Genomic DNA, 115,343 nt, shown 5'->3' with positions numbered 1-115,343 from the left:
AGCGGAGTAATGTTTGCAAATACCTTGATATGCCGCTGCAAGCGGGCTCGACAGAGATCTTGAAATCGATGCGAAGAGGGATAACACGTGACAAAACGGAATCTCTGATTTACAGCATTCGTGAAAAAGTACCTGGAATTGCCTTGCGTACCACATTGATCGTTGGTCACCCGGGTGAAACAGAATCCCTTTTCGATGAAACTTACGAGTTTGTGGAAAAAATGCGTTTCGACCGCCTTGGCGCATTCCAGTATTCACATGAGGACAATACGCATTCATTTACAATGGAAGATGATGTTCCTGCGGAGATCAAACAGGAGCGTGCAGATGCGATAATGGAATTGCAGCAGGGCATTTCTTACGAATTGAACCAGAACAAAATCGGCAACACTTACAAAGTACTGTTCGACCGGAAAGAAGGCGGGCACTTTATTGGCCGGACTGAATTTGACTCACCGGAAGTAGATAATGAAGTGCTGGTACCAGCCAGTCAGTACGTGCGTTTGGGTGATTTTGCGAATGTAAAGATCAATGCAGCTGAGGAGTTCGATTTGTATGGCGACGTTGTTTCCTGATTTTTTCGCCACGTTCCTGTGTTTTTCAACTTGCCTTTCAGATTTTTGTAGAAATAATATTTAAAGAAATGTTACAAAGAATACAGACTGTTTTTTTAGCCATTACCATTGTAGGAATGGGCTTGTTCCTTGCCTTTCCGATCTGGAGTAAAATTGCACTTTCAGGAGACGAAAGCGCTGTACTGACTGCGACAAAGCTGACGCACCAGATAGATCCCGTACAAGCCAATATCCAGCCCGTTTATTACCTTATCATCCTGGCGGTTCTCGTTGCCGGCGTGGCCGCTTATGCTGTTTCCCAGTATAAAAACCGCGTTTTGCAATCTGCACTTTGCGCGGTGAATTCCATTCTGATGACCGTTTTGATGGGACTTGTGATCTACTTTACCTTCTACAAGGCAGCCAAATTGTTTGATCCGGAATTACCTGGAAAATATGATTTTGGCTTCTACGGACTAGTAGGTGCAATGCTCGCGAATGTTTTTGCAAATCGCTTTATCCGCAAAGACGAGCGTACTGTACAACAGTCTAAGAGATTCAGATAGACGTTTTGTCACCCTGAGCGCACCGGGCCGCCGGGCGGTCGAAGGGCAGGTACGATGTCACTAACATGCTGCTTTGCCAACGGTTACACTCAGGGCGACAAAGAAAAATTAAACCAATCCTTCGCGCAGCAGATCATGCAGGTGGACGAAGCCAAGTACTTCGTTGTTTTCAACCACGATAACCTGGGTTATACTCCGCGATTGCATGATTTCCAATGCATTCACAGCGTATTCGTCCGGTGAAACTGTCACCGGAGAGGCTGTCATAATATCACTTGCTTTGAGGTCAAGCAGCTCCGTGCCTTTGTGTTCTTTGAGCATCCGGCGCAGATCGCCGTCGGTGATAATACCTGCCATTTGATTCTCAGCTTTCACTACTGCCGTAGCACCCAGCCTTTTTGAAGTCATTTCAAGGATAACTTCCTGCAAAGAAGCATTTTCCGAAACTTTGGGCATCGCATTGTGCGGATATATGTCGCAGACTTTCAGGTAAAGTCGCTTGCCCAATGCGCCTCCCGGGTGATATTTGGCAAAATCGTCGTGTGTAAAACCTCTCGCTTCCAGCAAACAAATAGCCAGCGCATCACCGAGCGCCATTGTCACAGAAGTACTTGTGGTAGGCGCCAGGTTCAGTGGGTCCGCCTCTTTGGCTGCATATGCATTCAATACAAAATCCGCATTTCTGGCAAGGTAAGAATCCCTGTTGCTTACCATGGCGATCATTTTGACGCCTGTTCTTTTTACCAGCGGGACCAGTACTTTAATCTCCGGCGTATCGCCGCTTTTCGAAATCACAAGTACGGTATCATTTTCCTGTATCATACCAAGGTCTCCATGGATCGCGTCGGCGGCGTGCATGAACAATGCGGGCGTTCCCGTTGAGTTTAAAGTAGCTACGATTTTCTGCCCTACGATTGCGCTCTTGCCTATTCCGGAAATCACGACACGGCCTCCCGAATTTAAAATGGCATATACGCAGCTTTCAAATTCATCATCAATCAGTTCAATAATTGTGTGCAAAGCTTCTGCCTCCTGCCGTATTACTTCTTTTGCTATTGACTGGATATTTTTTATTAATTTCAAATCTGAAACACAGTTTAAAGGGAATACAATTGTGGATATTCAATTCAAAAACAAAGATATAGAAGTTTGGAATAACCATTTTGTTAACAGAGTATGGTAAAGCAGGTTGATCATGTCGTACTAGACACGTTAAAAGAAAAACTTAAAGAAATATTTGGATATAGTCAGTTCCGGGGAGACCAAGAGGTAATTATTCAAAACATACTTCTTGGCAAAAATACATTCGTAATTATGCCTACCGGAGCGGGCAAATCTCTTTGCTATCAACTACCTGCCCTGGTCAGCGATGGACTGACGATCGTTATTTCCCCTCTAATTGCATTGATGAAAAACCAGGTCGATCAGTTGACCGCTTTCGGGATTAATGCACAGTTTTTGAATTCCACATTGACAAAGGCTGAAATGACACGCGTTAAAACAGACGCGCTAGACGGTAGCCTCAAACTGCTTTACATTGCTCCTGAATCCCTGACCAAAGAGGATAATCTTGATTTCCTGAAAAGGGTAAAAATATCCTTTGTTGCGATAGACGAGGCACATTGTATCTCTGAATGGGGGCACGATTTCAGGCCTGAATACCGCCGCATTTACGGCATTATTGAAAATATCGGACAGCTTCCCATTATCGCATTAACCGCAACTGCTACACCGAAAGTGCAACAGGATATCCGGAAAAACCTGCAGATGGAAGAAGCGGAAACCTTTAAATCTTCATTCAACAGAAAGAATCTCTACTACGAAATTCGTCCGAAAAAGGACGTTAAAAAGCAGCTGATCCGCTATATCCGCAATAACAAAGGGAAGTCGGGTATCGTGTACTGCCTCAGCCGCAAAACGGTGGAAGAAGTAGCCGAGCTGCTGAATGTGAACGACGTACGTGCATTACCGTACCACGCCGGGCTCGACAGCAATACCAGAATGGCGAACCAGGATGCATTCCTGAATGAAGAATGTGACGTAATTGTTGCAACGATCGCATTCGGAATGGGGATTGACAAGCCGGATGTTCGTTTTGTGATCCACTATGATGTTCCAAAATCATTGGAAGGATACTACCAGGAAACTGGCCGCGCTGGCCGCGACGGACTGGAAGGTAATTGTCTGATGTTTTACAGCTACGACGATATCCAGAAGCTGGAAAAATTTAACAAAGACAAAACAGTCACAGAAAGAGATAATGCGCGCCATTTGCTGAATGAAATGGTAGCTTATTCCACGCTGGGAGTTTGCCGGCGGCGACAATTACTAAGCTATTTTGGAGAGTACCTCGAAAAAGACTGCGGTTTTTGCGACAACTGCGTCAAACCAACTGAAAAAACGAAGGTTCAGGAAGATGTGATCCTGGTACTAAAAGCGGTATTGCAAACAGAGCAGCGTTTTGACTGCGAGCACATTGCAGATCTCTTGACCGCGACCGAAAACCAGTATGTAAAAAGCTATGAGCACGATCAGCTCGATGTGTACGGAAAAGGGTTGGAGCTGAATGAATCACGCGACTACTGGGTATCTACCATCCGCCAGCTGGTGATCCTGAATTACCTTGAAAAAGACATTGAAAATTACGGCGTAATCCGGTTAAGTACGAAGGGAGCAAACTTCCTGAACGATCCTTATCAGGTAACGCTTTATAAAGACCATAATTTCGAAGAAGAAGAGGTAAAGCCGGAAGACGACGATAAAGAAGCCGCTGCAACCGGCGGAAGCGCTCATGCTTACGACGAGGCACTCCTTGGAATGCTGAAAGCGCTTCGCAAGAAGGTTGCCAAAGAGAAAAATCTTCCTCCGTACGTTATTTTCCAGGATCCGTCACTGGAAGAAATGGCCACTACCTACCCTACTACCCAGCAGGAAATGGCGCAGATCAACGGTGTCGGAATGGGGAAAGTGCAGAAGTTTGGCCGGCAGTTTATCGATCTGATCACCAGGTATGTGGAGGAAAATGAGATCGAAACTGCGAAAGATGTGGTTATTAAATCGACTGTAAACAAGTCGAAGATCAAGATTTTCATCATTCAACAGGTTGACCGTAAGGTAAGTCTGGATGAAATCGCCGAAGTGAAAGACCTGGAACTGGCAGATGTGATCGAAGAAGTTGAACATATTTGCTACTCGGGAACGAAGCTTAACCTGGATTACTATATCAATCAGGTGATCGATCGCGAAAGGCAACAGGATATATATGATTATTTTATGACCGCCGAAACTGATAATATTGCCGTTGCACTTGATGAATTTGCAAACGACGAAATCAGCGAGGAAGAATTGCGGCTGATGCGTATCAAGTTTTTGTCAGAGCTTGCGAATTAAGTACCTGACGAAACGATCCGTACCAACCATCAATTGATTTTTTTAACCAACTTATGAACATACTTATATTGGGATCCGGCGGGAGAGAACACGCTTTTGCCTGGAAAATCTCCCAAAGCCCTCTTTGTGACAGCTTGTTTGTAGCGCCCGGAAACGCCGGCACAGCAGGTGTAGCAACGAACCTCTCTATCTCTTATAATGATTTTGACGCAATCGCCGATGCAGTGATCGGACATAAGATCGAGCTTGTGATCGTGGGCCCGGAAGAGCCGCTTGTGAATGGGATTGTCGATTATTTTGAATCAAAAGAAACACTGGCGCATGTGAAGATCATCGGTCCGAACAAAGCCGGCGCGCAGCTGGAAGGCAGCAAGGATTTTTCAAAAGCATTTATGCAGAAATATGGAATTCCTACGGCCTCTTCCAGAACTTTCACTGCGGAAACACTTGAAATCGGTCTGGAATACCTGGAAGCACACCCGCTGCCCATTGTATTGAAAGCCGATGGCCTGGCGGCCGGCAAAGGTGTGATTATCGCGGAGAAATTCTCCGAAGCAGAAACTGCATTCAGGGAAATGCTTGTGGATAAAAAATTCGGCGACGCCGGAAATAAAGTAGTTGTTGAGCAATTCCTGAAAGGTATAGAGCTTTCTGTGTTTGTGTTAACAGACGGAGAGCATTACAAAATTTTACCTGAGGCGAAAGACTACAAACGCATTGGCGAAAGCGATACCGGCTTGAATACCGGCGGAATGGGCGCAGTGTCGCCTGTTACATTTGCCGATGCTAATTTTCTCCGGAAAGTTGATGAAAAAGTGGTCAAACCGACGCTAAATGGGCTAAAAAGCGAAGGCATTAAATATGTCGGTTTTATTTTCATTGGATTAATGAATATAAAAGGTGAACCTTACGTGATCGAATACAACGTGCGTATGGGAGATCCTGAAACAGAAGTTGTAATTCCGCGGATCCAGTCCGACCTGGCTATGTTAATGGCCTCGACTGCAAAAGGAACGCTGAATGATTTTGATATACAAATATCTCCGCAGGTAGCGGTTACAACAGTTGTTGTTTCCGGCGGCTATCCCGGGGATTATGAAAAAGGAAAGGTAATTTCCGGAAGCGAAAAAGTAGAGGATGTATACTTATACCATGCTGGCACTACTTTTAACGCTAATACCGAGATTGTGACGAATGGAGGCAGGGTTATGGCATTAACAGGCCTGGCCAATTCGCTCGAAAATGCGGTTCACAAATCGCAGCGCGCAGCCCAGGTTGTGCAGTTCGAAGGGAAGTATTTCCGTCACGATATAGGTGTTGATTTAATACGTTATAACGATTGATGAGGAGGAGTAACTATGGGATGCGGATCATGTTCATCCGGGGGATGCGGTACCGGCGGTACAGCAGTATCAGGATGTGGAAGTAAAGGAAATTGCGGAACCGGAGGATGTAACAAAATGAATGTCTTTGACTGGCTTAGCCACATGGACGTTCCTGCCGGGCAGCGTTTTGACGTTGTCGAGGTGAAATTCAAGGGGGGAAGAAAAGAGTATTTCCGCAATATCAACCAGCTGGAATTTGTAACAGGCGACTATGTGGTCTGTGAAATGGCCTCGGGCCAGCATATAGGTACTATTTCTCTGCAGGGAGAATTGGTGCGGCTTCAGATGAAGCGGAAAAACGTGGTGATCAGCGATGATATGCACGTTATTTACCGCATTGCAACTGAAAAAGACTTGGATAAGCACACGCAAGCCATGGCCCGCGAAATGCCGACCTTGTACCGTACCCGCGAGATTATTCGGGAGATGAAGTTGAATATGAAGTTGTCGGACGTAGAGTTTCAGTCTGATAATACTAAAACAACATTCTACTATTCTTCTGAGGAGCGCGTGGATTTCCGGGAGCTGATCAAGAGTCTGGCTTCTGAATTTAAGGTTCGGATTGAAATGCGGCAGATCAGCCTGCGCCAGGAAGCGAGCCGGCTGGGTGGATTAGGATCTTGCGGTCGCGAGCTTTGCTGCTCTACTTGGCTGACGGATTTCAAAAATATCTCAACCTCAGCCGCACGTTATCAAAACCTGTCGCTCAACCCGGCCAAGCTATCAGGCCAATGCGGCAGATTGAAATGCTGCCTCAACTACGAGCTCGAAACTTACATTGATGCATTAAGGGATATCCCGACGGTAGATGCGCCTTTGAAAACCAAAAAAGGGGTCGCTACGCTGCAAAAAACGGATATCTTCAAAAAGATCATGTGGTTTGGGTTTGATAAGGATACCAACTGGTACCCGGTTGCGATTGATAAAGTATTGCAGATCATCGATCTCAATAAAAAAGATATTATTCCGGAATCACTGGAAATCCTGACTCCTGAACCGGAAAAGAGCCTCGATAAAGCCGCCGGCAAATTGAACAGCGACCTTGAAAACCTCGACAAAAAATACAGCGAGGAGCAGAAGAAGAAAAAGAAGAAAAAGAAAAACAGGTCAGGACAAAACAAGAACAATCCGAACGCGCAGAACAAACCGCAGTCTGCTTCACCAAATCAGCCCGCAGGTAAGTAAATTGCCCGGATTTTTGCGAATTATACAAGAAGTCAAGACTAGGCGTCCCCGTCCCAGACTTGACTTCTTTTTTCGATTGATTCTATGAGAGAACACATAGAGCGGCTACATCAAATCGCGCATAGCGAGTCCAGGCGCATTATCGGGTTAATGTCGGGAACCTCGCTGGACGGTCTGGACATCGCAGTTTGTAATATCCGTAATAGCGGAACTGCTACTTCCCTGTCGCTGGAAAAGTTCACCACAGTCCCCTACGAAGACGCTTTCCGGAAAGAGATCAGAACCATATTTGCAAAGCGCGAGATTGACTTTCAGCAGCTGTGTCTCCTCAATCCTTACATCGGGACTACTCACGGACGAATGATCGTGGAATGTCTGCAAAGCTGGGATATTCCGGTTTCGGAAATCGACCTGATCGCAAGCCACGGACAAACCGTTTTTCACGCCCCCCAAAAGCAACACCAGCTTCCGCATTATCCAAATGCGACGCTTCAAATTGGCGACGGTGACCATATTGCTGTTCAAACAGGCATTATCACAGTCAGTGATTTCAGACAGAAGCATATTGCTGCGGGCGGAGAAGGCGCGCCGCTGGCTGTTTACGGAGACTATTATTTGTTTTCCCAAAAGGACGAAAACCGCATTCTGCTCAATATGGGCGGTATAGCCAACTTTACATTCCTCCCCGGGCATTTGAATGCAGCTGCCGTTTTTACCACAGATACCGGCCCGGGAAATACATTGCTGGACTATTTTGTCAGGAAGCTTTTTGACAAGCCTTTTGACGAGAATGGACGCATCGCGGCAAGCGGGAATGTAAATACGGCCCTTTTAAGAGAACTTAAATCGCTCGCTTTCTTTAATCTGCCATTTCCCAAAACAACCGGTCCGGAAGTTTTTAATGCCACATACGTGGAAAGCGCGCTAGAAAAAGCAGGAACACGGTCCCTTTTGAATGAGGATCTGATTGCGACGCTTACGCAACTTAGTGCAGATACCATTGTTGACGCAATCGGCAAGTCCATTGAAGCTGGCGCCGCTTACAAAATATATGCAAGCGGCGGCGGAGCACACAATCCGGTGCTCATGCAGGCGATCAGCAATCGATTGAATCAGCCGGTGGGCCTGATCGATGAACTTGGCATTTCCGGTGATGCCAAAGAAGCTGTTTTGTTTGCTGTACTCGCTAATGAAACAGTGGCTGGGGTACAATCCGATTTTGGTAAAAAAGAAGGAGTTCCTTCTGTATCTATGGGTAAAATTTCCTTTCCGGGCTAAACCTCCATTTATAACTAAAAAAATCACTGAGCTGTCATGTACGATATTACAATTATAGGAGGGGGAATAGTCGGCCTGGCTACTGCCCTGCGCATTAAAGAGCAAAGACCGGGATTGAAAGTGCTTTTACTCGAAAAAGAAAACGAAGTGGCAAAGCACCAGACAGGCCATAACAGCGGTGTGATCCATTCCGGACTTTACTACAAACCGGGGAGCCTGAAAGCTACCAACTGCATTCGCGGGTACAGAATGCTGCTTGATTTTTGCGACAAAGAAGGAGTACCCTATGATTTATGCGGCAAAATAGTAGTTGCAACTACCGAAGAGCAACGCCCATTACTCCGTAACCTTTTTGAGCGCGGCAATCAGAATGGACTTATTCAAAACCGTATGATAACGCAGGCAGAAATTCGCGAGAAAGAACCTTATGTAGTTGGTTTAGAGGGAATTTGGGTACCTTATACTGGTATTATTGATTACAAAAGGGTTTGTGAAAAATATGCGGAATGCTTTCGAAAGCTGGACGGTGAAATCCGGTTTGGTGAGAAAGTGGACGATGTTCGAAGCAAAACTTCGCATTCAGAAGTGGTCTCGGCAAGTGGTAAGGTATTTGAGACCAAACTGATCGTAAACTGTGCCGGACTTTATTCCGATAAAGTTGCACAACTAACCCAGCCGGAGAACATCAAAGTCCGCATTATCCCATTCCGTGGCGAGTACTACAAGATCAAGCCAGAGCGACATTACCTGGTCAGGAACCTGATTTACCCTGTGCCTGATCCCAACTTTCCTTTCCTGGGTGTACATTTTACAAGAATGATCGAAGGTGGCATAGAAGCTGGTCCCAATGCAGTTTTTGCATTCAGACGCGAAGGTTACAACCGGCTGGACATCAATGTGCCCGAGCTCATGGAATCGCTCGCGTGGCCTGGATTCAGGAAGGTAGCAACCAAATACTGGAAAACAGGAATGGGCGAATATTACCGGTCGTTTTCAAAAGCTGCTTTTACCAAAGCATTGCAGGGATTGATCCCGGCAGTACGGATCGAAGACCTGGTTCCTGGTGGCTCGGGAGTACGTGCACAGGCCTGCGACTACGACGGCGGCCTGCTCGACGATTTCTCCATTATCGAAAATAAAAATGCAATAAACGTATGCAACGCGCCTTCCCCCGCAGCCACATCGTCGCTTTCGATTGGGCAAACGGTTTCGGAAAGGGTTTTAGCGAGGATTTGAGGCAGTCGGTAGTCGGCAGTCGGCTAAAAAAAAAGCCGTGGCTGCTTCTACTGAAACAACCACGGCTTTAAAATATTAATACAAAAGAGGAAGGCTGATAGCCGACGGCCGAAAGCCGACAGCCAACTAGTACTGTCCTATTTTGCTGTTTTTCTTACCATATCCAAAATAAACCGCTAAGCCAATCGCCAGCCAGATGGCCAGACGATACCAGCTTTCTACCGGTAGAGAGTACATCAGGTACACACAAACGACAATCCCCATAATCGGTACGAATGGTACCAGCGGCGTGCGGAATGAGCGGTGCAGCTCAGGTCTTTTTACGCGGAGCATCCATACGCCCACGCAAACCAGACAGAATGCGAACAAAGTACCGATACTTACCATGTGGCCCAGGTCACTTACCGGAACCAATCCCGCGAAAATGCTCACGAAAACCATGAAGAACAAGTTTGTCTTGAATGGCGTTGCGAACTTTGGGTGCACCGCGCTGAAAAATTTCGGCAGCAAACCATCTTTACTCATCGAATAAAATACGCGGCTCTGGCCTAATAGCATAACCAGCATTACCGAAGTATAACCCGCCAAAATCGCGATAATCAATGCAGTCTGCAGCGAATCATAGCCTGTTTTTGCGAATGCAGTTGCAGCAGGTTTTGCATCATTCAGGAAGTCCGTGTATTTCACCAGACCTGTCATTACGTGTGCAAAAAGCACGTACAAAATCGTACAAACCACGAGAGAGCCCAGGATACCGATCGGCATTCCTTTTTGCGGGTTTTTAGCTTCCTGCGCGGCAGTAGATACCGCATCAAACCCGATGAATGCAAAGAACACCACGGCGGCCCCGGTTGCAATACCCGACCATCCAAAGTTTTCGTAAGCGCCTGTGTTTTCAGGAATGTAAGGAACGTAGTTATCAGGGTTGATGTGGCTCCAACCCAATGCGATGAATATCAATACAACAGCTACTTTCAGTACTACCAGGAAGTTGTTCAGAAATGCAGAACCTTCGGTACCACGGATTAGCAATAACGACAGCATGCACACGATGAAAATGGCAGGCAGATTGACAATCCCATTATCGATCACCGTTCCGTTACTCAGTGTTACCACTTCAAATGGAGAACAAACCAGCTGAGTGGGAAGGTGTACGTCAAATTTGCTGAGCAATTCGAGCAGGTACCTCGACCAGCTTACCGAAACTGTGGCGGCGCCAAGCGCATATTCAAGTACGAGGTCCCAGCCGATGATCCAGGCTACGAACTCACCCATTGTTGCATAAGAATAGGTATAGGCACTTCCCGCAATGGGGATCATGGAAGCAAATTCAGCGTAGCAGAGGCCCGCAAAACCGCAGCCCAATGCAGCAAGTACAAATGAAATGGTTACTGCTGGCCCTGAGTGTTCCGCAGCGGCAATACCTGTTAAAGAGAAGAGTCCCGCACCGATAATGGCGCCAATTCCTAATGCTACCAAACTAGCTGACCCCAACGATCTTTTTAGCTGGTTAGCTTCGCCTGTTGATTCACTCAATAATTTCTCAATGGGCTTTTTAGCCCATAATTGATTTGCCATAAGCTGTTTGTTGTAGTTATATTAACATCTTATAAAACTAAAATAAAATTCGCTAAGAATGTAAGAAGGCAAAATAAAAAGAGGGATAGCACAATGCTAGCCCTCTTTTCTTCTATTTAATTATGCTTTTACTTTCTTTGTCGCTGCCGGTACAGTTTCCGCTGTTGCGAGTGCAGGCGTTTTATTCTGGTCACGCTGCAGAAGGTCAACCACGATTGGTGCCGCTACGAAAAGCGAAGAATAAGTACCTACAATTACACCAAGCAACATACAGAATGTAAATCCGCGGATTACTGCGCCTCCGAAAATCATCAGAACGATCAGTACCAGGATTACCGAAATACCCGTAACCGCGGTACGGCTCAATGTACTGTTCAACGCATTGTTGATAACTGTAGGAAGGCTCTGTCCACGTGACTTATCATCCGCCAGGTAGTCCCGGATACGGTCATAAATTACAACGGTATCGTTCATAGAGTAACCGATCATCGTCAGGATCGCACCGATAAATGCCTGGTCGATATCCAGTGACCATGGTAACCAGCCATTGAACAGCGAGAATATCGCTAGAATAATCACAACGTCGTGGGCAAGTGACATAACCGCTCCATAGCTGAATGCAACTCTTTTAAACCGGATCAGGATGTATACAAAGTTGGCAGCAAGCGCAAGTAGTACCGCGTAAACAGCCGACCAAAGTGTATCCTGCGCCATAGTTGGCCCTACTTTGTTTGAGCTCACGATTTTGGCAGGGTTATTACCGATTTTCTTCACACCCTCCATGATCTTCGCTTCCGCTTTTTGATCTGCATCCGCTGTGGTTTCTTCGATCAGGTAAGCAGTTGTAATTTTAACCTGGTCCTGACCACCGAAAGTTTTTACCTCCGTTGCAGATCCAAGTGTCTGATCCATTTTGTCACGCAGATCGTCCGCATCAACATTATTTTCAAAACGAACCACGTAAGAACGACCGCCTTTGAAGTCGATACCCAGTCCAAAACCTTTGAAAATGAATGAACCGATACCAATCGCTATAATCACTCCGGAAATCAGGTAAAAACGCTTACGTTGTGAAACGAAGTCGAAATCGTTGTCTTTAAACCAATTCTTGGTCAGGCCTGTGTAGAAGTTAAATGCCTTGCCTTTTTTGATCTGGTATTCTAGTAGCAAACGTGTAATGAAAATGGCGCTGAACAATGAAGTAAGCAGACCCAGTACAAGCGTCGTTGCAAAACCAAGTACCAGACCTGTACCGAACGTATAAAGGATAATACCCGTCAGCAAAGTAGTTACGTTGGAGTCAATGATCGCGCTTAATGAATGTTTGAAACCATCACGAATAGCCTGTCCAAATGGCTTACCTTCTTCCAGCTCTGCCTTGATACCTTCGTAGATCAGTACGTTCGCATCTACCGCCATACCAATTGAAAGTACGATACCGGCGATACCTGAAAGCGTCAATACTGCGCCCAACGACGCCATTACTCCCAGCAGGAAGAACAAGTTGATCAGCAATGCGATATCTGCGATCCAACCTGCTTTGTTATAATAAGCTACCATGAAGACCAGTACGATCAGCAAACCAACCGCAGATGAAAGCAAACCATCGTTGATCGCCTCAGCGCCCAGTGACGAACCTACTACCGCTTCTTCAACAATGTGAGTCGGAGCAGGCAGTTTACCCGCTTTCAGCACGTTTGACATATCCTTTGTCTCTTCCACAGTAAAGTTCCCGGTAATGCTTGAGTTACCATTTGGAATCTCTCCTTGTACTGTCGGCGCAGTGTAAACAAGGTTATCAATAATGATCGCTACCGGCCGACCTACGCTGCGGGCAGTCAGTGAACGCCATTTACGAGCACCTTCTCCATTCATACGCATGGTAACTTCCGGCCGGCCTCTTTCGTCGTAATCATGTGTTGCATCCACGATCACATCACCTTCCATTGCAGCTTCGCCGTTTGCCTTTTTAATAAAATACAAAGGCAGGATCAATTGATTATCTCCGGCAGCTGTTCCTTTTCTGTCCCACATGAAAACAAGGTCAGCAGGGAACAATGAGCGTACTTCCGGGCGGCGCAAGATTTCTCCGGCACGTGCAGTGTCTTTCAAATAAACACCCAATCCTTGTGGCATTGGAACAAACAGGCTCGTCAATGCAGCAGTTTGTGCAGCTACCGCAGCCGAATCGTTTGCCGTAGAATCGCTTTTCTGTGCCAGCTGCTCAGCCAGTCCGCCTGTTGATGTTTTCTTCGTAGTATCAGTTGTTGCAGTAGTCGCAGCAGCAGTGGTAGTTGGTTTCTTCGCCTTTTCAATCTCAGCTTGCTGGGTCAGATACCGGCCCAATCCTTCCAGACCTGCACCCAGTTCCTGAGTCAGGTACACTTCTGCAAATTCCAGTTTCGCAGCGCCTGAAAGCAGACGACGAACACGCTCAGGGTTATCAACACCTGGCAATTCTACCAAAATCCGGTTTTGTCCAGGCAAGCGCTGGATATTTGGGTTAGTTACCCCAAACTTGTCGATACGAGCAGAAGTAATCTGGAAAGCGCGATCGATAGAACCGTTTACCTCCGTATTCAGCATTTTAACTACATCTGCATCAGATGAACTACTGCTGATCTTACCACGGTTAGCGCTGGTTGCAAACAGGGAAGCGAGGCTGCTGTTAGGCGCTGCTTCTTTGTATGCTGCCGCAAAACGGTTGATGAATGTACTGTTGCTGGCCGCTTTGTCTTCGCCCGCTTTTTTCAATGCAGTCTGGAAAGCAGCGCTGCGTGCATTTCCACCTGCCATTCCTCTCAAAATGTCGGCAGGTGCTACCTCCAATACGACGTGCATTCCACCTTGCAGGTCGAGACCCAGGTTCAGCTCACGTTCGGTAACCTCCTGCAATGTGTGGCCGAGGTACACTTCTTCACGCCACAATGAATCAATGTAACGTTGTTTTTTTGCGACATCTACCTCTCCTTTTGCGTCGGTTGCATAAGCAATCGCCTTGCTTTTAAAGCTTCTTGAAGCAAAAGTAAAAGACAGATAATAAACGCTAATAAGGGCGATCACGATGGTCAACCCTATTATTCCATTTTTATTGGTCATTTTCTTAAATGAAAAAATTAATTGGGATTCTTGATAAAAAATACGGATTTGCTACCTGTTGACAGGTTACGAAGCACTTCTCAATGAAAGTACTACAGTAATGCGGAAAAGATCTCCCGGAATGTCAGGGAGCGTTGGTGACTATGAATCTTCCGAAGATCCGGTGGAAGTAGGAGAACAGGAAAAATGATTCCTGAAAAGTAAATCTGACTGCCAGCTCTTTGGCAACAAAATGCCAGACAGGCTGAGGTAAAAAATAGAAGTAATGCGAAAAGTCAAACGAAATAGCGGGGGTAATAACCGCATCCAGCGCAAGCGCGCTCACTTTGGCTTCAACAGGCAGGGAACCCTGCTCAGCAGCAGTACCCTTTGTTATTTCTTTCGATTTGGAAACGAATTTCTCCCCGCCAATTGCATGATCAGACCACGACCGGGCGCCTGCTACCACCAAAAGCAAGGCGGCAAGCATGAAGCTGATTGTCTGATTGATAACTCTTTGAGTCTTCACTATATGCAGTAGGGGGTCGAAAATGAACCGCAAATTAGGATTGAAAAATTTAGAATAGCAAACTATTTTTTCCGTATTCAACAGATAATCCAGAAGGAAAGTATCCGATCATTATCAAACACAGTATGAACTAAATACAACTAACCGGAGCGCCTGCATTGAAAAACAGTTACCAGCAACCTGTAAGCTATTGCAGATGCAGCTGTAAGTAAACCCCTGACCATAAATACTTTTAAAGGTTATAATTCGCTATATTGATGTTTAGAACAAACAGAATAGTCAAAGGATGGTGAGTAACAAAATATTTATTGGCGCGGGAGCTCTGATCGTTGTTATATCTTCCTTTTTCTGGCTTTCGGGCTCGGGTTCCTCTGCGGTAGACTATAATACCGACGTAAAGCCTATCCTGAATAAGCATTGCATGGGCTGTCACGGAGGTGTAAAAAAGGCAGGTGATGTGAGTTTCCTGTTTGAGCATGAAATGCTGGAACCTGGTAAATCAGGCAAGATACCAGTGGTGAGGGGCGACGCGGACGCGAGTGAGATGATCCGAAGGATATTAAGCGACGATCCGGATGAAAAAATGCCTAAAAACGGCACGCCGCTAAATGAACAGGAAGTCGATATTCTTAAAAAATGGATCAATGAGGGTGCAGAATGGGAAACGCACTGGTCTTACAAAAAGATAGAAAAACCGGAAGTACCTTCCCTCAACAGTTTTAGTAATTTGTTCGGCTTGCTGAACACCGGTGACAAAAAGTGGGCGACCAATGAAATTGACCATTTTATCCTCGACAAGTTAAAAAGCAAAGATCTTCAAGTATCGCCAGAAGCCGACCGCGCCACGTTGATCCGCCGCGTAAGTCTGGATCTGACCGGCCTTCCTCCTACCGAAAAGCAGGTAGCTGACTTTGTAAATGACAAATCTGAAAATGCTTATGAAAAGGTAGTTGACCGGCTGCTCCAATCGCCTGGCTACGGCGAGCGCTGGACTTCCATGTGGATGGACCTGGCCCGGTACGCAGATACAAAAGGATACGAGAGCGACGGCGGCCGCTCTATGTGGCGCTATCGCGATTATGTGGTAAAATCTTTCAATCAGGATAAGCCTTTTGACCAATTCACCATTGAGCAGCTCGCGGGAGATTTGCTTCAAAAGGATAAGGACGGTTTCCCGCTCGAAGACAATATGATCGCCACCGGCTATCACCGGAATACAATGACGAACAATGAGGGCGGCACCGATGATGAAGAGTTTCGTACAGCTGCGCAAATTGACCGCGTGAATACAACCTGGGAAGTTTGGCAGGGTACCACTTTCGCCTGCATTCAATGCCACAGCCACCCTTACGATCCGATTCCGCACGAGGATTATTACAAGTACATGGCGTTCTTTAACAACACACGTGATGAAGATGTGTGGGATGAATGGCCAAAGATGCGGTTTTACAAAGGAGAAGATTCAATGCGTGTGGAACGGGTGAAAAGCTGGATCCGGCAAAACAAACCGGAGCAGCTGCCGGAGGTTACGCAGTTTATGAAGGTAATGGAGCCGAAGATCAATGCCCATAACTTTGTAAAAGGCGACCAGTCGACCGTACTGACGATCTCTTATTATGGTGTAAAAAACAATGGGAATGCCCGAATTTCGCACGTTAACCTCACCGGCGCTGATAATGTAGTAATGAACATTGCCACCAAAGCGGAGAATGCAGTGCTTTCGTTACACCTTGACAAACTGGACGGACCTGTGATTTCCGAGATCAAAGTGCCGGTCAGAGATTCTGTGATCATTGCGCCGCTTGTTAAAACATCAGGTAAGCACGACATATATCTCACACTTAAAAGCCCCAAAGCGCCCGAAGAATGGGTTCGTATCACCTGGATTTCATTTCAAAAAGCATTGCCGGGGACTGACAAACCGGAGTATAAGGACATTCTTGCGGATTATGCGACGGTACTGACGCGGCAGACGGAAAGTATGCCTGTGATATGGGAAGGAAAGGGGGATTTTGCGCGAAAAACCCATGTTTTTGTACGCGGAAATTGGATGGTGAAGGGCGCAGAGGTAAAACCTGATGTGCCGAAATTACTGGCACCATTACCCGGTGACGCGCCACGGGACAGACTTGGTTTGGCAAAATGGATCGTTAGCCGAGACAATGCACTGACTTCCCGCGTGATCGTAAACCGGTTTTGGGAGCAGCTGTTTGGAAAAGGAATTGTTGAAACTGTGGAAGACTTTGGCTCCCAGGGTGCAGAGCCCACTCATCCCGAGCTGCTTGACTGGCTGGCGGTCAAGTTTATGGAAGATGATCAATGGAGTATAAAAAAGCTGCTGAAAACGATTGTTATGTCGTCGACCTACCGGCAAAGCTCCAAAACCGATGAAGACAAGCTTGAAAAAGATCCTTATAATATCTGGATCTCGCGCGGGCCACGCATCCGCCTCAGTGCGGAACAGGTGCGCGACCAGGCACTGGCGTGCAGCGGTCTGATATCAGACAAAATGTACGGTCCCGGTGTAATGCCGCCTCAGCCCGACAAGATCTGGCAGTCGCCTTACAGCGGCGAGAAGTGGGTGCTGAGTGAAGGCGAGGACAAGTACCGTCGCGGCGTGTATACCTATTGGAAGCGGACCGCGCCTTATCCGTCGATGGTTACATTTGATGCACCAAGTCGTGAGTTTTGTCAATCTAGACGGATTTTGACCAATACTCCTTTACAGGCGCTGGTTACCCTCAACGACCCTGTGTACCTGGAAGCAGCGGAAAGTCTGGCGGGTAAAATGCAGAAGAGAGGCAAAACACCCGAACAACAGCTCGCAGAAGGTTATCGGATGCTGACATTCCAGCCCATTGAACAGAAAAACCTCGATGTACTTGTAAAGGTGTACAAGCAGGCATTGAATGCTTATAAAACAAAGCCGGTAAACGCCGGCAGTATTCTGGCCTACGGGAAAGAAAGAACACCTGAGCTGGCTGCATTGACCATTTCCGCGAATGTGATGCTGAATCTGGATAATGTAATCACTAAAGAGTAAGGCGATTTTCCGGGCGATTTTCCGGGCGATTTTCCGGGCGATTTTCCGGGCGATTTTCCGGTTTCCGTTGACTGAAGTCAACGGAAATAGATTTTAGGATTCAGGGCACAGCCCGAAAATCCCAAAACAGGACAACAAAAAATCCATTGCCCCGGGCTTCAGCCCGGGGATTAAAAGATTAAGATGGAAAAGCTGATAAAAGAATTGCAACATGCTTCTTTGCTGCATCAAACCCGCAGGCACTTCTTGCAGTCGGTCGGGTTTGGGCTGGGCGCATTGGGATTGGGAACAATGCTGGATTCCTGCGGCCCATCCAATGCAGCAAACACGCGGCCGGACGAAGCTGCAAAGGCACGAATCCCACAGTTTGCACCCAAGGCGAAGCGCGTGATTTACATTCACATGGCAGGCGCGCCCTCTCAGCTGGAGCTTTTTGACTATAAACCCGAACTGCTCAAATACCACGGAAAAGATTGTCCCGCCGAATTCCTGGAAGGAAAGAAGTTTGCCTTTATCCAGGGGGTTCCAAAAATGCTGGGTCCGCAGGGACATTTTGCGCAATATGGACAGTCTGGCGCCTGGATGTCCGACTATGTACCTTACCTGCAGACCGTCGCTGATGAGATTACCTTTCTCAAAGCAATGCATACCGATCAGTTCAACCATGCCCCTGCCCAGCTTTTAATGCATACCGGCAGCGCACGGCTCGGCCGGCCCAGTTTGGGAGCGTGGTCGGTTTATGGATTAGGATCTGAAAATCAAAACCTGCCGGGGTTTATTGTACTGGCTTCGGGTGGGCAGCAGCCTGACGCGGGTAAAAGTGTTTACGGAAGCGGCTTTTTACCTTCTGTATACCAGGGTGTACAATGTCGCACAGGCGGAGATCCCGTTTTATATGTGAGTGACCCAAGCGGAATGAACCGCGATATGCGCAAGCAGACCATTGAGGCGATCAACGAGATTAACAAACAGACTTACGAAGAAGTAAAAGATCCTGAGATCCTGACGCGGATTAGCCAGTATGAAATGGCCTTCCGGATGCAGATGTCAGTACCGGAAGTGATGGATGTTTCCAAGGAACCGCAATTTATACTGGATATGTACGGGGTAAAGCCCGGCGAGGGTACTTTTGCAATGAACTGTCTTCTTGCAAGAAAGCTGGTTGAAAACGATGTCCGCTTTGTTCAGCTGTTTGACTGGGGCTGGGACGGGCACGGTACCTCGAAAGACCATAACGTGGAAGGAGGCTTGCGCCAGAAATGCAGGGAATCTGATCAGCCGGTAGCCGCATTGATCAAAGATTTAAAGATGCGCGGCCTTTTGGAAGAAACGCTGATCATCTGGGGCGCGGAGTTTGGCCGCACACCAATGCAGGAAAACCGGAATGGGCTGGTAATGCCGTTTATGGGTCGCGACCATCATCTGGATGCATTCACAATGTGGATGGCGGGCGGCGGTGTGAAGCAGGGCTTTTCGCACGGGGAAACAGACGAGCTGGGTTATTATGGTACAAAAGGCAGGGTCCACGTACACGATCTGCAAGCTACTATCCTGCATTTAATGGGTTTTGACCACGAAAAATTCACCTATCCTTTTCAGGGCAGGAACTTCCGGCTTACTGATACGGAAGGAAAAGTAGTTAAAGAAGTTATCGCTTAGGTTTTTTGATATAATGGAAAATACAACGATTAAGGCTTTCCGGATGCAGCTAAAACCGGGTTTTGAAAAAGAATATAAAAAGCGCCACGATGAAATCTGGCCGGAGCTTACAGCACTTTTGAAAAATGCCGGATTGTTGGAATACTATATATTTCTTGACGAAAAAACATTGGCCCTCTTTGCTTTTCAGAAGTTGAAAGAAGGTGATACTACCTCCGGACTGGCCGCATTGCCGATTATGAAAAAATGGTGGGACTATATGGCAGATATCATGGATGTAAATGGAGACAATTCCCCTCAGGTATTTGCATTGCCCGAGGTTTTCAGGCTCCAATAAGCCGGTTATACGCAGCATCAGGATTGATACTAAACCCTTTATAAATGCACTACATTCTACTTCAGGATTCGTCGTGGGTTACCTTCATTGGCAGGTTCCACCCGGCGATCGTCCACTTCCCTATCGGTTTTTTATTGATTGCCGCTGTCCTTGAAATTGGTCGGCGATGGGGTAAGGTCAATGTGAGCGAGGGTACTGTCGTTTTCATCCTGTTTTGGTCTGCTGTTACCGCCACCATCGCCTGCATTGCGGGTTATCTCCTCTCCCTAAGCGGCGGTTATGACGTGGATTTGCTGAACAACCACATGTGGAAAGGAATCGGTGTCGCGATTTTTGCCTGGGCAGCCTGGCTCGTCAAGTCCGACCGGCTATCAAAAGCGGTACCTTCGGGAAAGATGATCTACCTGCCCGCTATTTTGATAGCTACGATCCTGACACTGAGCGCCGGGCACGACGGCGGCTCGCTTACGCACGGCGCAGGTTACCTGACGCAGTATACTCCCGAACCATTCCGCGGACTTGCAGGCTTGCCGCCCTTGCAAGAAAAAAGTACTGAAATCAAACCGATTGCAGATGTGCAGCAGGCTGTTGTATACACCGACATTGTACAACCCATTTTGGAAGCGAAATGTGTGCAATGCCACAGCGCGAGCAAGAGCAAGGGCGATTTGCGAATGGACCAGCTTGCATTGCTGATGAAAGGCGGGGAAGGCGGGCCGGCTTTGGTGGCTGGCAAAGGCGCTGAAAGTGATATGATCAGGCGGTGCCTTTTACCCGAAAATGATGACGATCACATGCCGCCCAAAGGCAAGCCGCAGCTCACGACTGACCAGATCGCATTGCTTTCCTGGTGGATCGACCAGGGTGCATCGGCAGACAAGAAAGTAGCACAGCTTACCGTGTCCGAGGCAGTTAAACCTGCATTGGCGTCATTGGGCAAGGAGGCTCCGGCGGGGGCGAGTCAGGCGCAGGGATCTGCAGTACTTAGCCTGAAAGTGCCTAAAGCAAATGAGCAGGCGATCGAAAATCTCCGGAAAACCGGACTGATTGTAAACACTTTGTCGCAAGACCAGAACTTACTCGAAATAAGCGCGGTGAACCTGCCTGCGTTCAGCGACAAACAAATGGAGCTTCTGCAACCGGTAGCTCAACAAATCACCTGGCTGAAACTGGGCGGTACCCAAATCACCGACGCCGGGGTTCAGCAGATTGCCAAATTTCCTAACCTCAGCAAGCTACATCTCGAACATACCTCGGTTACCGACAAAGGTATAGCTGCATTAAAGCCGCTCCCTTACCTCGAATACGTCAATATTGTAGATACCAAAGTAGGTGACGCGGGTTTGAAAATGATTGCCGGGATGAAATCTGTAAAGTCAGTTTACGTCTGGCAGTCGGCAGTGACGGACAGTGCCGTGAGCCAGACGGGGAGAGAAAATCCCAATTTAATGGTGGTAAATGGATTCAATGAGGCGGCGGTAGCGCAGTTTTTAAAAGCTGGTGATTCGACCGGCAAAGAAGAAGTCAAAAAACAATAACATGAACCGTCGGAAATTTATGAGCAGTGCCATTGCCACCGCAGGAGTTTTAACAGGCTTTGAGGCGATCTCAGATGCAGAAAAAGCGCCATTTCAGTTTGATAATAAACTTTCACTCAAAATTTTTGGCACCAATTGGGGCTTTGTTGGAAATACGGACGCTTTTTGCGCAGCGATCAAAAAAGAAGGTTATGATGGACTGGAAATCTGGTGGCCTGGTACTAAAGAAAAGCAAAAAGACCTTTTTACAGCTTTGAAAAAGTACAGTCTGGATGTGGGTTTCCTGTGCGGCTCGGCGGAGAAAGAGTACGCCGCTCATCTGGATATATTCAAAAGGCAGATCAATGCAGCGACCACGGAGTATGAGCAAAAACCCCTTTATATCAACTGCCACAGCGGAAAGGATTTTTTCACTTATGAACAAAACAAGGCTTTTATAGACCATACTACTGCTGCAACTGCCAAAACGGGCATTCCCATTTACCACGAAACGCATAGAGGCAGAATGCTTTTCGCTGCGCATATTGCGAGGGAGTTTATGGAGAAAAATCCCGAATTGCGATTGACACTGGATATTTCACATTGGTGTAATGTGCATGAAAGTTTGTTGCAGGATCAACAGGAAACTGTTAAACTCGCATTATCCCGCACCGGACACATTCACTCGCGCATCGGGCACGAGGAGGGACCGCAGGTAAATGATCCGCGGGCACCGGAGTGGGAAGCGGCTGTGAAGGCGCATTTAGCGTGGTGGGATGCGGTGGTGGAACAAAAAATAAAAAGCGGCGAAACGTTGACTGTTCTGACAGAGTTCGGTCCGCCTAATTATCTGCCCACAGTTCCTTTTACACACCAGCCGATCGCGGATCAATGGGCTATTAATGTGCATATGATGCATTTATTCAGAAAACGATATTTAAAATAGGTATGAAGAACACACACTTTCTGGTTGCAGCGGACGAAACGGAAGTCCAGAAAACCTTCCACGCGGCAGTGATAGCCCATATCGACGGGACAAGAGCGCTCTCTTTCAAAGATTTTAATGCCCAACTCGCAGAAGCTTTGCAGTTTCCTGATTACGAGGGTACCAGCCTGGAAGATCTGGACGAAATGCTGAATGACCTTTCGTGGATTGGTTCAAAGCAAATCATCATTTACATCAGCAGCTCGGCTGAGTGGCTGTCGAAAGAAAAATCACGGGACAAAATCCTTACTGTTATCGACATACTCGACGCTACTGCCGAAGACTGGAAGTGGCTTGACGATGAAGAAGGCGTTGAAAAAAAGGAATTACGAATTGTTTTCCAGGAATCCGACCGCATTAAAGCGCTGCTGGAAGAGCAGGAGATACCATTTGGGGAAATTTAGACAGGGGAATTATTGGCATTGGTTGTCAATTAATTGACACCTTTGCCCTAAGATCTTCCATTTTCCAAAACACTCCTCCGCCACTTCGCATATCCCATCATCGCCAGTATAAGAAAGACGAAGTAGAGTAATGCGGTAAGGTTCAGGAATTTGTAGAAGTACATAATCACATAACAGGCATCTGCGGCTATCCACACCAGCCAGTTTTCCAGGTACTTTCTCGCCATCATCCATTGCCCGATCAGGCTCGCAACTGTCAATGCAGAATCAACATAGGTAAAACTTGCATTGGTGAATTTTTCGAGTAAAAATCCCCAGGAAATGGTGGCAATGATGAAGATAATAGCAAAAATTGGGTACAGCCTGCGTGGGGTAAAGGTTACCTGTAACTCGTTCCGGTCAACTCCCCCGAACTTCCACATCCACCAGCCGTAAATGCTTGTAAGAAAGTAGTAACCCTGCAAGCCCATATCGGCATACAATCTTACCTGCCAGAAAACAGCGGCATATAAAACGGCATTGATGATCCCAAAAAACCAGCCGAGTACATTCTGCCGGGTGTTGAGATAAACACAGATCGCACCAGTCACAAAGCCAAGGATTTCCAGAGGTGTGGTTACAAATATCCCGAGGGATACCATTTTGTTGAGCCAGTCGATCATTTTTATCGCATTGATACACCTGAAATGCATGGAGAATATGCGAATATAGACACGAAATGCCAGGGCTCTTAACGAAACGGTAACTTGTAAGCTCAGACCTTTGGTCTTATTTTTGTAGTCACGAACAACTGCAAACGAAATTTCCGAAGCTGGTGTTATGAAGCTTGCCGGTCGGGAAAATCCCCGAAACGGCTTTTTGCGTTTAAATTCACAGTCGGCAACAGCCGCGATTAATTTGAAAATACTTGGAAGTTAAGGACTTATTAACACTATACGGGGGCGACGGATACATGAATCTGTTGATGGAGCAGATCGGTTCAAAGAGCCCGGAATCCTCCCATATCCAAATCAAAGGACTTGTTGGAAGCCTGGACGCAGTGGTATCTGCGGCAGTACAGCAACGCAAAAAAAGTCCGGCACTCTATATATTAAGCGACCGTGACGAGGCTGCTTATTTTCAGAACGACCTGCAAAACCTGCTGGCTGGCTCTGAAGTACTTTTCTACCCCACATCCTACAAACGGCCTTACCATTACGAAGAGGTGGACAATGCCAATGTGCTGATGCGGGGCGAAATCCTGAACAAGCTTAATACGGGCCGGTCTACCCCCATTCAGGTTGTGACTTATCCGGAGGCGCTGTTTGAGAAAGTTATCAACAAACGCTCGCTGATCGCGAACACATTCTCGGTGAAAGTCGGCGAAAAGCTGGACCCTTCGTTCCTTACCGAATTTTTGACGAGCTACGGATTTGAAATAACCGATTTCGTTTTTGAGGCAGGACAGTTTTCTGTGCGCGGAGGTATTATCGACGTATTTTCATTTGCCAACGAACATCCGTTCCGTATCGAGCTTTTTGGCGACGAGGTTGAAAGTATCCGTTCTTTCGACCCCGATACGCAGCTTTCCATTGAAAGTTCGAAGCAGATCAACATTGTACCGGACATTCAGCAAAGACTGTCTCACGAAACAAGAGAGTCCTTTTTGAATTTCTTTTCCGGGGAAACCACTATTTGGTTCAAAGATGCGGAGCTGACGCTGGAAGTAATCGAGAAATGCTTTGAAAAAGCTGAAAAAGCACTGCAAGACGCTACCGGCGGCGGTGTTCAGATCGTTTCCAACCCGCAGGCACTGTTTGAAACAAGGCGCGGGTTTCTTGCTCAGGTGAAGAAGTACAAGACCGTCGAGTTTGGCCGGAAGTTTTATTTTAAAACAGAGGTTAAAATCCCCTATTCTTCTAAGCCGCAGCCTTCGTTTAACAAAGATTTCAAAAGGTTACTCGACGATTTGTCTGAAAACCAGAGTAAAGGGTTTGTAAATGTAATCGTAGCCGAGCAACCGAAGCAACTGGACCGGCTTGAACGCATTTTTGAAGACCTTGACCCATTTGTCAAGTTTCAACCCATGCATATTTCGCTGCGGGAAGGTTTTATAGACGAAAATGTAAAAGTTGCCTGTTACACCGATCACCAGATTTTTGCACGTTTTCATAAATACCGTTTAAAGGATAAGTTCTCCAAGTCGAAAGCAATCACTTTAAAAGAACTCAAATCCCTTCAACCCGGCGATTTCGTTACGCACGTGGATTATGGTATCGGCCGGTTTGCAGGTTTGGAGCGTAAAGATGTAAATGGAACGCAACAGGAGGCGATCCGGCTCATTTACCGGGACAATGATTTGCTATATGTAAGTGTGCATAACCTTCACAAAATCGCCAAATACACTGGAAAGGAAGGTAACCCTCCTTCCATGAGCAAGCTGGGTTCTGGTGAATGGGAGGCGAAAAAATCGAAAGTTAAAAAGCAGCTTAAAGATATTGCGCACGAGCTTATTGCATTGTACGCAAAGCGCCGGCAAGCTCCTGGTTTTCAATATTCGCCAGACAACTATATGCAGGCGGAGCTCGAATCTTCCTTTTTGTATGAGGATACGCCCGATCAGGCGACTGCAACTTCGAATGTGAAAGAGGATATGGAAAAGGCGCATCCGATGGACAGGCTGGTATGCGGTGATGTTGGTTTTGGTAAAACTGAAATCGCAATCCGCGCTGCATTTAAGGCAGTTTGTGACAGCAAGCAGGTTGCCGTACTGGTACCAACTACCATTCTGGCGATGCAGCACTATAAAACATTCAGCGAGCGTTTGTCAGATTTCCCGGCGCGGGTTGGGTATATCAATCGTTTCAAGAGTCCCAAACAGATCAAGGAAACATTGAAAGAAGCCGAGGAAGGTAAAATTGATATCCTGATCGGTACGCACCGGATTTTGAATAAAGATGTAAAATTCAAGGACCTGGGTCTGCTGGTTATCGACGAAGAGCAGAAGTTTGGTGTGAAAGCCAAAGATCGCTTGAAGGAAATGCGCGTCAATGTGGACGTGCTGACACTTACGGCTACGCCGATCCCAAGAACGCTGCACTTTTCGTTAATGGGAGCGCGTGACCTTTCTGTTATCGCCACTCCACCGCCAAACAGACAGCCGGTAACTACCGAAATACATACTTTCAGCGAAGAGTTTATCCGTGATGCGATCAGCTTCGAGGTAAACCGCGGCGGTCAGGTCTTTTTTGTACATAACCGTGTAAATGACATTGAGTCAATTGCGAATATTATCCTGAGGCTTGTTCCCGATGTAAGAATTGGAGTAGCACACGGACAAATGGACGGCGACAAGCTTGAAAAAGTGATGGTGGGCTTTATAGAAGGGGAATATGACGTGCTGGTTTCAACCAACATCATTGAATCCGGGATTGACATTGCCAATGCAAACACCATCATTATCAACTCTGCGCATATGTTCGGACTTTCGGACCTGCACCAGATGCGCGGCCGGGTAGGACGATCTAACCGGAAGGCATTCTGCTATTTGCTTACACCAAATGCTTCGACACTGGCCAGCGATTCGCGTAAACGTTTGCAGACGCTGGAAGAATTCTCGGATCTGGGCGACGGCTTCAAGGTTGCGATGCGCGACCTGGATATTCGTGGGGCGGGTAACCTGCTTGGTGCAGAGCAGAGCGGTTTTGTAAATGATCTCGGCTATGAGCTTTACCACAAAATGCTCGACGAAGCAGTTCAGGAATTGAAAAATAACGAGTTTAAAGACCTGTTTGCAAATGCATTGGGACTGCCTAAAAAGCTGGTACCGGATACGCAGATCGAAACCGATTTTGCGACTTTGATTCCCGACGGTTATGTTAAAAATATTTCAGAAAGACTGTCGTTATATACCCGCCTCGACAACATCGGAACAGAAGACGAACTTTCGAAATTTGAACAGGAGATACTGGACCGTTTCGGACCGATTCCAAAGGAAGTTCAGGATTTGTTAAAAACCGTTCGTTTGCGCTGGGAAGCAGAGACTTTGCACCTCGAAAAACTGACTTTGAAGAGCAATACAATGAAAGGATACTTCGTTACTTCGCAGAATGACGAATTCTTTCAGTTAGCCCGGTTCGGACAGGTGATCGATTACATTAAAAAACATCCTCAGAAGATCTCATTAAAGGACCAGAAAGGCAAGCTGATTCTGATCTGCGAAGATGTACAAAGTATAGATCAGGCGAGGAATGTACTTGCGGAGATGACCCGCTGATTGATTTTTAAAAATATTTTCGTTTCATTTCATAAATTTGCGGTTTCGCATACTATAAAAAGCCAAACTATTAAGTCACTTTAAGCAATGATTTGCATGCAAAAGATGGGTACCCGGTCAATCGCGTTGATGTTGATTGTGTTGTTAGCGGCTACTTCATGTAGTAAGAACAAGAGACCTACCAGCTTAAAGCCCGGTAAGACAAGTTCGAAAACAGGATTGGCTTATAATGGCAAAGATGGTTTTGAAGTAAAGCAGTACAAAGCGCTACCCGCTGGCCCCGACCTCGTTTACATTGAAGGCGGCCGCTTTACGATGGGTTCTCTGGAAGAGGATGTAATGACAAGAAGGGATAACCCGAAAAGAACTGTCAGTATCCAATCTTTCTATATGGACCAGACAGAAGTGGCTAACGTCCACTATCTCGAATACTTAAATGCAGTTCAAAGAGATTCATCAGAAGAATTTTACACAAAAGCTTTACCTGATACAAATGTTTGGTTTAATGAGCTGTCATTCAACGACTCTTATGTAACCATGTACCTTCGTCACCCTGGCTTCCGTCTTTATCCGGTAGTTGGTGTTTCATGGGTTCAGGCAAATGATTACTGTGCTTGGCGTACAGCGGCAGTGAGCCAGGCTAACAACACAGCAGGCGCAGCAGCAGCAGGTGGCAAGAAGAAAAAGGGATTCTCTTTTGGTAAGAAGAAAAAAGCTGAGGGCGAAACAGTTGCAACTGCCGAAGCAGCACCAGCTCCACAACTCAGAATTGAAAGTGGTTACGTAATGCCGCCTTACCGTCTACCAACAGAAGCGGAATTTGAATATGCGGCGATGGCGATGATCGGTACTCAGTATTCTGACGAAAACCAGTCGAATTCAAGAATTTACCCATGGGATGGTTCAACAATGCGCCAGCCTCGCGGCCGTAAACAGGGAACTATGCTTGCCAACTTCAAACGTGGTCCTGGTGATTACGCGGGTATCGCAGGTAAGTCAAATGACGGTGCTATTATTACGCAAGAAATTCGTTCATATCCTGCAAACGACAATGGATTGTACGATATGGCAGGTAACGTAAGCGAATGGGTTTATGACGTTTACCGTCCATTGTCAAACTCTGACGTGAACGATTTGAACTCCTTCCGTCGTGACGGTTACCAGGATGAAGCGAAAAGATACGATACTAAAAACTACAACTCACTTGTTGATGATAAGCTGAGAGTTTACAAAGGTGGTTCGTGGTCAGACGTTGCTTACTGGTTATCTCCCGGAACACGCCGTTACATGGATCAGGATTCTGCAACTGCAATGGTTGGTTTCCGTTGCGCGATGATCGCGACCGGCAGCCACAAAGAATAAGATTTAAATTGAATGCAAAAAAGCCGCTACCTCATCAGGTAGCGGCTTTTTTGCTTAATGCTGCGCCAATGCAATGGTTAGTATTACAAACTCCCGGCAACCCGCATTGGTAAGTGTTTGTACACATTCTTCCAGTGTCGCGCCCGTCGTAAGTACATCGTCGATGATGATAACCTTCGCAACTTGCAGGTTCTTATCCGCTTCAAATACCCCTTTTACATTATCCCTGCGTTCGATCTTGTTCTTTCCTGTTTGTGTTTCTGTAAACTTTAAACGCTTCAATGCAGAGGCTGACCACGGAATGTCGGTCGCTCTGGAAAAGCCTTCCGCCAACAAATCGCTCTGGTTATAGCCGCGGGATTTCCTTTTACGGGCATGAAGCGGCACACTGATGATGAGGTCTACACCGGATAGCTGCTCGAAATCCTTCATCTCTTGTCCGAACATTTCTCCCAATACTAGCCCTACCTCCTGGTTTCCCCGGTATTTGAGTGCATGTAACAGTTTCTGGACTTTCCCTTTTTTGGTAAAAAGTAAAAATGAATGCGTAAAAACCACTGCCGGCTCATTGACAAACTTGTTTTGAAGAACCTCTTTCTGCAAACCCTGTGCTCCGATTCTGGGAAGGGAAATGCGGCAGATCGTACACAAAGTTTGTTCGGATCCGATTAGCGGCTTGTCACAACCTGCACAGCAGCGTGGGAAAATAAGATCCAGTAAGTCCCTGAAAAATTGATTTAGCATCTATTTTTTGATCTGAGATGGGGTTATTTGATCTGACTAAATAACTTTGGAAAGAAATTCTTACACTGATATGACAACATTGATAGTTAATGCACGCGTAGTAAATGAAAATACGGTTCAGGAATTAGACGTATTAATTCAAAATGGTCACATTAAAAGTGTAGGAAAAGATCTGCAGCACATTCCCGCAGACAAGGTTATCGACGCACGTGGCCAGTACCTGATGCCGGGTGTGATCGACGATCAGGTTCATTTCAGGGAACCGGGACTTACCCACAAAGCGAACATTTACACAGAATCAAAGGCCGCAGTCGCCGGCGGGGTTACTTCCTTCATGGAAATGCCGAATACGGTACCGAACACGCTGACACAGCAATTGCTGGCAGATAAGTACCAGATCGCGTCCCAGACTTCACTCGCGAACTACTCCTTTTTCATGGGCGCTTCGAACGACAATTATGACGAAGTGATGAAAACAGATCCGACGCAGGTTTGTGGGATTAAAATATTCATGGGCTCTTCCACCGGTAATATGCTCGTGGATGCCCCTGAAGTTTTAGAGAAGATTTTTGCGAATGCACCCTGTATTATAGCAACGCATTGCGAAGATGAACCGACTGTACGTCACCGGATGGAGCTGTTTAAAGAAAAGTATGGAGAGCATGTTCCCTACAATATTCACGCTTTGATCCGGAACGAAGAAGCCTGCCTGAAATCTTCTTCATTTGCTACCTCACTGGCTCACCAACATAAAACGCGGCTGCACATTCTGCATATCTCGACCGGCGATGAAGTGCCACTTTTTGAGATCGGTATCCGGCGGGACGGAAGGATCTGGCTGCCTGATGGAGAATTGAAACTGGTAACCGCCGAAGCATGCGTGCATCACTTGTGGTTCGACGCAGAAGATTATCATACACTGGGCAACAAGATCAAATGTAATCCGGCTATTAAGGCACCACATCACAAAGAGGCAATTTTGCAGGCGGTATTGGACAACAGGATTGATGTAATTGCTACTGACCATGCGCCGCATACCATTGAAGAAAAAGCCCAGCCTTACTGGCAGGCACCATCCGGACTTCCATTAGTACAGCATACCCTGAATGTAATGCTCGAACTGAGCGCAGCAGGCAAGATTTCCATTGAGCGCGTAGTTGAGAAAATGAGCCACGCGGTGGCGGATTGTTTCCAGATCAAAGACCGCGGCTATGTGCGTGAGGGATATAAGGCAGATCTGATCCTGGTAGACACGAATGCAACAACCCTGGTTGAGCCTGAAAATATTTATGCTAAATGCGGCTGGTCGCCATTCGAAGGAATGCAGTTTGGCTCGCTGGTTACCCACACATTTGTGTCGGGGCACCTGGTTTATGAAAACGGGAAATTTAACGAAGAAGTAAAAGGAGAACGGTTACTCTTTAACCGCTAGGTAATTGAAGTAGCTTTGGATTACATTCAGGTCGGCTTCGGTCCAATCGAGAGTAGGTAACTCTTCGGCTTTGAGCCAAACGATCTGTTCGTGTTCTGTGAGGGTTATCTGGGTGGTTTGAAGATTACAAACAAAGGGTACCAGGATGATTTCGCGCCAGCCCTGATCTTTTGAAGTAACCGGCAGCTTGTATAAAATGTCAATTTCGACATTCAGTTCCTCACGGATTTCGCGTACAAGCGCCTCTTCGTCGGATTCGTTTTGTTCAACTTTACCACCTGGAAACTCCCACTTCAAAGGGAATGAAAGCGCAGCATTGCGTTGGCCCGCCAATATCTTTCCTTCGTGTTCAATCACTGCACAGGGCACTCTCACAACCAATTTTTCCGGAACGAGCACTTCAATCATAGAGGCGGTTAGTAAATTTACCGCAAATTTACTACTTCTGTTCCTATTTTACATCTACATCCTGAAACTAAATATATTACAAGAATCAGAACAGCTCGCCTGATCTGTAAGTAGGAAGAATCCCTAGGTGTTTAAAAGCTTTTTCAGTCACCTCCCTGCCCCGCGAGGTTCTTTTCAGATAGCCTTCCTGGATCAGAAAAGGCTCGTAAACTTCTTCTATCGTCTCCGCTTCTTCGCCGCAGGCTGTTGCTATGGTGGATAACCCCACTGGTCCGCCTTTGAATTTCTGGATAATCGTACTCAGAATCCGGTTATCCATTTCATCCAAACCGTTCTGGTCCACATCAAGCGCCTGCAATGCAATTTCTGCAATCGCTACTGTGATCCGACCATTGCCTTTGACCTGTGCAAAATCCCTTGTCCGGCGGAGGAGGTTGTTGGCAATCCTGGGAGTACCCCGGCTTCGACGGGCAATTTCGTATGCTGCATCTTCTTCAAGCGGCGTTCCCAAAATTGCTGCTGAGCGTTTCAGGATAGATGACAGTAATTTCGCGTCATAATATTCCAGCCGCGCATTGATCCCGAAACGGGCCCGCAGCGGCGAAGTCAGCATTCCCGCCCGGGTAGTTGCGCCTATCAATGTAAATGGGTTCAGGCCGATCTGAATGCTGCGTGCATTCGGACCGCTGTCCAGCATGATATCGATTTTGTAATCCTCCATCGCCGAGTAAAGGTATTCTTCGACAATCGGATTGAGCCTGTGAATTTCATCTATAAACAACACATCGTGCTCCTGGAGATTAGTCAGCAAGCCGGCCAGATCACTGGGTTTGTCAAGGACCGGGCCCGAGGTAATCTTGATGTTCGAACCCAATTCATTGGCTACAATGTTCGATAGTGTGGTTTTGCCCAGTCCCGGAGGTCCGTGCAGCAACACGTGGTCCAAAGCATCACCCCTCTGCCGTGCCGCCTGAACGAAAATTTTCAGGTTTTCAAGAATTTTATCCTGCCCTGCAAAGTCGTCAAAAGTAAGCGGGCGCAATGCACGTTCAATTTCTTTTTCAGTATTGGAAAGCCCCTCTTTATCTCCTGACAAATAGTCCTGGCGCATAATAGAATATAATAGTATTGTTCAAAAATACCCGCCGCTGTTTATGCGCCGGGTATTTAGTATAACCAAAAATAGCTGTTTTAATCTGCAAAAAGAAGGATCAGCGGATCACCATAACCGATCCGCGCTTTACAGTTGGGGCGCGTTCGGGATAATACAGGCTCTCGTATGAAAGTACATAAGGATAAGCGCCAGGCTGTACTTTCTGCCCTTTGTAAGTACCGTCCCAGCGGTCTTCCAGGTTGTTGGTTGCGTAAATCACTTCCCCCCAACGGTTATAAATCCGTATTGAAAAGTTGGTATAATAAGCCCCGAAAATCTCGAGAATCTCATTGCGCCCCTCTCCATCCGGGGTAAATGCATCAGGAATAAAGAACCGCGGCTCGCACTTATCAACAACCTCGGTCGACTTCTCGGCGACGCAGCCTTCGGGGTTAGTAGCGCGTACAACATAGGTACCCTCCACATTTACGGTGATCGTACGCGTAGTATCGCCGGAAGCAGGCCACAGGTAGGAAAGTTGCCCCTGCCCGTTTGCATCCAGGATTACGGATTGTCCATCAGGAATACATATCGCATTTTCTGGCGCCAGATTGAGGATCGGCGAAGGAAGCTCTCCTACCCGAATGGTATCAGAGTTGTAGCAATCATTTCTGTCTTTTACAATCACGGTATAAGTTCCTGGCTGGCTGATCGTCACGTCGCGGGTTGTTTCTCCATTGCTCCAGTTAAATTCGATCCACCTGTCACTCACAACACCGAGTACAATGGAACTGTCGCGGCAAAGTGTAGTGTCAGGCCCGATGGAGAATGCGGGTGGGCGGCGCAGGGTAATCTGGATGGTATCAGCAGAATAACACTCTCCCTGAGGTCCGTTAAATGCTACCGCAATGTACTGCCCGGTTGCAGTTGCTCTGTAAGTTTTTTGACGGGATACAACTCTTCCCCTGCTGATCCAGGCATAAACTTCTGCTTCGACGCCCATATCCAACGGAACATAACTGCCGCAGGTATCTTTATCAGCGCCCAGATTGATCTGTGGAGGTGTTTCGTAAATGGTTACTTCCTGCACAATGATCGTGTCCTTGCATTTGTTGGCAGCGCGCATCCGGACCATATAAGTACCTGGCTGCGTATAAGTGTAAGTAGCCTGTGTTTCCTTGGAGGGAGCTGTAAAACTGCCATCTCCCAGAAAATCCCATTGATACGTATCTTCTATCGGGTCGCAAATAGGGCTGGCCTGAAAAGTTGTAGGCTCATTGGTACAAAAACCATCTGCCTCAAAGCCAGGACCAGATGATTCCTGGGTAAAATCCTGAACCATATTAGGTAGCCCGAGCTGACTGTTCCGCCCACCCAGATTTACTCCGTCCCGTTCATATTCCACGCCGGTCAGCGAATTTCCCTCAGGTTCACCTATCACCGCCAGGTACTCACTGCCTTGGATAGCCATATAAATCCGCCCGTCCGGCCCGAACTGGAGCGCCCCGAATTTCCGTGTTGCCGAGCTGTCGATCGTTATTGCTGTTTCCGTGAGCAAGCTGTCCGGCAATGTGAGATCGTATTGCTTCAGATAAGAACTTGTCCCATTCTCGCCAGTGAACGAAATGTACATTTTTTCACCGCTGGGCGAAAATTCAATTCCGTAGGCGGTTGGAGGCGCAGGCCCGAGGTCAACTGTTTTGTCGTGCGTAAGCGTACCTGTCGAATCATTAAAATAGAACAGATCGACATAGTTTTTGGGCGGCCCGGGGATAATCACAGCAAGCCTCCTTTGACCGGTTGAGCTGTCGGGTGATGAAAATTTCATGTAACCTTCCGCCTTATGCAGACTGTCGTGCGCCATTCCAAGATCGAACGTTCCGCTCTCGTTCAACCCGCCGTCAGTTGCGTGAAAAACGCGGAACTTATTGGTGCCATAATCGTGAGAAATAACCCAGTAAGTCGAGTCGCGATCATTACGTGCGGAGACTATACGTTCAGTAGTTGGCGTTTGAAGTGTGGTATTCTGCTCGATAATTGCGCCAAGTCCGTTGTTCCTGCGCATATCTACTACACTTACCGTCAATAGCTTTTCACCATTGATATCTGATGTTGTAAACACATTAAAAAGGTATTCACAACCCTTACAGGTAGGCTGCGGGACGATGAGTACCGATTGTGTCGAGTTCGGACTTCCTTTTAAAGGCGCACAATTCCCCGGACTAAAACACGGCATAACGTCGCCATTCTTATTCCAGACCGTTATACCATCCGAATAAAACAGCAGTTGTCCTTTCGAGTTGGCAATGGAGGATGTACCCTCGGGTGTATTGACTTTCCCGTCTGTGATTGGTGTAGGGGGAGAATTTGAAAAATCAAGGCCCGCATTTCCACCAAAATACCATTTTGCACCTTCCTGAGCAGAAGGCTCCATACAAATCTTCACATTGACACGGTCCTGTATCTTACATCCATTGGGCAAAATTACCTCGACAGAGTAACAACCCGAGCTGTCGACATTCAATGTCTGCGTCGTATCGCCCTTAGGATACCAGACGAATCTGGCCCCCGCAGGCGCGCCGTTCGGATAAGGATCAAGAATGAGGGTATCTCCCGGGCAAATGGTAGTATCCGTTTTCCATTCCTGGAAAGCCGGAGGGAGCTCGCCGATCTGAATAACCTGCGAAACCGTTTGCTGCGTACCGCCTCTGATTGTGCGGGTTAATGTAACTGTATAAGCGCCGGGCGCCATATACGAATGCTGCGGGTTACGCCGCGTATCTGTCGCCGCACCTTCGCCAAAACTCCACCGCCACGCTGTGGCTGTACTTAACGTATCCCTGAATGAAGTAGAATCTGCTTCACAGTCGGGGTTTTGCATACACTGACCTTCCACCAAAAATTGCGCCTGTGCCTTTGCGTACCCTGTTGAGAGCAGCGTAAGGAAGAAAAAAGCACAAAAAATTTGTTGGTACCTATTATAAAATCGCCCCATGTTTCGTTAACTGTTCAAACACCCCTGTCCACCACATTCGATATTCAGATTACCCGACAATACTAACGAAAATAAAATGTTAAAATTTTGTGCGGGAAAGTCGTAAAAACCACTCTAATTTGAATATTAATACGCAATTAGAAGACATTTTGTGAAAATTAAATCGGGCAAATATTTACGGCCCTTAACCTAACTGCCACCCGCGTGGCGGATGCAAGTTAAATATATGATCAAGCGTTTACTTTGCCTTTTTATACTGACACTGGTTTGCATTGATGGTTGGAGTCAGGACCCACAATTTTCACAGTTTTATGCAAACCCATTGTACCTTAACCCCGCACTGGCGGGTGGAGCGCTTGCGCCCCGGGCTACGGTAAACTACCGGAACCAGTGGCCTTCCCTTTCAGCCAATTTCGTTACAACTTCTTTCGGGGCTGATGCATTTTTCTCTAATGTAAACAGCGGAGTTGGTGTGCTTGTAACAATGGACAGCCAGGGACTGGGTAATTTAAAGTCGACGGAAGCCGCACTGCAATATTCCTATCAGATCCAGTTCAATGAGCTGACTTCGCTCAGGTTGGGGATACAGGGAGGATTTGCTTCACGTACACTTGATTACTTCGGACTTACTTTTGGCGATCAATACGATAATGGCGGATTGACGGGAAATCCTTCCGGGGATCCTTTTGCGCAGGGCGGCCCAAACGTTTTTTATGCAGATTTCGGTGCCGGGGCAATGCTTTACTCGGACTGGTACTGGGCAGGTATTTCGGCCCACCATTTGAACAGGCCCAATCAGGCATTTTCAGGATTGACAGATGCGAGGCTGCCTGTAAAGGCGAGCTTGCAAGCTGGTTTGCGCATTCCTTTTGCCGGATACACTTTCCTGGGAGACGAAATTGATAAAGAAAAGACCATTTCTCCTGCTATTATGTACAAAAAGCAGGGTAAGTACGATCAGTTTGACGCGGGATTGTATGTGACACTCGAGCCGCTGGTTTTGGGCGCCTGGTACCGCGGGATACCTTTTAAAAAGTATGCACAGAACATCAATAACCACGAGTCGCTGATATTTCTCGCCGGTTTCCGTCAGGATAAATTTTCCATTGGTTACAGCTATGACCTGACAATCTCTACACTTGGCGCTGGCAGTGGCGGTGCGCACGAGATTTCACTCTCCTACGTTTTCCCTCCTCTTGAACCTAAGCAGAGGCGAAGCAGAAGCAGCAAAAAGCAGCTTTCCTGCCCGAAATTCTAACTCCATTTTTTGGTAAAATAATGCGGGAAACCGGTGGGTATAGATGAAACCCGCAGGTCTTTCCTGTGTAACAATTACTATATATTAACCTATCATTTCATCATGTTCAAAGTTTCTAAAGATGGCATATACGTCACATTATGCCTGTTTTTTTGTACCACAATTCTATTTGCAGCTGCCCCGAAAAGAGAATTTTACGAGATCAAAATCTACCATGTGAAAGATGCTGATCAGGCTTCGCGAATAGACAACTACCTGAAAGATGCATACATCCCAGCGATGCACCGGGCCGGTATCAAAAACGTGGGTGTATTTAAGCCAGTGGCAAGCGACACCGCAGCCGGTAAACTTATTTACGTATTCACTCCGTTGAAGTCGCTGGAACAACTGGTGGACCTTCCGAAAGTACTTGGCAAAGATGCCGCTTATCTCGCAACCGGAAAGGATTATATCGATGCTGAATACAAGAACCCGCCTTACATTCGGATCAGATCGACTGTATTGAGAGCTTTTGAAAACAGCCCGATGATGAAAAAACCGGATCTTACTTCACCAAAAAGTGAGCGGATCTATGAGCTGAGAAGCTATGAAGGTCACACAGAAAAGATCTACTGGAACAAGGTAAAGCAATTCAATGCAGGTAATGAAATCGGCATTTTTGCGCGCCTGGGCTTTAATGCGGTATTTTATGGCGAGGTAATCGCCGGAGCGACAATGCCGAACCTGATGTACCTGACTACATTTTCTGACAAAGCTTCGCGGGATGCGCACTGGAAATCGTTCAGCGATGATGCCGAATGGGGAAAAGTGAAATCAATGCCTGAGTACCAGAACAATGTATCTAAAAACGTAACATTGTTCCTGTTCCCGACTGACTATTCAGATATCTGATCAGAAATCATATATAAAAAGAGGGTACAGTTGGTATGAAGCCAAATTGTATCCTCTTTTCGTTTTTACTGGATCAACCTTTTACTGCATTAATCACCGCACGCACACTTCCATGTTCGCTTAACAGTGACTCAGCCTCGTCGGGCGAAATATTGAGTTCTTCTATAATCATACGCACAGCCCGATCTACGAGCTTTTCATTCGTAAGCTGCATATCCACCATTTTATTGCCTTTCACTTTTCCCAGCCTGATCATTACGGCAGTCGAGATCATATTCAATGCCAACTTTTGTGCAGTCCCCGATTTCATGCGCGTGCTGCCGGTCAGAAACTCCGGACCTACTACTATCTCTACGGGGAACTCCGCTGCTTCGGCCACCTTGGAACCTGCGTTGCAAACTACACAGCCGGTCAGCAAACCTACCTGACGTGCTGCATTCAATCCGCCTATTACATAAGGTGTACGGCCCGATGCAGCAATCCCTATTAATGTATCATTTTTAGATGGTTTGTACGGAGCAAGATCTTTCCATGCCTGCTCACTATCATCTTCCGCATTCTCAACGGCCTTTCTGATCGCGGTATCACCTCCGGCTATAATTCCGACCACGAGGTCGAAAGGAACGCCGAAAGTAGGCGGACATTCAGATGCGTCCACTACTCCCAACCTCCCGCTCGTACCTGCTCCAATATAGAACAACCGGCCTCCCGCCTGCATTCTTGGTACGATCTGCTCAACCAGCGCCTCTATCTGGGGGATTGCTTTATTGACAGCAAACGGTACTGTCTGGTCCTCAGCGTTAATGGATGTCAGCAGTTCATTGACACTCATTTTTTCAAGGTCGTGGTAATGGGATGAAGATTCGGTAGTTAGCATGATGCTCGGGATTGTTTCTTTTCAAAATTAAAAGTTTTCCTATTACAAAGCTTTTGTTCCAACAAATTTGGTACTTATTGAAGATTATGAACAAAAAAGTGACTTAATGTTTGGAAAATAGAAAGATACCCTTCTAATTTGTGTCACCAAGCAGAAAGTAGCGAAATTTCGCTGCGCTTGTAAATTCCGCTATGAAAAACACAACAATCATTCTAAGTCTTCGAATTGTCACGCTCTTTGCGTGAGTGAGGAAAGACTATATAGTTCGGCACCTCACTCACAACAGAGTGAGGTGTTTTTATTTAATACAATAAATCACCATGTCTGAACTGAACAAATTTTCAAAAACCCTGACGCAGGAAGTTACCAATCCGGCAGCACAGGCAATGCTTTACGGAATTGGCCTGAAAGAAGAAGATTTTGCCAAACCACAAATCGGAATTGCAAGTACCGGCTACGAAGGAAACCCTTGCAATATGCACTTAAACGGACTTTCCGTATATGTAAAGCAGGGCGTAACTGCCAATGACATGGTGGGTCTGATATTCAACACAATCGGAGTTTCTGATGGTATGACCAATGGAAATGACGGTATGCGTTACTCACTACCGAGCCGCGATATCATTGCCGATTCTATTGAAACAGTGGTTTCGGCACAATGGTACGACGGCGTAATTGCAGTTGTAGGTTGTGATAAAAATATGCCTGGTGCAGTAATGGCGATGGCGCGTCTGGACCGCCCAGCTATTATGGTTTATGGTGGAACAATCCGTTCAGGCCACTACAAAGGTCAAAAGCTGGATATCGTTTCGGCATTTGAAGCTTTGGGTAAGAAGTTTGCGAATAACATTTCTGACGAAGATTTCAAAGGTGTAATCCAGAACTCGATCCCGGGACAAGGCGCTTGCGGCGGAATGTACACCGCTAATACCATGGCAGCTTCGATTGAAGCAATGGGGCTTAGTCTTCCTTTCAGCAGCTCTTACCCTGCCACCCACGAAGGCAAGCAGGAAGAATGCAAGAAGATCGGTTCTGCGATGAAAAAGCTTCTAGAACTCAATATTACACCTAAGGAAATCATTACTAAAAAGTCCCTTGAAAACGCATTGACGGTAGTAATGGCGCTCGGCGGCTCTACGAATGCAGCGCTGCACTTCCTTGCAATTGCACGCTCGGCCGGACTTTGGTTGACATTGAATGACATTCAGGAGATTTCCGACAGAACTCCATTTATCGCCGACCTGAAACCAAGCGGTAAATATTATATGGAGGATATCCTCGCAATAGGCGGGGTACCTGCTATCACCAAGTATTTATACTCTCAGGGCCTGATCCACGGCGACTGCATTACTGTAACCGGAAAAACGGTGGCAGAAAACCTGGCAGAAGCACCGGATCTTGATTTTGAAGCACAGAAAATGGTTTTCCCGATTGAACAGGCAATTAAGCCAACGGGACACATCCAGATTATGTATGGTAACCTCGCACCCACCGGCGCAGTTGCCAAGATCACCGGTAAAGAGGGCTTAACCTTTGACGGCGAAGCGAAAGTATGTGAGCATGAATCGGAAATCATAACCATGCTGGCAAACCACGAAATAAAGCCTGGACACGTAGTAGTGATCCGCAACGCGGGACCGAAAGGCGGACCTGGAATGTCGGAAATGCTTAAACCTACCTCTGCTGTAATGGGCGCGGGTCTTGGTGATAAAATTGCATTAATTACCGACGGACGTTTCTCTGGAGGTACACACGGGTTTGTGGTAGGTCACATTACACCGGAAGCATTTGACGGCGGGCCAATTGCATTGGTAAAAGATGGTGACCGGATTACTATTGACGCAAACACGCGTGAATTGACCCTGCATATCTCCGATGAAGAAATGGCCGCCCGGAAAGCAGAATGGGTACAACCTGCACCGAAGTTTACCAAGGGAATGCTCGGAAGATATATCCGCACAGTGAAATCAGCCAGCGAAGGTTGCGTGACCGACGAGGCTTAAACTTGCAGAGTATGGCAGCGGAAGAATTCAAGTTGGACAGGACAGCATTTCACGCCGGAACACATTCCGAAACGGAACAATATTATTCAAAAATGCAGCCTAAAACAGGAAAAGAGAGATTGGAGGCTGCCCATTATCTGAATAGCATTGCTTTTCAATTTGACTTGAAAAATCCGCCGAAATTGGACCGAACGGCCTTTTCAATGAGAAAACATACTTTGTAATGGCCAATATCTTCAACGATGATTTTCAGGAGTTTCTGAAATCGCTCAATGAAACAGAGGTTGAATACATATTGGTTGGGGTTATTCTGTCATTCTTCACGGGTATTCACGTACTACAGGTGATATGGATATCTGGGTCAGGAAAACGAAGGAAAATCATTCAAAACTGACCAGGGCTTTTAGGAAATTCGGAATGCCTTTGTTTGATATGACAGAGAAAAATTTTTTAGAAAATCCTGATTTTGATGTTTTTACGTTCGGCAGAGTTCCTGTTTCAATTGACATTATCACAAATTTGAAGGGACTGGAATTTGAAACTGCGAACGAAAATGCTTCGGATTATTTAGTGGAAGATTTGAAGATCAGGTTGATCAATTACCACGATTTAATTAAAGCGAAAAAGGCGGCAGGAAGGCCAAGAGATATTAATGATATTGAAAATCTTGAAAATTCGTCAGACAAATAAATAGAGGAGTCATGGAATTTAATGAAAATCAAACCGAAACAGTCCAGATCGCGAAACCGGCGGCGACTGTTGCCAAGCCGGAACTGATCAATGGATCTCACGCGGTGATCAGGTCATTAATCGAAGAGGGAGTTGACACTATTTTCGGGTACCCTGGTGGAGCGATCATGCCTGTCTACGACGCGATTTATGACTATCAGGATAGCATTGACCACATTCTCGTACGTCACGAACAAGGCGCGGCACATGCTGCAGAAGGCTATGCACGTGTGAGCGGTAAGGTTGGGGTTTGCCTTGTTACGTCCGGACCTGGCGCCACAAACCTGGTAACCGGCATTGCCGATGCGATTATCGATTCAACGCCGCTGGTTTGCGTGGTTGGACAGGTAGCTGCGCATTTGCTTGGTACCGACGCATTCCAGGAAACGGATGTAATTGGTATTACGATCCCTATTACTAAATGGAATTACCAGATTACCCGGGCGGATGAAATTCCGGAGATCATGGCCAAAGCATTTTACATTGCCAAATCAGGACGTCCGGGACCAGTTCTGATCGACATTACCAAGAATGCTCAAAACGAGCTGATGTCGAAAGCGTTTTCTTATAAAAAATGTGAAAACCTGATCAGCTACCGCCCGCGCCTCGCGCCGAAAACGGAGCAGGTAGAAGCTGCTGCAAAACTGATCAATGAAGCCAAAAAGCCGTTTCTCTTTGTGGGTCACGGCGTGCGGATTTCACATGCGGAAAACGAATTGATCCAATTCATTGAAAAAACAGATATCCCTGCCGCATCAACCCTGCTGGGCCTCTCGTCTGTCTCGGTGGACCACCCTAATTATGTGGGCTGGCTGGGCATGCACGGTAACTATGGTACCAACGTACTTACAAACCAATGCGATTTGATCATTGCTGTCGGAATGCGTTTCGATGACAGGGTAACAGGCGATGTAAGCCGTTATGCCAAACAGGCGAAAGTGGTCCATATCGAGATAGATCCCGCAGAAATTGATAAAATCGTCAAGGCAGATGCACCCGTAGTTGGAGATGCGAAACTTGCGCTCGAAATGCTGCTCCCGTTGGTAAAGGAGAATGATCACAAAAGCTGGATTGCTGAGTTCAAGAAGTTTGATGTGATTGAAAATGAAAAAATCACACAACCTGAGCTCGCTCCCACTACAGAGAAAATCAAAATGGCGGAGGTAATCCGTACACTTTCAGATAAAACGAAGGGAGAGGCAGTTGTTTTGGCGGATGTGGGCCAGCATCAGATGATGACTGCGAGATACTACCAATTCAAAAAACCGAATTCGTTTATTACCTCGGGCGGTTTGGGTACAATGGGTTATGCATTACCAGCTGCATTCGGGGCGAAGGTGGGAGCTCCTGATCGTGAGGTCGTTGCGTTCATTGGTGACGGATGTTTTCAGATGACAATCCAGGAGCTGGGTACCATTGCGCAAAGCGGACTTCCTGTGAAGATTATTATTCTGAATAATAACTTCCTAGGAATGGTACGCCAGTGGCAGCAGCTTTTCCATCAGAAAAGATACTCATTCGTAGAGCTGCAAAACCCGGATTTCATCACCATTGCAAAAGGTTTTGGAATAAACGGACATACATGCAGCAGCCGCGACAACCTGCACGATTCACTGGATACACTGCTCGCTTCTGACAAACCTTATCTTCTGGAGGTGATTGTTGAAAATGAAGAAAATGTATTTCCTATGGTACCTACCGGTGCCTGTGTGTCGGATATCAGATTAGAATAAACAGGAAAATATCGCAACTATGACAACATACACCATTTGCGTTTTCACGGAAAATACGATTGGTATTCTTAACAAGATTACCACTATCCTGACACGCAGGCGGATCAACATCGACAGTTTAACTGTTTCTGAGACAGAACGAAAGGGTATCTCCCGCTTTACTATCGTTATCCGGCATGATTCGAGAGAAGCTGTTGAAAAGCTCGTCCGCCAGATCCGGAAAGTAGTAGAAGTACTCGCTGTTTTCGGATATTTGAACGATGATATCGCTTATAATGAAATCGCATTGTTCAAGGTTTCTACACCGATTGGGGCAAAACCTATTGATATAGAAACCATTAACAAAGTTTACAAAGCGTGGGTTGTTTACTGGCACCTTACCTATGTAATCATTCAGAAAACCGGTACCGAGGAAGAAATATTTGAATTCTTTGACTACATCAAACCGCATGAGATTCTTGAATTTGTAAGATCCGGCAGAGTAGCGGTAAGTAAATCACCTCAGACGCTTGTGGATTATCTTCCGGAGGCGGAGTGGGAGTATTACCAGTAGCATTACCTCTTTATAATTATCCTTTTTTAATCGTAATAAATCAATTTAACCAATAATCAATGGCAAAATTAAATTTTGGCGGGGTCGAAGAAGAAGTAGTAACCCGTGAAGAATTTCCTCTTGAAAAAGCGCGTGAAGTACTTTCTAGTGAAACTATAGCTGTAATCGGTTACGGTGTACAAGGTCCGGGCCAAAGCCTGAATATGCGTGATAACGGTTTCAATGTAATCGTTGGTCAGCGCCAGGGTGGTAAATCATGGGACAAAGCTGTTGCTGACGGCTGGGTGCCTGGTGAAACTCTTTTCGATATCGAAGAAGCACTTTCAAAAGGAACTATCATTTGCTACCTGCTTTCTGACGCCGCTCAGATTGAACTTTGGCCAACTGTTAAAAAGCACCTGACTCCGGGAAAATCACTTTATTTCTCACACGGCTTCGGTGTTACTTACAAAGATCAGACTGGCATTATTCCTCCTGCTGATGTGGATGTTTACCTTGTTGCTCCAAAAGGATCAGGTACTTCACTTCGCCGCCTGTTTGTAGAAGGCAAAGGCTTGAACTCTTCTTTCGCTGTATTCCAGGATGCAACCGGCAAAGCGCGTGAGAAATGCATCGCAATGGGTATCGGTGTAGGTTCAGGATATTTGTTTGAAACTGATTTCTACCGTGAAGTAACATCCGACCTTACTGGCGAGCGTGGTACTTTAATGGGTGCTATTCAGGGTATCTTCGCTGCTCAGTATGAGGTACTTCGTTCCAATGGACACACTCCATCAGAAGCATTCAACGAAACAGTTGAAGAATTGACACAATCATTGATGCCGCTTGTTGCTGAAAATGGAATGGACTGGATGTATGCCAACTGCTCAACTACCGCGCAACGCGGTGCATTGGACTGGTGGAAACCTTTCCGTGACGCTACCAAGCCTGTTTTCGAGCAACTTTACAACTCGGTAAAAAGCGGCGAGCAAGCTAATATTTCCATCACACGTAACTCTCAACCAGATTACCGCGTGAAACTGGAAGAGGAATTGGCTGAGCTTCGCGAATCTGAAATGTGGAAAGCCGGCACAACTGTTCGCAGCCTGCGCCCAGAAAATAACTAATCAAAACTCAATCGAGAACCGGCGGCTGAAGCCGCCGGCAATTGATTAAACGAGATCAATTACCGTTGGCTTCTAGCCGGCGGTACCGAAAAAACAAGAGCTTTGCGATTGCAAGGCTTTTTTCTTTACAAGCAATGGAAACAGTGCATTCAACTCCTACACTAGATAATATATTTCTGGCTGCCGAAAGGTTGCGCGGGATCATTAATCACACACCAATATTGTATAATGCACATTTGTCGGAGCAGTATGAGGCTAATATTTACCTCAAACGGGAAGATCTGCAAACGGTACGCTCATACAAAATTCGCGGTGCATATAACAAAATGGCAAGCTTGTCTGCAGCTGAGCTGGCGAATGGGATTGTGTGCGCAAGCGCAGGTAACCACGCCCAGGGAGTTGCTTATGCCTGCCGGAAAATGGAAGTAAAAGGCGCGATTTTCATGCCTACTACAACGCCCGCACAGAAGATCAAACAGGTAAGACTTTTTGGTAAAGAATGGATAGAAATTCACCTGGTAGGCGATACTTACGATGATGCTTACTACGCTTCCAAAGATTATCAGACAACCAACAATGCAGTCTTCGTGCATCCATTTGACGACTTACAGGTGATTGAAGGCCAGGGGACCGTAGGGCTGGAAATTTTCAAGGATGCGGATTTTAAAATAGATTATCTGTTAATGGCAATCGGAGGCGGCGGCCTGGCTTCCGGCATTTCGACTGTTTTTAAACAATTATCTCCCAAAACGCAGCTGATCGGCGTCGAACCCGAAGGTTCTCCCACCATGAAAAGGTCCATCGAGGAAGGCCAGGTCGTGACTTTGGACCATATTGATAAGTTTGTCGACGGCGCTGCTGTGCGTCGGGCAGGTGATCTGACTTTCCAAATATGTCGCGATAGCCTGGACAAAATCCTGCTTATTCCTGAGGGCAAAGTTTGCTCCTCCATTTTGCAGCTTTATAATGAGGAAGCAATCGTAGCTGAGCCTGCGGGCGCACTGACCGTAGCGGCACTCGACCTGATCAGGGAAGAGATAAAAGGTAAGAATGTGGTTTTACTGATCAGCGGCGGCAATAATGATATTACGCGAACGGAAGAGATCAAGGAAAGATCACTTTTGTTTGAAGGATTAAAGCATTACTTCATCATCCGTTTCCCACAACGTTCCGGTGCATTCCGTGAATTTTTGAATGTCCTAGGACCCAATGACGACATTGCGCGTTTTGAATACGTAAAGAAAACCAACCGGGAGCAGGGCCCTGCATTGGTAGGAATTGAATTGAAGAACCGCGAAGATTTTGCGCCGCTCATCGAACGAATGGACGCGAACAGGGTTGTGTACGAATACCTCAATGATCAGCCGGATTTGTTTCAGTTTATGGTTTAAATATGCTCCGCGTTCCTTCTGATATCAGTTCCTCCGAATTTGAGTCCCTGAAAATTCAGGATATGACTTTTGTTGCTTACCGCAATGAAGTATATCCGTCCAAATACGACGTGTTCTTCGAGGAGCATGCCGTGATTGTAGTCCTGGAAGGGGAGAAAAAATTCACTAGCCCGAGCCAGGAAGTTCATGTTGAAAAAGGGGATATCCTGTTTGTACAGCGGGGTTTTTATTTAATGTCCGAGTCTATTAATGAGTCTTACAAGAGCCTGGTTTTCTTTTTTGACGAAAAATTGTTAAAAGAATTTGTGGGTTTACATCCCGAGCTGTTTGATAGTCAGGAGCAAAAAACCGTTTTTGAAAATCCCATTCTGCTGTTGAAGTCAGATGAAAACTTTGAGAAGTTCATTCAGTCTGTTTTTCCCTATTTCCGTTCACGTACAGAGTTAAAAAATCATTTCCTCAGACTTAAATTTCAGGAGTTGCTTTTGCATTTGCTTGAACTGGATCATTCCAGGCAGTTGAGGGCGATTTTATACAGTTTATATAAAGGTGAGAAGGTTGATCTGCCATTTCTGATGAACAGTTACTATCTCAAACCACTGACTTTAGACGAACTTGCCCGGCTATCGGGAAGAAGCCTTTCGGCTTTCAAGCGCGATTTCCAGAATGAATTCCATACTTCTCCCGCGCTTTGGCTTAAAAATAAGCGTTTGGATTACGCAGATTTCCTGCTGCGAAACAGTACCAAGAATGTCTCTGAAATCAGTACGGAAATTGGTTACGAAAGCGTTTCCCATTTTATAAAGACCTATAAGGAGAAATACGGGGTAACTCCGAAGAAGCAGGGATAGTTTGGGAAATAGCTTCAAAAATCTTAGCTTTCATTATAAATAGAACGGCTATGAATAAAGCGCAGGTCTTAGATAAGCTTCATCAATCCAGAGGATATTTTTTTAATAAATATCCTTTAAAATCAATGGCCTTGTTTGGTTCCTATGCCAGGAATCAGGAAACCAAAGCGAGCGATGTAGATATTCTCGTTGAATTTTCAGCACCAGTCGGCTTTGAGTTTATCGATTTGGCTATCGAGCTCGAAGAAATGCTCCAACAGAAAGTTGACCTGATTAGCAAAAAAGGACTTAAAGCACAGCTGCTTCCAATTATCGAGAAGAATTTGATTTATGTCTGAAAGAGTACCTTCCATTTTGTTCTCAGACATGCTCGATTGCGTAGAAATTGTCTTTGAATACACATCTGGTATGGATTTCGAATCCTTTCTTGCTGATCGCAAAACCAGGGACGCGGTGATCAGGAATATTCAGGTGCTGGGAGAAGCTGCAAACCGGGTTCCTAAAGAAGTTCGTGAGCAATATCCCGAGATAGAATGGATGCGCATCATTAGATCTAGGCACATTCTGGTTCACGACTATGCGGGGATTGACTTTGAGATCGTGTGGCGTATTATCGAAGTACATCTATCTCCCTTACGCGACGCATTAGTTAAGATTACCGGAGATAAGGCTTAGTCGGCCAAATAAAGATTTCCGCTCAAATCGCGCCTTCAAACTAAAATCATTACTTTTTGACCCTTTACCGTTATCATTATTCGTTTGAATATGTGGTAATTTGTAATATCAATTCTCCCTTAAAGAAGTGGCTACGACCATAGTTTGTTCTTTAATGCCAGTGTTGAATAGGCGAAATTTCAATCTATCAAAATGAGTAACCAAGCAACTACCTTGTTTGACAAAGTGTGGGATGCACACGTTGTCCGCAAAATCGAAGATGGCCCGGATGTATTTTTCATCGACCGTCACTTTATCCACGAAGTAACCAGCCCGGTTGCATTTCTCGGACTCGAAACCCGAAATATCGGTGTTATGTATCCTGAGCGCACGTTTGCGACAGCAGACCATAATACCCCGACGATCAACCAGCATCTTCCAGTTGCCGATCCGCTTTCTGCAAACCAGTTGAAAGCACTCGAAACGAACTCTGCCAAATATGGCATTTCTCACTGGGGATTAGGCAATGCACGAAACGGTATTGTACACGTAGTTGGTCCGGAAAACGGGATTACACTGCCGGGAATGACGATTGTTTGTGGCGATTCGCATACCTCAACCCACGGTGCGTTTGGCGCCATTGCTTTTGGAATTGGTACTTCCGAAGTAGAAATGGTACTTTCTTCGCAATGCATTATGCAGCCTAAGCCAAAGAAAATGCGTGTAAACGTAAATGGAACTTTGGGCAAGGGAGTTACCCCGAAAGATGTTACCCTGTTTATTATTTCAAAATTGACAACTGCTGGCGCTACGGGCTATTTCGTGGAGTATGCAGGTGATGTCTTTGAAAACATGAGTATGGAAGGTCGCATGACCGTTTGCAACATGAGCATCGAAATGGGTGCGCGCGGCGGTATGATCGCTCCTGACCAGACAACTTTTGATTATATCGAAGGTCGTGAGCAGGCACCAAAAGGCGAGAAATGGGACAAAGCGCTGGCGTATTGGAAAACGCTCAAAACTGATGCGGACGCTGTTTTTGATAAAGAATATACTTTTAGTGCGTCGGAAATTGAGCCGATGATCACATATGGTACCAACCCTGGAATGGGACAAGGTATTTCCAAAACAATCCCGACTGCTGATCAGGTGGAAGGCGGCAAAGCAACTTTCGACAAGTCATTGAATTACATGGGCTTCCATGAAAATGAATCGATGATCGGCAAGAAAATTGATTACGTATTCATCGGCAGCTGTACGAATGGCCGCATTGAAGATTTTCGTGCATTTGCCTCTATCGTAAAAGGACGTAAAAAGGCTGATAATGTTACCGCCTGGATTGTGCCAGGTTCACATATCGTTGAATCTCAGATCAAAGAAGAAGGTATCCTGGATATTCTGACTGATGCAGGTTTTGAACTCCGTCAGCCTGGCTGCTCAGCTTGTCTGGCGATGAACGATGACAAGATACCTGCCGGTAAATACGCAGTAAGTACTTCCAACAGAAACTTCGAAGGCCGTCAGGGTCCCGGCGCAAGAACACTCCTGGCAAGCCCGCTAGTAGCTGCTGCCGCGGCGGTAATGGGGGTTGTTACGGATCCCCGGGAGTTGATGCAATAGAAGGAGTTACACGGAGACACACTGAGTTTAAAAGGAGGACCACGGAGAATGGAGTCTAGTGATGTGACCGGGAAAATCATTGGCTGTTGCATCGAGATCCATCGCGTGCTGGGGCCTGGATTACTGGAGTCTGCTTATGAAGATTGCCTAGCCTACGAGCTAAAAAAGGCTGGATTGTTTTTCGAAAGGCAGAAACCAGTACCTGTTCACTATAAAGAAGTGTATTTGGAGTATGGGTATCGAATGGACTTTGTAGTCGAGAATGCAGTGGTAGTTGAATTAAAAAGTGTCGAAACACTTAATCCAATTCACGAAGCCCAGATCTTGACTTATATGAAGTTCGCGGAAAAGAAAATTGGACTACTCATCAATTTCAATGTTCTGATCTTAAAAAGCGGAATAAAAAGATTCGTTAAATAAACCTCCGTGGCTCTCCATTCTCTCTTCTAAACTCTGTGTCATAAAATTAAATCAAAAACTTAATAGCTGAAGTACTCATAAGACAACAGCATATAATAAAATGGCTTACGACAAATTTACCATACTGAGAAGCTCCGCAGTTCCCCTGCCGATAGAGAACGTTGATACCGACCAGATTATCCCTGCGCGCTTTTTGAAAGCGACGAAAAGAGAGGGATTTGGCGATAACCTTTTCCGCGACTGGCGGTACAATGGCGACGATACGCCAAAAGATGACTTTATCCTCAACAACCCGATTTACTCAGGAAAAATCCTGGTTGGAGGACGTAACTTCGGAAGCGGATCCAGCCGCGAACATGCTGCCTGGGCGATTTACGATTACGGGTTCCGTTGCGTCGTTTCCAGCTTTTTCGCTGATATTTTCAAAGGTAACTCGCTGAACATCGGCATTTTGCCAGTTCAGGTAAGTGAAGGTTTTTTAAACAAAATCTTCCTTGCAATTGAAGCCGATCCAAAAGCTGAACTGGAAGTTAATCTTCCTGAACAAACGATCACGATCGTCGCAACCGGAGAACAGGAATCTTTTGACATAAACGGCTACAAAAAACATAACCTGACGAATGGCTTCGACGATATTGATTATCTGCAGGCTATGAAGGAAGAAATCAGAGGTTTTGAGCTCGAAAGAATGTATTAATGGCTCTTAACTTTTAGCTGTTAGCAATTAGCCTGAATGCTATGCGCTAACAGCCAAGAGCTAACAGCTAACAGCCAAATATGGATAGTCGCTACATAGAAATAATGGATACGACACTGCGCGATGGTGAGCAAACCAGCGGCGTGTCGTTTTCTGCGTCAGAAAAGCTGACCATTGCCCAGGTCCTACTTCAGGAAGTAAAGGTCGATCGCATTGAAATCGCCTCGGCACGCGTGTCTGAGGGAGAATTTCAGGCAGTCAAACAGATCACAAACTGGGCGAAGGCACACGGTTTTCTTGACAAAATAGAAGTACTCACTTTTGTCGATGGCGACGCTTCTATCAACTGGATGCTGCAAGCCGGCGCGAAGGTGATGAACCTTCTTACCAAAGGTTCGCTCAACCATTTAACCCACCAGCTCAAAAAATCACCTGCCGCTCACTTCGAAGATATCAGGGCCGTCATTGAGCTTGCCGAATCAAAAGGCATTGAATGCAATGTGTACCTGGAAGACTGGAGTAACGGAATGCGAAGTTCTCCCGAATACGTTTTCCAATCGCTGGATTTCCTTTCCACACAGCCTGTCAGGCGTATTTTGCTACCCGATACGCTGGGCATACTTACGCCTGCTGAATCGTACAATTTTGTAAAACAAATCGTCGACCGCTATCCAAAGCAGCACTTTGAATTCCATGCACATAATGATTATGACCTGAGTATCGCCAACGTAATGGAGGCACTGCGCGCAGGCGCTCACGGGTTGCATTTAACTGTGAATGGAATGGGAGAACGCACCGGCAATGCGCCTCTTGCAAGTACCATTGCTGTTTTGAATGATTTGATGCCGGAATACAAAACTTCGGTAAATGAAAGGTCGCTTTATACAATAAGTAAGATTGTCGAAACCTTCTCAGGGATCCGCATTCCTTCCAACAAGCCGATAGTCGGTGAAAGTGTTTTTACCCAAACTGCGGGGATTCACGCTGACGGAGATAAAAAGAACAACTTGTATTTCAGCAAGTTAATGCCCGAGAGATTCGGTCGCCAGCGGCTGTATGCTTTGGGAAAAACCTCTGGTAAGGCGAACATCGAAAACAATCTGCGTGACCTGGGCATTACACTTTCCGACGCTGATCTTAAAAAAGTAACTCAGCGGATTATCGAGCTTGGCGACAGGAAAGAGGCGGTAACACCGGAGGATTTGCCCTACATCATTTCTGATATCCTCGACAGCAATGCGATTGAAGAGAAAGTAGTGATTGTGAATTATGTTCTCACGCATTCGAAAAACCTGAAACCTTCGGCAACACTGCAAATCAAGTTTGGAGAAGAGGTTTTTGAAGAAAATGCGCAGGGAGACGGGCAGTACGATGCATTTATGAATGCGTTAAAAAAGATATATTGCCAAAAAGGGATCAGCTTACCAATGCTGACTGACTATACGGTACGCATTCCGCCAGGCGGAAAAACCGATGCGCTTTGCGAGACAATCATTACCTGGGAGATCAATGGAAAAGAAGTAAAAACCAGGGGGCTCGATTCTGACCAGACATTCTCCGCCATTATGGCTACTCAGAAAATGCTGAATTTGCTTGGAGTGCCGGTCAATGTCCCATTAGTTTCTCCTCTGGATTAAATGCGTAGATTTGAAGTATGGACAAGTCGAGTTTATATCATCATCTGAAAAGCTATCTCCTGCAAAAAAAGATAGTAAAAGCTGCTGTATTCGGTTCGTTTGCGCGAAATGAAGAGCGCGATGATAGTGATATCGACCTCCTTATCGAGGGTGAAAACCTGACCATGTTTGATATACTTCGCATTGAAGACGAATTAGGATCAATTTATAATAGAAAAATAGATCTGGTGGAATACAAAGCTATTAAACCTTCTATCAGGCAGCATGTTTTCCAAAATGTCGTCCAGCTGATATGATTCGTGATGACAAAGTATATATTGAAGATATAATTCAATCCATACAAATAATACAGGAGCATTTAGAAGGCAAAACTGAACAGGATTTTGAAGGAAGCTTACTATTACAAGATGCTGTTTACAGGCGATTTGAAATAATAGGTGAGGCGGCTTCAAAGGTTTCTGAACAGTTAAAAAAAGAACATCCTGCAGTCGAATGGAGACTGATGAAATTAATGCGTAATAAGCTGATCCACGAATATTTCGGGATTTCACCTGCTACTATTTTTGCGACTGTTCAGGAAGACCTTCCACAGCTTCTTTCAAAATTAAATCCAATAGTATACTGATTATCAATTAAATACTTTAATGAAAAAAAATATCCTTATTGTACCCGGTGATGGAATCGGGCAGGAAGTTACTGAGGTTGGAAAGAGTGTCCTGGTGAAGATAGCGGAGAAGTTTGGGCATGAATTCATTTACGACGAGGCATTAATGGGCCACGCTGCAATCGAAGCGACAGGTAACCCGCTTCCTGACGAAACACTTTCCAAAATGCGCGCTTCGGATGCAATCCTTTTCGGCGCAGTAGGTCACCCCAAATATGATAATGATCCGACAGCCAAAGTCCGCCCGGAACAAGGTCTGCTGAAAATGCGTAAAGAGCTGGGTTTGTACGCCAATTTGCGCCCTATTAAATTGTTTGACGAGCTGCTGGGCGCGTCTTCCATTAAGCCTGAAATTCTAAAAGGATCAGACATTCTCTTCTTCCGTGAGTTGACTGGAGATATATATTTTGGCGAAAAAGGGCGTAAAAACGACAATGATACTGCTTATGATATCGCTGAATACAGCCGCTATGAAGTAGAAAGAATTGCCCGTAAGGCATTTGAGGCTGCGCGCACAAGAAGAAAGAAGCTTTGCTCGGTAGATAAAGCGAACGTATTGGAAACCAGCCGCCTTTGGAGAGAGGTTGTGCAGGCACTTGCTCCTGAGTATCCTGATATCGAAGTAGAGCACCAGTTTGTGGATTCTGCTGCGATGATGCTTATCAAAGATCCGCGCCGTTTCGACGTGGTGGTAACTGCCAATTTGTTTGGTGATATACTAACAGACGAGGCAAGCCAGATTGCGGGTTCAATGGGTATGCTTGCATCGGCTTCGGTTGGTGACAGTACCGGTGTTTACGAACCGATTCATGGTTCCGCACATGACATTACCGGTAAAGGAATTGCCAATCCGCTTGCATCCGTATTGTCAGCAGCATTGCTCCTGGATATCTCTTTCGGGTTGAAAGAAGAATCGGATTCGATCATTGCGGCTGTGGACAAGTTGCTTAAAGACGGGTTCAGGACCAAAGATATTGCTGATTCAACTACCGCAGCAGACAAAATCCTGAATACGCAGGCGGCAGGGGTTGAACTTTTGAAAAGATTATAAACTAACCGAAGTTTTGCCAAAGAATATTTGTTGGAATCAAAACTTCTGCTTTCTTTGCAATATAAACCAGTTGTCAGCGAATTTTCGCCAAGTACTAATGAACGCACTCCAAAGAAATTCAAATCTTCTCATTCAGATAGTTCCGTAACACGGGAAAAGGTTATGTTGTGATTTCATTTCGAACCCTTTCCTGCTTAGGAAGGGGTTTTATATTGCTTAAAAATTATTAAATTCGTATCCATTAATTTTTAATTCCCACCAATGAGTAATCGAGTTCAGATCTTCGACACAACTTTGAGAGACGGCGAGCAGGTACCCGGCAGCCAATTGACCACCGAAGAAAAGATTGTTGTAGCGAGTCAACTCGAGAAGCTGGGAGTAGATATTATTGAGGCCGGATTTCCTGTATCAAGCCCTGGCGACTTTCGCTCTGTGGTAGAAATTTCAAAAGCAGTTCGCGAACCGATTATCTGCGCATTGTCGCGGGCAGTACAAGGTGACATTGATGCAGCGGCAAATGCATTGCAATATGCAAAACGCGGACGCATTCACACCGGCATCGGCTCTTCGGACATTCACATTCAGCACAAATTCAATACGACGCGCGAGAAGATCCTGGAAAGAGCAGTAGCAGCTACGAAATACGCCAAATCCAAGGTTGAAGACGTAGAATTTTACTGCGAAGATGCAGGCCGCGCGGATTTGGTTTTCCTCTCGCAGCTCGTTGAAGCAGTAATTGGAGCAGGCGCGACCGTTGTCAACATTCCTGATACAACAGGATATTGTCTTCCTGAGCAATACGGCGGCAAAATCAAGTACATCTTTGAACACGTTTCCAATATTCATAAAGCTACTATCTCGATCCATTGTCACAATGACCTTGGTCTTGCCACTGCCAATTCCCTTGCCGGAATTTCCGCAGGCGCCCGGCAGGTAGAAGTCACGATCAATGGAATAGGCGAGCGCGCCGGTAATACTTCGCTCGAAGAGGTTGTTATGGCAATGCGTGTCCACCAGGATGAGCTCGGCTTGGAAACTGGCATTAACACGCAGTTTATTTACCCGACAAGTCAGCTGGTTTCAAAAATGATGCGTATGCCCGTGCAGGCTAACAAGGCGATTGTCGGTCGCAATGCATTCGCGCATTCATCGGGAATTCACCAGGATGGTTTTCTTAAAAATAACCTGACTTACGAAATCATGAGCCCGCAGGACGTGGGAGTAGATAAGTCGGACATCGTCTTAACGGCAAGAAGCGGACGTCATGCATTAAAGCATCGTTTTGAGCTCCTGGGTTTCAGTTTTGAAAAATCAAGCCTGGATGAACTATATACGCGTTTTCTTGAAGTCGCTGATTTGAAAAAAGAGGTAAATGACGCTGACCTGGTTGATTTAGCAAAAACTGCTATTCCGGCTTGATTAGAATATGCTTAGAAATGCTTAACTCCTTGAATCTGAATTTGATGTTTTAAAGAAATTTTTGTAATGTTACATATTCAATAACATCCATCAGATTGCAAAAAGCCCTCGGTGATTCTGACTAAGGGCTTTTTTCTTGTTTAAAGGATAATGGTGCGGTTGTTGTGAATGAAAACGCGGTCGTTAAAAACGAGTTTCAGCGCCTTCGATAAAACCGCTTTTTCAGTATCCCTCCCCAAAGTAGCCATATCAGCAGCCGTTTGTCGGTGATCCACTGATTTTACATCCTGCGCAATAATAGGCCCCTCGTCAAGATCGCTATTCACAAAATGGGCGGTCGCCCCGATGATTTTTACACCACGTTCATAAGCCTGCCTGTACGGATTTGCTCCCACGAATGCAGGAAGAAAAGAATGGTGGATATTGATAATTTTATTAGGGAAGTGATCCACAAATGCGGGTGTAATAATGCGCATATACTTGGCAAGAACGAGAAACTCCGGCCGGTATACATCGAGAGTTCTCAGTATTGCTTCTTCATGCTCCTCCCTTGTTTTATCCTCGTGAGAGATAAAGTGAAATGGAATGCCAAATTTGCCAACAAGCGGCTGTAACTTATTGTAGTTACTCACTACTGCGAGGATATTTGCATCCAGCTCATCGAATGCATACCGGATCAGCAGCTCGCCCAGACAGTGATGCTCCTTAGTCACTAAAATAACGATATCTTTCTTCTTCTTGGGATTGATCCTTAGGTTCAGACCGGCAGGCAACTCGCTCTGCAATATTTTTAAAAGTTCGTTTACGTCCGTTTCACCTTCAAATTCTGTCCTCATGAAGAAGTACCTCGACGGGCTCACATATTCGTCATTTCGTATGATATTCTGATTATGTGTAAAAAGAATGCGTGTTACCTGGTAAATCAACCCTTTATGATCAGGGCCGTCCATTAAAAGAATATGTTTTTGAATCATTTAGCTTTGTTTACTGTCTAATCCGGTAACCAATATCTGAAAATTTCTGTTAGCTAATTTCCATAATTCAATATTCAATGGCAGAAGAACTGATTATACCAGCTGATTCCGACCGCGCCGGTGCTTACGAAGCGCTCATTCCGCAAATTGCCGGACTTATAGATGACGAAAGTGACCTGGTTGCCAACCTCGCGAACATTGCAGGCGCATTAAAACAAACTTTCGGGTTTTTCTGGGTTGGATTTTACATTGCGAAAGAAGGACAGCTCGTACTCGGTCCTTATCAGGGGCCAATTGCCTGCACCCGTATTCCTTTTCACAAAGGCGTTTGCGGAGCCAGTTATTCTAGAAAAGAAACGATCATTGTCCCCGATGTAGAGCAGTTTCCAGGACATATTGCTTGCAGCTCTGCGTCAAAATCCGAGATTGTATTGCCTGTATTTCATCGAAACGGCACCGTGGCAATGGTTTTGGATGTTGATAGCGACGAGCTGGATAATTTCAGCGAGGCAGATGCAGACGGACTTGGCAAGATCCTGCGCATGCTTGAAAAGAAGTTATAAAAAAAAGGCTTTCCCCTTTCGGAAAGCCCTCAACAATAGCATTGTTACCAGGTTAATTCAAAGAGAACATCGGCAGTCGCAAAGCAACAACATTATTAAACATCAGCTTCGTGATTTTCGGATTCATATAGTCAATCAGCGGAAACTCGGATACAAGTGACATTACCTCAAACTCACTGTCCGCCCTTACGACGCACCAGAGCCGGGAGTAATCATCTGATAATGCATAGGACATCATTCGTCCCATTTCCATAAGCTCATTGATCTTTTTCTTCTGTGCTGGTATTTTTGCCGTGAAATCCTCCGTAAGCACCGCCGGAAGTTGTATTTCAACCATATATTGGCTCATAGGTGATAAAGTTAGGTTTACAACAAATACCTTTCTTCTTGTGTGTGATCTGTTTATAAAATGATATGCACCGGTTATTAGTTCCTCAAAACAACATACGAATATTCTGGAAAATCCGGCCAGTACTTTCCAACCATTTAAACGCGATCTGTGTCGTATTATGTACGGATTGCGGTTTTCAGTATTTCAAACCCAGCCAAATCGAAGCAGTATTCGACTACCTTTGGGTAAGGGTGCTGATTTTAAATCATAAACCGAACGAAGCACCCCCAACCTTCGGATGACCTTTAACGAACAGGAACTGGTGAGAGGCTGTAAACAGCGCAACCGCACCGCCCAGAAGCAGCTATACGATGTTTTTGGGGGAAAGTTGTTCGCTATTTGCCTTCGGTACACCAAAAACCGGGCTGATGCGGAGGATGTTTTACAGGATGCTTTTATAAAAATATATGAGAATATAGATTCTTTCAGGGCAGACAGTCCATTGGAATACTGGTTACGCTCGGTCGTAGTAAATACCGCGCTCAACCACCTGAGGCAGCAGAAGTACCTGAAAGATCTGGATGACATTGATTACCATCTCAATGGGATTGCGGACAGAGAGTTTACACTGGGTAATTTCCAGATGCAGCAATTACTGGAGCTGATCAGGGAGTTGCCGCCAGGTTGCCAGACGATCTTTAACCTCTATGCCATTGAAGGTTATCAACACAATGAAATAGCTCAAAAACTGGGTATTTCAGAAGGAACTTCCAAATCGCAATATGCGAGGGCAAGAACACTCCTTCAACAAAAACTGAACAAGGAAACAAGATTTGACGATGGATCCGTCCGGAATAAACAATTTTGAAGAACAGTGGCGAAAGGCGCTGAGCGATGCTTCTGAAACTCCCCCGAAATCAATCTGGGAGAATATAGAAGCGCGTCTCGACGAAGAGAATGAGAAGGGGAAAGTTCTTCCGCTTTGGTGGCAGTCAAAAAAGTTGTGGCTTGCTGCCGCATCGGTTGCTGCTTTGCTGGTCGTAGGTGCAGGAATGTGGTATTCCAATTTCAGGAATGCGCATCATGGAAATGATCTCGCTATCACGAAATCAGCTGTAAAGCCTGAGTTACATTCAGCTGACTCTGATACCTCAGGTACAGACATTAAAGATAATGAGGCAATTGCAGCTGCTGGAAATGAAAAGAATTCTTCGGATAAGCAGTCTGATATTTCTGATAAAAACTCAGCCATTGCGGGCACTGGAAATGCCGCACGTAATTCGCCGGCTTGGGAAAATAGTCGCACCAATGCATTAGCGAAATCGGAAAGGTCTGGTGTACAGCCTTCCGGAAGGGATACCTACTCAAAACACACTCTGCCCTCGGAGCAGGAGAACATTGCCGCAGTATCGCCAGCTACCCGTGAACCTGAGGCTCCGCTTTTGGCACAAAATAATACAGACCAAAATGCGGCTACGCCGGAAATGCTTGCAGGGCGTTCCTATAATGACCTGGATGTGCATTTCCAGAAAAGGTATGTATTCTTTAAACCTGATGTGATTGCAGAAGAAGAGATAAAGCCCAAAAAACACAAGGAATATTGGGCTGGTATCGGGATAATGCCCGGTTCTTTTAATCCCGACGTGCAGGTTAAGCAAACTCCGCAAGCCTTTTCTTATCAGGCGCTTTCAAGTGCGAGAGCGGTTTCCGGTTCCAGTGAAGCAGGTGCTTCTTATGCCTTGCAAACACAAGGCGGAATGCGGTTTTCGAAACACTGGTCGGTGGAACTTGGTCTTAGCTACCTGCAGGCAAACTCTTCTTATGAAGGCGGCGGGTACCTGCTGAATGCTTATAACCAATCGGCTAACGTACTGGAAAATGCATTGGCCGACGCTTCTCCGAGACCGTCTTTCTCAGCCGAGAAAAACTTTAACAATGGAACTGCCTATATCGATGTAGCCAAAAAGGTTAGCAACAATTACCAATACCTGCAAATGCCGGTACAAGCTGGTTTTACGCTCAATCCTGACAGAAAACTGAGCTACTCTCTTCTGGGCGGTATGATGGCGAATTTCTTCCTGAGCAATGAACTTGAAGCCGCTTCGGGCGAGATTATCACCACCACAGCCAGCGACGAAATATACAGAAGTGTGAACTGGGCTGCCACCACTGGTTTGAGGTTCAATTACCGCCTTTCCAACCAGTGGAAAGCGAGTTTGACGGGCTCTTACCAGAGATCTGTTTCATCAGGTTTCAGATCTAACCAAACGCTGGACGCACATCCTTACCTGTACGGAGTGTCCTGGGGAGTCAGGTATTCATTTTAAAATTGTTCGAAACCTCTTCCAACCTTCGTTAGGGTTTTTGAATCTGAAAAGTGTTGATGCATTGAAAGGGAGTCTTTCTTCTTGAATCTGTTCCTTAGCTTACCTTAACATTTATTAGCCATGAAAATCTTAACCAAGTCACTCTTTGCATCCTTACTGGCGGCTTCTGCTTTGGTAGGTTGTACCAGCGATGAGGATGTCAACCCTTCCAACGAGGTTAATCCCGTGATCATTCCTGCCGAAGTAGCAGACGGATCAAGCAGGTTTGCCTTCAACTTTTTACACAACCTTCAAAAAACACAGCCTGAGGACAACTTCTTTGTATCACCATTGAGCTTGCATATGGCGCTTGGAATGCTGCTGAATGGCGCTGAAAGTGAAACTGCACAGGAAATTCAGAAATCACTTGAAATGCAGGGTGTGTCAATGGCCGACCTGAACAAGGCATATCAGACCCTGATCAATGATCTTCCGGTTGCCGATTCAAAGGTTACATTAGGTCTCGCCAATTCAATCTGGTATAAAACCGGATTTAATGTCTCACCAGATTTCCAGAGTGTACTTCGCGATTCATTTCACGCGGAGATAACCGGTTTACCCTTTAACGCTGCTGCTGTCGGCAGGATTAACCAATGGGCAAGTGATAAAACCAATGGAAAAATCAAGAAAGTAATCGAGCAGATACAGGCTGATCACGTGATGTTCCTGCTGAATGCACTGTACTTCAAAGGTGACTGGAAAGCAAAGTTTGAACCTAAAGAAACAGCAGACGCTCCCTTCACATTGGAAGATGGTACTGTAAAAACGGTTAAAATGATGAATGTAAAGGGTGCATTCACTACCGCCGGCGATGCAACTTACAGTGCAGTAAAGCTTCCATACGGAAATGGGCAGTTTAGCATGACCATTCTGCTTCCAAAAGGTAGTGCTACGATTGACGGGATATTATCAGGACTTGATGCGGACGAATGGAAAACAATTACTTCCATGACAAATACCAGCAATATTAAAGTTGGCTTGCCCAGATTTAAGCTCGAATATTCGGCTTTACTGAAGGGTACTTTAATGCAAATGGGAATCAAAAGAGCATTTTCAAATGGAGCCGAATTTGGAAAAATAAACCGGGATACGGGGCTAAAGGTAGACTTTGTGAAACAGGATACCTACCTGGGGATTGATGAAAAAGGAACGGAAGCAGCGGCTGTAACATCAATTGGAATGTCGACTACCTCCTGGGGCCCCGAAGAGCCGAAATTCATTTGCGATCGGCCATTCGGGATTATCATCAGTGAAAACACATCGAATACGATCTTATTTATGGGAAGGATTAAGAACCCGGACAGCAAATAACATTAAGTGAACCTTTCATTATCAGACATTTAGAGTATCAAAGATAAAAAATGCCGGCCATGTCGGCATTTTCGGGGTGCGTTATCGTCCGAGAGCCTTGCTTTCGGACGATTTTGTTTCACCTGTGTTGTGAAAAGCACCAGTATCTGCCGTATGAGTGCTACCGCCGGCAAAGGCTTCTATCTCTTTTAAAAACATCGCTTTACCGCTGTGATACCAGGCGCGGAACTTTACGGATTGGTCAATGTGAGTGGGCAGGTAGTCAAGCAATATCGAGAGATCGAAAGATTTGGAAGTTACGCCCGCACCTGAAATAACGCCGTCCAACGCATTACATTCCTGTTCAAAATGATTGGGTACCGGCACCATCATCACAGGCTTGCCCAGGTACATTGCTTCACAAACAGATTCAAAACCGGCTGTCGTAACCAATGCACGGCAACCTGCGAGCATATTCAGGTACTTTTCGCTATTGATCCTGTGAAAGGTGAGCGTTTCATCGTACTCAAATTCTTCGGAAACATTCGGATTGTCCCAGAAGCAATGCAGCCTGATGTCGGGATGTTGCTGGTGCCAAGAGATAATTTGCTGGCTCAGACTGTGGTGTGTCATGTAAACCAGGAAATAGTCGCCTTTCCGAGGCACAAGCCTGCCGATCTCGCGCCTTAAAAGCGGCGGTACTACGGTGATTTTAAGATCAGGTCGCGACGAAATTTCACGGAATGACAACGCAAGCCTCTTGCCGGCAAGCCAGGAAGTGGATTTTGAGTTTAAATTGATCAAAAACCGACTAACCCTGCTTTGTTCAGGAAAAACGAATCGGGGATGCAGAAGCAAATACTGATGTGCAATGCAAACCATCGGGATTTCCGATCTGTACTTCAGATTGTACAAGCCGCCAAAGGTATCATAAAAACTGACAATCAGGTCTGGCCGGATCTGTCTCACAGTTTGATGTATCCTTTGGAGGCTGCGGAGGTATTTTGGAATATTTGCTAAATGGGTACACAAAGTCCGTTGCAGGTTCATTCCCCCGCCCTGTGCTTTGTAAATGATATTAGGTGCATCAAAGTGATACACCGGAGCATGAATGGACTCGTTGAAAAAGGCAGGTATCTGCCGGCCTGGCGAAGTTCCTACCAGCGCACCCACGACTTCGTGACCTGCTGATCGCAGGATTTGTCCAAGCGAAATAGCCTGGGTAAGGTGGCCCCTACCCTCGCCCTGCACCATAAACAGGATTTTCATATTATAAATAGCGTTGGTTCCGGCCGGTTAACAAGCCCGTGAATGCAACCTGCTTCTCAGAAACTGTGAAGTTCTCAGTAATAACCTTCGCTTTCGTTTTTACAGGCTTTTGAATAACCTCCTGCTGATCGTAATACAGCAGACTCCAGTTTCCGTCAAAATCCTCTACCAATGCACTGAGCGTTTCGACCCAATCACCCGAATTCATATACATGATCCCATCAATCTCGCGGATAGCAGGGTGGTGAATGTGCCCGCATATCACGCCGTCGCAGCTGCGGGAGCGCGCCAGCTCTGTCAGTTTTTCCTCAAAGTCGGTCATGTAATTAACCGCCATTTTTACGGATTGTTTAATCCGCTGGGAAAGTGAATAGTAAGACAGGCCTCTCCATTCACGGTATTTGTTGTAAAATTTATTGACCCAAAGCAAAAATGTGTACCCCATATCACCGAGGTACGCAAGCCATTTCAAATGCGTCGTAATGGAATCGAAAACGTCGCCGTGGGTAACGTAAAAACGCTGGGTACCCGAGTTTAGAATGTAGTCTTTTCTGATCTGAAAGTGCTTGCCGAGCCGCAGCGGAATGATCTGGTCCAGGAAGTCATCGTGGTTACCTCGGATGTAAATCACCTTTGTTTTGTGCTCTTCAATCATTTTCAGCACCCTTTTAAAGAACATAGTGTGCTTTCGCTTCCATACACCATATTTTTTCAACTGCCACGCATCGATGATGTCTCCATTCAGAATTAACTTTTTGCAGGTATAGCTCTTCAAAAAGTTTGTCACCTCCTCCGCTTTGGAACCTCCGGCGCCTAAATGCAGATCAGAAATGATGATTGTACGAAAGTGAGTTGTATCTCCCATGATACAAATCTTCTCATTTTATATTACCTGGATGTTACTGGCAGTTTATCAGTGAGTTAAGTTTTATACTAAAAACTATTTCTACAAATAGCGATACACAATTTCTGCTCGTCACCATTGGTTATTTAAGAAAAAAGCCCAGATATTTATATTTCAAAAAATCGACAAACCAAGCCATGAGAGCACTTTTTACCCTTCTTCTCGCATGTTCATTCGGTGCATTTGCACAAAAAATCCACCTTCCTCATGAGGTTGAAAAAGTAGCCGAGCCCGCAGGCGGAAATCCATTGTTGACTCAGTTTATCAACACCAACCTGCAAGTCCCATTTAAAAGCGCCTTCAAAGGTATCAATGGAAGGGTGTACGTAAAAGCAGTGGTCGAGACAGACGGGAGTGTCAGCAACGTGGAGGTAGCACGCGGGATTGATTCACTATGCAACCAGGAAGCACTCCGCGTTTTCAAACTCTACCAGGCATGGAAACCGGCTACGGTCAAAGGTGAGCCGGTAAGACAGTCCATTTCTTATCCGGTGACCTTCAAAATCGCGCCGCAGGCCGGATATGACAGTACGAGCAAAGCAATAGTTGAATACTACGACGGGAAATATGCGCCTTCTTCCGACCCGAACAAGGCCGAGTACAGGAAGATCCTGCCAGTAGACGAAACAGGGTTTGTAGCGCGCGATGTTGTGTACGAAAACCGCCAGGGGAACAAATGGAAACGAATGGGTGCAGCTGCATTTGCCAGGAATAATGGCTGGTTCAGGTCTGACTACCTGCCTGCAAATACCGATTCCATACAAGTGTATTCCATTTCTGCGAGAGACCAGAATATGGCCAGCCACGCTGCGGAAGGTACATTTCAGATGAATGGACGCTTGCTGGAGTACACGGAGTATGGCGCCAACAACAAAGCATACCTTCACAAATTGTATGATCTGAATGGAATGGTGCGTGAATTGCAGCTATATACCGACAGCGTGAAAACGGAAGTAAAATGGTATGAAAACGGCCAGATCAAATCCGTAACAGAAATCATGAGCGCCAAGCCGACCGAAATTCCCAGAACCGTATATCTCGATGCATGGAAAAAGGACGGAACACAGCTTACCAAGGCCGGCGAAGGTACCTGGGCAATAACCGAGAAAACCTATAATGGAAAGTGGCTCACCGAAAACGGCCGCATTACAGCGGGCGGCAAAACTGGCAAATGGACAGGTAAGTGGGCCGACAGTACCCTGCATTATGAAGAATTGTACGAAAATGGAACGCTACAAAAAGGAATAGCATACCACGACGGCGCAAAAAGTGAGTATACCGAGCCACAAATCAATCCGCAATTCAAAGGCGGCCTTAATGCATTTTACAGATTCCTTGGAATGAACATAAAATATCCAACAGAAGCCTCCCGTCGTGGAGTTACTGGGAGGGTGCAATTGTCATTTGTAGTGTGTGAAGACGGCAGTTTGTGTGAATATAAAGTTGAAAAAAGTGCCGGTTTTGGCCTTGATGAAGAAGCGCTGCGCGTTGTCAAGAAAATGGACGGGCACTGGGTACCCGGAGAAATGCGGGGCAAACCGGTGCGGGTTCGTTATAACGTGCCTATCAATTTTCAGATGGATTGATTTCACCAGGAAACCGTTTATCCAATCCCAAAACCATTCAAGTGTTTTGGGATTTTTTTTATCCTGAATTGTAATGCATTTAGCCGGTAATTGATAATATTGTGATATCATTTTAATATCAACTTCAAGGCTATGAATGAAAAAGAACTAGGTACTGAATCAGGGGCTACGATGCTCGGCCTCGGCTTGTTGCTGATGCTGGCAGGAGGTGCCCTTTCGGCCGGATTGAACAACTCGCTTCCCGGCGTAATTTTATTTATTCCCGGCTTTTTTCTGATACTCGGGTTTACAGTAATCAACCCGAACGAAGCAGTTGTAGCCACATTTTTCGGGGATTATCAGGGAACGATCAAGCGGAATGGACTAAGCTGGGTCAACCCGCTGTTTAAGAAGAAGAAGATCAGCCTGCGTGCGCGTAACCTGAATGGACAGAAGCTGAAAGTGAACGACAAGCTGGGTAATCCCATTGAAATCGCTGCCGTGGTTGTATGGCGCGTAGGCGATACAGTGAAAGCCTGCTTTGAGGTAGATGATTATGTAAAGTACGTGGAAATACAATCGGAAGCGGCTGTACGCCACCTGGCAGGCATTTATGCATACGACAGCATGGAAGACGATGACCTGGCAGCACAGGAAGTTACCCTGCGCGACGGAAGTGGTAAAATCAACGAAATGCTGGAAGGCGAGCTTACGGAGCGGCTGAGCAGGGCGGGCATTGAAGTCCTCGAAGCCCGGATTAGTCACCTGGCTTATGCGCCTGAAATTGCCGGCGCAATGCTGCAGAGACAGCAAGCTTCCGCAGTAGTGGCCGCGCGCAGACAGATCGTAAACGGCGCAGTAGGAATGGTGGATATGGCGCTCGCCATGCTGTCTGAAAAGCAGATCGTGGAGCTGGATGAGGAACGGAAAGCCGCTATGGTAAGTAATTTATTGGTAGTATTATGCGGTGAAAAGGCAGCGACGCCTATTTTGAACGCTGGCACTTTGTACCCCTGATATGTCAGAAAAAAAGGCATTTGTTTTACGGATCAATCCTGATATGCTCAAAGAACTCGAAGTTTGGGCACAGCAGGATTTTCGTAGCTTAAATGGTCAGATCGAATACCTGCTCAGCGAGGCACTGAAAAAACAGCGCCGGAGCAAGAAGCAAAGCAATGATAGTGAGGAAGGAAAAGAATAAAGAAAATGTTAACATTGCATTACAATAGTTGTTCTACCAATTTTTAAGCCGAACATGAAGCACGTCATCAGGATTCTGGCATTCGCCATAATCTCTCTCCAACTATCAGCCCAAATCCCCGATACTTTTCAGTGGCTTCCCGATGGAAGTGGCTATCGCGATGTAAGTGAAAACGATATTGTGGAAGTAACCTTGCCAGCGAATACGCCCAAGGTCATTGTTTCAAAAGCGCAGATAACTCCTGCAGGAGGCAGCCCTCTTCCAATCAGAAGCTACACGATGAGCAAGTCAGGAGATAAGGTTTTGATTTATACCAACTCCAAAAGAGTGTGGAGATATGATACCCGCGGCGATTACTGGGTTTTTGATATTACTGCCAAAACTCTGAAACAGCTTGGCAAAGGCTTGCCGGCTTCGTCACTGATGTTTGGAAAGTTCTCTCCAGACGGAAAACATGTAGCCTATGTAAGCAAGCACAATGTATATGCCGAGGATCTGCAGAGCGGAGAAGTGAAGCAACTGACGAAAGACGGTACTGATCGTGTGATCAATGGTACTTTCGATTGGGCATATGAAGAGGAATTTGATTGCCGCGACGGCTTCCGGTGGAGCGACGACAGCAAGTCCATTGCTTACTGGCAGCTGGATGCAACCAAGATCCGCAACTTTTTGATGATCAATACGACAGATTCCATTTACTCTTTCAATGTACCTGTTGAGTATCCGAAAGTAGGAGAAACACCTTCGCCTTACAAAATTGGTGTGGTAGATATCGCTGGCTCCCAGACTAAATGGATGAACATTCCGGGTGATCCGCAAAACACCTATGTCCCCAGAATGGAATGGTCGGGTATGCCAAATGAGCTTGTTATACAGCAGCTTAACCGCAAGCAAAACGAAAGTACCCTGCTTTACGTCAATACAACCGACGGATCTGCCAAGCCTTTTTACACTGAAAAAGACGAGGCCTGGATCGATATCAAGAGCCGCTGGGAAAATGACCCGATGGGCTGGGACTGGATCAACAATGGGAAGGAGTTTTTGTGGGTAAGTGAAAAAGACGGCTGGCGCCACACTTACCGCGTAAGTCGCGATGGTAAAAAGGAGACTTTGATCACGGTTGGGAATTTTGATATGATTAATCCTGTCAGAATCGACGAGAAAAACAATGCATACTATTTCATTGCTTCTCCCGACAATGCAACGCAGAGCTATTTGTACAAAACTACGCTTGATGGAAAAGGCAAGCCAGTGAGAATCACGCCGGCAGATCAGCAGGGATCGCATGTGTACGAAATTTCACCCCTGGCGAAATTTGCAATGCACCGTTTTTCCAATGCGAAAACTGCGCCGCTTACCGAATGGATTTCGCTCCCGAAACACACTTCCATTGATCCCGCGAATTCTATTGCACAGTCAGCAGGCAAGATCAATTCCGCCAAGCTGGACATTGAATTTTTCAAGGTAACTACGGACGAAGGTGTGGAAATTGATGGCTGGCTCGTGAAACCAATCAATTTTGACGCTTCCAAGAAGTACCCGATTGTATTCACCGTGTACGGAGAACCCGCTTCAAGTACTGTGAAAGATACCTATGGAACAGGCCGCAACAGATTGTACAACGGCAGTATGGCAGACGACGGCTACATTTATGCATCTATTGATAACCGCGGTACACCTTCTCCAAAGGGCGCGAAATGGAGAAAAGCCATTTACAAGAACATCGGGAGGATCAACATCAAGGATATGGACGGAGCAGCTACTGCAATGTTCAAAAAATATGCATTCATTGACACTTCAAGAGTAGCTGTGCACGGATGGAGCGGCGGGGGTTCTTCTACTTTAAACCTGCTTTTCCAATATCCTCAGCACTTTAAAACAGGTATCGCTGTGGCTGCTGTTGGAAACCAGCTTACTTACGATAACATCTACCAGGAACGGTATATGGGCATCCCGCAAGAAAACCGGGAGGATTTCGTAAAAGGGTCACCGATAACCTACGCAAAAAACCTGCAGGGTAACCTGCTTTACATTCACGGCACGGGAGACGATAATGTGCATTATCAAAATGCTGAAATGCTTGTCAACGAACTGATCAGGGCAAATAAGGTATTCCAATTCATGCCCTACCCCAACCGTTCACACAGCATCAGCGAAGGCCAGGGTACCTCAGCGCATTTGAGAAGTTTGTTTACCGATTATCTGAAAAAGAACTGCCCTCCGGGAGCAAAGTAAATTCAGGTTATAACCAACAAAAAAGAGCTGGATCCCATGTGAATCCAGCTCTTTTTTGTTGGTTATAATTCTTTTCTATTTACCGTAAAGCTTCTTGGCAGCAGGTTCGTATTTGTCGCCAGCTGACCATTGAGGAGCTGTTTTTCTATCTGCGATCAGGCGGGTCGTATAAGTATAAGCCTGGCTGAATTTCAAAAGATAGTTAAAGTCGACCGTTTCGGGATTGTCTGAAACCTGGTGATAGTTTTTCATGATATCACCGTTAAATTCCTTGAAGCCGGGTGTAAAAGTAGGTGCAGGAATTCCCTCTTTGGCAAAGTTCACGTTGTCCGATCTGTCAAAAAGACCTTGTTCCGGCGAAGGGTCTGCGAAAACGCCCAGACCGAAAGCTTTACTCGCAGTTTCAATTTCTGAGCGGGCGCCTGTACGGTCCAGGCCCATTACAGCCACGATCGTGGTGTCGTTATAACCTGCACCGTCAGAATTAAGGTTGAATATGCATTTGTTCAAAGGCAGCAGCGGATGCGACGCGTAGTATTTACTTCCCAGCAAACCTATCTCTTCACCTGTCAGTGCAACGATCAAAACCGATCTTTTCGGCGGATTTTTAGACAAGGCCTCGGCCGCAGTCAGCAGAGCCACAGTCCCGAATGCATTGTCTCTCGCGCCATTGAAAATGCTGTCCTCAGCTGTGAAAGGCTGGCCACCCTGCTTGCCTACACCCACGTGATCATAATGCGCTGACAGCAATATATACTCGTCTTTCAGCTTCGGATCAGATCCTGCAATTAAACCGACCACATTATAGCTATTGACCTGCTGCGTTTTCCGGCCGGCTGTTTTAAAGTCTATTTCCTTAGCGCCGCGCAATGCCCGGGCAAATTTTGCTTCCTTACCATTTATCCACGCGTGCGGAATGGAGGATAAAGAGCCTTTATCACTTTCCGAAAGGGATAACTTTTCGCCAGCAAAATTACGCAGCACGATGTTCCAGGGAATGGGCGCATTGAATAGCTCAATAACAGCTACAGCGCCTTTCTCAGCGGCGAGCTTTCTTTTTGCGATAGATGTCGCAATGATTTCGCCCGGTGTTTGAGTTTCGGGCGTGCCGCTTTCCACGAGCACGATCTTGCCTTTTACATCCAGGCCTTTGTAATCGTCCCAGCTTTTAGCCGCATTTTCAAGACCAAAGCTGGCATAAACAACCGGCGCTTTGAGATTTGTTTCCCCTCCGTTCATCAGGATCCAGTCCTGTCCCGCCTTCATGATTTCCGCATCAGCAGTGATTTCGCCGGGAGCAGAAGCTCCCATTTTCTCGAAAGGGACACTCTGGAAATAAGTGTTGTTATTGGTTCCTGTACCTGCCACAGCACTCAGGCCCAGCTTCCGGAACTGCTCTGCAATGTAACGGGCAGCAACAAGATTGCCCATTTCCGCAGTCCGCCGCCCCATCAATTCATCCGCCGCCAGGAACCGCATATGCGCCTCCACTTCGGATTTCTTCACCTGAAATTCAGGTAATGCAGGTGATTTCTTTTGTGAGAAGGAAGGCTGGAAGTGTAAGCTTAAAGCAAGCGCCAGCAAGAATGACTTATTCATTTATAATTTCAGATATCGTTTTAAGAAATTGAATGTAAAATAATCCTTACAATTTCCGATAAGGTCTTGAGGAATATTACCCATTCAAAATCACAGCTGCCTCCTTCGCAAAATAGGTCAGAATGCATTTGGCACCGGCGCGGCGGATACTGGTAAGTACTTCCATCATGGCGCGGTCACCGTCCAGCCAGCCATTTTGTGCAGCGGCCTTAATCATCGCGTATTCACCTGAAACATTGTATGCCGCAATGGGAATATCAAAATTCTCATCGAGCAAACGAATAATGTCCAGATAAGAAAGCGCGGGTTTTACCATCAGCATATCCGCTCCTTCCGCGAAATCAAGCTGCGCTTCCAGCAATGCCTCGCGCTTGTTGGCCGGGTTCATCTGATATGTTTTCTTATCCCCGAACTTAGGTGCCGATTCAAGCGCATCGCGGAACGGACCATAGAATGCACTCGCATACTTGGCAGAATACGACATGATACTCACATCCGAAAACCCGTGCGAGTCCAGGTGCTGACGGATATAACCTACCCGACCGTCCATCATATCACTTGGTCCAAGGATATCTGCGCCCGCTTTCGCCTGAGCGAGCGACATGTTGGCAAGAATTTCCAATGTAGCATCATTCAAAATCTTGCCATTCTCAACCAGTCCGTCGTGACCATCAGAACTGTACGGGTCCATTGCCACGTCGGTCATAATCACCAGCTCGGGAAAGCGCTCCTTGATTGCGGTGATCGCTTTCAGATAGAAGGTATGCTCGCGGTAACTTTCCGAGGCAACTTTGTCTTTTTTACTTTCGGGATAATTGGGAAAAAGGTCGATGGCGCGGATTCCGAGATCCGTTACTTCCTTTAATTCTTCGAGCAAATTGTCAAGAGAGAACCGATAAATACCGGGCATTGATTTGACTTCCACCTTTTGGTTGGAGCCTTCCTGGACAAACATCGGGTAAATGAAATCGGAAACCTGAAGTGTCGTTTCCTGAACCAGATCCCTGATTCCTGCGGATTTTCTATTACGTCTCGGGCGACGGGATATATTGATCATGATTGGCTGTCGGCGATCAGCTGTCGGCTGTCGGCTTTTTTGTAAGCTACTTAAATACTTAATGCAAATAAAAAACCATGCAGCTCCCGTTTCAGTTTCGCAAACCCTCCTTTTTCCTACTTCCTCCCCTTCACCCCACCATCAACTTAAACCCTTCCCCGTGCAGGTTCATGATCTGAATGGAAGGATCTTCGCGAAGGTATTTGCGTAGTTTGGTAATGTACACATCCATACTGCGGGCATTAAAATAGGAATCGTCTCCCCAGATGGTTTTCAATGCATAGCTGCGGCTGATCGGCTGATTGAGGTTTTGACAAAAAAGGCGGAGCAGCTCGGATTCTTTACTGGTAAGCCGGGCTGACTTGTCATTTGCGGAAAGCTGCTGGTGACTGTAATCAAACTGATACTGCCCGATCTGGTACACTTTCAGTTCTTCCTTAGTATCAGGCTGTTTTTTATACCGGCGCAAAATTGCTTCTATCCGGAGGAGCAATTCCTCCCGGTCAAAGGGCTTTGTAACATAGTCATCGGCCCCGACACGAAAACCCTGCATAGTATCTTCCTTCATTGATTTGGCAGTCAGGAAAATGATGGGAACATCGCGTCCACTCATCCTAACTTCTTTTGCCAGAGAAAATCCATCCTTTTTAGGCATCATCACGTCGAAAATGCATAAATCGTACTCTTTATCGACAAAAGCCTGCCATCCTTTCTGTCCATCAGTAGCAAGATCAGTAGAATAGCCTTTATCGATCAGATATTCCTGAAGCAGCGATCCCAGATTTGCATCGTCCTCAACTAGTAGCAGGTTGGGCATAGAAAGGATATTAAATTATGTTTGCAAGATAGTATTGATAAACCTTCTTAACTTATAAAAAATGTTAAAATTTCTGGTCTGGCTTGTCGCATTCGTCGTCCTCACGGGCATTGTTTACTATGCCGGACCGAAGGTGCCGGAAGCACGTTTAACACCCGTTTTACCCACCATTACCACTGACCTCCCCAAACTCGAACAGGAAATTAACCAGTCCGAAAAAGCAGTTGCCCACATTAAGCAAGACAATGAAGCCCGCATTATCTGGGCAGACAGCAGCAAAAAGGAAAAGACGCCTTACAGTATTGTATATATCCACGGCTTCGGCGCAAGCTGGGCAGAAGGCGATCCTGTGCACAAGGATTTGGCAAAAAGATATGGCGCGAATTTATACCTGGCGCGCATGCACGACGCAGGTATAGCTGATACCAGCGCATTTGATGATCTCACTCCGAACAACTTTCTGGCCGGGGCCAAACGCGCATTGGCGATAGGGAAAGCATTGGGTGACAGTGTGATCGTAATAGGTACTTCTGCGGGTGGTTTGCTTTCGGTATACCTCGCTTCGACACACCCGGAAATCAAGGGACTGGTACTTTATTCGCCCTGCATAGAAGTGGCCAATCCTACCTTGAAGCTGATTACCGGACCCTGGGGCAAGCAAATCCTGCACCAGGTCATTGGCGAGCACAGCAAAGGCAGGGACTCTATTCCCGAGCGCGCGCAGTTCTGGTTGCAGGGTTACCATACCAATGGACTGGTCACTTTGCAGCAGATGATGGACGTGATTTCGCGACGTGAAGTTTACGAGCGCATTAAAATGCCCGTTTTTGTAGGTTATTATTACAAAAATGAAAAAGAACAGGATCCAGTGGTTTCTGTAAAAGCGATCCGAGATATGGCACCACTGCTGGGTACGCCGGAAACATCGAAAGTTGAAAAGGCATTTCCGGAAAGCGGCGACCATGTAATTGCTTCACGGCTACGCTCTAAAGACGTAAAAGGCGTGTACGAAGCTACTGACAGGTTTTTTCAGGAAAAGCTCCATTTAAAACCAGTAGAATCGGCAGTAACCCAGCCTAATACTGTTAGTTGGGCTGACTAAATCTGGCATAACCAACCAAAAATGCTTTACTTTGCCGCCTTAAACGGACTTATCCTAATTAATCAATAGAGAGGAAAATATGGCTTACGGTTTATTAAAAGGAAAAAGAGGAATTATTTCAGGTGCATTGGACGAAAACTCGATCGCCTGGAAAGTAGCCTTGAAAGCAAAAGAAGAAGGTGCTACGTTCACATTGACCAATGCGCCGATCGCAATGCGTATGGGCGCGATCAACGAGCTGGCCAAACAATGTGAAGCCGAAATCATTCCTGCCGATGCTACATCTATTGAGGATATAGAAAACCTTTTCAGCAAATCAACCGAAGTACTGGGTGGCAAAATAGACTTTGTGCTGCATTCAATCGGAATGTCTCTGAATGTGAGAAAAGGCAAAGAATATGGCGATCTGAACTATGAATGGTTTCAAAAAGGACTTGATATCTCTGCACTTTCACTGCACAAATTCATGCAGGTGGCCGAGAAGCAGGACGCATTGAACGATTGGGGTTCAGTTGTTGCATTATCCTACATTGCAGCCCAAAGAACCTACTCTTTCTATAATGATATGGCCGAGGCGAAAGCATTGCTGGAAAGCATTGCCCGCAGCTATGGATACCGTTATGGAAAAGCGAAGAACGTTCGCGTAAATACGATTTCACAGTCTCCTACCAAAACAAAAGCTGGTTCGGGAATAGCGGGATTTGATGCATTTTATGATTTTGCAGATAAAATGAGTCCGCTGGGGAATGCTTCGGCAGATGATTGCGCCAATTATGCGATCACGCTCTTCTCCGATCTCACCCGTTTTGTTACCATGCAGAACCTCTACCACGACGGCGGTTACTCATCGACAGGTATCTCGGAAGAATTGGTTGAGCTGATCCAGGAGCAACATAAATAATCCGCTGATCACACAGAACATCATAAGTAAAACCCTTCAAGGCACACGTTTTGAAGGGTTTTCTGTTTTTACTTAAAATATTTCCACCACTCACCCGTTTGCCGTTGTGTGCTATTTATGAACAGATTAGTTTTAGCCAAATTAAATTGACCCTATGAAACCTCGGATAAATCGGCTTTTTTCAGATCGTATTTTGAATAGAAAACAAGCGCGGCTATTGGCTGCTCTTTTGCTTTTCACTGCTTCCTTTTCATTCCTTTCCTGTGGCGGCGAGAAGGAAGAAACGAAGTCAGCTCCTGATACCCCTATCTATACATTGGTTTTTTTGGATAAAACGCAGAGCGTGCATGTAGACAGGAACTATGTCAATGAAAAGTACCGGCAGACGCTGACAGATATTGTAGAAACCAACATGCGGAACAAAGGCGATAAGCTGGAAGTGTATTTTATCCACGAAAATACCTCAAAAGCACGCGCGTTGTCGCTGACTGTAAGAAGTGAGAAAGATGATATGGAAAGCGCAAATGCAACCGACCGTGAGGGCATTGAGACTGCATTCCAGCTCGCACTTCAAAAAGAAAAGGGGATATATTTGAGGCAGTTACTGGCCAAATTAAACCAGCAGAACACAGGCGCTTCCAACTTGCAAACGGATATTTGGGCAAGCTTGCCTGTAATTGCCAAAGCCGGCGAAAGCGGATCGGAAGTAAAGGTCTACTATTTCAGTGATATGGTGGAAAGTGTAAAGGGTGCAGACCGCAGGGATTTCCATATTAAGCCGCCAAAAACTGACGCCGAGGCAGAGGCAGACGCAAAGGCAGATACTAAAAAGCTGAATCAATATGCGATAGGCTCGCCGCAGGTTACGATTGTCTCACCCTTTGAACCAACTGCTTCTACCAAAGAAAACAACCCGCACGTAACGCATTACTGGCAAACGCTATTTCAGGAGCTGGGTGGAGTGAGTGTAGAGGAGCTTTGAGTTTTTTAGAAGTTTTGAAGGACTTTCAGGTTCTCGGCTTCATTGAAGATAGCTTGTATCGGAATTTGAAAGCCGGGAATTGCGAAGCTGGTCACAGTCCCATTACCGGATTTTAGTACCAGCTCATATTCATCTCCGTTTAGATGATATTGTTCCAAAGTCTCAATCTCAGGATCGATTATCCAGTATTCCTTGATAGAATGTGCTTGGTAATCTTTGAATTTGATGCCCTTATCACGTTTTTCAGTAGAAGGCGAAAGAATTTCTACTACGAAATCCGGAGCAGGAAAAAGTGTTAAGTCTTTTGAGAAATGAATAGACTTTTCTTTTCCGAAAAAGGTAATATCTGGTTCATAATCATTTCGGGTAAGCGTAATCATAATCTTCTCAATACCAACGTAGCCCAGGTCGTTTTTCCCAACATAAATGCTTAATGCTCTTGAAAGCATACTTGTTGCGAAGTTGTGGCCGAGTTTCACAGGAGAATGAACAACTATTTCTCCATTGATAAACTCGATTTTCTGCTCTTCGGTGATCTCGTTATAGAATTTAGCACGACGCTCGCGCTCGTCATTAAGCACCTCGGTAACGGCTTGAACTACGAAATACGCGTCCGGTTCATTGAGAATGTCTGAAACAATTCGCTTACCCATCTCCGTTTTTAAAATTGGCCTTTCTAAAAGTTGTGTTTCCAAATTTAACAAATTTAAGGTTTAAAAAAATTGAATAATGAGATCCTTATCCAGCCCAGTTCTCCCGATCTAAACTCCGGTACTGGATCGCCTCGGCGAGGTGCTCTACTTTGATTGATTCACTGCCGGCGAGATCGGCGATCGTGCGGGAGACTTTCAGAATGCGGTCATAGGCGCGGGCTGAGAGCCCCAGCCTTTCCATTGCCTTACGCAAAAGCGTCTTTCCTGCTTCTTCAATCACGCAGATTTCCTTTACCATTTCCGGTGTCATCATCGCATTGGAATAAATCTCTTTTTTGTCCTTAAAACGCTCCGTTTGCATAAGCCGAGCACGAATCACGCGCTCCCGTATTTCAGCGCTGCTCTCGGATTTCCGGGTAGATGATATCTGGTCGAACGACACCGGCGTAACTTCCACGTGCAAGTCGATGCGGTCAAGCAATGGACCGCTGATCTTGTTGAGGTACTTTTGAACAACTCCCGGCCCGCATACACACTCCCTGTCAGGGTGATTGTAATAGCCGCAAGGGCAGGGGTTCATACTTGCAATGAGCATGAAGTTGGCCGGGTACTCCACCGCCATTTTGGCCCGGGAAATGCATACTTTTCTTTCTTCCAGCGGCTGCCGCATTACTTCCAGCACTGTTCGCTTGAATTCGGGCAGCTCGTCCAAAAACAGCACGCCGTTATGCGCCAGTGATATTTCCCCCGGCTGCGGATAACTCCCGCCTCCCACCAGCGCAACATCGCTGATCGAATGGTGCGGCGCACGAAACGGCCGGCGCGAAACGAGGGTAGCGCGCTGCCCCAGCTTGCCTGCCACTGAATGGATTTTGGTAGTTTCCAATGCTTCGGGCAAACTGAGTGGAGGCAAAATACTGGGTATCCGTTTTGCCAGCATTGTTTTGCCGGCTCCCGGCGGACCAATCATGATCGCATTATGCCCGCCCGCCGCTGTAATTTCAAGTGCGCGTTTGATATTCTCCTGACCTTGTACATGCTCAAAATCAGCATCATACTCGTTCTGATTGGCAAAGAACAAATCGCGCGTATCAACCTTTACAGGTGGTATATCCAGCTTTCCTTCAAAAAACGCGATTGCATCGGGCAGATTTTCGACGGGTATTACATCGATATTATTGACAATTGCGGCTTCATATGCATTTTCAGCGGGCAGGATCACTCCTTTAAAACCCTGCTTCCGTGCTTCAATGGCGATCGGGAGCACTCCTTTTATCGGACGCAGAATCCCGTCCAGCGAAAGTTCCCCCAGGATAATATAGTCTTCCAAACTCCGCTCACAGGTCAGCTGCTCGGAGGTGAGTAGCGTACAAAGTGCAATCGGCAGATCGTATGCAGAACCTTCTTTACGGATATCGGCAGGCGCGAGGTTAACGACCAGTTTCTGCCTCGGCATTTTATAACCAAAGTATTTGAGAGACGCCTCCACCCGCTGCTGGCTCTCCTTCACCGCACTATCCGCCAGCCCGACCATAAAGAAGCCGAGTCCCTGCCCTACATTAACTTCGATGGTGATGATGGTAGCATCTACGCCGAACACGGCGCTTCCGTAAGTTTTAGCTAACATGTGTGTGTTACTTTGAGTAAAAACAGATTAAGTCAGGCAAACAGCCTGCATAGTACAAACCAAGTGAAATTTTAGGTCCAGACAACAAGGAACCTTCACAGCCGATAGTCAACGGCTGGAACAGATGTGCAAATGGGGCGCATGGATTAACCTTCGGAAGCTGCGTAGCTTCCCTGAATGTACTTATTCAACCACTGCAGACACAGAGATATAGGTTGGAATGATGCCCGTAGCCCTGATACGCACCTCGGCATCTTCGGCCTGTGTATTCCCGGTCAGTACCAGCGCGGTATCAAGCCCGAATTTATTACCTCCGAGAATGTCGGTATGCAGGGTATCTCCCACCATGAGAATGTTCCGCTTGCTTACGTTCGGATAGTTTTTAATGTGCTGATAAGCAAAAATGAACATCTGCGGATCAGGTTTTCCAAAGCGGATGAACTGTCTCCCGATCGTGTCTTCAATCATTTTTGCCAATGCACCTACTGCGATGGAAAGGCGGTTCTTTGAAGCAGGGTATGTTTTGTCAGTATTGGCTACAATGACAGGAATGTTTCGTTTACGAAGCAGGTTCAGGGTTTTTGTCAAATCCGTGTTCCAGTCAAAACCTTCATCATCCAGAAAAACAAGCGCATTAATGCTGGCTGCCTCGTCAAGGTTCACCTGGCGGATTGAAATGGTTTTTAACCCTAGCGTTTCAATGTAATGCGCAGAATTGTCGGTACCCACATAAGCCACGAGCCCGTCACGGAATTTGTAGTCGAGGTATTCACGGGCCAGCATTCCCGAAGAAATGATCCGGTCGGCTGTCACATCATTGATACCCATTTTGAAGTACGAATCAGCGAGCTGTTCCGGACTGCGGGAAGCATCATTGGTCACCACGTAAAAATCTTTCCCGGTATCATTCAGGTACTGAAAAGTTTTCTCAATCCCCGGAATCAACCCGTTGTAAGTTTTTAGAACACCGAAGGCATCAAAGAATATGACATCATATTTAGAAATAACTGATCTGAAATTGTCAAGAACCATAGTAAAGGAAGTGAAAGTGTGGCCTGCGAAAGCCTATATATTTAATCTTTTGAGAATTTTGTCCGCGTCAAAACCATCAATGGACGGAAAATAAAGCTCGTATGCTTCTTTCTGAAGCTTGGCGCAGTAAGCCCGGTGGAAGAAGTATTTCCCGTATTTTATCACATAATTCAGGATAAAGAACCGGTAAGCTTCCTTCATAAACCGCACCTCACGCTCCGTTAAGGGATATATCTTATGGTATTCTTCAAGGAAAATCATAAAGCGTTCTTCCATCAGCGGCCCGATTAGATAACTGAAAACCGTCTTGTCGCCCACATTGGAACAAACCCGGCTGAAGAAATAGAAATCCATTACCCTGGACGAGACACGAAACCAGTCGTAGTCCCATCTTGAAAAGAGTTTCAGGTCGTCTGTTACCGAAAAATTCCCGATGTTCCAGTCTACGAAAACGGGCATCAGATCGAATCCGCTTACATTGAGGCGCTGTATATTTTTCATAAATATATCGCATTGCCTTTTGAGGATGTTGATATAGCCACGGTGTTCATACTGCCCCGTATCCGTTTCAAGAATATCCAGCAAGTGCTGAATATCGGTCCTCAGGTTTTTGGAAGATTTGGGAATAGACCGGCCTGCTCGAAAACACGCCTGGTGGAACTTCGCGGCCTCGGCACCCAGCTTCCTGATCTGGTCTTCATTCAACCGGCGGGGCAAACGGTTAGCCGCCCTGATCGGATTGTAAAAAACGACCCAGGTATCCACAAAATCCTCCTGGTAACGATATGTATAAACCTGATTGTTCTTAAAAAGTGATTTGGCGAGTACGTTTTCAAAAGGGTAAAGCAGGTTATTGGAAAGCGCCTGTATAATGCGATGATCCTCCTTGAAATGCTCGTATTTACCAAAATATGACAGCTTGGCGATTACTTTATCATCATTGTCCAGTGTTACCCTGAAAACATGGTTGGTAGATACCCTCGCACTGATATCTTCTACAAACTTGACACCGATCGAATTATCAAAACCAGCCCAGGCCTGACGGATAATTGCCGGATAATCTTTTAAACGCATTGCTTTATATGTTACAATTTAGCCTGTCGATGTTCTTATTGCCAGTTACAAGCAGTTTCAAAGTTAGCAACTTCAATGCGCCTATAAGGAAAGCTGACTGGATAAATAAAAAAATAATCACATAATTTTGTAAAAACTTACCGCATTCATTTTGTTTTACTACTTCTCCCGTTTTCTCGTTCGTCTGGCATTGCCGATTTATTTAAGAAAGCTTTGCGTCTCGCATTTCGACAGGTTGCCAAAAGGAAAGCCGCTGCTTCTGGCTTCCAATCACCCTGATTCTTTTTTCGATGCGGTTGTGATCGGCTCGGTGCTGAGCCAGCCAATTCATACATTGACACGCGGGGATGTTTTCAAGAAAAAGGCGGCTGCTTTCTGGTTAAGGCAGATCAACCTGATACCTGTTTTCCGTGGCTCGGAAGGGCGGCAGTACGTCAAAAATCACGATGTGACGGCCCAGGAAAGTCACGATGCATTAAAGAAAAATGATGCTGTTGTGGTGTTTTCAGAAGGTATCTGTGTCAATGAATGGCGCTTGCGCCCGCTGGGAAAAGGCACAGCCAGAATGGCGTATAAAATCTGGTTCGGAGAAGATGCATTGCCGCAAATGAAAGTAATACCGACCGGGCTCAACTATGAGAATTTTCGCGGGCCTCATAAACGTGTCGCATTGAAATTCGGTCAGCCAATCAGTCAGGACGAGATTCATACCAGTCCGCAGGAATATGAAAAGTGGCTCCGGGAGTTCAATGAGATTTTGGAACGAAAAATGAATGAGGTAATCCTCACAATCCCGGCAGAAGCCTCGGTACAGGAGCGCAACAGAATACTCGATTCCTTTTTCAGCGACTGCACAGTTCCGCCGCGCACCAATCCTGTTATGCGAGGATTAGGCTGGATCGGCAGGATGATCCACGCGCCGCTTTACTCATTCTTCACAAAAAAGACCGCCCAGTTAACCGGACGGTCTGTATTTTACGATTCCGTATTATTTGGAATGCTGATGTACCTGTATCCCGTAATCGTCACGCTCCTCGCATTGATTATCGGCGCATTTGCTGGGTGGTCGACTGCATTAATCGTCTTTTTCGGCTTGCCGCTGCTTGCCTGGATTGGCAGCAGGTACAAAGTGATCAAACATTAATCTTTCACACGGCCGAAACCCATTGTTTTCAACATCCAGTCGGGGAGCGGCTTCTGCGTTTTTCGTTTTTGTAAATCCATAAACCAGCCGATTTTCTTCAAGATTGGTACCTTATGTGTTTCTACCAGCTCGATCAATGTGCCGTCAGGATCTTCCAGATACGCAAAACGCCCGGCCGCTGCTTCCATTCCGAAAGAGCTTTCGCTGTCGATTGTGAATGGGTAACCCTGCGATTGCAACTTGCTTTTTAGGGCATTCATATCAAGTGTGTCAAAGCACAAGTGAATGTAGCCGCAATCTCCCCAGTAACGGTTTTCGAATATTTTTTTGGGAGTCCGGTCCAGCGCCTGGACCAGCTCGATCTGAATATCGCCCAACAACTTACTGAATGCACCTTCAGGGGTAAATTTCTTGCGGAGCAGCATTCTGCGGAATTGCTGGTTTGGCAGGGACGATGGTATATCCGAGAAAACGCCGGTTTCGTCATAAACCACTTCCAGCGGTTGTAACAAGCTTTTATAAAAGGCAAGGGATTGATCAATATCTGAAACGCCCACTACCACACCCGCAACTCCTCCTATCGGCGAGCCCGTTTTTTGAAACCACGTATTGTCTGTTGTAATCTGAAAGATATTACCGTAAGGATCATTTCCCCAGAAACCTTCGCCTTCCGGCAGCTTCACAATCGGTCCTACTTTCTCTTTCGACTGACTTTTTATCCACGCATGCGCTTTATGAACGTCAGGCGCCTTGAAGCGGATCGCATTGATCCCCAGATCGCCTGGCTCGACCTTAAAGCCAGGTAGCTGAGACTGGCGGCTGGTGAATGACCAGATTTCCAGCCCGCCTCCGCCAGCCATATTGATGGCGAGCACAGCATGCCGCTGATGTACTTTTCCGCCCGTGTAGGGGATCATCAAAGGAGCCTCTGCCTTTTCGTCAAAAACCGGTACGTCAAAGCCCAGTACCTGCCGGTACCACTTCCATGCGTCGGGCACGTTTTGAACACCTATTCCTACTTGTTGGATTCCTGAGATCAGTGCAGCACTCATTCGTTGAGGGAAAAAATTGGATCAATTGCTTAAACTTGGAAAGGCAATTTTACGAAATAAAACGCAAACCAGCGGCCGTGTGGCACAGTTGCCGGCAAAATGTGGAGTGTAGAAAATTTTTCTGATCAACAAAGCTGAAAGCTTTCTTTGATGAACATTATAATTCCTATCTTTAAATGAGATTTCCAGAATTTTATTTCAAAAAACGTGAAATCTACGCATCCATTTGGATGCGCTCATCGTATCTGTGATGAGCTTGTCTCAATTCAACCTGGAATGAATCAGTCAGTTATCATTGCGCCGATAAGCGAAAGCTTGCCGGATTTTTTAAGTGCCGCCAATTATTCGAAAGTCGTTGTTATTGCCGATAGTAATACCAAAAAGTATTGTTATCCGACTTTGAAAGAGGTTTTACCAAAACATACCGTCGTCACAGTTCCAAGCGGCGAAGCGAATAAGACTTTGTCGACCTGTGAGAAGATCTGGGAGGCAATGACAAAAGAAGAACTTGACCGGCACGCATTAGTCATCAATATAGGTGGCGGGGTGATCGGAGATATGGGCGGTTTTTGCGCGGCAGTTTACAAACGTGGAATAGATTTTATACAGGTGCCGACGACCTTGCTTTCACAGGTTGATGCCAGTGTCGGAGGGAAATTGGGAATTGATTTTCAGGGTTTTAAAAACCACTTAGGTGTTTTTAATATTCCAAAAAGTGTTTTGATCGACCCTTCTTTTCTAGGCAGCTTACCTGAGAGAGAAGTTAGGTCGGGATTCGCAGAAATCATCAAGCACTGTCTGATTGCAGATGCTGCGAAATGGGACGAAATCAGACAAAAAGATTTTGAAACGCAGAAATGGCCTGACCTCATCGCGCATTCCGTAAAGATCAAGCAGAACGTGGTAGACCAGGATCCAACTGAGAAAGGGCTGCGTAAGATCCTGAATTTCGGACATACGCTGGGGCATGCGGTAGAAACCTGCTTCTTGAACAAATCGGCAAATAAAAGGCTTTACCACGGCGAAGCGATCGCAATCGGGATGATCATGGAAAGTTATCTGTCGTTTGAGCGTAAAATGATCACACAGGATACGCTGACCGAGATCGAAGAATTCATTTTCGCGACTTACGGAAAAGTGAAGATCAGTAGCGAAGATGTCGAGGAAATCATTGCATTGACGAAGCAGGATAAAAAGAACAGAGGAAAAGAAGTGCGGTTTTCATTGCTGAAAGGAGCAGGGCAATGTGCGTATGATATAGTAGTTACAGCTCCTGAAATGCGTAAATCAATAGCTTATTATTTGGGATAGTTTTTACCAGGAGTCAGTTATAAGTTATTGGTTAGAATGTTTTGTATCAAACGATTACAGATATATTTTATTCAACCTGACAAATTAAACGCTTATGCTGAGGTCTATTTCTATCTATTCTGCACTACTTCTTGTAATGATCATAGCGGGCTGCTCCAGCGGCCGGAAAGTGTTCGTTGAGCACGATTACAGTTACGAAACCAATTTCAAAGATTACTCTTCCTATACGTTCCTGGAATGTGAACGTGATACCAACAACCTTTGTACCGAGATCTACGAAGCGATTCGCCGGCAAATGCAGGTGCGTGGGTACAAACTCACGGCAGACAAACCTACGCTGCTGGTTAACTACGGAATTTTCTACGATAACCTTCGCTATCAGGGCTATATGCAGCCGGTTATTAAAAACTGGGTGGATACTGAAAATGACGGCTTCCGCTATGAACCTATCAAATATGCACTAGACAAGGGAACACTGATCGTGTCGCTAATCGACGCGGAGAGCGACCAGGTAGTTTGGAGAGGTTATGCGTCGGGAATCTTCAAAGGGGTTGAAAACTCAAATAACCATTACAGAAGCGTCGTAAGGCGGATTTTTGATCAATATCCACTTTTCGCGAAAGGCTACGATCCAAGAAGATACAGCGAGGCCGTAGGGCGCTAAGCCGTCCGCTTTAGCCCGGTAGCCGTCGGCTGAAGCCGACGGACAGGAACTTGCTAATCTTTTACCGTCGGCTTTAGCCGACGGCTTGAAACTAGCGAGCTCTAAGCTAAGGCTTAAAACAAAAAAGGGCTCACCTTTTACCGTAACTTCAGCGTCGCAAGCGTTAGGATTGCCAGGATAATTCCTACGATCCAGAACCTGGTTACGATTTTTGACTCGTGGATTCCCCTTTTCTGATAATGATGGTGCAGGGGCGACATCAGGAATATGCGCCTGCCTTCGCCGTATTTTCGCTTTGTATATTTGAAATAGCTGACTTGCATGATCACCGACATGTTTTCAGCTATGAAAATGCCGCACATAATAGGAATAAGCCATTCTTTACGGATTGCGAGCGCGATTACAGCAATTACCCCGCCCAGCATCAAGCTGCCCGTATCACCCATAAATACTTGCGCGGGGTATGCATTATACCATAAAAACCCGACACAGGCACCTATAAATGCCGCACAGAAAATCACCAGCTCACCTGAGTTTGGAATGTACATAATGTTCAGATACTGCGAGAACTTGGTATTACCTGAAAGATAAGCCAGTACCCCGAGCGTCAATGCAATAATACCCGAAACACCTGCCGCGAGGCCGTCAATTCCGTCTGTTATATTCGCCCCATTCGAAATGGCGGTAATGATAAAAATGGCGACGATCGTGTAAATCACCCAGGTATATTCTTCCGGCAGCCAACCAAAAAGCAATGTCTTATAATCAAATTCATTGTTTTTGGTAAAAGGGATTGTCGTGACTGTCGGGTGAATAATGTCGCGGTAGCGCTGGATTTCGCCTAAACTTGAACTAAGTAACGGTTGATCATATATCCTGATCCGCACGCTGTCATTAAAAGACAGCGTGACACCCACGATAATACCTAATCCCACCTGGCCAACAATCTTGAAGCGGCCATGCAGCCCGTCTTTGTTATTTTTGAATTTCTTGAGATAATCGTCTATAAACCCGATCAAACCAGTCCAAATGGCAGTTATGATCAGCAATACAATGTAAACATTGGTGAGTTTTGCGAAGAGGATTACCGGGATCAGCAGCGAAGCCAGGATGATAAAGCCGCCCATTGTTGGAGTACCCGCTTTTTCCATTTGTCCGGCCAGCCCAAGGTCACGGATCGACTCGCCCATTTGCTTTCTCCTCAAAAAATTGATTATCGACTTACCATAAGTGGCAGCAATAAAAAGTGACAGCACAGTTGCTCCCAATGCGCGGAAAGAAATGTACTGGAACACCCCCGCGCCGGGTATATTGAAGTTCCTGTCCAGATAATCAAATAGGTAATAGAGCATGAAAAAGCTTATTGGGGGTGACGGCTGCAAAGTTGGGGCTTTTCCAAGACTACGCAAAAAGCCATTGTGTTTTTAATTGGAATACCGCTTTTCGAACACTTCGAGCAATATTTCCTTGTCATCAAAATGGTGTTTGACGCCCTGTATATCCTGATAATTCTCGTGGCCTTTACCTGCAATCAATATAATGTCACCCGGATTTGCCGCCAATCCGGCTTTGAAAATCGCTTCCCGGCGGTCGGCAATGGTAGTTGTTTTTTTATAGTCCAGTGGCGGTACCCCTTTCTGCATTTGTTCCAGAATGTCCATTGGATCTTCAAACCTCGGGTTATCCGAAGTCAGAATTACCTTATTGCTGAACTTGCATGCAATAGCAGCCATTTTCGGCCGCTTTTCAGCATCGCGGTTTCCTCCGCAGCCCACAACGGTAATCACCTGCTCATTTCCATTCCGTAAATGCGTGATTGTTTCCAGTACATTTTCAAGTGCATCGGGGGTATGTGCATAATCCACGATCCCGACGATCTCATCGGCAGAATGGAATTGCTCAAATCTGCCGGGAGGACTTTTCAGGTTAGACAATTCGGTCAGTACCAGATCTTCCTTCTCACCCAGCAAAACCGCCGCCCCGTATACTGAAAGCAGATTGTATGCATTAAACCGGCCAATCACCCTGAACCAGACTTCCTGGTTGTTCACATCCATATGCATGCCGGCCAGCGTATCGGAAATGATCTTTCCCTTGAAAGTCGCGAGTGTCTGCAAAGAATAGGTTTCAATTCTCGCCTTTGTATTCTGCACCATTACAGCTCCTCTGCGGTCGTCGATATTCACCAATGCAAAAGCACCTTTCGGCAGCTGATCAAAAAAGCCTTTTTTGGCAGCGATATAGTTGTCAAAGGTTTTATGGAAATCAAGATGGTCGTGGGTGATGTTGGTAAAAATACCACCGGCAAATTGAAGACCTGTAATCCTGTGCTGCGCCACTGAATGCGAGCTCACTTCCATGAACACGTGCGTGCAGTTTTTAGCCGCCATTTGCGAAAGCAGGTGATTCAATGCAATGGAATCAGGCGTGGTATGCGTAGAGGCGATTACCTCGTCTTCGATCTGGTTTTGAACAGTAGAAAGCAGCCCGCACCGGTAGCCCAGCGCGCGGAACAGCTGAAAAAGGAAGGTCGCAACCGACGTTTTTCCATTGGTCCCTGTCACTCCCACCAGTTTTACCTTTCTGGAAGGATGTCCGTAAAAAGCAGAGGCGATGAGTCCCATTGCTGCCGCCGAGTCCTCTACCTGGATATAGGTGACGTGCTCACTGATTTGCACGGGCAGTTCTTCACATAAAATGGCACTCGCGCCCATTTCTGTTGCTTTCCCAATATACTGGTGCCCGTCTGTCTGCGTTCCTCTGAGTGCCACGAACAGACTGCCGCGAAGAATTTTGCGTGAGTCAAGTACAAGTGCATTGACCGTTATATCATCAGAACCCGTTACCTGGGCACCGTTCACGTCAGAAAGAAGCGTACTTAGTTTTTTATCCTGATTGTTGTCCATCAAGAGGCTACTGTAAGGTTAATAGTATTGTTTTAATTCCCTCCTTGTTGGCACCTGGCGGCAACGATTGTTCCACCACCTTACCCGATCCCTTGAAAGTTACTTTATACCCTTTGTTCTCCAACAGATAAAGCGCATCCCGCATCGACATTCCCTGCAAATCGGGCACTTCTTTGGATAGTACATCGGCAGACCGCCAGTTTGTTTTCCCCTTTTTGTAAAGGGAAGCAGCCGCGTATTCCGCATCTTCCGGCGCAGGTGTAAGTTTCAGTTCTTTGCTGATCACCCTCAGATCAGAAGTTCTGCCCGCCCATTTAACAGGCTTGGATTCTTCCGGAATGGAATCTTTAACCGGCTTCTGAATGCCCACTTCGGAAGCATAAATGCGGTCGGCTACTTCTTTGAACACCGGCGCCGCTACACTACCCGCATACCGGGTATAGTCTGCACCCGAGCTCTTGGGATTGTCAATTACCACAATGCAGCTGTACTTGGGTTTATCAGCAGGGAAGTAACCTGCGAACGAAGTATAGTTCTTTCCTTCGGTATAAATGCCATTGATCAGCTTCCTGGCGGTTCCGGTTTTTCCCGCAATCTGGTACAAGTCGCTTTTTATGTGTTTTGCCAAACCGTTATTCACAACACCTTCCAGCATTTTCTTCACTTTGCGGACTGTTTCAGGCGAGCAAATCGGCTTTTCCGTTACATAAGGCTCCATTTTATCTTCGATCTCCTCCGCATTACGGATTTCTTTCACGATCATCGGCCGCACCCAGTAACCATCGTTTGCCACTGCATTATAGAGTGCCAGCGTTTGGAGTGGCGTCATTTGCATTTCATAACCATGCGCCATGTAGTACATCGAGTAAGAGCTCCATTGCTTTGAAGCAGGAGTACGTATCAGTGGTGGCTTTTCGCCTTTCATCTGGATATCGGTAGGTTCCGTCAGGTGAAATTGTTTGAGGTAAGCCAGGTACTTATCAGGTTTATTGGCAAAATACCGCATCATCAGCTGTACAATCCCGATGTTCGACGATTTTTCCAAAACCTGCGAGGCTGTGATCGTCCCAAAGCCGCCGCGGTGTGCATCGCGGATGATATTAGCCCGAAACCGCATTGCACCATTTCCCGTATTCACCATGATCTTGTCAGGGTCCATGTGCGTCTCTTCGAGAAGCGCCATCATCGTCGCCAGCTTGAATGTCGAACCCGGGTCATTGCTGCCGGCCAGTGCATAGTTGAAAACCTCTTCGTATTTATTGTCGCCACGTTTGGTCAGGTTCGCCATAGCACGGATTTCACCTGTTTTTACTTCCATGATCACCACAGAACCAAAGTCTGCATCCATTTCCGTCAGCTTCCGGCGCAATGCAATCTCGGCCATATCCTGGATCTTCATGTCGAGGGTAGTGTACACATCCCGGCCGGCCTGCGGCTGTACATTCAACGCGTCCCCCACCGGGATTTTCATTCCGCCTTCGACCATTTCTACCCAGCCTATCCCCGACTTTCCTTCCAGGATTTTGTCAAAACTGGCTTCAAGACCGATATAGCCCCGCCCGGTTTTCGGATCGATCCCGCCGATCGTGCGGTCCGCCATCGGACTATATGGTTTGTAGCGTTTGTAGATCGTTTCAAACTTACCTCCACCGCCTTTTCTGTTTTTGGCAAAAAACGGCCACTGCTTGATCTTCTCGCGTTCGAGGTAACTGATCTCACGACTTTTCAGGCGCAGGTACCTTTTCGATTTGCTTACGCGATATTTCAGGATCTTACTGCGGTAACCCGCTGCTGTGTTTTCTTTGAAGCTCCTGGCGAGCAAGGAAGCGAGCTCATCCAGGTGATCGTAGAAGTAGGTAGAGTCGGCTACTTTCGTGTCCAGACCAACGAAGTAGTAAGGCAGCGAAGTGGCTAGCAGGCTTTTATCATTGGAATAGATATTCCCGCGCATTGCAGGGATCGTGTCGAGTTTCAGGTCATTTTTTACAGAATACTCAGCCCAGGTTTTGCCTTTGAACTCGTCATAATACTGTACGCGGATCAGCTTTACGAAAACAAGTATAGCCAGCACGAACAACAGCCAGCCGACAGTCCGCGCCCTGTTAATAAGTGCCTTCTTGTTGTTTTGACCACTTTCGATTTCGTTCTTCATACCGGGAAGAAAAAATTACTTTTGACGATTTTCAGAGTTGAATGCGGATTAATATTCGTCTGCCTTGACAAAGATCTTTTTAGGAGGGGTCAGGTTTTCTTCCAGGCCGGTCGCCTTTACTTTTTCGATAATAACCGACTGTTTTTTGCTTTTCTGATATTCGGAATGGACCGAATGGTACTCGGCCCGCAGATCGTCCACTTCCTTTTTGAGCTTGATACTATTCCGCACATACTGCTCAGACTGAAATCCGATCCGCTCGTAAGCGACCAGCAGGATCACAACCCAGCCAAAATAGTAGAAATATTTGACTGGAAGCCGCTCTTCACGTCCGGGTGTTTTATCACCAAAGACCTTATCGAGGGGTAAAAATTTATTAAGCCAGTTAAAAAGGTGGTATTCCCGCTTCTTTTTAGGCGGTTTGGGCGCAATCGGTTTCGGTTTTCTCTTGTTCTCTGCCATTCTAATTCCTCCAAATTATCGTTCACTCAGCAAAAACCTGCTCTTTTTCGGCGATCCGCAACTTCGCACTTCTTGCACGCGGATTCCTCGCTACTTCCTCCTCAGTTGCCTCCACAGGCTTTCTGGTAACGCTGTTTAAAGGTTTTAAAACATTTCCGTAAAAGTCTTTTTCAACTTCACCGTCAAACTTTCCCTTTTGTATAAAATTTTTGACAAGCCTGTCTTCCAGCGAATGGTACGACATAACCACCAGTCTGCCACCGGGAGCAAGCACCTCGGGAACCTGTGAGAGAAACTCTTCAAGTACCAGCAACTCGTCATTTACTTCAATCCGCAATGCCTGGAAAACCTGCGCGAAATACTTGTTTTCACGATGTTTTGGCGCAAAGCGAAGCAGAATGCTTTTTAAATCATTGACCGTTTCAATGGGTGTATTGTGGCGCGCCGCGAAAATCGCATCGGCCGCTGTTCTGGCATTGGTTACTTCTCCGTACATTCCGAGAATGCGCTGCAGCTCCCGCGCCGACCTCGAATTTAAGACTTCGCGGGCAGTTTTGTCAACACCCGGGTTCATCCGCATATCGAGGTCAGCCTCAAATCTGGTGGAAAACCCTCTTTCGGGTGTATTGATCTGGTGTGAAGAAACGCCCAGGTCGGCCAGGATACCATTTACCTTTTCAGCTTTGTGCAATTTGAGATAGCGCCTCAAATGCCTGAAATTGGCAGCTATAAATGTAAAGCGGGGATCGCCTTTGAAGGCTTGTGCATTCACCGCCGCGTCGGGATCCTGGTCAAATGAAAACAGGTGACCGGTAGTAAGCTGATCAAGTATTGCCCTGGAATGCCCGCCACCGCCAAAAGTGACATCGACATAAATACCGGCCGGATCAATTTGCAATCCCTCAAGACATTCCTGTAACATAACAGGTTCGTGATAGGTACTTGGTTGATCCATTGTGAAAAGAAACGTTTTTAGGAACTAATTTTTGCCAGGCGGCAGTTACAAACTTAGCAATTTTAGATCGTAGGAATTGCGCCTTACATCGGATTTAATTTTCTTGCCGCACTTACATTTATACTATAACAAACTGTTTATGAGAGCAATCATTTCGGCAGCCTCGCTATTATTTTTAGTATTCCAAATCGGCTGCAAATCTGCCTCTGAAGCCAATCTTAAAAATGGCATCTGGAGAGCTACGCTCAACCGTGACAATCAGGAGCTTCCGTTCCTGCTCGATATATCCAAAAACGCCGACGGGAAAACGTACAACGTTTATGCATTGAACGGTGCAGAAAAACTCAGTATGGACACTGCCTATTTCGAGAACGATTCACTCGTTATTACCATGCAGCTTTTTGATGCCAAAATCGTTGCAAAAGCAGAAGAAGAACATTTAAAAGGCACTTACTACCGCCTCGCAAACGGAACTGTATCCGGTTCGCTTCCATTTGAAGCAAAATTTGGCGAGAAATATACATTCTTTAAAGAGGGACAAGCGAAGAGCACGCAGAATGTTTCCGGTAAATGGGCCACGGTTTTTATCAATGACGAAACCGGAGATTCTACCCAGGCGCTCGGGACTTTGACGCAGAAAGGAACAGAAGTAACAGGTTCATTTTTGACAACTACAGGAGACTACCGTTACTTAACCGGCAGTGTGAATGGCGATAGTTTGTACTTATCCACATTCGACGGGTCCAATGCAAAACTTTTCAAGGCCGCGGTAAAAGACGGAAAAATGAGCGGGTCTTTATGGTCAGGGATTAAAGGTTTCAGAAGCTGGAACGCGACTCTCGATCCCAATGCGATACTACCCGATCCTGTGAAGCTGACCTTCATGAAACCCGGATTCGAAACAGTTGACTTCAAATTTGCAGATCCGAGCGGAAAGGAATGGACCTTGAAAGATCCCCGTTTCGCGGGTAAGCCGGTTATTATCCAGATCCTCGGCTCGTGGTGCCCCAACTGTATGGACGAAACCAACTTCCTGCAACCCTGGTACGAAAAGAATAAAGACCGTGGCGTAGAGATCATCGGGCTTGCATTCGAACGTTCGGACAAACCGGAAGTGGCTAATCCTAAAATCACCAAAATGGTTGAGCGTTTCGGCATTCAGTACCCCGTTGTGCTGGCCGGCACAAGCACCGACGAAGCTACCGCGAAAGCGCTTCCTATGCTCAACAAAGTAATGTCCTACCCGACTACCATTTTCCTTGACAAAAAAGGGAAAGTACGCGAGATACACACCGGATTCTCAGGTCCGGGTACCGGAAAGTACTACGATGAGTTTGTCACTGAGTTCAATACGCTTATGGACAAGCTGATCAGCGAGAAGTAAGCTATTATACCCGATACACCGCGACCAGCCATCGCGGTGTATTTTTTTGACCAAAAAATAGTATGCTTGCATAATACTACTGCGGTTTTTACATTTGTGAACAAGGCTTAACTGATATCATTTAGCAGATCAAGACCAATGCGGAAAGAGAAAACGGTTGATTTTCAGATAAAACGGGCCTGGCATTCTATATCGAGAATGTACAATGCTTATGCGGCGCGTTACGACACAACCATGTCGGTGGGCTATGTGCTTTTGAATATTGACATTGAAAACGGTACACCTGCCACCAAGATCGCCCCGCTGCTCGGAATGGAGCCACGAAGCCTCGTCAGGATGCTCAAAACGTTGGAAGAGAAGGGGTTGATCAAGCGGGAGGTAAGTGAAAATGATAAACGCTTTGTAAGGATTGTACTTACCGAGCTGGGTAAGGAAAAACGCGAGCTGGCCCGCGAAGGCGTCATTTCTTTCAATACAATGGTGAGAGATAAGATACCGCTTGAAAAGCTGGTCACGTTTTTTGATGTAATAAAAGACATTAACAGGCTGGTAGAGGAAGAAAACCAGAAACTTAAAGCCGGCGAAGGCGATGCGGAAGAAGCATTCTGACTTTGCTGCTATTCTAAAAACCAAAATCTTTAACTGATGAATCGTTCAATCCGTAAAGTAGCTGTGCTGGGTTCCGGCATCATGGGTTCCAGGATCGCCTGTCACTTTGCCAATATCGGTGTGGAAGTGCTTTTGCTCGATATTGTCCCGAAAGAACTTTCCGAAGCTGAAAAGGCAAAGGGAATTTCTGCTGAGCACTCTGCTTTCAGAAATAAAATTGTAAACGAATCGCTGCAGCAAACGCTTAAGGGCACTCCCGCGTCGCTTTACAGTCCGTCATTTGCCTCCCGCATCAAAACCGGAAATTTTGAAGATAACCTGGCTGATATCAAGAATTATGATTGGGTGATCGAGGTTGTAGTGGAGCGGTTGGACATTAAAAAAAGCCTTTTCGAGAAAGTGGATGCGCTGCGCAAGCCGGGTACCCTCATTACCTCCAATACTTCGGGTATCCCCATCCATTTGATGGCGGAGGGCCGCAGTGAGGATTTCCAAAAGCACTTTTGCGGCAGCCACTTCTTCAATCCGCCAAGGTACCTTCGCTTGCTCGAAATTATCCCTACCCAGCAAACGGATCAGCAGGTAATTGACTTTTTGATGCATTACGGAGATTTGTTTTTGGGCAAAACAACCGTTCTCTGTAAAGATACACCCGGCTTCATTGCCAACCGCCTCGGCATTTACGCATTGATCCAGACGATCCGTGTGGCCGAAGAAATGGGCCTGAGCGTAGATGAAGTGGATAAGCTTACCGGCCCCGTCGCAGGTCGCCCTAAATCGGGTACTTACCGGCTTTCTGACGTAGTCGGCCTGGATACCACAGTGCACGTTGCCAACAACTTATACGCTTCGGGAGAAGGAAAAGACGAATCGCGCGACGCATTTGTCCTTCCTTCTGTTATGCAGAAATTATTTGATAACAAATGGCTGGGAGACAAAACCGGCCAGGGATTTTATAAGAAAGTAAAAGACGAAAAAGGCAAGTCTGTAATCCTGGCGCTGGATTTTGAAACTTTGGAATACAAGCCTTCCGAAAAGGTAAAGTTTGCCACATTGGAAGGTACCAAGGCAATCAGCGATGTTTGGAAGCGGTTTCCGGTACTGCTCGCCGGTCAGGATAAAGCAGGTGATTTTTACAGGAAAACCTTCGCTGACATTTTCCGCTATGCCACTTTCCGCATTCCTGAAATATCAGATGAGATATTCCGCATTGATCAGGCGATAGCTTCCGGCTTTGGCTGGCAGTATGGTCTGTTTGAAACCTGGGATGCGATCGGGCTGAAAAACATGCTAGGAATCATGGAAAGCCTTGACCAAAAACCTGCCGCCTGGGTGTACGAGATGGTGGAAGCGGGGAATGAATCTTTCTATAAAATAGAGAATGGAAAGCGGCTGTATTATGATATCCAGTCCAGATCTTACCGGAGGATCCCAGGTCAGGACAGCTTTGTAATCCTGAGTAACCTGTCCCAAAACATGGTTTGGAAGAATGCAGGCGCCAACCTGTACGACCTGGGCGACGGAATTCTGAACCTGGAATTCAAATCCAAAATGAATACCATAGGCGCGGAAGTGATCGAGGGCATTCAAAAGGGGATCAGCATTGCAGAAAAAGATTTCCGCGGACTGGTGATCGGTAACGAATCCAGCGAAGCATTTTCAGCTGGCGCAAACCTGGCGATGCTTTTCATGTTTGCAATAGAGCAGGAATTTGACGAGATCAATATGGTAATTGCGCAGTTCCAGCAAACGATGATGCGCGCACGTTACTCGTCTATCCCGGTTGTAACCGCACCGCATACACTTGCATTGGGTGGCGGCTGCGAGCTCAACTTACATGCAGACAAGATCGTGGCACACGCAGAAACCTACATTGGTCTTGTTGAACTGGGTGTGGGACTAATCCCGGCCGGTGGCGGAACCAAAGAAATGGCATTGCGCTGCTCAGATCTGTATAAAGCGGGGGATCCCGAACTCAATATTCTGCAAACTGCATTTATGAACATTGCGCAGGCCAAAGTATCCACATCGGCGCAGGAGGCACTTGAAATGAACTATCTGCAGGAAAAAGACCAGATCGTACTCAACCGCTCACGGCTCATCGCAGAAGCAAAACAGGCTGCGCTCGACCTGGCGGATAATGGATATACGCAGCCCAAGCAGCGCAATGATATCAAAGTGCAGGGCAAAACCGGAATGGCGCTGTTTATGGCTGGGATCGCACAAATGCGGCTCGCCAATTACATCAGTGACCACGATGCAAAAATTGCTAACAAGCTGGCGTACGTCATCAATGGAGGAGATCTGAGTTATCCTCAGCTAGTTACGGAACAATACCTGCTTGACCTTGAACGCGAAGCGTTCCTTTCACTCTGCGGCGAAAAGAAAACGCTGGAAAGAATGCAGGGACTGCTAAATGGAGGCAAGCCACCGCGTAACTAGCTGCTGCATTCCCGAAATGGAATTATAAGCAGGCGAATTTGTGTTTTTGAATATTAGGATTTTCGCCCAAAAATTCGATATTTAGAATTGATCAACTCAAATCTTTTCTAAAACCATTTAATCTTTGCGCCGATCCCAACCACAAGAAGAGCCTTATAATCAACAATGATTTCGAAAAAAGCCAAATACGCGCTGAAAGCCCTAAAAGTTTTAGCGGAGCAATATGGAAAAGGTCCTGTACTGATATCTTACATTGCAGAGAAGGAGAAAATCCCGAAGAAGTTCCTGGAGGCGATTCTGCTCGACCTGCGCAATAATGGTGTTTTACAAAGTCAAAAAGGAAAAGGCGGCGGATACCTGCTGAGAATGCCGCCGGGAGAAGTCAATTTTTCCAAAGTACTGCGGATTATCGACGGGCCAATCGCACCCGCTTTGTGCGTTTCAATGTTCTTTTATGGTCGTTGTGATGATTGCAAAGACGAAGAAACGTGCAGCCTGCGCACTGTGCTGGAAAGGTGGCGCGACGCTAACCTGGCCGTCCTGGATAAAACAACACTGACGGACCTGCTGCGTGCTGAAAATGCAGGGTCAGAAATTTTACCTTAATACCGCCCGGTCATTGCGGACAAACAGTCGCGTACCGTCGAAGTCTCCGATATACTTGTAATTGTTTTGGACGTAAGTCAATAGCGCAGGGTAGCTTTCAATGCCCTGCGCTTTTTTGTCCTGGACCCAGAAGCTGTTCTTCCCGACGGCATCCAGAATAAATGCAGGTTTGGTACGTTCCAGATCAGACATATACCTCGTGCGGTAAACTTCCCGCATCGGATGTTCGAATATAGATCGCTCAGAATGGTTTTCGGCGGTACCTTGCGCCAGTTGCGCTTCCACGTAATACCGGCATTGCCAGCCCCACACAATCATGTAATCGGCATCGGAACTGTACTTTTTCAGCTCCTTCACAACCGGGCTTTGTGCCAGTGTTGTTGCGTCCACAGAATAAAAGTTATTGACTTTCCTTTCCTTCAAGAAACCCGCTGCATCATTTCCTGCAAACCATAACAAAAACGCAGCAGGAAAAATAAGGGCAAACTTGCTGACTCTCTGAATACCCGCGGCGGCTAGTAAGGTCCAGGGGAGAATGCAGAAGTTGAGGTAATGGATAAAGTCATTTCCGGATTTGGTAACAGCATAAATGCCCGCCAGCAGCAGCAAAAGAATAGTCAGAGAGACAATAAAGCTACTTTCCCTCTTTTTTGCATTAATAATCTCGGCAACACCAACCAATATCGGAAGGATAAGTGCGAAGGTGTAAAATTGAAAATCGGGCGATAAACTGAAAATGCGCCAGAACTGGCGGGGAATACCGAAAAACCCTTTTCCACCCGCGTAAATCGCATTTCCCAACAGGTAAAAATCGATCATATCACTGAAAACGTCGTGAGTCAAAGTCCAGATCAGGGTAATCAATGGAAAGGTAATGCCGCCCAGGAGCAGCAAAATCAGCGGCAGTGTGTCGTGTCGGTTTCTGAACCATTGATATACATAAAACAAGGCTGCGAACACGAGGACAAAAGCTTGCGGAACTGCCTGTAATTTGGCAAACGGAACAGCGCCTGCAACCAACCCGAGTACAAAAGCATTGGTCTTCAAACTTCCATTTTGGACACTGATCCTCGATAGCAGCCAAATGCAGAGCGCCAGAAGAAATACCGGGAATTGCTCACTGGAATAATGAACGAAATCAACTTCCTGCGTAAAAGATAGTAAAACAAGCGGCACGGTCCAGACAAGACGGGCTGTGTTCTCGCCAAACCAGTTTTTTAATGAGAAAAAGAGGAAAAGCAGGGAGCCCGCAGAACAAAGCAGCCCCATCAACCGACCGGAGGTGTAGTTGATCTCGAAGCCAAAGAGGCGAGGGACAACGAGCAGGTAATTATCGAGCGGACCGATAGTAGTACCATCCACCGAGCGCCAGTAAACAGGATCCTGGAACAGTGTGATTGCGTGGCTAAGCATCTGGCTCTCATCCGGATTGAGCTCGCGATTGAACACGATCACGGGCATACGCATCAGAAAAAGCAGCAAGATCCCGAGCAGAACAAATGCGCCGGAAGGCAGCTTTTTATAACCCGCAGATAATACAATCATTCCGGCCAGCAGATAGCCGATCAACCAATAGACTGTCGGGGAATGATCGAAAGTAAACATAGGCGGCTAGCTGATAGTATCTACCTTTTCTACGAAATCCCGGTAATGCACGGCCGGAATGAAGTGTTGCTGCGAACGGTATTGTAATACCATAAACACCAGAAAAAGGGAGATCAGAAATGCCTGCAGCATTAGGATCATCAGGGTACTTCCTAAAGTAGAAGTCCAGCCAGGCGTCGCATTACCTATTAATTTCAGGAACAGGATCACAAAAATGAATGCGATTGCAAGCCCTGACATGAAAATGGAAAAGATCAGAATGCGGACCGCCGTGGTGTCGATCATCACAGAGATTGCGCTCAGACCGTGTAAAACGAGGGAAACGAAATTCATTTTACTTTCGCCCGCAAGTCTTTTTGCACGATTGGTAAGTACAGAATCGTACGGAATGCGTGATTTGATAACCCCACCGGGATAGTTGTTCCAGATTTCGGAGACACGCACCAGGTTTTGCAGGCGACTCCGGGGAACAAGACTGAAATTTCCGAAGGTGATAACTTTGCCAGTTAATAGCTTGAATATCAACTTATAAATCACATAAAAAATCCTGAAAACAGGACCTTCTGTCCGCTTGTTCCTTTCTGCAAAAATGATGTTATCCGGTACTTCGAGCGATTTGCGTACGAGGCTGTTGATATCCGAAGGCGCATCCTCTCCGTCTGCGTCCATTACAATCACCTTATCAGCATTCAGATTTTCGGCTGCATAAGACAGTCCGATTGCAATTGCCTTCTGATGCCCGAGGTTACGGTACAGTCGTAAAACCTTGATCTCTTTGCCACCAAACGGAGCAAAGGGAAGTTTCCGCAGCCTGGACGAACAATCGTCGACAACAAGTAAGGTTGTATTTGCCAGAATGGACGTTTCAACGTCGGCATTTATCTTTTGTATCAGCAGGTTCAGCGCCTCCCAGTCGTTGAATTGGGGAATGATGATGACAAAGTTTTCTGACATTGGGGGGAGAAAATAGAAATCTCCGAAGCGGAATGCTCCGGAGATTCAAAAATACAATTAAACCGTTTTTAAGCCCAACCGGGAAGATATACCGTCGTGGATCTGAGTTAAAGTCTCTACAAGACCATACTCCCAGTTCCAATCAGGATAGTGGGACTTGAATTTAGAAAGGTCGCTCACATACCAGATGTGATCGCCGATCCTGTTAGTATCTGAATAAGAGTAAGACAGCTTGTTTCCGGTGATCTGCTCGCACAATGAAATTGCTTCCAGCATTGAACAGTTAGCAAAACGGCCGCCGCCTGCATTATATACTTCGCCCGGACGTGGGTTTTGATAAAAATGCCAGAACATATTTACCAGGTCGTGGCTGTGGATATTGTCACGTACCTGCTTGCCTTTGTAACCAAAAATGGTGTAGTGATTGCCGGTAATGGCACATTTCATCAGGTAAGCCAAAAACCCGTGCAGCTGTGCGCCTGAGTGATTCGGGCCCGTCAGACAGCCTCCGCGGAACACGGCAGTTTTCATACCGAAATAGCGGCCGTACTCTTGAACCATGATATCCGCAGCCACTTTCGAAGCACCGAAAATAGAGTGCTTTGTGTGGTCAATGCTATGGTTTTCGTCGATACCGTTCTCGAAATAAGGATGACTTTCGTCGATTTCCCAACGCGTTTCCAGCTCTACGAGTGGCAAATAGTTAGGGTTATCTCCGTAAACCTTGTTTGTTGATGTAAATATAAATACTGCCTCAGGAGCGTGCAGTCTGGTCATTTCAAGCATGTTCAGCGTACCTACCGCATTTACACCGAAATCGGTAAACGGCTCACGGGCTGCCCAGTCGTGGCTTGGTTGTGCAGCTGCGTGAACAATCATTTTAATATCAGAACCGTATTCTTTAAAAATCGGCTCCAGTTCACTTACTTCTCTGATATCTGCTGCATAGTGCTTATAATTTCCGAAAGCTTCCTGGATACGGTTACGGTTCCACTCTGTATTTCCATCAGCTCCGAAAAAGTATTGACGCAGGTTATTGTCAACACCGATGACAAGATCAAATTTGCCAGCCAGAAAAGCAACCGATTCGCTTCCTATTAATCCAGCCGAGCCGGTTACCAAAGCTATATCCATGTTAGTGTATTTTTAATTACTTATTTCTTGATAATACCAGATCTACTTGCCTCGAATACGTAAAGTAAATTAAAAATGTTCAAAATCTCGCAACATCGGTTATCGAATGGGCGGCCGCAAACAGGCTATCCGTAAGGACCGATATTGAAAATATTCAATACAGGATCAAAAAAAAGATATCCCCGCATTGGCAGGGATATCTCTATATAATTTAACAGAAATGCTGTTATTGTTTCACTACAGAACTAGTGATTCCACCGTAAAGCTTTGCTCTGATGTTATTTACACGCGTATCAAGCTCAGGGTCCGCTTCGTATTTGTATGACATCTGGCGTGGCAATGAGTCCGGACTTACACCGTAAACGTATTCATTTCCGGTATTCAGATCCTTTTGCTCAATGTGGTTATACTTCTGGTATTCGCAGGAAGTAAGCAAAGCCGCACAAGCTACAAATGCAACAATTCTATATAGTTTCATTTCTTTGACAGTTCAATTGTATTACGCGCAAAAATAGCGGCCATTTTTATAACCACCAAATCGTTGATAAACGGATTGTTATTTTTTTAGCGCTTCCAGTTCGTTGCTGACAAACTGCATCAGCTCGGTGATATTCTTCTCCGAAAAATCGAAAGGAACATTCGCTGCCTGATATATTTCGCCGATTGTGGCCGTGTAGCCGAGTTTCAGCGCATCAAGATACCCTTTGAGCCCTGCCTCCGGATTTTCACGGTAGTTTTTCCAAACGCCGATCGCGCCGAGCTGCGCAATTCCGTATTCGATATAATAGAAAGGAACTTCGTAAATGTGCAACTGACGTTGCCAAAGATATTTTTTGAAGTTTTCAAGCCCGGTCCAGTCCATTATCGAGTCCGTAAATTCTTCATAAATCCTGACCCAGACAGCCTGACGTTCCGTTGCTGTATGTGCTGGATTTTCATACATCCAATGCTGGAACTTGTCTACCGTAGCCACCCACGGCAGCGTTTCGATGATAGATTCAAGATGCTGGATTTTTGCCCTTTTCAAATCATGCTCATTCTCGAAGAACTCGTCCCAGAAATCCATCGTAATCAGCTCCATTGACATCGAAGCCAGTTCCGCCACTTCGGAAGGAGTATGTTTGAATGAATTCAAGGGCAGATCGCGGGTTACAAATGAATGCACTGCATGGCCGCCTTCGTGGAGCAACGTAACCATATCGCGCAGATTGGAAGTTGCATTCATAAATATGAAAGGCACCCCAATCTCATCGAGCGGATAATTATAGCCTCCCGGCGCTTTTCCTTTCCGCGATTCCAGATCGAGGTGGTTCATAGCCTTCATTACTTTCAGGCAATTTCCCAGGAATGGATCAAGACGGGTAAAGCAGCGGATTGTTTTGTCCAAAAGCTCCTCTCCTGTTGCAAATGGTTTCAACGGCGGCAAACCTTTCGGATCTACTTTGGTATCCCACGGACGAAGCGAATCAACCTGCAGGGAAGCTTTTCTGGCACCTGCCATGGTATTCAGCAGGGGTACCACGGCTTTTTTGACGGAACCGTGGAAGTTGAAGCAATCCTCTGGCGTGTAATCAAAGCGGCCCATTGCAGCGAACATATAATCGCGGTAGTTGTCAAAACCGGCATTCTGCCCGACTTTGTTACGCAGCGTAATCAGCGAATTCAGCAGTTCGTCCAATTTATCATGATCCTGATACCGCCGCTCGCTGATGGCGCGCCAGGCTTCTTCGCGGATCACACGATCTGTGGATTGCAGCCGGTCTGATGCTTTTTGCAAAGTCATTTCCTCCCCGTCGAGTGTGACCGTCATAGCTCCTGCAATTGCGCCATACTTTCTCTCTTCGGTCTGCATTTCGGTGATAAGCGGGATATTTTCATCGCGGAAAATCTCGATCGCTTTCTTCATTCCCCTTAATGTGATCTCAAACCCGGGTTCTGTCAGCTCGTTCAGGAAAGGACTATCTACCACTTTTTTGTCTAAAGCATTGCCGTATTCCGCCAGCTTGGGCTGGATTTCTGTTATAAAAAACTGCAATGCATTAATCAGCCCGGTGTTAGCAGTATCGCAGGTTTGCCGGATATAGCGCCATGCAAAGTTTTCAGATAAGTAGGATTCTATTTCACTGCGGTCTGAAAACCATTGTTTCAAATCTTCTGCCGAGTTGATCTCACGGTTTTTAAGATTCTCAAAAAAGGGCTGAACATCATTCCAGCTCTTTAAATCAAACTCTTCGCCGATAAAAACCCGGCCCGCCCGGGTTGGTATATGTACTGTTTCCTGTTCAATCATGATTTTATAATAGTGGTAATACTTATCGTTTAACGCGTAGTCTTATAAGAAAGACCGCGACCTGATTTTCTTTATTGTAATTGTCGTAAAATGATCATAAAGCTCATCCGTGCGCTCATTCAGAAGTTTGATCAGAATTTTAGTAATCGCCTCTGTTTCGAGGAAATGGTATCTAAGAAAAACGACGCTAATGCCGGATATATGATGTGCATAAACCCACTCCCCAAAATCCTTATCTTCCGTTAAAATTATTCTGGGAGGGTTCCTCGAAAATTCAATGATCTCTTCGTCCAGAAATCCTCTGTTTGATTCATAAATAGAATATACCTCAAAGCCTTCATTTCTGATTGCCTCAATCACGCTGTGATCGATATTTTCGTCGGCCAGGATCACGAGGCAATTTCCAGACTTTCTTCGTTGGCGACCAACTCAGCTGCATATTGGAGGACTGCCTGAATAGATTCCTGATTCAGAGCAGGGTACATTTCCAACAGCTGGTTCATAGTAACTCCTTCCCCCAGCTTCCGCAAAATGAGCTCAACGGACAAGCGCGTACCTTTAATAACAGGTTTTCCGAGCATAACCCTATGATCGGAAACAATAAATGCTTTATAGTTCATGACCTCAACTTTTGTCGTTCGATAAAATAACAAAATTCCTACAACTTCGTCTCCGTTGGCTGGGTTACATCGCTCAGGTTGTCTGTTACAACATTCTCTGTTTCCCTGATGTTCTCAAATGCATAATTCATTTTATCCCTGTCAAACTCCTTTTCATTATTCGCCAGCCAGATCGTCGCGACGCCGTTTCCGATGAAATTGGTAATCGCGCGGGCTTCGGACATGAAACGGTCAACTCCCAGCAGCAATGCAAGCCCTTCAACAGGAATAACCTTAATTGCCGTCAATGTCGACGCAAGTACCACAAAGCCACTGCCCGTTACACCTGCGGCACCTTTTGAGGTAACCATCAAAATCCCGATCAATGAAAGTATCTGTCCGAAAGTCAGGTGTACATTAAAGACCTGCGCCAGGAAGATCGTCGCCATGGAAAGGTATATCGTTGTACCGTCGAGATTAAAAGAGTAACCTGCCGGCACCACCAGTCCGACCACCGGTTTGGAGCAACCCATCCGTTCCAGCTTGACCATCAGAGAAGGCAGTGCTGCTTCCGAAGATGATGTGCCGAGCACGATCAGCAGCTCCTCGCGAATATATTTCAGGTAAGACCAGAGATTGACTTTGTACATTCTCAAAACCAGGCTAAGTACCCCGAAAATGAAGATCGCCATTGTTGCATAAACTGTCCCCATTAACTTGGCAAGCGGCAGCAACGTATCGATCCCATACTTTCCGATGGTGTAAGCCATTCCTCCGAATGCGCCGATCGGAGCGAAAATCATCACCAGGTGCAATGCCCGGAAAACGTATTTAGAAACAAAATTCAGCCAGTGAATAACCTTATCCTTCCCTGAATACTTGCTCAGCACAGTTCCCAGAACAAGCGAGAACAGCAAAACCTGTAAAGTAACGTTGTCGAGAAAGAACTGCAGCCAGCTAAAATCGCCAACCTTATTTGCATAAACCGAAATGTCCCCTTTTTGCAAGTTACTTGTAACAACTCCCTTTCCCGGCTGGATAATATTGGCAACAACCACACCAACAACCAGTGCGAGCGTTGTAACTACTTCAAAGTAAATGAGCGCTTTGGCCCCAACTTTGCCCACTTTTTTCAAGTCCCCCATTCCGATAATCCCGAGCGTAATTGTCAGGAAAATGATCGGATTGATAAAGATCTTGACGATCTGGATAAAGCCTTTGCCTAAAAATTCCATCTCAACTCCCTGTGCCGGATAATAGTGCCCGAGCAAGGCCCCCGCCGTAATAGCGGTAAGTACCCAAAAGGTAAGATTGGTAAATAATTTTTTCAAGATTAGCAGGATATAAGAGTTAGGAACAGATTAATCAGGCACAAAGCAGGTAAACAGACAATTGCGCATTTGATCAATTTACAATAATAAAGATTGCAGCTACGGATTTGGTTGAGGGGTAAGTCTTTTTTTTCTTAACTATTTATACTTGGTCTAAATTAATGCCATATATTTGCGCCTGACCATTCCGGTAAATGCATTCAGAAGGGTGTTCCGGAGAAAAAAGAGGCTATGCGCTACGGATTTATCAAAAGATTAAGTGTCTTCATTCTATTAGCCATTTACACGACATCCAATGTAAATGCGGCGCGCATTGTCTCTACCAATGGGACATTAAGTGAAATCCTCGTCGGCCTGGGGTTGGAAAAACAGATCGTCGGCGTGGATGTGACCAGTACATTCCCAGCTTCTCTCGAGAAAATCCCGAGGATCGGCCACAACCGCACGATTGCGGCAGAGGGTATCCTCTCGCTCAATCCTGACATTATCGTTTACACTAACCAAAGTATGGTACCACCTGCTATTCTCAAACAGCTGGGGAGTTCCGGAAAAAAGCTGGTGGAATTCAGGCACGAGTATACCAAAGAAGGTGCAATCAACCTGATCAGGGAGGTCGGCGCCTATTTTAATGCAAAGCCGCAGGCAGAGAAAATGGTGAAGGCGCTGGAAAATGACCTTGCCAGGATCAAGTCACCGAAGTTGCCGAAAAAATTGCTCTTTATATACGCCAGAGGCACAGGCACATTGATGGTTTCAGGAACAGGTACGTCGCTCGACAAGATGTTCCTGCTGACTGGGCACAAAAATGCAGTGCAGGGATTTACTGACTTCAAACCTCTCACCGCTGAGTCGCTGATTACCGCAAACCCGGATGTGCTCGTCTTGTTTTCAAGCGGTCTGGAAAGTTTGGAAGGAATAGAAGGGCTGTTGAAAGTCCCCGGAATTGCCAATACCAATGCAGGAAAAAACAGGAAAATAGTCACAATGGATGGGCAGTTCCTTACGGGTTTCGGACCAAGGCTCGGAAAAGCCGCATTCGAACTGTCGCAAAAAGTTAACTAAGCGTTATGCTGGCCGAGATCGTCAAAGAACCTGATACAGAAAAGCCAGCCGCAGAAGAGCGGCTCCTCGTGCCGTCTTCGACCGGGAAAATGGTCTGGATATTGGGTTTGATACTACTTGCCTGCATTATTTTCTCCGCCTGCACCGGCGCGCTTTCCATTTCAATGAAGGAGCTGACCGAAATCGTTGCATTGAAACTGGGCTTGATCAGGGAAACTTCTGTGGAAGAGCAAAAATCCATCGTTTTTTGGGTAATACGCCTGCCCAGGGTTTGTCTGGCTGTGCTGATCGGCGCCGGACTGGGGATCGCGGGCGCTTCCCTGCAGGGACTTTTCCGGAACCCGATCGCAGACTCCACGCTCATTGGTGTTACCTCCGGCGCGTCCCTTTTTGCAGTATTTGTACTGATGCTCAATGTCAAATACTTCGGAATGCTCAATGAGCTCGTGGGTGTTTACAGCATTTCATTTGTCTCATTCCTTGGCGCGGCATTTACCACATTTCTTGTATATCAATTGTCAAAAGTGGCGGGAGAAGGCGGCGTAACCACACTCCTGCTCTGCGGGATTGCGATCAATGCATTTGTTGGCGCGATTACGGGATTAATGACTTACCTGGCCGATGATCAGCAGCTACGCAGTATTACGTTCTGGAACCTGGGCAGCCTCGGCGGCGCTACGTGGACTTCCGTGCTGGCAGTTGCGCCGTTTGTAGGTATTTCCGTTCTATTTATGCCCTACCTGTCCAAGGCATTGAACCTGCTGGTTTTAGGAGAAAGCCAGGCAGCCAGTCTGGGTGTAGACATGAAATTGCTTAAAAGAAAAGTGATTATCCTGGCAACAATGGGCGTCGGCGCCTCTGTGGCAGTAGCTGGCACAATCGGCTTTGTCGGCCTTGTTGTTCCTCACATTATACGCACAACTTTCGGCCCCAATCATAAAACGCTCATCATCGGTTCTGCCATAGCGGGGGCTATTGTACTTACCCTCGCCGACACGCTGTCGAGAACCATCGTAGCGCCCTCTGAGCTGCCCATAGGGATACTTACCTCGCTACTGGGCACCCCGTTTTTCATTTATATTCTTTGGGACCAAAAACGAAAAAGGCTATGATAGAGATCAATCAGGCGGGCTTTGAAGTGCGCGGCCGCATGCTTTTACAAAATGTCAGCTTCTCAGTAAATCCGGGTGAGTTCTGGGCCATTGTCGGTGCAAATGGTGCCGGCAAATCGACATTGATCAAACTATTGTCCTCGGAGCTCACACCTGGTTCAGGTACTATCTTATTCAGGGGAAAAGATCTTGGAAAGTACAAGCTGCGTGAGCTGGCGCGGCAGCGGGCTGTACTTACCCAGCATAATTCAATCGCATTGTCATTTACAGTGCAGGAAATTGTTTTAATGGGCAGATACCCTTTCTACGACTCCCAACCTTCACAGCGTGACCTGGCGATTGTAGATATGTGTCTGAAAAAAGTAGGGATAGCGCATTTAAAATCACGTTTATACCCGACACTTTCCGGTGGCGAGCAGCAGCGCGTGCAGGTATCCCGCGCATTGGCGCAGATATGGGAAGTGGAAAACGGACTTTTACTGCTCGATGAACCAACAACCGGAATGGACCTGCTGCATCAGTTTGAAACTTTTCAGCTGGCGAAAGAAATGACGGCCAAAGGCTTTGCCGTGATTGCTGTAATCCACGATCTCAACCAGGCTTTGCAGTATGCAGACAAAGTGTTAATGCTCAAAAACGGAGAAAGCTTTGCGATGGGCGCACCAGGCGAAGTTTTAAACGAAAAATATATCAAAGCTGCATTCGGATTACCCGTGCAGCTTATACAGGCTGAAAACCTGCCATTTCCGATTATAGTGCCGCACGCGGCATCGGTTTTACCGGGTATTCCTCAAATCTAAATATCACTCTAACAATACAAGACTATGAAATCAACCCTTTCACCAGACAGAACTGAGCTCAAAGAACGTTGGGAAGAATTTAAGGCAATTAATCCCAAAACCAGGATCCGCGACGCTGCAAAGCAGTTGAATACAAGTGAGGCCGAGCTTGTAGCGACTGGAATAGGCGAAACTGCGACTTTGCTGGACGGTGATTTCAGAGAGCTGATCAAAGAAGTTGGTTCACTCGGACACGTGATGGCACTTACGCGCAATGACCACGTGGTGCATGAGAGAAAGGGTGTTTATGAAAAAATATTATTCAATAACCACGTTGGGCTTGTTCTGGGCGAGGATATTGATCTCAGGCTCTTCCTTGGTGATTGGAAATTTGGCTTTGCCGTTTCGGAAAATGACAGGCATAGTCTGCAATTCTTCAACAGCTTTGGTGAGGCAACACATAAAATTTACCTGACCGAAAAGAGTAATAAGGAAGCTTATCATGCGCTTGTAACGAAATACACGGCTGCTGATCAGGAAGTTAATTTGATAGTTTCACCAAAACCTGAGAAAAGCGCGGAACCAGAAACCGCGCCGGACATTGATGTTGCCGCATTTCAGTCTGAGTGGCTGGCCCTGAAAGACACGCACGATTTCTTCACATTGTTGCGCAAATACAAACTCTCGCGCAAACAGGCGCTGAGGCTCGCGCCGGAAGGTTATGCCTACCGGATCACACCAGCAAGTATGAAACCCGTTTTCGACGCAGTTTCAGAAACAGGACTTCCCGTTATGGTTTTTGTTTCAAACCCCAATTGCATTCAGATCCACACCGGACCGATTAATAAAATTTTTGTAATGGGTCCCTGGCTCAATATCATGGACCCGGAGTTTAACCTGCATTTACGGGAAGACGCCATAGACGAAGCCTGGATCGTGCGCAAACCGACAGAAGACGGTATTGTGACGGGCATTGAACTGATCGACAAAGAGGGTTTGATGTTCAACCAGTTTTTTGGGAAAAGAAAACCGGGTATACCGGAGTTAAAGGAATGGCCGGAGCTGCTGGAACGTGCCGTAACTAAGTTAAACTAAGCTCAGTTAAATGAATTTAAGATAAAAATTTCGCCATAGTAGTGAAGAAAACCGGTTTCGATTCGAGCCGGTTTTTTTGTTTATAATGAAATTAAATGGATTATCAAAGAATAAAATATTTGCTAAGTTTCTTTAAATCATAAATTGCTAATAAACTGTAAATTAGGTTTTTAAGTAAAATTATTTGTAAACTTTTTTAAATAATATGAAGCCGGATTTTCTTACATTTGAGTACTTCAACATATTTTCCACTATACTCAAAATCATAAATGGAAACAATTCAGTCCTCGCAATCTGAAAGGACCTACACGTCCGAAGAAGCCTACCAGGCTTCCCTTCAATACTTTAAAGGCGACGATCTGGCGGCCCGGGTTTGGGTTACTAAATACGCATTAAAGGATTCTTACGGCGCGATTTACGAGGCTACACCCGACGATATGCACCGCCGCATTGCCAGGGAGATTGCAAGAATTGAACACAAATACGCAAACCCGCTTAGTGAGGATGAAATCTTTGACCTCATTAAAGATTTCAAATACATCATTCCGCAGGGCAGCCCGATGACGGGCATTGGTAACCCGTATCAGATCGCTTCCCTTTCCAACTGTTTCGTGATCGGAAATAATGGCGCTGCTGATTCTTACGGCGGTATTATGAAGATTGATCAGGAGCAGGTTCAGCTGATGAAACGGCGCGGTGGCGTAGGCCATGACTTGTCGCACATTCGCCCGAAAGGCTCGCCTGTCAAAAATTCCGCGCTTACTTCTACGGGTATCGTGCCGTTTATGGAGCGGTTTTCAAATTCAACACGGGAAGTAGCGCAAGATGGCCGCCGGGGCGCATTGATGCTTTCAGTGGCAATCCGCCACCCGGATTCCGAAGACTTTATTGACGCGAAAATGACGCAGGGCAAGGTAACCGGCGCTAACGTTTCTGTGCGGATTGATGATGATTTCATGAAAGCCGTAGAGTCGCAATCCTCTTACAGACAGCAATATCCGGTAAAAAGTACCACTCCGACGCACATCAAAGATATTGACGCAACAGCACTCTGGAAGAAAATCGTGCATAATGCGTGGCAGTCTGCTGAGCCGGGCATTTTGTTCTGGGATACCATTACCCGCGAGTCTGTTCCGGATTGTTATGCTGATCTGGGCTACGAAACTGTTTCAACCAATCCTTGCGGTGAAATCCCATTGTGCCCCTACGATTCGTGCCGCCTGCTCGCGATTAATCTGTTTTCTTACGTTGAAAATCCATTTACCGACGCAGCAAGTTTCAACTGGGCTTTGTTCAAAAAACACATTGCCGCCGCCCAGCGCATGATGGATGATATCATCGATCTTGAACTTGAAAAAATCGACGCGATTATACAAAAGATTGACGCAGATCCGGAAAGTGAGGAAGTTAAGCTGGTAGAGAAAAACCTGTGGCTGAACATTCAGAAAAAGGCGCAGGAAGGTCGCAGGACAGGTATTGGTATCACAGCTGAGGGAGATATGCTGGCTGCATTGGGCTTGCGGTATGGAAGCGATGCGGGCAATGATTTTGCGGTTGAAATTCACAAAACTGTTGCATTGGAAGCTTACCGTGCCTCTGTACACACTGCGAGAGAGCGTGGCGCATTTGCCATTTTTGATTCGGAGCGGGAGAAAAACAATCCTTTTATACTGCGCCTGAAAGCGGCGGATGCGCAGCTTTACTATGAAATGCTTGAATACGGCCGCAGAAACATCGCACTGCTTACCATTGCACCGACGGGAACCACGAGTCTGATGTCGCAAACCACTTCGGGTATTGAGCCTGTGTTCCTGCCCGTTTACAAACGGAGGAGAAAAGTCAACCCAAACGATAAAGATGTGCGGGTGGATTTTGTGGATGAAGTTGGTGATTCCTGGGAAGAATACGTCGTTTTTCATCATCGGTTTAAAGAATGGATGCAAATCAACGGCCACGATTTAACAAAAAATTATTCTCAGAAAGAGCTTGATGATCTTGTTAAAAAATCGCCTTACTACAAAGCAACCAGCAACGATGTAGATTATCTTAAAAAGGTAAAAATGCAGGGCGCAATCCAGCAGTGGGTTGATCATTCAATTAGTGTGACGATCAACATGCCGAATGATGTAACCGAGGAGCTGGTGGGCGAATGCTACATGGAAGCCTGGAAAGCGGGCTGTAAAGGAGTTACCGTTTACAGGGATGGTTCAAGATCCGGTGTTTTGATTTCAAATGAGGAGAAAAAAGAAGATAAATCTGCCGACTCTCCTGCGCCATTCCCTACCGAAAGGCCACAAACCCTGGAAGCGGATGTGGTGCGTTTTCAAAACAAGAAAGACAAATGGATCGCATTTATCGGAACAATCGACGGCCGGCCTTACGAGATTTTCACCGGTTTTGCCGACGATGAGGATGGTATCCTGATCCCGCGCTGGGTTAATGATGGTTATATTATCAAAAACCGCGAAAGCGACGGTACTTCCAGATACGACTTTCAATACAAAAACACGAGGGGCTATAAAACGACTATCGAAGGTCTTTCATACAAGTTTAACCCGGAATACTGGAATTACGCGAAGCTCATTTCCAGTACCTTACGCCACGGAATGCCGATTGAAAAAGTAGTGGACCTGATTGGTAGCTTACAGCTGGATGAAGCAATTAACACCTGGAAAGCGGGAGTAGCGAGGGCTTTAAAACGGTACATTCCGGACGGAACAGAAGCCGGAAAGCAAAAATGCCAGAACTGTAATTCGACCAACCTCCAATACCAGGAAGGCTGCCTGACCTGCAAAGATTGCGGCTCTTCGAAATGTGGCTAAAGGGCTTTCGGCCGTCAGTTTTCGGCTATCAGACCTGGGATCGAAACATCCCAGTCTGATAGCCGAAAGCCGAAGTACCTAAGCTATTTTCCCCAATATTCTATTTGACACACACACACACTTAAAAATCAAACTTTGGAATTCACACTATACATGGATGAAAGTGGAGATCATGGCCTGGACAGGATCGATCCAGGGTTTCCAGTATTTGTACTTTGTGGAATACTCTTTTATGAAGATGGTTATCTGAAAATGAGAGACCATATTAACCAAATCAAAATCAAGTTCTGGGGAACAAAAGAGGTTATATTTCACTCCCGAGACATACGAAAATGTCAGAAGGAATTTCAGACGCTCCTTGATCTTGACACTAAGAGCGCATTTTATAATGAGCTTAATAACTGTATATCTGAGCATTCATTCAAAATAATTGCCGCGTCGATAGACAAAGTCAAGTATATAAAACGGTATGGCCGGATTGCCGATGATCCCTATGAAATTAGCTTGTCTTTTATCATAGAGAGGACTATCTTTTTGTTAGACGACTTTAAGCACAGCTCTAAATCTATCCGGATTATAATCGAAAAAAGAGGAGAAAGGGAAGACAAAAAGCTAGCCAGCTATTTCGAAAAGGTCAAAGCTCGCGGAACAGGCTATATAGGACGGAAGAGAATTCAAGAATATGACTTGAAGATTGAATTCAGAGATAAGAAGGACAACATAAACGGACTACAAGTTGCTGATCTAGTAGCCTACCCCATTGCCACTCACACTATGCATCCCGCAAGGGCTAATCCAGCATTTGATTTAATAAAATCAAAATTTTATCAGAAACAAGGAAAAATTTACGGACTCAAGCGATTCCCTTAAAACAAAAGAGCCATTCCCAATTAAGAATGACTCTTTTTGCCGACCGGGAGACACCCCAATCCCAGCACGAATATACTAAAAAACTAGTTAGCGTCTTCTACAACACCTAAATAGTTGAATGGACTCAGCGCCCTCAGTTCTTCCCTGATTTTTTCTGAAACGTCGAGCGTTTCAATGAAACGGGAAATGGAGTCGCGGGTGATTTTTTCGTTGGTGCGGGTTAGTTCTTTTAATGCTTCGTAAGGTTTTGGATAACTCTCGCGACGTAAGATAGTCTGGATTGCTTCGGACACAACGGCCCAGTTATCTTCCAGATCTGCTTTAAGCATTTCTCCATTCAATTCCACTTTACCCAATCCCTTCAGCAAGGAATTCAAGGCAATTGCCAAATGCGCCAGCGGGACACCGATATTCCGCAAAACAGTAGAATCCGTTAGGTCACGCTGCAAACGCGAAATTGGCAATTTGGAAGCAAAGTGTTCAAACAATGCCGAAGCCAGACCCAGGTTACCTTCCGAATTTTCAAAATCGATCGGGTTCACCTTATGCGGCATCGCCGACGAGCCCACTTCACCAGCCTTAATCTTCTGCTTGAAATAACCCATGGAAATGTAAGTCCACATATCCCGGTTAAGGTCCGTCAAAATCGTATTAAGCCTCTTGAGACAGTCGAAAGTAGCTGCAAGGTTATCATAATGCTCGATCTGCGTCGTGTGCCTGCTTCTTTTCAGGCCTAAACCTTCCACGAAATGATTGGCAAACGCCATCCAGTCCTGTTTTGGGTAAGCCACATGGTGCGCATTGAAATTACCTGTCGCCCCGCCGAACTTAGCCGATGCAGGGATTTTGTCGAGCATTTCCAATTGCCGCTCCAACCTCTCCACAAAAACCAGGAATTCCTTACCTACGCGTGTTGGGGAAGCCGGCTGACCATGCGTGAATGCAAGCATCGGCACGTTTTTCCACTCAATGGACATTCTTTTCAATACAAATAAAACCTGACGGAACAGCGGCTTGATCTGGCGCTCCAATGCATCCCGCAATGAAAGCGGAATAGCGGTATTGTTGATATCCTGAGATGTAAGACCAAAATGGATAAACTCCTGGTAAGCAGCAATTCCCAAAGTTTCGAATTGTTCCTTGATAAAGTACTCAACCGCTTTTACATCGTGGTTGGTCACTTTCTCGATATCCTTGATATGTAGTGCATCCTGCTCACTGAAATCCTCATAGATTTTGCGCAGCGATGGATATTTCTTTTTGTCAAACTCTGAAAGCTGGGGGAGCGGCAACTCGCATAATGCGATGAAGTATTCTATTTCAACAAATACCCGGTAATAGATGAGGGCGTACTCAGAGAAATAAGTCGATAGTTCTGATACCTGTTTGTAGTAACGGCCATCAACCGGAGAGATCGCTGTGAGTTGATTTAAAGACATGATTTTCAATACAGAAATTGATTATCGCGCAAAGTTAGTGGAATTCGTCGTGGGAAAATGGTAAAAAGGACACGAAATATTCTTTTTGGGATCAGAGACAGATTATATAAAACTATTCGCATATTTCGCGATCTAAACCTTTTTACCTCATTTCTATGCAGCCTTCACCCTTTGTTGGAGAATTAGTCGGAACTATGATTCTCATTTTACTTGGTAACGGCGTTGTGGCCAATGTGATCTTGAAAAGTACAAAGGGTGCAAATGCGGGTTGGATTGTGATCACAGCCGGCTGGGGTTTCGCGGTAATGATCGGGATTTTCACTGCCAACGCATTCGGAAGTGCAGCTGCACACCTTAATCCCGCAGTAACAGTTGGCCTGGCTGTTTTGAAAAACGATTACAGCCTGGTTGCCAGCTACATTCCGGCACAGCTTATCGGCGCATTTCTGGGTGCAATACTTGTGTGGCTGCAATACCTGCCGCATTGGAAAGTAACCGAAGATGCAGGTACCAAACTCGCCTGCTTCGCCACAGATCCTGCATTACGCTCCACAGGGCCCAACTTTATCAGTGAATTTATCGCGACGGTCATACTGATTATCGGCGTAGTCGCAATCGGTTACGCGGGCACTTCTGATCCTGAAAAAGGCGGAATTCCGTCGGGCGTAACGCCCTATCTCGTCGGAATGCTGGTGTGGAGCATCGGGCTTTCATTGGGTGGAACAACAGGTTACGCAATCAACCCGGTGCGTGATCTGGGACCCAGGATTGCGCATGCCATATTACCTATCCCAAACAAAGGCAGCTCCGACTGGGGCTACGCCTGGATTCCAGTTGTCGCGCCCATTGCCGGAGCTGTCATAGGAGGCTTGATCCTCCGTTCTTTTTCGTTTTAAGCCACTCAGTCTACCTTGATCTTGCCGCCGCCGGAATAGCTCCGGTATTCGCCACGGTACATAGCGTCGGCCGCCGCCGGACCAACTGTAAAGTTGCCTTTTGACACAATCCTTACCTGATAATAGAAGGTTTTAGGCTGCTTGTCCGCTGTCGTGAAGAAATGAATCCTGTCATCGCGGATATCGTAGTATTCGGGTACCGATGCCTCTTTGATCCAGGGCATGTCGCGCGGCTCGGTAATGCGCGGGTTTTCTATCTCAAACCCGGCAGGCAACAAATCAGTTACCACTACATTATCGATCGGTAACCCATTTGTACTGCTCAAAGTAAGCTTTACCACAACCAGGTCGTTCTGATGAAAAGCATCAACGGGTGTTCCATTGCGGGTCAGGAATTGGCGACGAATGCGCATTCCCTGGTCTTCCTCCGTATAAGTACCCGTTGCCGACATTCCTTCCGTTTGCGCAAACCAATACAGATCGCCTTTTCCCTGCGTTTTGATCAAAACCTTCTGACCTGTTACTCCTTTCGATATTTTCAGCTCTTTACCATTAAAAGTCCCCACTTGTTTATTCCCCGCAAAAACAGATGCAGTTACTGTTGAACCCGCACTTTTCCTCGCCAGCTTGCCTAATGCAAGTACAGTAAAAGCAGCCTCCTGCGTATTGAGGTAAGATGCTGATTGAACAGCCTGCGATAACTGTCGGCCCAGTGCCGGGATTTGAAGATTACCCGGATCAGCTTCCAGCAATGTGTTCAATACGAGCGACATGTTCCGGAGTGGGGAGGAGTAACTATCATCCAAACCTTGTCCCGCTTGCTCAGGAACATATTTCTTTGGTACTAATGCAGCAAAACTGCGTGCGTCTCCCGCCAATTGGAAAGCTGCCGCCAGCAGGTATTTGGAATCGGTGGTCAGGAGCCGGGCATTCTGCTTGTAATAATTCATTGAAGGGCGATTCGGGTTTCCATTCAATGCGAGTACATACAGGGAGTAAATCGCTTCACGCCGTGCTACCAGCTTGCGCGTTTGCGTGCCGGTCGGCCGACCTTCATAAGCCAGCCCGTCTCCCGTAGATGCAATTACTACTTCCTTGTTTGCCGTTGTTCCGGATTGCATTTTCAGATATTCCAGCGCGCGGCTCACGGTTTTTGGATTAACCTCAAACCCTGCCCTTCTTGCTTCTTCCAGAAAGTGCACAGCATAGGCAGTAGCCCACCAATCTTCCTGCGTCGCGCCCGGCCACATTCCCATTCCGCCATTGTAAAGCTGCTGCGATTCAACCTTTCTGATCGCCTGCTGAATATTGGTCATGGGGTTAAAATCACTTTCCATATTCCGCACCATGTACACCGGTGCCGCCATTGCTTTGACAACATCGGCGAAGTATAGCTGCGGGAATGCTTTTGAAATCGTTTGTTCCAGACAACCATAAGGATAGCCGAGCAGCGACGAAAGCGCCTTTCCTCCACCCTGTACGAGCGGCGACCGGCTCAGCACAATCTGGCTGCGGCTTGTGGCAGGAATAAAAGATGAGCTCAGATCGACCAATCCTTGCTTTTCACCCGCTATCAGGCCGGATTTGCTTGTTTTCAAAAGCGGTGAAGCGGGGCGGATTGTCACTTCCGTCTCATTGACGAAAGTTTCACCGAATGCATTCACCTTTACCGTCAGCTTTGCCAGTCCGATTGCCTGCGCGGCTTTCACTGAAAACATAGCCCTGCTCTCCTTACCTGCGGGTACTGAAACCGTTTGCACAGGCTGGGCACCAGCCGACAGCGGGCCCTGCAACTGTAAAGTCACGGTTGCATTCGCAGCTGCTTTGGTCGTGTTACTGATATTTACCGGCAGCATAAGCTCGTCGCCCGGACTGAAAAACCGTGGTACGGCTGCGCTGATCACAATCGGATCTGCCACTTTCATATTCTTCGCCGCCGAGCCAAACGCATTGTCTTTGTATGCAACCGCCATTACCCGCAAATCGCCGCTGAATTGAGGCACATCAATGTTGAAATTAGCTTCGCCGCTTCCATTGGCCGTAATGATTTTACTCCAGAAAGAAACCAGCTCAGTCCTTCCATTACTCAGCGGATTAATCCTTTTTTCAAGGTCAAAACCATCGCCTCCGAAACTGGACTTACTTAATGAAAGCTCAGGGAACAATTGCGCATATAAATCATGGCTGGTTACTTCCAGTGCCCTTTTTTGATAAAAATGATTATAAATGTCAGGCGTTTTAAAATTCTTGATCTGCAATATCCCTTCATCCACAACTGACACCGTGACTTGTGCATTGGGAGCGGTTTTAATCCTGATCTGCTGCCTGACTTTCGAACGTGAGCTTTCAGCTACTGAAATGGAAACCGGCAGCTTTCGGTCGGGATCTTCCACTACCACAGGTGTGAAACCATGCGCAACGGTCAGCGGCATATCAGAATCCTCCATTTTGCGGATCAGCGTGGCTGTAACAAACACATTCGGTAAATGTTCATCCTTGATTTTAAAGGTAAGTTCTGCTGCTTTTTTGTCGGTAGTAAGGATATGCTGTTCCAAAACCTGATTGCGCTCCACGGTTACAAGCAACCGGCCGTCAAAAGGTGTTTTGAACAGCACTTTTGCCTCCTCACCTGTTTTACAAACTGCTTTGTCGGTTTCCATCAAAACCCTCCCTTCATTGCTTACCTCAAATGAGGAGTACTGCGTATTCCCGTAACCATAAGCATAAAAGCTGGCTAGCGTATAGTGCTCTGCCCCAGGCCTTTTTACTCTTACTTCATATTCACCTGAAACAGTGGGCGCATACCGGAAAGTAGCCTTCCCACCAGGCAAACGCATTGTATTGGAATAAACGAGCTTTTCCTTTTTTCGGGAGGTGTACCGCAGCTGTTCATATTTTTTCTCTACCACAGTCTGGTATTCCAGTCTCACCACCTCCACATTTACACTACTTCCATTTTGCAGCTGCCCCTTTCCATTTACCCCTACGATTTCCACCTGGACGGGCGCATTGGTACCCACGTAGGTATCAGGCAGGCGGATGCCATAAAACACAGGTTGGGTAAATACGTCGAACCGCTGCATGCGATTTACGGGCCTGCCATTTTCATCAAAAACAGTCACGTAAATTTTCCCTTCCAGCACACCTATGTCTTTCAGCCCGGCACCTAATACAAAGTTTTCGCTTGCCTGGCCATTCTCATTGGTACTACCCTGCCGGGTTTCTTTTGCAAATGACGTTTCAGCGGGTATATCGAATGTGTATTCAGGAAATCCTTTTGCAAAAAAGCTCTTTCGTGAAAGCTGCGACTCCATTTCGTAAGTACGGTTTGCCGCAAGCGGACCAAACAAATTGACGGCTGTGGCTGTAAGCGAAACGGTACTTCCGGAAACATATTCCTTCTTTGCGCCACTCAGGTCAACCTTGATCCGGTCGGGCATAAATTCTTCCAGACTTATTGAATGCGAGCCGAGCAGAATATCATTGGCATTATAAACTTCCAAAACGTAAGTTCCGGTTAATGCAGCCCTGTCCATTTGCACTTCAGTCTCTACAGCAC

General features: G+C 46.3%; 96 protein-coding genes and 1 pseudogene (2 of these 97 running past the window's edge). 60 read left to right on the top strand and 37 right to left on the bottom strand.

Annotated elements, in window-relative coordinates; all coding sequences use genetic code 11:
* Nucleotides 1-575: the end of a 30S ribosomal protein S12 methylthiotransferase RimO gene (gene rimO / locus AC1XTG_RS14310; RefSeq protein ID WP_484842443.1), read on the top strand. The gene continues 736 nt to the left of window position 1, outside the view; the window shows 575 of its 1,311 coding nt (coding positions 737-1,311); its start codon lies off the left edge, out of view; it ends in the stop codon at nt 573-575.
* A gap of 68 nt (nt 576-643) precedes the next feature.
* Nucleotides 644-1,120: a DUF4293 domain-containing protein gene (locus AC1XTG_RS14305; protein ID WP_484842442.1), complete on the top strand. Its 477-nt coding sequence runs from the start codon at nt 644-646 to the stop codon at nt 1,118-1,120.
* Nucleotides 1,121-1,228: 108 nt separating this feature from the next.
* Here AC1XTG_RS14305 and AC1XTG_RS14300 read toward each other — a convergent pair whose 3' ends face one another.
* Nucleotides 1,229-2,203, bottom strand: a complete 975-nt coding sequence (locus AC1XTG_RS14300) for a KpsF/GutQ family sugar-phosphate isomerase (protein WP_484842441.1) — start codon at nt 2,201-2,203, stop codon at nt 1,229-1,231.
* Between the two features lie 93 nt (nt 2,204-2,296).
* On the opposite strand from AC1XTG_RS14300, the gene recQ reads away from it, so the two are divergent.
* From recQ to lhgO, 5 genes are all read left to right on the top strand, one after another.
* Entirely contained in the window at nt 2,297-4,510 is a 2,214-nt protein-coding gene (gene recQ / locus AC1XTG_RS14295; protein ID WP_056291001.1) for a DNA helicase RecQ, read from the top strand.
* Nucleotides 4,511-4,563: 53 nt separating this feature from the next.
* Nucleotides 4,564-5,853, top strand: coding sequence for a phosphoribosylamine--glycine ligase (gene purD, locus AC1XTG_RS14290; RefSeq protein WP_484842440.1), 1,290 nt, complete (start codon nt 4,564-4,566; stop codon nt 5,851-5,853).
* A 117-nt stretch (nt 5,854-5,970) separates the two neighbouring features.
* Complete coding sequence (locus AC1XTG_RS14285) at nt 5,971-7,080, top strand: PSP1 domain-containing protein (RefSeq protein ID WP_484842439.1); 1,110 nt, start codon at nt 5,971-5,973, stop codon at nt 7,078-7,080.
* An 84-nt stretch (nt 7,081-7,164) separates the two neighbouring features.
* Entirely contained in the window at nt 7,165-8,358 is a 1,194-nt protein-coding gene (locus AC1XTG_RS14280) for an anhydro-N-acetylmuramic acid kinase (RefSeq protein WP_056290997.1), read from the top strand.
* Between the two features lie 36 nt (nt 8,359-8,394).
* On the top strand, nt 8,395-9,594 hold the full coding sequence (lhgO, locus tag AC1XTG_RS14275) for an L-2-hydroxyglutarate oxidase (RefSeq protein WP_484842438.1): 1,200 nt from the start codon (nt 8,395-8,397) through the stop codon (nt 9,592-9,594).
* A gap of 126 nt (nt 9,595-9,720) precedes the next feature.
* Here lhgO and AC1XTG_RS14270 read toward each other — a convergent pair whose 3' ends face one another.
* The 3 genes from AC1XTG_RS14270 to AC1XTG_RS14260 all read right to left on the bottom strand — a co-directional run bounded on the left by AC1XTG_RS14270 (nt 9,721) and on the right by AC1XTG_RS14260 (nt 14,779).
* Nucleotides 9,721-11,172, bottom strand: a complete 1,452-nt coding sequence (locus tag AC1XTG_RS14270) for an amino acid permease (RefSeq protein WP_056290993.1) — start codon at nt 11,170-11,172, stop codon at nt 9,721-9,723.
* 120 nt (nt 11,173-11,292) lie between these two features.
* A complete protein-coding gene (secDF, locus tag AC1XTG_RS14265; RefSeq protein ID WP_484842437.1) occupies nt 11,293-14,271 on the bottom strand; it encodes a protein translocase subunit SecDF in 2,979 nt (992 codons plus the stop codon).
* Nucleotides 14,272-14,395: 124 nt separating this feature from the next.
* On the bottom strand, nt 14,396-14,779 hold the full coding sequence (locus tag AC1XTG_RS14260) for a hypothetical protein (RefSeq protein ID WP_484842436.1): 384 nt from the start codon (nt 14,777-14,779) through the stop codon (nt 14,396-14,398).
* A 286-nt stretch (nt 14,780-15,065) separates the two neighbouring features.
* Between AC1XTG_RS14260 and AC1XTG_RS14255 the strand changes: the two genes are divergently transcribed.
* The 6 genes from AC1XTG_RS14255 (at nt 15,066) to AC1XTG_RS14230 (ending at nt 22,724) form a co-directional block, all read left to right on the top strand.
* Nucleotides 15,066-17,822 carry a DUF1553 domain-containing protein gene (locus AC1XTG_RS14255; protein ID WP_484842435.1) on the top strand — a complete coding sequence of 919 codons (2,757 nt, stop codon included), beginning with the start codon at nt 15,066-15,068 and terminating at the stop codon, nt 17,820-17,822.
* 183 nt (nt 17,823-18,005) lie between these two features.
* Entirely contained in the window at nt 18,006-19,481 is a 1,476-nt protein-coding gene (locus tag AC1XTG_RS14250) for a DUF1501 domain-containing protein (RefSeq protein ID WP_056290984.1), read from the top strand.
* Nucleotides 19,482-19,494: 13 nt separating this feature from the next.
* Entirely contained in the window at nt 19,495-19,818 is a 324-nt protein-coding gene (rhaM, locus tag AC1XTG_RS14245) for an L-rhamnose mutarotase (RefSeq protein WP_056290982.1), read from the top strand.
* Between the two features lie 44 nt (nt 19,819-19,862).
* Nucleotides 19,863-21,356, top strand: coding sequence for a c-type cytochrome domain-containing protein (locus AC1XTG_RS14240; RefSeq protein WP_056290981.1), 1,494 nt, complete (start codon nt 19,863-19,865; stop codon nt 21,354-21,356).
* A 1-nt stretch (nt 21,357) separates the two neighbouring features.
* On the top strand, nt 21,358-22,281 hold the full coding sequence (locus AC1XTG_RS14235) for a sugar phosphate isomerase/epimerase family protein (RefSeq protein WP_056290979.1): 924 nt from the start codon (nt 21,358-21,360) through the stop codon (nt 22,279-22,281).
* A 2-nt stretch (nt 22,282-22,283) separates the two neighbouring features.
* Complete coding sequence (locus AC1XTG_RS14230; RefSeq protein WP_056290977.1) at nt 22,284-22,724, top strand: barstar family protein; 441 nt, start codon at nt 22,284-22,286, stop codon at nt 22,722-22,724.
* 47 nt (nt 22,725-22,771) lie between these two features.
* Here the strand turns inward: AC1XTG_RS14230 and pnuC are convergent, their stop codons facing one another.
* A complete protein-coding gene (gene pnuC / locus AC1XTG_RS14225; RefSeq protein ID WP_484842434.1) occupies nt 22,772-23,416 on the bottom strand; it encodes a nicotinamide riboside transporter PnuC in 645 nt (214 codons plus the stop codon).
* Between the two features lie 215 nt (nt 23,417-23,631).
* Between pnuC and mfd the strand changes: the two genes are divergently transcribed.
* Entirely contained in the window at nt 23,632-26,979 is a 3,348-nt protein-coding gene (mfd, locus tag AC1XTG_RS14220) for a transcription-repair coupling factor (protein WP_484842433.1), read from the top strand.
* 96 nt (nt 26,980-27,075) lie between these two features.
* Entirely contained in the window at nt 27,076-28,341 is a 1,266-nt protein-coding gene (gene gldJ, locus AC1XTG_RS14215) for a gliding motility lipoprotein GldJ (RefSeq protein ID WP_484842432.1), read from the top strand.
* A 54-nt stretch (nt 28,342-28,395) separates the two neighbouring features.
* Here gldJ and AC1XTG_RS14210 read toward each other — a convergent pair whose 3' ends face one another.
* Nucleotides 28,396-29,085 carry a ComF family protein gene (locus AC1XTG_RS14210; protein WP_484842431.1) on the bottom strand — a complete coding sequence of 230 codons (690 nt, stop codon included), beginning with the start codon at nt 29,083-29,085 and terminating at the stop codon, nt 28,396-28,398.
* Between the two features lie 70 nt (nt 29,086-29,155).
* Here AC1XTG_RS14210 and AC1XTG_RS14205 point away from each other — a divergent pair, with 70 nt between their 5' ends.
* On the top strand, nt 29,156-30,517 hold the full coding sequence (locus tag AC1XTG_RS14205; RefSeq protein WP_484842430.1) for a dihydroorotase: 1,362 nt from the start codon (nt 29,156-29,158) through the stop codon (nt 30,515-30,517).
* On the opposite strand, the gene AC1XTG_RS14200 is transcribed toward AC1XTG_RS14205, so the two are convergent.
* From AC1XTG_RS14200 to AC1XTG_RS14190, 3 genes are all read right to left on the bottom strand, one after another.
* Nucleotides 30,500-30,925 carry a (deoxy)nucleoside triphosphate pyrophosphohydrolase gene (locus tag AC1XTG_RS14200; protein WP_056290966.1) on the bottom strand — a complete coding sequence of 142 codons (426 nt, stop codon included), beginning with the start codon at nt 30,923-30,925 and terminating at the stop codon, nt 30,500-30,502. The two genes, AC1XTG_RS14205 and AC1XTG_RS14200, sit on opposite strands and share 18 nt — an antisense overlap.
* A gap of 85 nt (nt 30,926-31,010) precedes the next feature.
* Complete coding sequence (ruvB, locus tag AC1XTG_RS14195; RefSeq protein ID WP_056290964.1) at nt 31,011-32,036, bottom strand: Holliday junction branch migration DNA helicase RuvB; 1,026 nt, start codon at nt 32,034-32,036, stop codon at nt 31,011-31,013.
* A 100-nt stretch (nt 32,037-32,136) separates the two neighbouring features.
* The gene (locus AC1XTG_RS14190; RefSeq protein ID WP_229238809.1) at nt 32,137-34,899 is read right to left on the bottom strand and encodes a PKD domain-containing protein; all 2,763 of its coding nucleotides are present in this window, start codon (nt 34,897-34,899) and stop codon (nt 32,137-32,139) included.
* Between the two features lie 340 nt (nt 34,900-35,239).
* Between AC1XTG_RS14190 and AC1XTG_RS14185 the strand changes: the two genes are divergently transcribed.
* Together AC1XTG_RS14185 and AC1XTG_RS14180 are read left to right on the top strand one after the other, a co-directional pair.
* Entirely contained in the window at nt 35,240-36,271 is a 1,032-nt protein-coding gene (locus AC1XTG_RS14185) for a PorP/SprF family type IX secretion system membrane protein (RefSeq protein WP_056291193.1), read from the top strand.
* A 102-nt stretch (nt 36,272-36,373) separates the two neighbouring features.
* Nucleotides 36,374-37,162: an NIPSNAP family protein gene (locus tag AC1XTG_RS14180; RefSeq protein WP_484842429.1), complete on the top strand. Its 789-nt coding sequence runs from the start codon at nt 36,374-36,376 to the stop codon at nt 37,160-37,162.
* Between the two features lie 73 nt (nt 37,163-37,235).
* Here the strand turns inward: AC1XTG_RS14180 and murQ are convergent, their stop codons facing one another.
* A complete protein-coding gene (murQ, locus tag AC1XTG_RS14175) occupies nt 37,236-38,039 on the bottom strand; it encodes an N-acetylmuramic acid 6-phosphate etherase (RefSeq protein WP_484842428.1) in 804 nt (267 codons plus the stop codon).
* Nucleotides 38,040-38,359: 320 nt separating this feature from the next.
* Between murQ and ilvD the strand changes: the two genes are divergently transcribed.
* From ilvD to AC1XTG_RS14090, 17 genes are all read left to right on the top strand, one after another.
* Entirely contained in the window at nt 38,360-40,042 is a 1,683-nt protein-coding gene (gene ilvD / locus AC1XTG_RS14170; RefSeq protein ID WP_484842427.1) for a dihydroxy-acid dehydratase, read from the top strand.
* A 432-nt stretch (nt 40,043-40,474) separates the two neighbouring features.
* On the top strand, nt 40,475-40,732 hold the full coding sequence (locus AC1XTG_RS14165; RefSeq protein ID WP_484842426.1) for a hypothetical protein: 258 nt from the start codon (nt 40,475-40,477) through the stop codon (nt 40,730-40,732).
* Between the two features lie 11 nt (nt 40,733-40,743).
* Nucleotides 40,744-42,504 carry a biosynthetic-type acetolactate synthase large subunit gene (gene ilvB / locus AC1XTG_RS14160; RefSeq protein ID WP_484842425.1) on the top strand — a complete coding sequence of 587 codons (1,761 nt, stop codon included), beginning with the start codon at nt 40,744-40,746 and terminating at the stop codon, nt 42,502-42,504.
* A gap of 19 nt (nt 42,505-42,523) precedes the next feature.
* A complete protein-coding gene (ilvN, locus tag AC1XTG_RS14155) occupies nt 42,524-43,057 on the top strand; it encodes an acetolactate synthase small subunit (protein WP_056290949.1) in 534 nt (177 codons plus the stop codon).
* Between the two features lie 59 nt (nt 43,058-43,116).
* Entirely contained in the window at nt 43,117-44,163 is a 1,047-nt protein-coding gene (ilvC, locus tag AC1XTG_RS14150; RefSeq protein ID WP_056290947.1) for a ketol-acid reductoisomerase, read from the top strand.
* A gap of 134 nt (nt 44,164-44,297) precedes the next feature.
* A complete protein-coding gene (ilvA, locus tag AC1XTG_RS14145; RefSeq protein WP_056290945.1) occupies nt 44,298-45,554 on the top strand; it encodes a threonine ammonia-lyase in 1,257 nt (418 codons plus the stop codon).
* A 2-nt stretch (nt 45,555-45,556) separates the two neighbouring features.
* Complete coding sequence (locus tag AC1XTG_RS14140; protein ID WP_484842424.1) at nt 45,557-46,405, top strand: AraC family transcriptional regulator; 849 nt, start codon at nt 45,557-45,559, stop codon at nt 46,403-46,405.
* A 50-nt stretch (nt 46,406-46,455) separates the two neighbouring features.
* Nucleotides 46,456-46,743, top strand: coding sequence for a nucleotidyltransferase family protein (locus AC1XTG_RS14135; protein ID WP_484842423.1), 288 nt, complete (start codon nt 46,456-46,458; stop codon nt 46,741-46,743).
* A complete protein-coding gene (locus AC1XTG_RS14130) occupies nt 46,736-47,080 on the top strand; it encodes a HepT-like ribonuclease domain-containing protein (protein ID WP_484842422.1) in 345 nt (114 codons plus the stop codon). The genes AC1XTG_RS14135 and AC1XTG_RS14130 overlap by 8 nt, the downstream gene beginning before the upstream one ends.
* 192 nt (nt 47,081-47,272) lie before the next feature.
* Nucleotides 47,273-48,679 carry a 3-isopropylmalate dehydratase large subunit gene (gene leuC, locus AC1XTG_RS14125; protein ID WP_056290941.1) on the top strand — a complete coding sequence of 469 codons (1,407 nt, stop codon included), beginning with the start codon at nt 47,273-47,275 and terminating at the stop codon, nt 48,677-48,679.
* 48 nt (nt 48,680-48,727) lie between these two features.
* Nucleotides 48,728-49,099, top strand: a complete 372-nt coding sequence (locus tag AC1XTG_RS14120; RefSeq protein ID WP_484842421.1) for a GxxExxY protein — start codon at nt 48,728-48,730, stop codon at nt 49,097-49,099.
* A gap of 100 nt (nt 49,100-49,199) precedes the next feature.
* A complete protein-coding gene (gene leuD, locus AC1XTG_RS14115) occupies nt 49,200-49,796 on the top strand; it encodes a 3-isopropylmalate dehydratase small subunit (protein ID WP_484842420.1) in 597 nt (198 codons plus the stop codon).
* Between the two features lie 80 nt (nt 49,797-49,876).
* On the top strand, nt 49,877-51,433 hold the full coding sequence (locus tag AC1XTG_RS14110; RefSeq protein ID WP_056290935.1) for an alpha-isopropylmalate synthase regulatory domain-containing protein: 1,557 nt from the start codon (nt 49,877-49,879) through the stop codon (nt 51,431-51,433).
* 17 nt (nt 51,434-51,450) lie between these two features.
* Nucleotides 51,451-51,729: a nucleotidyltransferase family protein gene (locus tag AC1XTG_RS14105; protein WP_484842419.1), complete on the top strand. Its 279-nt coding sequence runs from the start codon at nt 51,451-51,453 to the stop codon at nt 51,727-51,729.
* Nucleotides 51,726-52,058, top strand: coding sequence for a HepT-like ribonuclease domain-containing protein (locus AC1XTG_RS14100; protein WP_484842418.1), 333 nt, complete (start codon nt 51,726-51,728; stop codon nt 52,056-52,058). Before AC1XTG_RS14105 ends, AC1XTG_RS14100 begins: the two co-directional genes overlap by 4 nt.
* Nucleotides 52,059-52,077: 19 nt before the next feature.
* Entirely contained in the window at nt 52,078-53,148 is a 1,071-nt protein-coding gene (gene leuB, locus AC1XTG_RS14095) for a 3-isopropylmalate dehydrogenase (RefSeq protein WP_484842417.1), read from the top strand.
* A gap of 261 nt (nt 53,149-53,409) precedes the next feature.
* Nucleotides 53,410-54,567 (top strand): 2-isopropylmalate synthase, encoded by a 1,158-nt coding sequence (locus AC1XTG_RS14090; protein WP_082489376.1) that lies wholly within the window; start codon nt 53,410-53,412, stop codon nt 54,565-54,567.
* A 140-nt stretch (nt 54,568-54,707) separates the two neighbouring features.
* Here the strand turns inward: AC1XTG_RS14090 and purU are convergent, their stop codons facing one another.
* The gene (purU, locus tag AC1XTG_RS14085) at nt 54,708-55,541 is read right to left on the bottom strand and encodes a formyltetrahydrofolate deformylase (RefSeq protein WP_082489375.1); all 834 of its coding nucleotides are present in this window, start codon (nt 55,539-55,541) and stop codon (nt 54,708-54,710) included.
* Between the two features lie 77 nt (nt 55,542-55,618).
* On the opposite strand from purU, the gene AC1XTG_RS14080 reads away from it, so the two are divergent.
* On the top strand, nt 55,619-56,104 hold the full coding sequence (locus AC1XTG_RS14080) for a GAF domain-containing protein (protein ID WP_056290926.1): 486 nt from the start codon (nt 55,619-55,621) through the stop codon (nt 56,102-56,104).
* 52 nt (nt 56,105-56,156) lie between these two features.
* Here the strand turns inward: AC1XTG_RS14080 and AC1XTG_RS14075 are convergent, their stop codons facing one another.
* Nucleotides 56,157-56,453 (bottom strand): muconolactone Delta-isomerase family protein, encoded by a 297-nt coding sequence (locus AC1XTG_RS14075; protein WP_484842416.1) that lies wholly within the window; start codon nt 56,451-56,453, stop codon nt 56,157-56,159.
* Nucleotides 56,454-56,733: 280 nt separating this feature from the next.
* On the opposite strand from AC1XTG_RS14075, the gene AC1XTG_RS14070 reads away from it, so the two are divergent.
* The 3 genes from AC1XTG_RS14070 (at nt 56,734) to AC1XTG_RS14060 (ending at nt 60,112) form a co-directional block, all read left to right on the top strand.
* Nucleotides 56,734-57,303 carry an RNA polymerase sigma factor gene (locus AC1XTG_RS14070; protein ID WP_056290923.1) on the top strand — a complete coding sequence of 190 codons (570 nt, stop codon included), beginning with the start codon at nt 56,734-56,736 and terminating at the stop codon, nt 57,301-57,303.
* Nucleotides 57,275-58,762: an outer membrane beta-barrel protein gene (locus AC1XTG_RS14065; RefSeq protein ID WP_484842415.1), complete on the top strand. Its 1,488-nt coding sequence runs from the start codon at nt 57,275-57,277 to the stop codon at nt 58,760-58,762. Before AC1XTG_RS14070 ends, AC1XTG_RS14065 begins: the two co-directional genes overlap by 29 nt.
* 120 nt (nt 58,763-58,882) lie before the next feature.
* Complete coding sequence (locus AC1XTG_RS14060) at nt 58,883-60,112, top strand: serpin family protein (protein WP_056290919.1); 1,230 nt, start codon at nt 58,883-58,885, stop codon at nt 60,110-60,112.
* 81 nt (nt 60,113-60,193) lie between these two features.
* Here the strand turns inward: AC1XTG_RS14060 and AC1XTG_RS14055 are convergent, their stop codons facing one another.
* Both AC1XTG_RS14055 and AC1XTG_RS14050 read right to left on the bottom strand, forming a co-directional pair.
* Nucleotides 60,194-61,360 carry a glycosyltransferase family protein gene (locus AC1XTG_RS14055; protein ID WP_484842414.1) on the bottom strand — a complete coding sequence of 389 codons (1,167 nt, stop codon included), beginning with the start codon at nt 61,358-61,360 and terminating at the stop codon, nt 60,194-60,196.
* A 1-nt stretch (nt 61,361) separates the two neighbouring features.
* A complete protein-coding gene (locus tag AC1XTG_RS14050; RefSeq protein ID WP_056290917.1) occupies nt 61,362-62,225 on the bottom strand; it encodes a UDP-2,3-diacylglucosamine diphosphatase in 864 nt (287 codons plus the stop codon).
* A 176-nt stretch (nt 62,226-62,401) separates the two neighbouring features.
* Between AC1XTG_RS14050 and AC1XTG_RS14045 the strand changes: the two genes are divergently transcribed.
* The 4 genes from AC1XTG_RS14045 to AC1XTG_RS14030 all read left to right on the top strand — a co-directional run bounded on the left by AC1XTG_RS14045 (nt 62,402) and on the right by AC1XTG_RS14030 (nt 67,265).
* Nucleotides 62,402-63,850 (top strand): energy transducer TonB, encoded by a 1,449-nt coding sequence (locus tag AC1XTG_RS14045; protein ID WP_484842413.1) that lies wholly within the window; start codon nt 62,402-62,404, stop codon nt 63,848-63,850.
* 132 nt (nt 63,851-63,982) lie between these two features.
* Nucleotides 63,983-64,846: an SPFH domain-containing protein gene (locus AC1XTG_RS14040; RefSeq protein ID WP_056290913.1), complete on the top strand. Its 864-nt coding sequence runs from the start codon at nt 63,983-63,985 to the stop codon at nt 64,844-64,846.
* A 1-nt stretch (nt 64,847) separates the two neighbouring features.
* Nucleotides 64,848-65,030 carry a type II toxin-antitoxin system antitoxin gene (locus AC1XTG_RS14035; RefSeq protein WP_056290912.1) on the top strand — a complete coding sequence of 61 codons (183 nt, stop codon included), beginning with the start codon at nt 64,848-64,850 and terminating at the stop codon, nt 65,028-65,030.
* Nucleotides 65,031-65,084: 54 nt separating this feature from the next.
* A complete protein-coding gene (locus tag AC1XTG_RS14030; RefSeq protein ID WP_484842412.1) occupies nt 65,085-67,265 on the top strand; it encodes a S9 family peptidase in 2,181 nt (726 codons plus the stop codon).
* A 75-nt stretch (nt 67,266-67,340) separates the two neighbouring features.
* Here the strand turns inward: AC1XTG_RS14030 and AC1XTG_RS14025 are convergent, their stop codons facing one another.
* The 3 genes from AC1XTG_RS14025 to AC1XTG_RS14015 form a co-directional block, all read right to left on the bottom strand.
* The gene (locus tag AC1XTG_RS14025; protein WP_484842411.1) at nt 67,341-68,864 is read right to left on the bottom strand and encodes a M20/M25/M40 family metallo-hydrolase; all 1,524 of its coding nucleotides are present in this window, start codon (nt 68,862-68,864) and stop codon (nt 67,341-67,343) included.
* 76 nt (nt 68,865-68,940) lie between these two features.
* Nucleotides 68,941-69,921: a porphobilinogen synthase gene (hemB, locus tag AC1XTG_RS14020; protein WP_200942853.1), complete on the bottom strand. Its 981-nt coding sequence runs from the start codon at nt 69,919-69,921 to the stop codon at nt 68,941-68,943.
* A 130-nt stretch (nt 69,922-70,051) separates the two neighbouring features.
* On the bottom strand, nt 70,052-70,738 hold the full coding sequence (locus AC1XTG_RS14015; RefSeq protein WP_056290905.1) for a response regulator transcription factor: 687 nt from the start codon (nt 70,736-70,738) through the stop codon (nt 70,052-70,054).
* A 61-nt stretch (nt 70,739-70,799) separates the two neighbouring features.
* Between AC1XTG_RS14015 and AC1XTG_RS14010 the strand changes: the two genes are divergently transcribed.
* From AC1XTG_RS14010 to AC1XTG_RS14000, 3 genes are all read left to right on the top strand, one after another.
* Nucleotides 70,800-71,840: an alpha/beta hydrolase gene (locus AC1XTG_RS14010; protein ID WP_056290903.1), complete on the top strand. Its 1,041-nt coding sequence runs from the start codon at nt 70,800-70,802 to the stop codon at nt 71,838-71,840.
* 79 nt (nt 71,841-71,919) lie between these two features.
* Nucleotides 71,920-72,741 (top strand): enoyl-ACP reductase FabI, encoded by an 822-nt coding sequence (locus AC1XTG_RS14005; RefSeq protein WP_484842410.1) that lies wholly within the window; start codon nt 71,920-71,922, stop codon nt 72,739-72,741.
* A 193-nt stretch (nt 72,742-72,934) separates the two neighbouring features.
* Nucleotides 72,935-73,723 carry a hypothetical protein gene (locus AC1XTG_RS14000; RefSeq protein WP_484842409.1) on the top strand — a complete coding sequence of 263 codons (789 nt, stop codon included), beginning with the start codon at nt 72,935-72,937 and terminating at the stop codon, nt 73,721-73,723.
* 5 nt (nt 73,724-73,728) lie between these two features.
* Here AC1XTG_RS14000 and AC1XTG_RS13995 read toward each other — a convergent pair whose 3' ends face one another.
* From AC1XTG_RS13995 to AC1XTG_RS13980, 4 genes are all read right to left on the bottom strand, one after another.
* A complete protein-coding gene (locus AC1XTG_RS13995; RefSeq protein ID WP_484842408.1) occupies nt 73,729-74,376 on the bottom strand; it encodes a Uma2 family endonuclease in 648 nt (215 codons plus the stop codon).
* Nucleotides 74,377-74,461: 85 nt separating this feature from the next.
* On the bottom strand, nt 74,462-76,003 hold the full coding sequence (locus AC1XTG_RS13990; protein ID WP_056290897.1) for a YifB family Mg chelatase-like AAA ATPase: 1,542 nt from the start codon (nt 76,001-76,003) through the stop codon (nt 74,462-74,464).
* Nucleotides 76,004-76,186: 183 nt separating this feature from the next.
* Nucleotides 76,187-77,035, bottom strand: a complete 849-nt coding sequence (locus AC1XTG_RS13985) for a TIGR01459 family HAD-type hydrolase (protein ID WP_056290895.1) — start codon at nt 77,033-77,035, stop codon at nt 76,187-76,189.
* A gap of 33 nt (nt 77,036-77,068) precedes the next feature.
* Nucleotides 77,069-78,109, bottom strand: a complete 1,041-nt coding sequence (locus tag AC1XTG_RS13980) for an aminoglycoside phosphotransferase/kinase family protein (RefSeq protein ID WP_056290893.1) — start codon at nt 78,107-78,109, stop codon at nt 77,069-77,071.
* 151 nt (nt 78,110-78,260) lie between these two features.
* Between AC1XTG_RS13980 and AC1XTG_RS13975 the strand changes: the two genes are divergently transcribed.
* Entirely contained in the window at nt 78,261-79,253 is a 993-nt protein-coding gene (locus tag AC1XTG_RS13975) for a 1-acyl-sn-glycerol-3-phosphate acyltransferase (protein ID WP_056290891.1), read from the top strand.
* On the opposite strand, the gene AC1XTG_RS13970 is transcribed toward AC1XTG_RS13975, so the two are convergent.
* A complete protein-coding gene (locus tag AC1XTG_RS13970; RefSeq protein ID WP_056290889.1) occupies nt 79,250-80,305 on the bottom strand; it encodes a VOC family protein in 1,056 nt (351 codons plus the stop codon). The genes AC1XTG_RS13975 and AC1XTG_RS13970 overlap by 4 nt on opposite strands.
* 276 nt (nt 80,306-80,581) lie before the next feature.
* Here AC1XTG_RS13970 and aroB point away from each other — a divergent pair, with 276 nt between their 5' ends.
* Together aroB and AC1XTG_RS13960 are read left to right on the top strand one after the other, a co-directional pair.
* Nucleotides 80,582-81,616: a 3-dehydroquinate synthase gene (gene aroB, locus AC1XTG_RS13965; RefSeq protein ID WP_056290887.1), complete on the top strand. Its 1,035-nt coding sequence runs from the start codon at nt 80,582-80,584 to the stop codon at nt 81,614-81,616.
* A 94-nt stretch (nt 81,617-81,710) separates the two neighbouring features.
* On the top strand, nt 81,711-82,280 hold the full coding sequence (locus tag AC1XTG_RS13960) for a DUF4136 domain-containing protein (RefSeq protein WP_056290885.1): 570 nt from the start codon (nt 81,711-81,713) through the stop codon (nt 82,278-82,280).
* A 137-nt stretch (nt 82,281-82,417) separates the two neighbouring features.
* Here AC1XTG_RS13960 and mraY read toward each other — a convergent pair whose 3' ends face one another.
* The 5 genes from mraY to rsmH all read right to left on the bottom strand — a co-directional run bounded on the left by mraY (nt 82,418) and on the right by rsmH (nt 88,755).
* Nucleotides 82,418-83,632 carry a phospho-N-acetylmuramoyl-pentapeptide-transferase gene (gene mraY / locus AC1XTG_RS13955; RefSeq protein ID WP_056290883.1) on the bottom strand — a complete coding sequence of 405 codons (1,215 nt, stop codon included), beginning with the start codon at nt 83,630-83,632 and terminating at the stop codon, nt 82,418-82,420.
* 72 nt (nt 83,633-83,704) lie between these two features.
* Entirely contained in the window at nt 83,705-85,186 is a 1,482-nt protein-coding gene (locus AC1XTG_RS13950; protein ID WP_056290882.1) for a UDP-N-acetylmuramoyl-L-alanyl-D-glutamate--2,6-diaminopimelate ligase, read from the bottom strand.
* Between the two features lie 7 nt (nt 85,187-85,193).
* Complete coding sequence (locus tag AC1XTG_RS13945; protein ID WP_484842407.1) at nt 85,194-87,338, bottom strand: penicillin-binding protein; 2,145 nt, start codon at nt 87,336-87,338, stop codon at nt 85,194-85,196.
* A 48-nt stretch (nt 87,339-87,386) separates the two neighbouring features.
* Entirely contained in the window at nt 87,387-87,800 is a 414-nt protein-coding gene (locus AC1XTG_RS13940) for an FtsL-like putative cell division protein (protein ID WP_056290878.1), read from the bottom strand.
* A gap of 22 nt (nt 87,801-87,822) precedes the next feature.
* Nucleotides 87,823-88,755, bottom strand: coding sequence for a 16S rRNA (cytosine(1402)-N(4))-methyltransferase RsmH (gene rsmH / locus AC1XTG_RS13935; protein WP_484842406.1), 933 nt, complete (start codon nt 88,753-88,755; stop codon nt 87,823-87,825).
* A gap of 139 nt (nt 88,756-88,894) precedes the next feature.
* On the opposite strand from rsmH, the gene AC1XTG_RS13930 reads away from it, so the two are divergent.
* The 4 genes from AC1XTG_RS13930 to AC1XTG_RS13915 all read left to right on the top strand — a co-directional run bounded on the left by AC1XTG_RS13930 (nt 88,895) and on the right by AC1XTG_RS13915 (nt 93,796).
* On the top strand, nt 88,895-90,139 hold the full coding sequence (locus AC1XTG_RS13930; RefSeq protein ID WP_484842405.1) for a TlpA disulfide reductase family protein: 1,245 nt from the start codon (nt 88,895-88,897) through the stop codon (nt 90,137-90,139).
* Between the two features lie 138 nt (nt 90,140-90,277).
* A complete protein-coding gene (locus AC1XTG_RS13925) occupies nt 90,278-90,748 on the top strand; it encodes a MarR family winged helix-turn-helix transcriptional regulator (protein ID WP_484842404.1) in 471 nt (156 codons plus the stop codon).
* A gap of 36 nt (nt 90,749-90,784) precedes the next feature.
* Nucleotides 90,785-93,190: a 3-hydroxyacyl-CoA dehydrogenase/enoyl-CoA hydratase family protein gene (locus AC1XTG_RS13920; protein ID WP_484842403.1), complete on the top strand. Its 2,406-nt coding sequence runs from the start codon at nt 90,785-90,787 to the stop codon at nt 93,188-93,190.
* Between the two features lie 165 nt (nt 93,191-93,355).
* Nucleotides 93,356-93,796, top strand: coding sequence for an RrF2 family transcriptional regulator (locus tag AC1XTG_RS13915; RefSeq protein WP_056290871.1), 441 nt, complete (start codon nt 93,356-93,358; stop codon nt 93,794-93,796).
* Here AC1XTG_RS13915 and AC1XTG_RS13910 read toward each other — a convergent pair.
* The 8 genes from AC1XTG_RS13910 to dctA all read right to left on the bottom strand — a co-directional run bounded on the left by AC1XTG_RS13910 (nt 93,788) and on the right by dctA (nt 101,709).
* On the bottom strand, nt 93,788-95,401 hold the full coding sequence (locus AC1XTG_RS13910; protein ID WP_056290869.1) for a hypothetical protein: 1,614 nt from the start codon (nt 95,399-95,401) through the stop codon (nt 93,788-93,790). The genes AC1XTG_RS13915 and AC1XTG_RS13910 overlap by 9 nt on opposite strands.
* A 6-nt stretch (nt 95,402-95,407) precedes the next feature.
* The gene (locus AC1XTG_RS13905; protein ID WP_056290867.1) at nt 95,408-96,355 is read right to left on the bottom strand and encodes a glycosyltransferase; all 948 of its coding nucleotides are present in this window, start codon (nt 96,353-96,355) and stop codon (nt 95,408-95,410) included.
* A gap of 57 nt (nt 96,356-96,412) precedes the next feature.
* Nucleotides 96,413-97,489 (bottom strand): NAD-dependent epimerase/dehydratase family protein, encoded by a 1,077-nt coding sequence (locus tag AC1XTG_RS13900; RefSeq protein WP_484842402.1) that lies wholly within the window; start codon nt 97,487-97,489, stop codon nt 96,413-96,415.
* Nucleotides 97,490-97,715: 226 nt separating this feature from the next.
* Nucleotides 97,716-97,967, bottom strand: a complete 252-nt coding sequence (locus tag AC1XTG_RS13895) for a hypothetical protein (RefSeq protein WP_056290861.1) — start codon at nt 97,965-97,967, stop codon at nt 97,716-97,718.
* A 78-nt stretch (nt 97,968-98,045) separates the two neighbouring features.
* The gene (locus AC1XTG_RS13890) at nt 98,046-99,779 is read right to left on the bottom strand and encodes a M3 family oligoendopeptidase (RefSeq protein WP_056290859.1); all 1,734 of its coding nucleotides are present in this window, start codon (nt 99,777-99,779) and stop codon (nt 98,046-98,048) included.
* A 42-nt stretch (nt 99,780-99,821) separates the two neighbouring features.
* Complete coding sequence (locus tag AC1XTG_RS13885) at nt 99,822-100,172, bottom strand: DUF5615 family PIN-like protein (RefSeq protein WP_484842401.1); 351 nt, start codon at nt 100,170-100,172, stop codon at nt 99,822-99,824.
* On the bottom strand, nt 100,169-100,399 hold the full coding sequence (locus AC1XTG_RS13880; protein WP_056290856.1) for a DUF433 domain-containing protein: 231 nt from the start codon (nt 100,397-100,399) through the stop codon (nt 100,169-100,171). The genes AC1XTG_RS13885 and AC1XTG_RS13880 overlap by 4 nt, the downstream gene beginning before the upstream one ends.
* 38 nt (nt 100,400-100,437) lie before the next feature.
* Complete coding sequence (dctA, locus tag AC1XTG_RS13875; RefSeq protein ID WP_484842400.1) at nt 100,438-101,709, bottom strand: C4-dicarboxylate transporter DctA; 1,272 nt, start codon at nt 101,707-101,709, stop codon at nt 100,438-100,440.
* A 231-nt stretch (nt 101,710-101,940) separates the two neighbouring features.
* On the opposite strand from dctA, the gene AC1XTG_RS13870 reads away from it, so the two are divergent.
* The 6 genes from AC1XTG_RS13870 (at nt 101,941) to AC1XTG_RS13845 (ending at nt 109,449) form a co-directional block, all read left to right on the top strand.
* Nucleotides 101,941-102,771, top strand: coding sequence for a heme/hemin ABC transporter substrate-binding protein (locus AC1XTG_RS13870; RefSeq protein WP_484842399.1), 831 nt, complete (start codon nt 101,941-101,943; stop codon nt 102,769-102,771).
* Between the two features lie 5 nt (nt 102,772-102,776).
* On the top strand, nt 102,777-103,883 hold the full coding sequence (locus AC1XTG_RS13865) for a FecCD family ABC transporter permease (protein WP_484842398.1): 1,107 nt from the start codon (nt 102,777-102,779) through the stop codon (nt 103,881-103,883).
* A complete protein-coding gene (locus AC1XTG_RS13860; protein WP_484842397.1) occupies nt 103,880-104,683 on the top strand; it encodes a heme ABC transporter ATP-binding protein in 804 nt (267 codons plus the stop codon). The genes AC1XTG_RS13865 and AC1XTG_RS13860 overlap by 4 nt, the downstream gene beginning before the upstream one ends.
* A 24-nt stretch (nt 104,684-104,707) precedes the next feature.
* Nucleotides 104,708-105,757: a hemin-degrading factor gene (locus AC1XTG_RS13855; RefSeq protein WP_484842396.1), complete on the top strand. Its 1,050-nt coding sequence runs from the start codon at nt 104,708-104,710 to the stop codon at nt 105,755-105,757.
* Nucleotides 105,758-106,026: 269 nt separating this feature from the next.
* Nucleotides 106,027-108,579 (top strand): adenosylcobalamin-dependent ribonucleoside-diphosphate reductase, encoded by a 2,553-nt coding sequence (locus tag AC1XTG_RS13850; protein WP_484842395.1) that lies wholly within the window; start codon nt 106,027-106,029, stop codon nt 108,577-108,579.
* A gap of 135 nt (nt 108,580-108,714) precedes the next feature.
* Nucleotides 108,715-109,449 carry a DUF3800 domain-containing protein gene (locus AC1XTG_RS13845; RefSeq protein ID WP_484842394.1) on the top strand — a complete coding sequence of 245 codons (735 nt, stop codon included), beginning with the start codon at nt 108,715-108,717 and terminating at the stop codon, nt 109,447-109,449.
* A gap of 83 nt (nt 109,450-109,532) precedes the next feature.
* On the opposite strand, the gene purB is transcribed toward AC1XTG_RS13845, so the two are convergent.
* Nucleotides 109,533-110,888, bottom strand: a complete 1,356-nt coding sequence (gene purB, locus AC1XTG_RS13840) for an adenylosuccinate lyase (RefSeq protein WP_484842393.1) — start codon at nt 110,886-110,888, stop codon at nt 109,533-109,535.
* A gap of 155 nt (nt 110,889-111,043) precedes the next feature.
* Here purB and AC1XTG_RS13835 point away from each other — a divergent pair, with 155 nt between their 5' ends.
* Nucleotides 111,044-111,784, top strand: a complete 741-nt coding sequence (locus AC1XTG_RS13835; protein WP_484842392.1) for an MIP/aquaporin family protein — start codon at nt 111,044-111,046, stop codon at nt 111,782-111,784.
* A gap of 5 nt (nt 111,785-111,789) precedes the next feature.
* Here AC1XTG_RS13835 and AC1XTG_RS13830 read toward each other — a convergent pair.
* A pseudogene (locus AC1XTG_RS13830) lies at nt 111,790-115,343 on the bottom strand (alpha-2-macroglobulin family protein) (it continues 1,899 nt past the right edge of the window).

The sequence above is a fragment of the Dyadobacter sp. HNCC25DJ183 genome, from assembly GCF_056895175.1.
Note: the sequence above shows the minus strand (reverse complement) of the source record. Positions and strands in the feature narration are given on the sequence as shown.

Excerpts from the sequence above, each read along its gene's own strand:
- AC1XTG_RS13910 (WP_056290869.1), bottom strand. The coding sequence starts at position 95,401 with ATGTTTACTTTCGATCATTCCCCGACAGTCTATTGGTTGATCGGCTAT.
- AC1XTG_RS14060 (WP_056290919.1), top strand. The coding sequence starts at position 58,883 with ATGAAAATCTTAACCAAGTCACTCTTTGCATCCTTACTGGCGGCTTCT.
- AC1XTG_RS14055 (WP_484842414.1), bottom strand. The coding sequence starts at position 61,360 with ATGAAAATCCTGTTTATGGTGCAGGGCGAGGGTAGGGGCCACCTTACC.
- AC1XTG_RS13960 (WP_056290885.1), top strand. The coding sequence starts at position 81,711 with ATGCTGAGGTCTATTTCTATCTATTCTGCACTACTTCTTGTAATGATC.
- AC1XTG_RS13870 (WP_484842399.1), top strand. The coding sequence starts at position 101,941 with ATGCGCTACGGATTTATCAAAAGATTAAGTGTCTTCATTCTATTAGCC.
- AC1XTG_RS14200 (WP_056290966.1), bottom strand. The coding sequence starts at position 30,925 with ATGATTGAAGTGCTCGTTCCGGAAAAATTGGTTGTGAGAGTGCCCTGT.
- AC1XTG_RS14065 (WP_484842415.1), top strand. The coding sequence starts at position 57,275 with ATGGATCCGTCCGGAATAAACAATTTTGAAGAACAGTGGCGAAAGGCG.
- ilvD (WP_484842427.1), top strand. The coding sequence starts at position 38,360 with ATGTCTGAACTGAACAAATTTTCAAAAACCCTGACGCAGGAAGTTACC.
- AC1XTG_RS13950 (WP_056290882.1), bottom strand. The coding sequence starts at position 85,186 with ATGGACAACAATCAGGATAAAAAACTAAGTACGCTTCTTTCTGACGTG.
- AC1XTG_RS14205 (WP_484842430.1), top strand. The coding sequence starts at position 29,156 with ATGACAACATTGATAGTTAATGCACGCGTAGTAAATGAAAATACGGTT.
- leuC (WP_056290941.1), top strand. The coding sequence starts at position 47,273 with ATGAGTAACCAAGCAACTACCTTGTTTGACAAAGTGTGGGATGCACAC.
- AC1XTG_RS14075 (WP_484842416.1), bottom strand. The coding sequence starts at position 56,453 with ATGAGCCAATATATGGTTGAAATACAACTTCCGGCGGTGCTTACGGAG.
- AC1XTG_RS14130 (WP_484842422.1), top strand. The coding sequence starts at position 46,736 with ATGTCTGAAAGAGTACCTTCCATTTTGTTCTCAGACATGCTCGATTGC.
- AC1XTG_RS13990 (WP_056290897.1), bottom strand. The coding sequence starts at position 76,003 with ATGTTAGCTAAAACTTACGGAAGCGCCGTGTTCGGCGTAGATGCTACC.
- AC1XTG_RS14045 (WP_484842413.1), top strand. The coding sequence starts at position 62,402 with ATGAGAGCACTTTTTACCCTTCTTCTCGCATGTTCATTCGGTGCATTT.
- AC1XTG_RS14165 (WP_484842426.1), top strand. The coding sequence starts at position 40,475 with ATGACAGAGAAAAATTTTTTAGAAAATCCTGATTTTGATGTTTTTACG.
- purD (WP_484842440.1), top strand. The coding sequence starts at position 4,564 with ATGAACATACTTATATTGGGATCCGGCGGGAGAGAACACGCTTTTGCC.
- ilvA (WP_056290945.1), top strand. The coding sequence starts at position 44,298 with ATGGAAACAGTGCATTCAACTCCTACACTAGATAATATATTTCTGGCT.
- recQ (WP_056291001.1), top strand. The coding sequence starts at position 2,297 with ATGGTAAAGCAGGTTGATCATGTCGTACTAGACACGTTAAAAGAAAAA.
- AC1XTG_RS14270 (WP_056290993.1), bottom strand. The coding sequence starts at position 11,172 with ATGGCAAATCAATTATGGGCTAAAAAGCCCATTGAGAAATTATTGAGT.
- rsmH (WP_484842406.1), bottom strand. The coding sequence starts at position 88,755 with ATGGATCAACCAAGTACCTATCACGAACCTGTTATGTTACAGGAATGT.
- AC1XTG_RS14120 (WP_484842421.1), top strand. The coding sequence starts at position 48,728 with ATGGAGTCTAGTGATGTGACCGGGAAAATCATTGGCTGTTGCATCGAG.
- AC1XTG_RS14090 (WP_082489376.1), top strand. The coding sequence starts at position 53,410 with ATGAGTAATCGAGTTCAGATCTTCGACACAACTTTGAGAGACGGCGAG.
- AC1XTG_RS14280 (WP_056290997.1), top strand. The coding sequence starts at position 7,165 with ATGAGAGAACACATAGAGCGGCTACATCAAATCGCGCATAGCGAGTCC.
- AC1XTG_RS13835 (WP_484842392.1), top strand. The coding sequence starts at position 111,044 with ATGCAGCCTTCACCCTTTGTTGGAGAATTAGTCGGAACTATGATTCTC.
- AC1XTG_RS13915 (WP_056290871.1), top strand. The coding sequence starts at position 93,356 with ATGATTTCGAAAAAAGCCAAATACGCGCTGAAAGCCCTAAAAGTTTTA.
- AC1XTG_RS14135 (WP_484842423.1), top strand. The coding sequence starts at position 46,456 with ATGAATAAAGCGCAGGTCTTAGATAAGCTTCATCAATCCAGAGGATAT.
- AC1XTG_RS13890 (WP_056290859.1), bottom strand. The coding sequence starts at position 99,779 with ATGATTGAACAGGAAACAGTACATATACCAACCCGGGCGGGCCGGGTT.
- AC1XTG_RS14255 (WP_484842435.1), top strand. The coding sequence starts at position 15,066 with ATGGTGAGTAACAAAATATTTATTGGCGCGGGAGCTCTGATCGTTGTT.
- AC1XTG_RS13855 (WP_484842396.1), top strand. The coding sequence starts at position 104,708 with ATGAAATCAACCCTTTCACCAGACAGAACTGAGCTCAAAGAACGTTGG.
- AC1XTG_RS13905 (WP_056290867.1), bottom strand. The coding sequence starts at position 96,355 with ATGTCAGAAAACTTTGTCATCATCATTCCCCAATTCAACGACTGGGAG.
- AC1XTG_RS13925 (WP_484842404.1), top strand. The coding sequence starts at position 90,278 with ATGCGGAAAGAGAAAACGGTTGATTTTCAGATAAAACGGGCCTGGCAT.
- AC1XTG_RS14080 (WP_056290926.1), top strand. The coding sequence starts at position 55,619 with ATGGCAGAAGAACTGATTATACCAGCTGATTCCGACCGCGCCGGTGCT.
- AC1XTG_RS13860 (WP_484842397.1), top strand. The coding sequence starts at position 103,880 with ATGATAGAGATCAATCAGGCGGGCTTTGAAGTGCGCGGCCGCATGCTT.
- AC1XTG_RS13930 (WP_484842405.1), top strand. The coding sequence starts at position 88,895 with ATGAGAGCAATCATTTCGGCAGCCTCGCTATTATTTTTAGTATTCCAA.
- AC1XTG_RS13920 (WP_484842403.1), top strand. The coding sequence starts at position 90,785 with ATGAATCGTTCAATCCGTAAAGTAGCTGTGCTGGGTTCCGGCATCATG.
- AC1XTG_RS14015 (WP_056290905.1), bottom strand. The coding sequence starts at position 70,738 with ATGCCCAACCTGCTACTAGTTGAGGACGATGCAAATCTGGGATCGCTG.
- AC1XTG_RS13895 (WP_056290861.1), bottom strand. The coding sequence starts at position 97,967 with ATGAAACTATATAGAATTGTTGCATTTGTAGCTTGTGCGGCTTTGCTT.
- ilvC (WP_056290947.1), top strand. The coding sequence starts at position 43,117 with ATGGCAAAATTAAATTTTGGCGGGGTCGAAGAAGAAGTAGTAACCCGT.
- rhaM (WP_056290982.1), top strand. The coding sequence starts at position 19,495 with ATGGAAAATACAACGATTAAGGCTTTCCGGATGCAGCTAAAACCGGGT.
- AC1XTG_RS13865 (WP_484842398.1), top strand. The coding sequence starts at position 102,777 with ATGCTGGCCGAGATCGTCAAAGAACCTGATACAGAAAAGCCAGCCGCA.
- AC1XTG_RS14180 (WP_484842429.1), top strand. The coding sequence starts at position 36,374 with ATGTTCAAAGTTTCTAAAGATGGCATATACGTCACATTATGCCTGTTT.
- AC1XTG_RS14040 (WP_056290913.1), top strand. The coding sequence starts at position 63,983 with ATGAATGAAAAAGAACTAGGTACTGAATCAGGGGCTACGATGCTCGGC.
- AC1XTG_RS13850 (WP_484842395.1), top strand. The coding sequence starts at position 106,027 with ATGGAAACAATTCAGTCCTCGCAATCTGAAAGGACCTACACGTCCGAA.
- AC1XTG_RS14070 (WP_056290923.1), top strand. The coding sequence starts at position 56,734 with ATGACCTTTAACGAACAGGAACTGGTGAGAGGCTGTAAACAGCGCAAC.
- AC1XTG_RS13900 (WP_484842402.1), bottom strand. The coding sequence starts at position 97,489 with ATGGATATAGCTTTGGTAACCGGCTCGGCTGGATTAATAGGAAGCGAA.
- AC1XTG_RS14025 (WP_484842411.1), bottom strand. The coding sequence starts at position 68,864 with ATGAATAAGTCATTCTTGCTGGCGCTTGCTTTAAGCTTACACTTCCAG.
- AC1XTG_RS14185 (WP_056291193.1), top strand. The coding sequence starts at position 35,240 with ATGATCAAGCGTTTACTTTGCCTTTTTATACTGACACTGGTTTGCATT.
- secDF (WP_484842437.1), bottom strand. The coding sequence starts at position 14,271 with ATGACCAATAAAAATGGAATAATAGGGTTGACCATCGTGATCGCCCTT.
- AC1XTG_RS13940 (WP_056290878.1), bottom strand. The coding sequence starts at position 87,800 with ATGGCAGAGAACAAGAGAAAACCGAAACCGATTGCGCCCAAACCGCCT.
- AC1XTG_RS14050 (WP_056290917.1), bottom strand. The coding sequence starts at position 62,225 with ATGGGAGATACAACTCACTTTCGTACAATCATCATTTCTGATCTGCAT.
- AC1XTG_RS13980 (WP_056290893.1), bottom strand. The coding sequence starts at position 78,109 with ATGCGTTTAAAAGATTATCCGGCAATTATCCGTCAGGCCTGGGCTGGT.
- leuD (WP_484842420.1), top strand. The coding sequence starts at position 49,200 with ATGGCTTACGACAAATTTACCATACTGAGAAGCTCCGCAGTTCCCCTG.
- lhgO (WP_484842438.1), top strand. The coding sequence starts at position 8,395 with ATGTACGATATTACAATTATAGGAGGGGGAATAGTCGGCCTGGCTACT.
- hemB (WP_200942853.1), bottom strand. The coding sequence starts at position 69,921 with ATGATCAATATATCCCGTCGCCCGAGACGTAATAGAAAATCCGCAGGA.
- murQ (WP_484842428.1), bottom strand. The coding sequence starts at position 38,039 with ATGCTAACTACCGAATCTTCATCCCATTACCACGACCTTGAAAAAATG.
- AC1XTG_RS13880 (WP_056290856.1), bottom strand. The coding sequence starts at position 100,399 with ATGAACTATAAAGCATTTATTGTTTCCGATCATAGGGTTATGCTCGGA.
- AC1XTG_RS14105 (WP_484842419.1), top strand. The coding sequence starts at position 51,451 with ATGGACAAGTCGAGTTTATATCATCATCTGAAAAGCTATCTCCTGCAA.
- AC1XTG_RS14210 (WP_484842431.1), bottom strand. The coding sequence starts at position 29,085 with ATGCTAAATCAATTTTTCAGGGACTTACTGGATCTTATTTTCCCACGC.
- mraY (WP_056290883.1), bottom strand. The coding sequence starts at position 83,632 with ATGCTCTATTACCTATTTGATTATCTGGACAGGAACTTCAATATACCC.
- AC1XTG_RS14140 (WP_484842424.1), top strand. The coding sequence starts at position 45,557 with ATGCTCCGCGTTCCTTCTGATATCAGTTCCTCCGAATTTGAGTCCCTG.
- AC1XTG_RS14285 (WP_484842439.1), top strand. The coding sequence starts at position 5,971 with ATGAATGTCTTTGACTGGCTTAGCCACATGGACGTTCCTGCCGGGCAG.
- AC1XTG_RS14240 (WP_056290981.1), top strand. The coding sequence starts at position 19,863 with ATGCACTACATTCTACTTCAGGATTCGTCGTGGGTTACCTTCATTGGC.
- AC1XTG_RS14190 (WP_229238809.1), bottom strand. The coding sequence starts at position 34,899 with ATGCAAAACCCCGACTGTGAAGCAGATTCTACTTCATTCAGGGATACG.
- AC1XTG_RS14010 (WP_056290903.1), top strand. The coding sequence starts at position 70,800 with ATGTTAAAATTTCTGGTCTGGCTTGTCGCATTCGTCGTCCTCACGGGC.
- AC1XTG_RS13985 (WP_056290895.1), bottom strand. The coding sequence starts at position 77,035 with ATGGTTCTTGACAATTTCAGATCAGTTATTTCTAAATATGATGTCATA.
- ruvB (WP_056290964.1), bottom strand. The coding sequence starts at position 32,036 with ATGCGCCAGGACTATTTGTCAGGAGATAAAGAGGGGCTTTCCAATACT.
- AC1XTG_RS13970 (WP_056290889.1), bottom strand. The coding sequence starts at position 80,305 with ATGAGTGCTGCACTGATCTCAGGAATCCAACAAGTAGGAATAGGTGTT.
- AC1XTG_RS14305 (WP_484842442.1), top strand. The coding sequence starts at position 644 with ATGTTACAAAGAATACAGACTGTTTTTTTAGCCATTACCATTGTAGGA.
- AC1XTG_RS14250 (WP_056290984.1), top strand. The coding sequence starts at position 18,006 with ATGGAAAAGCTGATAAAAGAATTGCAACATGCTTCTTTGCTGCATCAA.
- ilvN (WP_056290949.1), top strand. The coding sequence starts at position 42,524 with ATGACAACATACACCATTTGCGTTTTCACGGAAAATACGATTGGTATT.
- purU (WP_082489375.1), bottom strand. The coding sequence starts at position 55,541 with ATGATTCAAAAACATATTCTTTTAATGGACGGCCCTGATCATAAAGGG.
- AC1XTG_RS14230 (WP_056290977.1), top strand. The coding sequence starts at position 22,284 with ATGAAGAACACACACTTTCTGGTTGCAGCGGACGAAACGGAAGTCCAG.
- leuB (WP_484842417.1), top strand. The coding sequence starts at position 52,078 with ATGAAAAAAAATATCCTTATTGTACCCGGTGATGGAATCGGGCAGGAA.
- AC1XTG_RS14030 (WP_484842412.1), top strand. The coding sequence starts at position 65,085 with ATGAAGCACGTCATCAGGATTCTGGCATTCGCCATAATCTCTCTCCAA.
- AC1XTG_RS13945 (WP_484842407.1), bottom strand. The coding sequence starts at position 87,338 with ATGAAGAACGAAATCGAAAGTGGTCAAAACAACAAGAAGGCACTTATT.
- ilvB (WP_484842425.1), top strand. The coding sequence starts at position 40,744 with ATGGAATTTAATGAAAATCAAACCGAAACAGTCCAGATCGCGAAACCG.
- AC1XTG_RS14110 (WP_056290935.1), top strand. The coding sequence starts at position 49,877 with ATGGATAGTCGCTACATAGAAATAATGGATACGACACTGCGCGATGGT.
- AC1XTG_RS14100 (WP_484842418.1), top strand. The coding sequence starts at position 51,726 with ATGATTCGTGATGACAAAGTATATATTGAAGATATAATTCAATCCATA.
- AC1XTG_RS14235 (WP_056290979.1), top strand. The coding sequence starts at position 21,358 with ATGAACCGTCGGAAATTTATGAGCAGTGCCATTGCCACCGCAGGAGTT.
- AC1XTG_RS14005 (WP_484842410.1), top strand. The coding sequence starts at position 71,920 with ATGGCTTACGGTTTATTAAAAGGAAAAAGAGGAATTATTTCAGGTGCA.
- AC1XTG_RS14035 (WP_056290912.1), top strand. The coding sequence starts at position 64,848 with ATGTCAGAAAAAAAGGCATTTGTTTTACGGATCAATCCTGATATGCTC.
- aroB (WP_056290887.1), top strand. The coding sequence starts at position 80,582 with ATGAATCAGTCAGTTATCATTGCGCCGATAAGCGAAAGCTTGCCGGAT.
- pnuC (WP_484842434.1), bottom strand. The coding sequence starts at position 23,416 with ATGCATTTCAGGTGTATCAATGCGATAAAAATGATCGACTGGCTCAAC.
- purB (WP_484842393.1), bottom strand. The coding sequence starts at position 110,888 with ATGTCTTTAAATCAACTCACAGCGATCTCTCCGGTTGATGGCCGTTAC.
- AC1XTG_RS13995 (WP_484842408.1), bottom strand. The coding sequence starts at position 74,376 with ATGGGTAAGCGAATTGTTTCAGACATTCTCAATGAACCGGACGCGTAT.
- gldJ (WP_484842432.1), top strand. The coding sequence starts at position 27,076 with ATGCAAAAGATGGGTACCCGGTCAATCGCGTTGATGTTGATTGTGTTG.